Raw genomic sequence first — 111,029 nt, 5'->3', positions numbered from 1 at the left:
CAGCGTGATGGCGCGCATGGCATCGCGGGATTCCTGCGCACGGTCGAAGCCATGCAGGACTTCGTAAGCGCCTTCGATGACGTGCCCGGCTACGTCGCCCTTGTGGGGCACGCGTACGTCGGCCACGGTGTCGCCGCAGACAAGGCCATTGCTGCACACGAAGCGGAACATCCCGGCCAGCATCTGATAGCTGCTGGTACCGTCATGGGAGTTCAGGAGAATGATTTCGTTGGCCTCGCGGCCGTTGATCTGGCTGGCGTGGCGCAGCCGGATCATGTGCTTGGTGTAGTCGCGGCGGTCGTCGTGGCGCACGCGGGTCTGCGTCACCATGAAAGGCTCGAAGCCTTCCCCGCGCAGTTCTTGCAGCACGGTCGCGGTGGGGATGTAGCTGTACCGCTCGGAGCGGCTTTCGTGCGGGGCGTCCGCGAAGATGGACGGGGCCACGGCGCGGATTTGGTCATCCGACAAGGGATAGTCGGAACGCAGCACCGGCGAACGGGAAGCGAAACGGGATGCGAGTTGCATGGTCTTTCTCCTGACAAAGAAGGGTTTGCTGTTCACACCGCACACCGGATTCCTAGATTCGGAGCCCAGCCTTTCGGCTGTTCGGTGCGGTCGGCACGAGGAACCCGGTTGGCCCTGTTGCCACCGTCTTTCCTGAGTTCATCGCCCGCGACGGTCAGGAGCGCGCGGACGGGGGCCGTCAAGGAGGCAAGCGCAGGGTTGGTGCGGCCCGCAGGCGCAGCCGAGGACACGGCCCTGCGCGCCTTGACGGCACCCGGCCGCGGGCTACAGTCGCGGACAAGGTGATGGAGTCAGGGAAGACGGCTGGACATGGCAACGGCCGCCTCGATATGCAGACCGCACGGCAAGCGAAGCGCGCAGGCCCGAAGCTGGAAGCCGGGCCGGAGGCGTCAGGGATGTGGAAGGCTGGCGAATGCCAGTCCCGTAAGGGATGAGCGAACAGCGAACCTGGAGCAGCGCGGTCCGCGAAGCGGAGACGCACAAATTGCTCGTTTATTCTCTACGCTTGATATGTGTGACTTGAACTCAATGACGAGAAGAAAATGAAGATGATGCACGCCAACGAGATTCGCGCAGGCGACGTTCTGCTTTGCTATAAAGATGCAAAAATCGACCCGGTTGGGAAGGGCATCACTCGCGTTACGGACAGCGAATACACGCACGCCGCAATTTGTATCGGACCTTGTGTCGCGGCAGAAGCAACGGTCTCAGGCGGCGTAGGCAAGGTTCAGATTGAAGACCTAATCAAACGCTACGATCATGTCGCAGTGTTCCGCCAACCCGATGCGTGGCGACCGCCAGAGCGCGTTCAAGCCATGAACGCTTTTGTAGATTCCATCGTGGCGTCCGGGGCGAAATACAACCTGCGCGACGTGGTGACTTTCAAGAAGAGAAGCGACGTTCACCAGCTTTCACTCACTGAACAGCTCCATGCGTTCTTCAATGGAACGTACACACCCGCACCTATCGAGAAAGGCCGCTATTTTTGTTCCGAGCTTGTAGCGAATTGCTTTGTCGTCACTGGATTCATAGACCCGAGCGCGGCCGTGATTTACAAGTCGAATGTCACATCGCCGGGTGCGTTGGGACGAGATCCCACGTTCGGAACTTTCTGCGGGTATGTTTCGAGTGTGCCGAATTACTCGGTGCCGGCTACGGATGAGTTTTTCAATCACTCAACATTTGATGAGATATTTGGCGGCGGCGCATAGCCACGAACCGCTGCGTTGTCGGCTGACGGCGTTGAAGTGAAGTCTGATATTTGCTGCTGATGCAGGCGCCGCAAAAAGAAAAGAAAGCGCGTCACCCCGAAGGGCGACGCGCTTGCGAGGTCACACGATGACCCTTCCCGCCAGCCGCGCATCGCGCGCGTAGGCGCTCAACCGCTTCTCGGCGCGGAAGGACAAATCGCGCTCGATCAGCAGGCCCAGCCCGCCGCGCACCGTCGCCAGCTCGCCCAAACTGACCCAGCCGATTTCCGGCATTCCCAGGCCCAGGTCGCAAAGACCGAAGGCGTGGTCGTGGTCATCGGGATCAATCTCGGTCAGCAGCCAGGTCGCGCCGGCATCTGGCGTGAACAGCTTGACCACGGGCGCCGGATCGAAGTCCGGGTTCTCCAAGGATTCGCGGCCGTTGGCCAGCAGCATGATGTGCTGCTCGTCGGTGATGAGTGCGTTGTTCATGGTGAACTCCTGAAAGGTTGCCGGGCGGAATTGCCCGACCCTTCCGGGGCACGGCGCAGCGCAAGCAGTCAGGGGTCAACGACGGCCGCCAGGACGCAAGCGCCAACGGCGCGCTGCCCTTGACGGCGAGAACGCCGTGGCACGATGAAGGAACAGCAAGACCGCCTCCCTCGCACCCCCCAAGCACACCGGCTTTCGGCAAAGTACGTAGCACGCGCAGGCCCGCGAGGGCCGGAGTTGCCCACCGGGCACAGCAAAAAGGGGGCCGAAGCCCCCTTGGTCAGATCAGGCCGCGTTCGGCGAAGGACGTAGTGCTGTCGCCCGCCACGATGATGTGATCCAGCGTGCGGACATCCACCAGCGCCAGCGCCTCCTTGAGCCGCTGGGTCAGTGCCTTGTCAGCGCCACTCGGCTCTGGATTGCCGCTCGGGTGGTTGTGCGAAACGATGACCGCCGCCGCGTTGAGCCGGAGCGCCTCCTTGACCAGCTCGCGCGGATACACCGATGCGCTGTCGATGGTGCCGCGGAACATCTCCGCGTACTCGATCAGGCGATGCTGCGTATCGAGGAACAGCACCGCGAACACTTCGTGCTCGAAGCCAGCCAGCTTGGCGCGCAGGTACTCCTTGACTGCCGCCGGCGAACTGAACGAGGCACCACGCTGCATCTTCTGCTCGATGGCGTGGCGCGCGGCCTCCAAAATCTGGTCTGCCGTCGCCAGCAGGTAGCGGCCCTGTGCGTCACGCACCATCAGCGAGGCATCGAACGAGGAAAAGGACAGTTGCGACATGATCGTGCTCCGGTTGCTCGGGCGGAATTGCCCGGAACCGTGGCCAGCACGGCGCAGCGCAAGCAGTCAGGGGTCGCAGACGGCCGCCAGGACGCAAGCGCGCACAAGCGCGCGCCGCCCTTGACGGCGAGAACGCCGTGATACGGTGAAGGGAACAGCAAGACCGCCCACACCCCGCCCACTGCACACAGTCGGCTTTTGGGGCAAGCGGAGCGCGCAGGCCCTCAAGGGCCGGAGGCGTCAGGGATCAAGCCGGATGGCCGCGATTCGGCACGAAGCGCGGGGCGCAGCCCGCGAGCCCGACGGCGGTACGCCGGTACGCCGGTACGCCGGGACGCCGGGACGCCGGGACGCCGGGACGCCATGCAGTTCTGCCTACTGATGACTTGCACAATGATTCAATAAATGTTGTATTATCGAATAATGAACGAGACCCAAGCTGTTTCCGCCCTGAGTGCCTTGGCCCATGCCCAGCGTCTGCGCGTGTTCCGCGCCCTGGTCGTCGCCGGCCCCGAGGGTTTGACGCCCAGCATCCTGGCCGACCAGCTCGACGTGGCCCGCAACACCCTGTCCTTCCATCTGAAGGAGCTGGCGCACGCCGGCCTCGTCACGATCGAGCAGCAGGGCCGCAACCTGATCTACCGCGCCGAGTACAGCCGCATGAACGGCCTGATCGGCTACCTGACCGAGCACTGCTGCCAGGGCGGCGTGTGCGAGGTCAGCCCGTCTTCCGCCATCTGCACCACCTGCTGAAAGGACTTCCCATGAAACGCTTCCACGTCCACCTGAACGTCGATGACCTGAACCGCAGCATCGGCTTCTATTCCCAACTGTTCGCCGCGCAGCCCGCGCGCACCGAGAGCGACTACGCGAAGTGGATGCTCGAAGACCCGCCGGTCAACTTCGCCATCTCCACGCGCAGCGGCAAGCCGGGCATCGACCACCTGGGCATCCAGACCGACGATGCCGAGGAACTGGCTGGCCTGAAGGCCCGCGCGCAGGCCGCCGACATGGCACTGCTCGACGAAGGCACCACGACCTGCTGCTACGCGCGCAGCGAGAAGCACTGGATCACCGACCCGCAAGGTGTGGCCTGGGAGCATTTCCACACGCTGGGCAACATCCCCGTCTTCAACGAAGCATCCCAGCCCGCAAGCGGCGCCGCTGCGGCGTGCTGCGCGCCAAGCGATGGCCGCGCCGCGAAGCCCGCTGCATCTTGCTGCTGACGCGAGGCACGCATGACGACTGAAGCCACCTACAACGCGCTGTTCATCTGCACGGGCAATTCGGCGCGTTCGATCCTCGCCGAAGGCATCCTCAACGAGCTGGGCAAGGGCCGGTTTCACGCCTGGTCGGCGGGCAGCCATCCCAAGGGCGAAGTCCATCCGCTGGCGCTCGCCACGCTGGAGCGCCTGCATCTGCCGGCGACCGGCTACCGCAGCAAGAGCTGGGACGAGTTCGTGGCGCCGGATGCGCCGGTGTTCGATTTCATCTTCACCGTCTGCGACAACGCCGCCGGTGAGGCGTGCCCGCTGTGGCCGGGCGAGCCGGTATCGGCCCATTGGGGCGTGCCCGACCCAGCGGCCGTCGAAGGCACGGAGGAACAGCAGCGCAAAGCGTTCACGGACGCCGCGATCACGCTGCGCCGGCGCATCGAGCTGTTCCTGTCGCTGCCCCTGAAAAGTCTCGATGCCATGTCCTTGCAGCGCGAGCTGCGCGACATTGGCCGCCAGTGAGGCCAGCACGATGACCGCAGGAGCCGATACCGCCGGCCGCGCGCCGGCGGCGCCCGCCATGAGCGTCTTCGAGCGCTACCTGACCGTGTGGGTGCTGCTGTGCATCGTCGCGGGCATCGCCCTGGGCCAGCTCGCGCCCGGCGCGTTCCAGGCCGTCGGCCGCATGGAAGTGGCCCAGGTCAATCTGCCGGTCGGCCTGCTGATCTGGATCATGGTGATCCCGATGTTGCTCAAGGTGGACTTCGGCGCACTCGGCCAGGTGCGCCAGCACTGGCGCGGCATCGGCGTGACGCTGTTCGTCAACTGGGCCGTCAAGCCGTTCTCGATGGCGCTGCTGGCCTGGCTGTTCATCCGCCAGGTCTTCGCCGACTGGCTTCCGGCCGACCAGCTCGACAGCTACGTCGCCGGCCTGATCCTGCTGGCCGCCGCACCTTGCACGGCGATGGTGTTCGTCTGGAGCCGGCTGACCGGCGGCGATCCGATGTTCACTCTGTCGCAGGTGGCGCTGAACGACACCATCATGGTCTTCGCCTTTGCGCCCCTCGTCGGGCTGCTGCTCGGGTTGTCGGCCATCATCGTGCCCTGGGACACGCTGCTGACCTCGGTGGTGCTCTACATCGTCATCCCGGTCATCATCGCGCAGGTGTGGCGCCGAGCGCTGCTGCGTCAGGGCCAGGCGGCGTTCGACCGCGCGCTGGCGCGCATCGGTCCACTGTCGATCGCGGCGCTGCTGCTGACGCTGGTGCTGCTGTTCGCCTTCCAGGGCCAAGCCATCCTGCAGCAGCCGCTGGTGATCGCCATGCTGGCGGTGCCGATCCTTATCCAGGTGTTCTTCAATTCCGGCCTGGCCTACTGGCTCAACCGCAAGGTGGGCGAGAAGCACAGCATTGCCGGCCCCTCGGCGCTGATCGGCGCGAGCAACTTCTTCGAGTTGGCCGTGGCAGCGGCCATCAGCCTGTTCGGCTTCCACTCCGGCGCTGCGCTGGCCACCGTGGTCGGCGTGCTGATCGAGGTGCCGGTGATGCTGCTGGTCGTGCGCCTGGTCAACCGATCTCGTGGCTGGTACGAACAGGCCCCGCGCAACGCAGCGAGACATCCGGCATGAGTATCGTCACGATCTATCACAACCCGGATTGCGGCACGTCGCGCAACACGCTGGCACTGATCCGTGCAAGCGGCATCGAGCCCACGATCATCGAGTACCTGAAAGCGCCGCCTGACCGGGAAATCCTGAAGGCACTGATCGCGCGGATGGGCATGCGCGTGCGGGATGTGCTGCGCGTCAAGGGCACGCCCTACAAGGAATTGGGCCTGGACGCCATGCATTGGAGCGACGACCAGTTGATCGACCAGATGCTGGCGCACCCGATCCTCATCAATCGGCCCATCGTGGTGTCTGCGCTGGGTGTGCGGCTGTGCCGTCCTTCGGACATTGTGGTCGAGCTGTTGCCGCAGCGGCAGGCAGGCGAGATCCGCAAAGAGGACGGCACGCTGCTCCTCATAGACGCGCCAATCGCCGGCGGCGATCCCGACCTTGCCCTGGCGCTGCAGGGGGCCGGGCTTCCCACGGATGACTTGACCGAGCCGGGACGCCGATTCTTCGCCTATGTCACGGTGTCAGGGGAGCGCGTGGGCTTTGGTGGCTTCGAGCGCATGGGCCAGAACGTGCTGGTGCGCTCCTTGGTGGTACTGCCGCAAGCGCGCCATCGCGGCATCGGCGGCGGCATGCTCGCGCTGCTGCTGCGCCGCGCCTTCGACGAAGGGGGGCGCGAAGCCTGGTTGCTGACCACGACGGCCGCGCCGTTCTTCGAGCGCGCGGGCTTCAAGCCGATGGAGCGTACAAGCGCACCGGCTTCAGTACCGGCGACGCGGCAGGCTGCGAACTTGTGTCCTGCCAGCGCGGCGTTGCTTAGGCGGTCGATCCATCTGTAGTGCAGAAGGGCGAATTTCCGAGGACACTGTCTCGGATTTCTCGGCGGGCAGCCCGTTCCCCGATTTCCGAGACAGTGCCTCGGAAATCACAGGCCGGGGGTATGCGGCGAAGAACCGCCGCATGTTCTCCAGATTGTCCGGGCTGAACCCGCGACCGAAGCGCACGGTCAGGTCGGCGGACAGCCGGGCAATCAACTGTTCGCCATATCCCGCGCGACGCTTGCCCTGTTGCTCGGCCTCCACGATGCGGCGGCCAATCTCTCAATAGCTGGCCGTCATGCCGTCGTGGATGCCGGCGTAGCCGGCAGGCAGGGGCGGCACCTTTTACTGCTTTGGGCATCCGGGCGCTCATGTCGTGGCCTCCTGGGGCTGGCGCTGCCGCGCCTTCGTGATGGTCTGGCGCCGGGGGTCGCCACCAGCTCGGCCGCCTGGCGCACAGGATTGTCCTCGGTGTGGACGTAGCGCATGAACATAGCCACGGTCTTGTGCGCTGTCAGCGCCATGCCGACCTTGAGCGGCACGCCCGAATTGGCAATGTCCGTCGCCGAGCGGTGGCGGATGCCGTGGGTGCCGACCTTCGGCACACCGGCACGGTCAAGGATGCGCCGCCACGCCTGATAGTAGGAGTGGAGGCTTAACGGCTTCTTGTGATCGAGGATCGCGGGGCAACCGGGCCCAGCACGGCGCAGCGCAAGCTGTCACAGGGTCGAAGACGGCCACGGCCGCAAGCGCCGAAGGCGCGAGGCCCTTGACGGCGAGAACGCCGTGGTACGGTGTAGGGACAGCAAGACCGTCTCCATGCGACGCATGAACTCTGGCAAGCGGAGCGCGCAGGCCTGTCCAGGCCGGAGGCGTCAGCGATGGACGCCCGTAGGGGCGAGACGCCAACGGTGGCTCGATGCGAAGTACGACAGCGCGGCCCATTCGGGGACGCCCCAAAATCGGGTATCTTTAGAAACAACAGATTCCCGTATTGGGTCTCGCTTGGTTAGAACACTGCCATTGCAAGGAACGGCATGCCAGCCCTATATCAACTTGCCCTGCTTGGAACACCAACTGCAGTTCAAATTTCCGAACTTGAAGAAGTCATCGGAAAGGCTGTCGGCATGTTCAATTTGCGGTTGGGGCATGAGATTGGATGGGAGGTTTGTCCCGATGAATTCAATCCAGACCAACAGCGATCGTCTGCTGCGGCATTTTTCGGAGGTCATGAGCCTCCTCTTGCCAATGTGGCAAGACTGCTGGCGCGAGGCATCCCATTGCTCCCGGTCGCCTCTGACGTCAATCGAGTCAGTGCAGAAATCCCCGCATTGCTGCAGCCGCTCAACTGCTTAGCATACGCCGCAGGTGGGCCGCAACGTGTCGCGTCTGCTTTGCTGGAGTGTGCTGGGCTCCTTCCTCGACAGCGCCGGGTGTTCGTAAGCTATCGTCGGGGCGAGGCTAGGGAAGCAGCCTTGCAGCTATTCGATGCGCTGTCTGCTCGGCTATTTGATGTATTTCTCGATACACATGGTATTCCACCTGCAGAAGATTTCCAGACAATGCTATGGCACCGGCTTTGTGACTCGGATGTCCTGCTGATGCTCGACACGCCAGGATATTTTGAAAGCCGTTGGACGAGTGCTGAGTTCGGACGCGCTTTGGCCAAAGGCATCAGCGTCTTGCGGGTCGGTTGGCCTGACACAACGCCTTCTGCGCGCACGGCAACGGCCAGTCGGGCGGAACTGTTACCTGAAGAAGTCGATCCGACGACCGGACGCATCGCAGACGGTGCGGTGGATCGCATTTGTCTTCAACTGGAGGAAGTTCGCAGCCAGAGTCACGCGGTTCGCTCTGTCAACCTCGTAAGCAATCTGCGCAATGCCATTCAAACAATCGGCGGCCAAGTCGTCGGAGTGGGCGCCAATAGAGCTGTATATGTCCAACTGCCCGATGGGCGGAATGTAGTTGTTTATCCAACGGTCGGTGTTCCCACGTCAACTACGCTGCACGATGCGTCTACGAACTCACCGGAACAATCCGTTGCCGTGGTCTACGATCACGTAGGTCTGCATCCCAGGTGGCTGGGCCATCTGGACTGGTTAGGACAGCACATTCACTCCGCTAGGTGGGTTAAAGCCAGCGAGGCGGGTTGGCAATTCGCGGACTGGGAGGCGTAGCCATGAGTGCAATCTTCCTCTCGGCCAGCGTGCCACTTGTAGGGCGTGGCACTTACCACGAAACCGCCGATCCATTTCTTATCCAATGTGCGGTGAGAGAACTGGTCATAGCAGTCATTCGCCAGCACAAGATCGTGTGGGGTGGGCATCCTGCGATTACCCCGATGATTTGGAGCATAAGTGAAGACTTGGGGGTCGACTACTCGCAGTCTGTTGTCTTGTATCAGAGCACGTTCTTTGCAGAAATCTTCCCTGAAGAGAACAAGCATTTCCAAAATGTAGTCTTCACCGATGCAGTCCCTAATGACAGGGCGGCAAGCTTGCTTGTCATGCGCGAACAGATGCTCTCGCGTGAGGACTTAAGCGCTGCTGTGTTTATTGGTGGAATGGATGGGGTAGAAGCTGAACATGAGCTTTTCAGGCGCTTCCATCCTGCAGCCAAGGTGCTCCCGGTGTCCTCGCCAGGCGGAGCGGCGCTGAATCTCGCCAAGGACCATAGCTATTTCACCGGGGAAGCGCTTGTCGATGTGGACTTTGCTCAGCTCTTCCATGAGCATCTGGCGGTGCCCTTGGCTGGCAAGTAGAGTCAGTTCGTTTCCCGATCCCGTGCTCTAAAAAATCAACCGAGGATTATTCATGCCACGGAAAGTTTTCTACAGCTTTCATTATCAACGCGACAGTTGGCGCGCATCCAAGATACGCAATATTGGGGTTGTAGAGGGCAACCCGTCAGCAAGCGATAATAAATGGGAAGAAGTGAAGCGAGGCGGTGATACCGCGATCAAGCGCTGGATTGACGATCAATTGCAAGGGCGGACATGCACAATTGTTTTGGTTGGTGCGGAAACGGCAAATCGCCCCTGGATTCGATATGAGATTGAGCAGTCATGGAACAGCGGAAAGGGACTCCTGGGGATACGTGTCCACAAGCTCTTGGACCACAACCAGCAACCATCAGTGGCAGGGGCCAATCCGTTCGACTCATTTACCTTGAACGACGGTAGAAAGCTATCCTCCGTCGTCCGCGTCTACGATCCGCCGGGAGGCACCAGTAGCGCGGTCTATACCTCCATCAGCGACAGCCTGTCGAGTTGGATCGAAGCAGCGATCGCCGCTCGCTAGAAGTCAGAACATCTCGTCAAAACAACGATCCGGTACTCATTGGTTGCCCATAGAGTTCCGAGATTTGCGTCTGGAACTGTGTCTGTCCTCCGTAGCTAGGGTGCCTCACGCAAATTACCGGTACAGAATCCGTGATGCGATGGGCCGCAGCGGTGGCATCATTGCCGATGGCAACGATGCGAGAAGGCTTCAGCAAGACAATGAGTTGTTGGAGCAGTTCTTCGCCGGCGCGTCTTTCGTGCGCGTTGTGCTGGCGGTTGGTGAATGGATCTCCAGATTCATGCGGATGAAGGGGAAAGACATTCCAGAGGAAGATGCGAGCATCAATGTGTTCTAGCATGCCCCATATGACCGCCGCGGTTCGTTCAGCTACAGCACTTCCTATCGTCGGCCGCTCAGCGATCAGATCGAGATTCCAGCGCTTGGCGTGCTGGCTCATGTGAACGTCGTCAGTCAGGGCTAGCCCAGTGCGGCGCCCTCCGCGATATCCGAGGTCTCTCCCGATCCAGATCGCATCTACAGGCTCCTCTGTTGCACGACGCAACATGGCGGAAAGTGCTGCAGCACGGCGACGCGGCGCATCGCGCCGATCATGGACTTCACATCGATCCGAATACGGATTGAAGCAGTCTTCGAATTGCAGCGAAGCAACTGCCTCAACGAATGGGTGGATGTTCATTTTTCAGACTCAAGTGGCATGTATTTGATGGTGCGTTGTTCTCGGTTTCCAATGATCCAGCCGCCTTGATTTTCCTTAAGCTGTCGGAAGACCGCATACCCTTCCAAGATGGCCTTTTCCCAGAGCTTCAGTGGGCACTTCTCTACCTCGTAACCACTCACGAACTCGCCGATGGTCTTGAGAATTCCGAGTGAGACCTTTTCCTGGTTCTCGAAGAAATTCAATTCTTTGGCTCTTGAGAAAATCCAAGCTGAAACCCCTTCTTCAACGACGATGGCTCGACCGCTGTCCTGCTCTTCATCGAATTTCGGATTGCTCTTTCGTTTGTGTTTGATCAATGCCCGCATCACGGGTGACCAGTGCAGGATCGCCGCATTCGCAAAATGGAAGACGTCATGGAACCGGTAACCATCGCGGTCGGCAATGTTGTCGGTTAAGGGATCTCCAATGAATACGCCATTCCATTGGAGATAACTCTTACCACTGCCTCGTTGATTGACTCGGATTCTGAATTCTCTGGGTAGCTGTTCCTCGATTCCAAATTTACTGTCGAAATCAAGGTCAACCAGATCATCTGCTTGTGGTTCCAAGAACGCGCCGCGCGCTTTCCGAAGGTTGGCGCGAGCCACTTCCGAAAATGCTAGTTCGGCCGCATGGATTGCATCCAGGTAAGCCCGCGCGAACGCGACCAAATCAGTGCGCGCAGGGGTGCTTCCCATTAGGGCTGCTGCTGACTGCCCCAAACGTGCCAGGGTGGCATCTAACGATGCAGTCGCCGCAATAGGCACTGCGATATAGGCCAATGCACCTTCAGCGATATCACTTGCAGCGCCAACATTCTTAAAATTTCCGTGGTTGGCGGCTTCCCCGAAGATATCCTCAAGAGGGATATTCAGGCGCCTGCAGATTGCAGCCAAGTACCAAAGAGTGTCGCCGAATTCTTCTTCCGCCGCTCTCTTGTAGCCAGGGTATGCTGATTTATCTCGAACGTGCTTTTTGGCCGTGGCCATTATTCCGCCAACTTCTCCATATAGCCCTTGGAGAACCGGATTGAAGTCGTTCGGATTGAGTACGTCTGTGGCTGCAATTCCCGCAGCGTAATCCGAGAGCAAGAGGGAGCCTTCCTTTTTCATCGGTCACCTGCGAAGAGTCAGCCATTCGAATGGGGCGCCTTGGTAGCCGCTCACTGCCAAGTTGCGAATCCATTGCTCAAGATTTCCAACCAATTGCGCATCGTCAAAGGCTGTGAGGCCTATTCCCGTTTTGCATAGAGGGCGACCTTGCTGATCTTGCAATTCATCAGGAAACGCAGGGCCCTCACCCCCGAAATATACGAAATCGTTGCTGATCAAAACCCTGTTGACGCCTGTATCACGGGCCACATGGTCAGGGTTGAGCGAGCCATCGGGGCGGGAGTGAAATGAGTCTCGCTGCTGCCAAGCAACCCCAGCCGCAGCCCTGAAGTAGATGTTGTCCCCGCAACTTTGCTTCCGGCTGCCATTGCGGTACGGCTTCTTGGATTCAAACCGCGGGTCTCGGCCATACTCGTCAAATGTCATTGCTTCGGTGACCCGCATCGCATACACGAGATGCCCACCGCGTCGGACACTTCGATCATTGCTTCCACTACCGACCACCCAATCGCCGATGTCAGCGCTTCTGCGGATACTGGGTTTGCAAGTCGCGAGCGTGCAGTAGCTATAGAAGGGGTTGGGTGCAAAACCACTGTCGTACCGCACTACATAGGAGTGAATACGTGTCATCAGCAGGGATGCCGCTTGAGTGGAACCGGGTCGCAGGCACCGCCGTCAGGCTTTTCCCACGAGTCCTTCCCGTTGATCGCGTCAATGATTGAATCACCGTTCCACCCAACCAAGGCGTCCGCATGTTCTTTCAGCGCATCTGGTAGGTCGCATTCCTTCTCACCATGCTCCCAAACACCAACAATGCGCTTGCCCTGTTTGGCCGCATATTCGATTTCCCAGTTCACCCAATCGCTGTTCTTGGTTTGGGGAGAGACATAGCAAATGAACACCCCAGCCCAATTGATGGCAGGCGCAAGGATCTGCGTCTTTATGTAGTGCTCATCAGTGGCATTGTTGAACTTTCCTGTATGGATCGAGGAATCCCGGACCTCCAGACCTTTCGGAGCCAACAAATCCTTGAGCTTCTGGAGCCCATGATCGTCCTTATGGACATGGCTGATGAATACATTCCTTTTGTCTGCCATCTGTCACCTCCATGGTTTTGCATGTTTTGAAGATCGTAACCGGGTTTGTGGCTGGTGCAGTAGGGGCTACTGGCCAGCTTGCTCGCTTAAAGAATTGCCTGTAGTCCCTTGTCGGCGATGACGTTGAGCAGCTTGAGGGTCGGCCCGGTGGGATGGGTTTCGCCTTGCTCCCACTTGCGCACGGTCGAGGCCGACGTGTGCAAATGAAGAGCAAACACCGGCTGGCTGAACTTCAAGGCTTCGCGCAGACGTTTGATGTCGGCAGCACTGAGTTGCCGCACCGGCGGCGGACAGATCGCGTCGAACTCGCGCATCGTCACCTTGCTGATCGCTCCCGCTTCGTGGAGCGCAGCCAAGTCGCCACGCAGGGATTCAATGATCTTGCTCACAATGCACCTCCAATAACGCGCCCGACCGCAACGCCTTCGACAAAGCCTCCGCGGACAGTTCCAGAAACACCTTACCGGCGAACTGCAGCGCCTTCTTCTCGTCTTGCGTGATGTTCGCCTTGTCGCTCTTGGGGAACCCATGCAGGAACACGTAGCGGCTACCGATGCGGGCCGACAGCAGCGTGCGGTAACCACCGCTCTTGCCGCTGCCGGGGCGTGCAACCCGCTTCTTATAGAGGAAGCCGCCCAAGTCCGCTTCAATCAGACCGCTTTCCATCTCCTGAACCGCTTTGCACAAGGCGGCATCAGGCAGCTTCTCGCTTGCCTGCCACCGCGCAAAGTCCTTTCGCTTGAGAACGCGCTTCATCTTGACCTCCAAACTATACCCGAAACGGGTACACTTTTCCAGACCCCCGCGCGATGCCCGGGCGGGGAGGGTCGCTGGGCAGATTGTCGTGACAGCGATACGACAATCTGGGCCGACAGGGCTGACCGCTGGCCACTGGTCATGTGGTCACCTCTTTCGGCTCCTGGCGCATGCCGATGACCGACTTGCGCCGGCTGGCCACCAATTCGGCCGCCTTACGTACCGGGTCGTCCTCGGTGTGGACGTAGCGCATGAACATCGCCACGGTCTTGTGCGCTGTCAGCGCCATGCCGACCTTGACCGGGATGCCGGAGTTGGCAATGTCGGTCGCTGAGCGGTGGCGGATGCCGTGGGTGCCGACCTTCGGTACGCCGGCGCGATCAAGGATGCGGCGCCATGCCTGGTAGTAGGAATGGGGGCCGAGTGGTTTGTCGTGATCGTTGATGGCTGGACAGATGTAGGGCGATTTGCCATAGCGAGGTGCGTTCGTCAGCAGCCGACGGGCTTCCTCGCTCAACGGCTTCGACATATCGCCCGTCTTGCTGTCCGGCCAGACAACCCGGCCATTGGGCAAGTCGAGCCAATCCCACTGCAACAGCAGGATTTCCGACATGCGGGCCGCGAACTCGAATTGCAGCCGGACAGCCAGCAGGTGGATCGGATGCTCCAGTTCCTCGGCCTCGGCCTTGTCCAGATAGGCGAACAGCTTGACCATCTGTTCGTCGGTGATGAGGCGGGTCGAGCCTTTCTCCGGGTACTTGGGCACGTGGCGGCAGGGATTCGAGCCGTCGGGCCGGTAGCCCCACAGCTCGGCCAGGTTGAACATCTTGCGGACAAGCGACAGCACGCGATTGGCCTGCGTCGGAGACTTCTCCATGCGCTTCATCAGCGCGGTGATGTCGTGGCGTGTGACCTCGTGAACCTTCTTGCTGCCGAAGGCCGGGATGACGAAGCTGTCGATCTGGTACTGGTAGCCGGCCTGCGTGCTGGGCTTGTTGTGCGGCCTGGAGTGGTCGTCCATGAACCGGCCGCACAGCTCCTTGACCGTCGGCGCCTTGCGGGCCTCGGCCTTGTCGAGTCCGGGGTCGCCGCCGCGCCGGACTTCGGCCAGCCAGTCTTGTGCCAGCGATCGGGCCTGTTCGACCGTCAGCTCGCCGAACTGGCCGAGGGCGGGCTTGCGCCGCACGCCGGAGTTCGTGCGGTACTGAACCATAAAGACCTTGCGGCCCGTTGGTGTTATCTTGCACAAGAAGCCCGGAACGAGCGTATCCCGGAGTTCCACGTCGCAGGTTTGCGCCTGCGCCGTGTCAACGACGGACTTGGTGAGTTTGATCTTTGCCATGAGGTGCTCCTGAAAGGCCCCGATTCCAGGGGCCGGCTAGGAGCCAGGCGGAGGGGAACCGGGGCGGTTTGCATCGCGCACCGGGATATGATCGAAGGCATTGGTCTGGCGGAAAACCTGCTACAGCAAGCCTCATCCAAGTCCAGCGTTAGCACGGTGCGGATGCCATGCTCTGGCTTAAAATCCCTCGGCCGCAAGGCCATGCGGGTTCGACCCCCGCCCCGGGCACCAGCCACCGCCAGACAGCAAAAAGCCCGCCGATGGCGGGCTTTTTGTCGGGCTGCCGTGACAGCCGCGATGCAATGGAGGCCTAGGTCGGAATCGAACCGGCGTACGCGGATTTGCAGTCCGCTGCATGACCACTCTGCCACCAGGCCGTTGCTTGATGCACGCGATCATCGTGACACGGAGATGATCGCATATTCCCCGGAAAACAAAACCCCGGCGATCCGGGGTTCCGTGCAAATCCTGGAGCGGGAAACGAGACTCGAACTCGCGACCCCGACCTTGGCAAGGTCGTGCTCTACCAACTGAGCTATTCCCGCATCGGAGCCGCAAATGATAGCAGAACCAGATCGCTTGTGAATAGCGCCCGGCCCTCCCGCGTGCGTCCCTGCGCCATGGCTGATGGCCGGAAACGACAAGGCCCTGAACGAGTCAGGGCCTTGCGTCGCCACGGGCGAAATCTGGAGCGGGAAACGAGACTCGAACTCGCGACCCCGACCTTGGCAAGGTCGTGCTCTACCAACTGAGCTATTCCCGCATCGGAGCCGCGCATTCTAATACGTGAAACGGTGTCGTCAAGTCGGTTTGCCCGAGGCGTCGTCGCGCAGCATCGGCCAGGCTGCGCGCAGGTAGTACAGCCCGGACCAGATGGTCAGGATGCCGGCGATCACCAGCAGTCCTTCGCCGATGTGATACAGCCGCAGCGCCGTGGCTTCCTTCTCGTGCTGCACGATGAGCACCACCAGCGCCACCATCTGCATCACGGTCTTCAGCTTGCCGATCATGGCGACTTTCACGGTGGCGCTCATGCCGATCTTGGCCATCCATTCGCGTAGCGCCGACACGCTGATCTCGCGCCCGACGATGACCGCCGCGGTCACCGCCATCAGGATGCCGGACCAGCCGCTGCTCGGATGCGACTGCACCAGCAGAAACAACGTCACCGCCACCATCAACTTGTCCGCCACCGGGTCGAGAAAGGCGCCGAACGCCGAGGTGAGCTTCATCCGCCGGGCGAGATAGCCGTCCAGCCAGTCGGTGATGGCGGCCAGGATGAACACGATGGCGGCCGTGATGTTGTGGCCACGGAACGGCAAGTAGAACACCACGACCATCACCGGCAGCAATGCCACGCGGAAAAGGGTCAGCCAGGTCGGCAAATTGATGCGCATGGTTCGTCCTGAGGATTTGTTGCAGTTTCGCACGCCGGCATGCCGCTGCCACGTGATGGTACCTGCCGGCATTCAGCCATGCAGGCTGGCATAGATTTTCTCGGCCAGGTTTCGGTCGATGCCCTTCACCTGCATCAACTCCTCGACGCCGGCTGCCTCCACGCCCTGCATGCCGCCGAAGGCCTTCAGCAGCAACGACCTCCGCCGCGCCCCGATGCCCGGGATGTCCTCCAGCACGCTGCGCTCGCGCGCTTTCTCGCGCCGCTTGCGATGGCCGCTGATGGCAAAGCGATGTGCCTCGTCGCGCACCGCTGCGACCAGGTGCAGCGCCGGCGAGGACGAGCCGGGATGCAGCTCGCGGCCCACGCTGCCCGCCTCATGTCGCGCCAGCACCAGGGTTTCCTCGCCGGCGCGGCGGCCCGGCCCCTTGGCCACGCCGACCACCTCGATACCGTCGACACCCAGGTCGCACAACACCTCCAGCGCCTGTGCCACCTGGCCGCTGCCGCCATCGATCAGCAGCACGTCGGGACGCACGCCCTCGCCTTCGGCCACCTTGCGGAAGCGTCGGGTCAATGCCTGGTGCATGGCCGCGTAATCGTCACCGGGCGTGATGCCGGCGATGTTGAAGCGGCGGTAGTGCGATTTCTCGGGGCCTTCCGGGCCGAATACCACGCACGACGCTACCGTGAGCTCGCCCATGGTGTGGCTGATGTCGAAACATTCGATCCGGCGCGGCATGCTGTCCAGCCCCAGCACCTTCTGCAGATCGTCGAAACGCGTGCCCAGCGTCTGCCGGCTGGCCAGCCGCGCGGTAAGCGAAGCTTGGGCATTGCGCTCGGCCATCTGCAGGAACTGCGCACGATCCCCGCGCACGCTGGACTTCAGTTCCACCACATGACCGGCGTGCTGGCCCAGCACCTCGGCGAGGAGGGCCTGGTCGGGCAGCGCCATGCCGAGGATCAGCTCGCGCGGCACCGGCCGGTCCAGGTAGTACTGCGCGATGAACTGCGCCAGCACGTCCGCCGGCGTGGCGTCCAGCGGCAGCCGCGGGAAGAAATCCCGCGTCCCCAGGCTGATGCCGTTGCGGAAGAACAGCACGCTGACGCAGGCCATGCCGGCCTCGATGCGACAGGCGAGCACGTCCATGTCGGCGCTGGCCCCGCGCACGTGGTGCTGCGCCTGCAGCTGGCGCAGCGCGGCGACCTGGTCGCGCAGTTTCGCGGCACGCTCGAACTGCAGCGACTGGCTGGCCTGCTCCATCGCCGTGGCCAGTTCGTCGATCACCGCGTTGCTGCGCCCCTCCAGGAACATCTCGGCATGGCGCACGTCCTGGCGATAATCCTCGACGCTGATCAGCCCCACGCACGGCGCACTGCAGCGGCCGATCTGGTACAGCAGGCACGGGCGCGTGCGGTTGCGGAAGTAGCTGTCCTCGCACTGGCGCACCTTGAACAGCTTCTGCATCAGGTTGAGGCTTTCGCGCACCGCATGGGCGCTGGGGTACGGCCCGAAATAGCGACCCGGCAGGTTCTTTGCGCCGCGGTGGAAGGCCAGCCGCGGATAGTCCTCGCCGCTGGAGAGGTAGATGTAGGGATAGCTCTTGTCGTCGCGCAGCAGGATGTTGTAGCGCGGCTTGAGCGACTTGATCAGCTGCGATTCCAGCAGCAGCGCCTCGCCCTCGGTACGCGTCACCGTGATCTCGACGCGGGCGATCTGCGCCACCATCGCGGCGATGCGCGCCTCTGTCGGCGGCTTCAGGAAATAGCTGCCGACGCGCTTCTTCAGGTTGCCGGCCTTGCCCACGTAGAGCAGCTCGCCGGCCGCGTCGAAGTGGCGGTAGACGCCCGGCGAAGTGGCGAGCGTGCGTACGAAGGCCTTGCCGTCGAAGGGGGGCGGTTGCGGGGACTGCATGGGAGGATTCTAGCGGCAGCACATGGCGACGCTCCCGATATGGAGCCTCACGGGTGTGAGCGCAACCACAGCTCGGCGCGTTCCAGATCCGCCTCGGTATCGATGCCCGGGGGAAACGGCTCGGGTGTCAGCCGCACCGCGATCGCGTGGCCGTGCTCGAGCACGCGCAACTGCTCCAGCGATTCGGTCTGTTCCAGCGGCGTGCGCGACAACTGCGTGTAGCGACGCAGGAACCCGGCCCGATAGGCATAAATGCCGATGTGGCGCAGGAACGGAGTGCCGGACGGCAGCGCGTGCCGGTCCGTCGCGAACGCATCGCGCGCCCACGGCATCGGCGCACGGCTGAAATACAGCGCGCGCCCGTTGCCGGTGCGCACCAGTTTCACGACGTTAGGATCGAACAGCTCCTCGGCGTCGATGATCGGCGTGGCCAGCGTGGCCACCGGCGCATCGTCACCGGCCAGCGCCTGGGCGACGGCGCGGATGCCGGCGGCCGGCGCGAACGGTTCGTCGCCTTGCAGGTTGACCACGATGCTGTCGTCGGCCCAGCCAAGCTGCTCCGCGCACTCGGCCAGCCGGTCGCTGCCGGAGGCGTGGTCGCGGCGGGTCATGCAGATCTGCACCTCGCGCTGGCCGGCCAGCGCCTCGGCGATGCGCTCGTCGTCCACCGCCACCACCACGCAGCTGGCGCCGGCTTGCAGTGCGCGCTGCGCCACGCGCACGACCATCGGCACCCCGCCGATGTCACGCAGGGGCTTGCCCGGCAGCCGGGTCGAGCCATGCCGGGCCGGGATGGCCACGATGAACGAGGGGGAAAGCGACATCGGTCAATCCTTGGGGTGCGCGCCGGCGCGGACGATCACGATACAACGAGTGCCGCGCCAGGTTCAGCACGCCTCGCGCAGGGCAAACCCGCAGCCGTTGGCCAGCTCACGGAAGCCGGGGAACGAGGTGGCCACGTGGCGGCAGTCGTTGATCCGCACCGGCCCGGTCGCGCGCAAGCCGGCCACCGCGAAGCTCATCGCGATGCGATGGTCGGTGAGGCTTTCCACCGTGCCGGCGCCGATCGGGCCGCCGTCGATGACCGCGCCATCCGGGGTCTCCTCGATCGCCACATCCAGCGCGCGCATGCCCGCCGCCATGGTGGCGATGCGGTCGGATTCCTTCACCCGCAACTCGGCCGCGCCGCGGACCACCGTGCGTCCCGACGCCGCGGCAGCAGCGATGAACAGGATGGGGAGTTCGTCGATCATGTCCGGCACCAGCGCGACGGGCAACTCGATGCCATGCAACGGCGCATGGCGGACCACCAGGTCGCCCACCGGCTCTCCGCCGGCCTCGCGTTCCCGCTCCACCACGATGTCCGCGCCCATCAGGCGCAGTGCCTGCAGCAAGCCGGTGCGGCGCGGATTGAGGCCTATCCCCGGCAGGCGCAGCTGCGAACCCGGCACGATGCTGGCGGCAACCAGGAAGAATGCCGCCGACGAGAAGTCCGCCGGCACCTCGACGTCGACCGCACGCAAGGCGTGGCCACCGTCGAGCCGGACACGACCCGGCGTGAACTCGATAGGCCACCCGAACGCGGCCAGCATGCGTTCGGTGTAGTCGCGGGTCGGGTGCGGTTCGAGAATCTCGCTCGTGCCTTGTGCATACAGGCCGGCCAGCAGCAGGGCGGACTTCACCTGGGCGCTGGCCACCGGCAACTCGTAGCGGATGCCGCGCAGGGTGTTGCCGCCGTGAAGCCGCAGGGGCGGCAGGCCGTCCTGGCTGTCGATGCGCGCGCCCATCCGCGCCAGCGGGTCGGTCACCCGGCGCATCGGTCGCTTCGACAGCGAAGCATCGCCCACCAGCACGCTGTCGAACGCCTGCCCCGCGAGCAAGCCAGCGAGCAGACGCATGCCGGTACCGGCATTGCCGCAGTCCAGCGGCTGCGTGGCGGCATGCAGGCCGTGCAGGCCGACGCCGTGAATGACGCGTTCACCCTCCGTCGGAATTTCGATGCGCACGCAGAGCTGGGCCAGTACCGCGGCCGTGGCGCGCGTGTCCTCACCCTCGAGAAAGCCGCGAATATGCGAACGCCCCTCGGCGATGGCCGCCAGCATCAGCGCCCGATGCGAGATCGACTTGTCGCCCGGCACGGCGATGCTGCCGTGCAAGGGACCACCTGCGCCGCTGAGCCAGTCCAGCCGTGCGCTCAAGGCAAGGCCACCGGGTAGGAGCCGAGCACGCGGATCGACGCGGCCGACTCGCCGATGTCGCGCACGGCGGCCTGCAGCGCATCGTCGTCAATGTGGCCGGACACATCGATGAAGAATGCGTACTGCCACTTGCCGGTGTGCGCCGGGCGCGACTCGATCCGGTTCAGGCTGATGCCGTGCTTCGCGAACGGGCTGAGCACGTCGTACAGTGCGCCCGGCTTGTCGTTGACCGTGACCAGCAGCGAGGTGCGGTCGTTGCCCGAGGGCGGGAACAGCGTGCGGCCGATCACCAGGAAGCGCGTGGTGTTGTCGGCGCGGTCCTCGATGCCCTGCGCCACCGTCTTCAGCCGATAGACCTTGCCTGCGCTTTCGCCGGCGATCGCCGCGACATCATCGGCATGCAACGCCAGCCGAGCCGCCTCGGCATTGCTCGACACCGCGATGCACTCGACGTCGGGCAGGTTGATGCGCAACCAGGTTTTGCACTGCTGCAGCGACTGAGCATGTGCGTAGATGCGATGCACGTCTTCCAGCCTGCCGCTGCGCGAGTGCAGGCACTGGTGCACGCGCAGCTCGATCTCGCCGCAGATGGTGGCCTCGGAAGTGAGGAACATGTCCAGCGTCACCTGGATCATGCCCTGCCCCGAGTTCTCCACCGGCACCACGCCGAAATCGGCGTGCCCGGCGGCGACCTCCTGGAACACTTCCTCGATGCTGCCCAGCGGCAGGCCGTAGGCGGCATGGCCGAAATGCTTGCGCACGGCCTGTTCGCTGAAGGTGCCCTCCGGGCCGAGGAAGCCGATCTTCAACGGGTCTTCCTGCGCCAGGCAGGAGGACATGATCTCGCGGAACAGGCGCACCATCTCGGCATCGGACAGCGGCCCCTGGTTGCGGTCCACCACCATGCGCAGCACGTGCGCCTCGCGCTCGGGGCGGTAGTAGTCGATCGCCGAAAGCCCCTCGCCCTTCACCTTCGCCACCGTGCGGGCATGGTTGGCGCGCTCGGAGATGAGCTGCTGGATCTGCCGGTCGATGCTGTCGATGCGCTCGCGCATCTCGCTAAGCGGAGTCTTGGGGTCGTTCATGCCTTGGCCGTCTGGATGGAAAGAAGTCCATTTGCACGCGAGCATCCCATGCTCCGCGAATGATGTTCAACCATGGCGCGTGGCGAAGTCGCGCATGAAAGCGACCAGCGCCTCGACCGCCTCCAGCGGCACGGCGTTGTACAGCGATGCGCGCATCCCGCCCACTGCCTTGTGCCCCTTCAGCGCAAGCAGCCCGGCGGCCTCGGACTCCTGCAGGAATGGCGCATCCAGCGCACTGTCATGCAGGGTGAATGGCACGTTCATGCGCGAACGCGCGGCCGGCTCCACCGGATTGCGGTAGTAGCCGCCGGAGCCGTCGATGCTCGTGTACAGCAAGTCGGCCTTGGCGCGGTTGGCTGCACCCATCGCGGCCAGCCCGCCCTGCGCCAGCAGCCACTGGAAAGTGAGCCCGGCAAGATACCAGCCCCAGGTGTTCGGGGTGTTCAACATCGAGTCGGCCGCGGCATGGTCGGCATAGCGGAAGATCCGCGCCATCGGCCGGCCCGCTCGTTGGAGCAGGTCGCGACGGATGATCATCAGCACCAGTCCGGACGGGCCGATGTTCTTCTGCGCACCGGCATAGACCAGGCCGAATCGGCGCACGTCCAGTGGCGCGGACAGGATGTTGGAGGACATGTCCGCGACCAATGGCACCTCGCCTGTCTCGGGCACGTCGGGGAACTCCACGCCGTGGATGGTTTCGTTCGGCGTGTAGTGCACATAGGCGGCGCGCGGATCGAGCTGCCAGCTTTCGCGCGGCGGCAGCTGCCGATAGCCGGCGGCCTTCGCGCTGGCGGCCACGTTGACCCGCACGTACGGCGCTGCCTCGCTGATCGCCTTGGCACTCCAGTGGCCGCTGTCGATGTAGTCGGCGCTTTCCCCGTCGCCCGCCAGGTTCATGGGGATCTGGGCGAACTGCTGCGTCGCGCCGCCCTGCAGAAACAGCACGGCATGGTCAGCAGGGATACCCACCAGCGCGCGCAAGTCCGCTTCGGCCTGCGCGGCCATGGCGATGAAGCGCTTGCCGCGATGGGACTGCTCCATCACCGAAGCGCCGCTGCCCTGCCAGTCGGTCAGCTCGTCGCGGGCACGTTCGAGCACGGCCAGCGGCAGCGCGGCGGGACCGGCACTGAAATTCCAGACTCTGCTCACGGGGTTTCCTGCGGCGTCGAGGTTGTTCCGCATTATGCCGCGGCGCAACATGCTTTCGTCAACCAGTGCTCAGAAGCGCACCAGCAGCACCAAGGCGATGGCCAGCGCCAGCGCGGCAGCCGTGGCGATCAGCCACCACACCTCGCCGGAAGGCCCGGCCGCTGCCTCGGGCAAGGGCGTCGCCCGCGGCGCGGATTCGACCGGTTCCGGTTCGGGTTCCATGCCGGGAGCCTCGAGTACGAAGCGGTGCATCGCCACGCCAATCTGGTCGCCGTCCTGCAGCGCCACGCATTGGGTCGCGACGCCGTTCACCCGCAACGGATGCCGCGCCGAGGGCAGGGTCGACTCCAGCATCAGCCGGCCCTCCTGCCAGCCGATGCGCAAGCCCACCGCCTCGCCCGCCGGCAGGCCCGGCAGGCAACGGCCGGCGGGACCGAACTCGAGCCCATCCTGCACTGGCAGCAGCCGCCCGGACAGCGGTCCGGCGACCGCGCGCAGCGCCACGATGCAGCGTTCGTGCGCCGGGACCTGGCGCGGCTCACGCAGCGCGGGATCGTCGTCGTCGCGCAGCAACATGCGGCAATCGCCGATGCTGACGACGTCGCCCGGACGCACCAGCGCACGCTCGCGCACGGGCCTGGCGTTGACGTAGATGCGGTCGGCCGAGGGCAGCACCTGGAGCACCCAGCCGCGACGATCCTGCTCGATGCGAACGTGCCGCGCGGCCGCCTGGCCGGCGGCCAGCACCAGGTCATTGGCGGCGTCGCTGCCGATGCACAGTCGCGCCTGCGTCCAGCGGAAATCCTCGCGAGCGGCATTGGGAAATTCGATGCGCATGGCGTGCCAGGTCGATCAATCGCGAGACTCTACCATGCGCCTGCATCGCAGTAAGATGGCCGCTTTGCCGGAAGCATGCCATGCCGAGCATCCATATTCGCCGCGCCCACCAGTTGTCGATCGCCGAGGCCCGCGCCCGCGTCGAGCAGGTGGCCGCGCGCATGCACGAGAAGTTCGGCCTGGCCGGCGACTGGCAAGGCGACACCCTGGGTTTCTCGCGCCCCGGTGTCACCGGTTCCATTGCCGTGGAGCGCGAGGCAATCGACGTGCAGGCGAGGCTGGGCATGATGCTGACGCCGCTGACCGGCATGATCGAACAGGAGATCCGGCGCAAGCTGGAGGAGCTGTTTGCCTGAACTTGCGACGGCCTTGATGATTCTTTAACCACGCCGCCATTCGTGGCATAATCGACGGCTTACGCAGCCATCTCGGCTGCGCGTGAAGCCCGGGACATATGGCCAAAGACGACGTCATCGAAATGGAAGGCACGGTCCAGGAGACCCTGCCCAACACCATGTTCCGCGTGCAGCTGGAGAACGGTCACGTGGTGATCGCGCACATCTCCGGGCGCATGCGCAAGCACTACATCCGTATCCTCACGGGCGACAAGGTCAAGATCGAGATGACCCCGTACGACCTGAGCAAGGGACGCATCACCTACCGCATGAAGTAGGCGGCCCCGACGGGATCGACGTACCGATATGACAAAAGCGGCGCATGGCGCCGCTTTTGCGTTGTGGAGCCAGCCCTCAGCGGGCCGTTACTCAACGATGGCCGGGAGCTTGGTGACGGCCTTGCACTCCACCTTCAGTTCGCCGTCGGCCACGCTCAGCTTGACCACGCCGCCGTCGACCAGCTTGCCGAACAGCAGCTCGTCGGCCAGCGCGCGCTTCACCTTCTCCTGGATCACCCGCGCCATCGGCCGTGCGCCCATCTGCGGGTCGAAGCCGTGCTCGGCCAGCCAGCGGCGGGCGTCGGCATCCACGTCCAGGCTCACCCGCTTCTCGGTCAGCTGGCTTTCCAGCTCGATCAGGAACTTGTCGACCACGCGCAGGATGTGCTCGAAGTCGAGCGCGGCGAACTGGATGATCGCGTCCAGCCGGTTGCGGAACTCCGGCGTGAAGATGCGGCGGATCACTTCCATCGCGTCCGATTCGTGCTTCTGCTCGACGAAGCCCATGCTGCGCCGTGCCGCGATCGCCGCGCCCGCGTTGGTGGTCATCACCACCACCACGTTCTTGAAGTTCGCCTCGCGGCCATTGGTGTCGGTCAGCACCCCGCGGTCCATCACCTGCAGCAGGATGTTGAACACGTCCGGATGCGCCTTCTCGATCTCGTCCAGCAGCAGCACCGCGTGCGGGTGCTTGGTCACCGCCTCGGTCAGCAGGCCGCCCTGGTCGAAACCGACGTAGCCCGGAGGCGCACCGACCAGCCGCGACACCGAATGCCCTTCCATGTACTCGGACATGTCGAAACGGATCATCTCGATGCCGAGCTGCATCGCCAGCTGCTTGGTCACCTCGGTCTTGCCCACGCCGGTGGGGCCGGCCAGCAGGAAGCAGCCGATCGGCTTGGACGGGTCGGCCAGGCCCGAGCGGGCCATCTTGATCGACGCGGCCAGCGCCTCGATCGCCGGGTCCTGCCCGAACACCACCATCTTGAGGTTGCGCTCGAGGTTGCGCAGCACGTCGCGATCGGAGGCGGAGACCTGCTTCTCCGGAATCCGCGCCATCTTGGCCACGATGTACTCGACTTCGCTGACGTCCACGGTACCGGTGCGCTTGTCTTCCGGCAGCAGTCGCTGGCGTGCGCCGGCCTCGTCGATCACGTCGATCGCCTTGTCCGGCAGCAGCCGGTCGGGGATGTGCTTCACCGACAGGTCGACGGCCGCCTTCAGCGCGTCGTTGGTGTAGGCGACATGGTGGTGTTCCTCGAAGCGCGAACGCAGGCCCTTGAGGATCTCCACGCTGTCGGCCACGGTCGGTTCGACCACGTCGATCTTCTGGAAGCGGCGGGCCAGCGCACGGTCCTTCTCGAACACGCCGCGGTATTCCTGGAACGTGGTCGAACCGATGCAGCGCAGTTCGCCCGAGGCCAGCATCGGCTTGATCAGGTTCGAGGCATCCATGGTGCCGCCCGAGGCGGAGCCGGCGCCGATGATCGTGTGGATCTCGTCGATGAACAGAATCGCACCGGGCTGCTTCTTGAGCTGCGCGATCACGCTCTTCAGGCGCTTCTCGAAATCGCCACGGTACTTGGTACCGGCCACCAGGGCACCGAGATCCAGCGCCCAGATCGTGGCGCTCTCCAGCACCTCGGGCACTTCGCCGTCGACGATGCGCTTGGCCAGGCCCTCGGCCAGCGCAGTCTTGCCCACGCCGGCCTCGCCGACATACAGCGGATTGTTCTTGCGCCGGCGGCAGAGCACCTGGATGGTGCGCTCGATCTCGTCGGCGCGCCCGATCAGCGGGTCGATCTTGCCTTCCAGCGCCAGTTCGTTGAGGTTGCTGGCGAACTCGTGCAGCGGGTTGCCCTTGGGCTCGCCGCCCTCCTCGCCCTCGCGCTCGCCGCCGGACACGCCGGCGGCCGGCTCGTCGCCGATCTTGGCGATGCCGTGCGAGATGTAGTTGACCACGTCGAGCCGGGTGATCTCCTGCTGGTGCATGAAGAACACCGCATGCGAGTCTTTCTCGCCGAAGATCGCCACCAGCACGTTGGCGCCGGTAACCTCCTTTCGGCCGGACGACTGCACGTGGTAGACGGCGCGCTGCAGCACCCGCTGGAAGCCCAGCGTGGGCTGAGTGTCGCGCTCGTCGCCCGGCGGCAGCACCGGCACCGTCTCGCCGATGATGCGGGTCAGCTCGCCGGCCATGCGCGGCAGGTCGACGCCGCAGGCGCGCAGTGCGCCGAGCGCCGACTGGTTCTCCGTCAGCGCCAGCAGCAGGTGTTCCACCGTCATGAACTCATGACGCTGTTCGCGGGCCTGCTTGTAGCAGTGGCCGATGGTGACTTCCAGATCCTTGCTGAACATTCGGATCGTCTCCGCTAGCTTGTTGGGCGGCCTTCAGCGCCGCGATGGGCACGAAATGGGGGCGTTCAGAGCTTTTCCATAGTGCACAACAACGGATGCTGATGCGAGCGGGAATACTCGTTGACGTGGGTGACCTTGGTTTCTGCCACTTCCCGCGTGAACACGCCGCACACGCCGCGTCCGCGGGTATGCACGTGCAACATGATTTGCACCGCCTGTTCCTGGTCCAGGGTAAAGAAATTGCGCAGCACCTCCACCACGAAATCCATCGGTGTGAAATCGTCGTTCAGCAGCAGCACCTGGAACAGCGGCGGTCGTGCCACTTCCGGCTTGGCGGTTTCCAGCGCCAGGCCGCGGCCGCTGTCTTGTTCGTGTTCGTTTTCGTTGGCCATGGTGTCGTGGGAGGCATTCGCTTTCGGTTGAAGTATACGCCGCCGCCAATCGTGCCCGGCGCGTCGGCGTTTACTGCAGGTAGTGGCACAATGGACACTTTTCCACCCCTGAATTTTCATGGCCGACCCCACGCCCCGCCCCGAGATCTGGCGCCCGCACGTCACCGTTGCGTGCGTGGTGGCTGAGGCCGGGCGCTACCTGATGGTGGAGGAGGAGGTTGCCGGCCGACTGGTCTGCAACCAGCCGGCCGGGCACCTGGAGGACGGCGAAACGCTGGCCGCCGCGGCCGTGCGCGAGACCCTGGAAGAAACCGGCTGGACGGTCGAGCCGCAGCACCTGATCGGCGTGCAGCAATGGCGCAGCAGCGAGCACGGCGAGGCAGTGATCCGCTTCAGTTTCGCCGCCCGGGCACTCGGGCACGACGCCGATCGGCCGCTGGACACCGGTATCCGCCGCGCCTTGTGGATGACTCGCGACGAAATCGCCGGCCTCGGCGAGCGCCTGCGCAGCCCGCTGGTGCTGGCCAGCATCGACGCCTGGCTGGCCGGCCAGCGACTGCCGCTGGCCAGCCTGAGCTGGGTGCCGGGAGGGTCGCGCGGATGAAGGTGATGCTGGGCGTCTCCGGCGGTGTCGATTCGTCGGTGGCTGCCTTGTTGCTGCAACGGCAGGGCCACGAGGTCGAAGGCCTGTTCATGCAGAACTGGGAAGAGGACGACCGCGACGGTCCGTGCACCAGCGACGCGGACCGCAAGGACGCGGTGGCGGTCTGTGGCCGCCTGGGCATCCCGTTCCACGCGCGCAACTTCGCGGCGGAGTACTGGGATGGCGTGTTCGAGCACTTTCTTGCCGAATACCGCGCCGGCCGCACCCCCAACCCGGACGTGCTGTGCAATCGCGAGATCAAGTTCAAGACCTTCCTCGACGAGGCTCGCACGCTCGGCGCGGAAAAGATCGCCACCGGCCATTACGCCCGCGTCGATTGCGTGGACGGACGCCACCGGCTGCTGCGGGCGACGGACGCGGCCAAGGACCAGAGTTATTTCCTGCATGCGCTGGGCCAGCAGCAACTGGCCGCCACGCTGTTTCCGCTGGGCGGGATCGAGAAGCCGCGCGTGCGCGAACTGGCCCGCGAGGCGGCGCTGCCGACCCATGCGAAGAAGGATTCCACCGGCATCTGCTTCATCGGCGAGCGCGACTTCCGCAGCTTCCTGGCGCGGTACATTCCCGCACGCCCGGGCGAGATGCGCACGCCCGACGGCCGGCGGGTCGGCGAACACCAGGGGGTGATGTATTACACCCTGGGCCAGCGCAACGGACTCGGCATCGGCGGCCGGCATGGCGCCAGCGGCGAGCCGTGGTTCGTGGTGGGCAAGGACGTGGCGGCCAACGTGCTGATCGTCGCCCAGGGCGGCGAGAACCAGTGGCTGCTGTCGCGGCGATTGCATACCGAGGCACCACACTGGATCGCCGGCGAGCCGCCGGGCACCGAGTTTCGCTGCACGGCGCGCACGCGCTACCGTCAGACCGACCAGGCGTGCTCGGTCAGCGTCGGCGAGACCGGTCTTGCCGTCACGTTCGATGTGCCGCAGCGTGCCGTCACGCCGGGTCAATCGGTCGTTTTCTACGCTGGCGAGGTCTGTCTCGGCGGCGCGGTGATCATGGCAACCGATGCCGCCTACGGCGGCTTGCTGCCAGCCTTCACCCTCACCACCACAGCGCAACTCAAGGAATCGCAAATCCGTGTTTGAAACCCTAGGCATGAACGAGGAACGCGTACTCGCCCTGGCCGGATTGTTTCAGGCCTGCTCGCTGGCCCAGCAACTGGCCAACGACGGACGCTGCGACGAGATCGCCATGCAAGCGGGCGTGGCCAGCATCTTCCGCATCGACGCGCCCTCGGTGGTGGCCGTGTACGGTGGCGTCTCGGGCGTGCGACTCGGCCTGCGCAACCTGGTCGCCCAGCTCGACGAGAGCGATCGCGACATGTCGGTTACCCGCATGGTGGTCACCGTGATGCGGCTGGAACGCAGCCTTGCCGGCCGCCCGGAGCTGCTGGAGAAGCTGCAGCAGGGCATCCAGGCGGCGCAGCGCCAGGTCGAGCATTTCGGACAGGATTCGAGCCAGGTCAGCGGCCGTCTCGCCGAGCTGTATGCCTCCACGCTGTCCACCTTGCGGCCGCGGGTGATGGTCAGCGGCAATCCGCAGCAGTTGCAGCAACCGGCCGTGGTCGAGAAAGTGCGCGCCAACCTGCTCGCCGCGGTGCGCTCGGCGGTGCTGTGGCGCCAGGTCGGCGGACGCCAGTGGCAGCTTCTGGTGTACCGGCGTCAATGCAGCATGCTGGCCCGCGGCCTGCTGACCGGTGTCACGCTGGACCATCGCTGACCGACGCGCGGCATGCCATGAACGCGAACAGGCCCCGGCCATGCCGGGGCCTGTTCGTTTCACCACAGCGGGATCACTCGTCCGCGGAAGCGTCTCCCGTGGCGCCCTCACCCGCTTCGCCGACCGGCGCATCCCCGGACTCGACGACGGCCTCGTCGCCGTTGTCCTCTTCCGCGTCCAGCCGCATCACGCTGACCAGCGTTTCGTTGGCGGGCAGCTTGATCAGGGTGACGCCCTGGGTATTGCGGCCCAGTTGCGAGACTTCCGCCACGCGCGTGCGCACCAGGGTGCCCTGGTCGGAGATCAGCATCAGCTCGTGCGCCTCGGTGACCTGCACCGCGCCGACCAGCGCGCCATTGCGCTCGGAGCACTGGATGCCGATGACGCCCTGCGTGCCACGGCCCTTCTTGGTGAACTCGGCCAGTTCGGTGCGCTTGCCGTAGCCCCGCGCCGTGGCGGTGAGGATGTCGCCTTCCGCCGCCACGATCAGCGATACCACCTCGGCGCCGCCGACCAGTTTCATGCCGCGTACGCCCGCGGCGGTGCGGCCCATCGAGCGCACGGTGTTCTCGTCGAAACGATTGACCTTGCCGTTGGAGGCGAACAGCAGGATGTCGCTGTCGCCGTCGGTCAGCTCGACGTTGACCAGTGCGTCGTCGTCGTGCAGCTTGATCGCCAGCTTGCCCTTCTGCAGCTGGAACGCGAATTCGGTCAGCGGGGTTTTCTTCACCGTGCCGTGCTTGGTGGCAAAGAACACGAAGCGATCTTCCGCATACTCGCGGATCGGCAGCACCGCCTGCACCTTTTCGCCCTCGCCCAGCGGCAGCAGGTTGATGATCGGCTTGCCGCGCGCGCCGGGACCGGCCTCGGGAATCTGGTAGACCTTGAGCCAGTAGACGCGGCCGGTGCTGGTGAAGGTGAGCAGGGTGTCGTGCGTGTTGACCACCCACAGCTGCTCGACCACGTCCTCGTCCTTCAGCGCCGAGGCCGAGCGACCCTTGCCGCCGCGCCGCTGCGAGCGGTAGGTGCTGGCCGGCTGGCGCTTGACATAGCCGGTGTGCGACAGCGTGACCACCATGTCTTCCGGGGCGATCAGGTCGAGGACGTTGAGGTCCTCCTGCGAATGCTGGATCTCGGTGCGACGCGCGTCGCCGAACTCGGCCTTGATCGCTTCCAGCTCCTCGCGGATCACCTGCAGCAGGCGGTCCGGGTTCTCCAGGATCTCGATCAGGCCGCGGATGGTTTCCAGGATCTGGCGGTACTCGTCGGAAAGCTTTTCCTGTTCCAGGCCGGTAAGGCGGTGCAGCCGCATCGCCAGGATTTCCTGCGCCTGCACGTCGGACAACTGGTAGCCATCGGCCTTCAGGCCATCGCGCGGGTCCATGTCCTCCGGTCGCGAGGCACCGGCACCGGCCGCCGACAACAGCGCGCCGACCACGCCCGGCTGCCATTTCCTGGCCAGCATGCGCTCGCGCGCCTCGGCCGGCGACGCCGAAGTCTTGATCAGCTCGATCATCTCGTCGATGTTGGCCAGTGCGACAGTGAGGCCTTCGAGGATGTGCGCGCGGGCGCGGGCCTTGCGCAGCTCGAAGATGGTGCGGCGGGTGACCACCTCGCGCCGGTGGCGGATGAACGCTTCGAGGATGTCCTTGAGGTTCAGCAGCTTCGGCTGGCCGTCCAGCAGCGCCACCATGTTGATGCCGAAGGTGACCTGCAACTGGGTCTGCTGGAACAGGTTGTTCAGCACCACGTCGCCCATCGCGTCCTTGCGGATCTCGATGACGACGCGCATGCCGTCCTTGTCGGACTCGTCACGCAGCTCGCTGATGCCTTCGAGCTTCTTTTCCTTGACCAGCTCGGCGATCTTTTCGATCAGCCGCGCCTTGTTCACCTGGTACGGCAGCTCGTGGACGATGATCGTCTCGCGGCCGTTCGACTCGGTTTCGATCTCCGCCTTCGCGCGCACCAGGATGCGGCCGCGACCGGTGCGATAGGCCTCGATGATGCCGGAGGAGCCATTGATGATGCCGTGGGTCGGGAAGTCCGGGCCCGGGATGTAATGCATCAATTCGTCGATCGACAGCGCGGGCTCGTCGATCAGCGCGATGGTCGCCGCGATTACCTCGTTGAGGTTGTGCGGCGGGATGTTGGTGGCCATGCCGACCGCGATGCCGGCCGAACCGTTCACCAGCAGGTTCGGCACGCGCGTGGGCAGCACCAGCGGCTCGTGCTCGCTCTCGTCGTAGTTCGGGCCGAAGTCGACGGTTTCCTTGTCGATGTCGGCCAGCAGCTCGTGGCTGAGCCGCGACATGCGCACCTCGGTGTAACGCATGGCGGCGGCGCTGTCGCCGTCGACCGAGCCGAAGTTGCCCTGGCCGTCGACCAGCATGTAGCGCAGCGAGAACGGCTGCGCCAGGCGCACGATCGCGTCATACACCGACTGGTCGCCGTGCGGATGGTATTTGCCGATGACGTCGCCGACCACGCGGGCCGACTTCTTGTACGGCTTGTTCCACACGTTGCCGAGTTCGTTCATCGCGAACAATACGCGACGATGCACCGGCTTGAGTCCATCGCGTACATCGGGAAGCGCGCGGCCAATGATCACGCTCATCGCGTAATCGAGGTAGCTCTGCCGCATCTCGTCTTCGATGTTGACGCGAATGATTTCTTTGGCGGTTTCTGCCATGGATTGACTTCCCTGGAGACAAAAAAAGGACGCTGGCGCCGCGTCTCAAGCGCGTGCGCGAGCGACCCGAAATGAACCGCAGGATTGTAGCATGGATGGTTGCAAAATGACAGGTTTTAAGCTTTTGAAATCAATGACTTGTATTGCCATTGCGAGACCGGCACGAGGCCATCGGAAATGTGCTCAAGAATTGAGCAGCGCGCCGGACGCGCAGGCCCCCAGCGAGGTCGTCTCGGCAACCAGCGGACGAACACCGCGAGCGCCGCAAGGACGGCCGGATGCCGCATCGGAACCCGGGGAATCAATGGCCGAACAAGGCCTGCATCGACAGGGTGTCAGGTCGCTCGATCACGCCGCGCTCGGTGACGATCGCGTCGATCAGCTCGGCGGGTGCGACGTCGAAAACCGGATTCCATGCCTGCGCTCCCTCCACCACCACGCGCCTGCCCCCGCTGGACAGAAGCTCGGCCGGGTCGCGCAGCTCGATCTCGATCTCCTCGCCGTTGGCGGTCGCCATGTCCACCGTCGACGACGGCGCCACCACCATGAACTTGACGCCATGGTATTTCGCGCTGATCGCCAGTTGGTAGGTGCCAATCTTGTTGGCGGTGTCGCCGTTGGCCGCGATGCGGTCGGCACCGACGATCACCCACTGCACGGCGCCGGATTTCATCAGGTGCGCGGCGGCAGAGTCGGCGATCAGCCGGGCGGGGATGCCCTCGCGCACGAGTTCCCACATGGTCAGCCGCGCGCCTTGCTGCCACGGACGCGTCTCGCCGGCATAGACGCGCGCGATCCGGTTTGCGGCGACGCCGGCGCGGATCACCCCGAGCGCGGTACCGTAACCGGCGGTGGCCAGCGAACCGGTGTTGCAATGGGTCAGCACGCCCGAGCCCGGCGCGATCAGTGCTGCACCGAGCTCACCCATGCGGCGATTGGCAGCCAGATCCTCGTCCTGGATCAGCTGCGCCTCGTGCAACAGCGCACCGGCATCGGCACCGGCAGCGATGCGTTTTTTCATCCGGTCCAATGCCCACATCAGGTTCACTGCCGTGGGCCGGGCCGCGCGCAACTGCGCCAATACCGGTTCCAGCGGAACGCCCTGCTGTGCCGCCATCGCCACGCCCCAGGCGGCGGCAATGCCGATGGCCGGCGCGCCACGCACGGCCAGGTCGCGGATGGCCTGGGTGACCTGGGCCGCATCGCGGCAGTCGATCCAGCGTTCCTCGCCCGGCAGCAGGCGCTGGTCGAGCAGGCGCAGGTGATCGCCTTGCCACTGCACGGCGCGGATGGAATCGTGGGTATCGGCGGATGTGGTCATCCGGTGATTATCGCCTGTCGTGCGTGGATTCCGCACGACAGGCGATCACGTGCGGGCGCGCGATTCAGTCGCGCTGGCGCAACCACTGGTGGATCGCCGGCGGCACCTCGCGCTGGGCGCGGCCGGACACGTAGATGCCGATGTGGCCGCCCTTGAATGCGAGCTGGGTGTAGTCGGTGGTGCCCACGTGCTTGCCCAGTGCGCGCGAGGCATCCGGCGGCACCAGGTGATCCTGCTCGGCGAAGATGTTCAGCACCGGCTGGGTGATCATGCCCAGATCCACGCTCTGACCGCCGATGTCCAGCGTGCCCTTGACCAGCTTGTTGCCCTGGTAGAAATCCTTGATGAACTGGCGGAACGCCTCGCCGGCCTGGTCGGGCGAGTCGAAGATCCAGCGCTCCATGCGCAGGAAGTTTTCCAGCTCGGTCGGGTTGTCGAGGATGTCCACCATGCCGATGTACTTCTGCTGGTTCAGCCGCAGCGGCTTCAGCGTGAGGTAGACGTAGTTCATCAACCCGGCCGGGATGTTGCCCATGGTGTCGACGAACAGGTCCACGTCCATGCGGCGGCACCAGTGCGACAGCATGTTGTCCGGCGTGTGGAAATCCACCGGGGTGACCATGGTGATCAGGTTCTTCACCTTGTCCGGGTGCAGCGCGGTATAGCACAGCGAGAACGCGCCGCCCTGGCAGATGCCGAGCAGGTTGATCGCGTCGAGACCGTGGCGTTTGCGTACCACGTCGACGCAGCGGTCGAGGTAGCCGTTGATGTAGTCGTCCAGGGTCAGCCAGCGGTCGGCGCCGTCGGGATAGCCCCAGTCGATCAGGTAGACATCCTCGCCCTGCTCCAGCAGGTTGCGCACCATCGAGCGGTCGGCCTGCAGGTCGGTCATCCACACCGTGTTGACCAGGGCGTAGACGATCAGCAGCGGGGTCTTCGAGGTCGCCTTGCCGTGACCGGTGAAGTGCCAGACCTTCAGCTTGTCCTCGCTGTAGACCAGCTCGCGCGGGGTATTGGCGTATTCCGGCTCGCGCATGTTGCGCAGGTTGGCCATGCCGGCGGCCAGTTTGCGCTGGAAGGTGGCGATGTCGGCCAGGGCCCGGGTCGGGTCGATGCGCAATGGTGTCTGCATGGCTGCTCTCCTTATTTGCGCTTGCGCTGGCCGGAGCCCGATTTGGACGGGCTGGTGGGCTTGCGCGCCGCTTTCGCCGGCGCCTTCTTCACGGCGACCGCAGGCTTGGCAGCGGCGCGCTTCTTCACTGCGGGTACCGCCGGACGATCGGCGAGCCGGCGCTTCAACGCCGCGAGTTCCCGGCGCAAGGCCATGATCTCCCCGGCATGGTCGGCGGACCCATCGGCCAGATTGGCACGGAATTCGCGGCGCAGCGCCTGCAGGCGTTCACCGAGGCTGGACACTTCGCTGCGCGTGGGCACGCCGAGCTGCTGGCACATCTGCTCGGTCTGCTGTTGCTGGAGCTGGCGCACGCGCATCTGCGTGTTGACCATCTCGCCATAGGCATCGCGGAACTCGTCGGACAGCGCGATTCCCGCATAAGCCTCTTCGGAGGCGTCCACCCACAAGTCGTACAGCCCCTTGAGCGAATCGACCTGGCGCCCCGGTTCGGCCAACCGCGCCTGCAGGCGTTGCATGCCTTCCGCGTTGGCGCGCTGGATCAGTTCCTGATAGCGGGCGGATGCCCGCATCGACTCCAGCAAGGCCGTGGCCAGGGCTTGCTGCTGCATCTGCTGCTCGCGGTTCAAGCCGAATGCCGGGGTCGGCCCCTGCAAGCCCGACAGCTCACCGAAACCACCGCGCTGGGCCGCCTGCAGCCAGGACTGCCATTGCCGCGCGAAGCCCTCCGCGCCGGCAGTGTCGATGCCGCCGAAAGCCTGCGCGAACGGCTGACTGGCTCCACCGAACATCTGCTGCAATTGCTGACGCCAGTCGGTGGCCGGCTGGGCCGCGCCGCCGCTGGCCGCTGCCTGCATCCAGTCGAAGTATCCCTTCAGCCCGGCCAGGGTGCGTTCGAGCATGTCATTGCCCGCGGCAGGCGCCGGGGGCGGCGCGAACGGATTGGCCGCGGGAGGCTGCTGGAACTGGCGCGTCCAGGCGTCCCACGACTGCTGTGCCAGCGCCTGGTAATCCCTGATGAAATCATTCGCCGGATCGGCCATCGGTGCATCCTCGCGCAAGGTCCATCCATCCTAGCAAAAGCAGGTTGCACAAAATCACCGGCCCCGAAACGCGCAAGGCCCGGCATGGGCCGGGCCTTGCGGAATTGCCTCGTGGCGGAGTTCAGACGCTGGCGCGCTCTTCCTCGGTCACGGCCTTCATCGACAGGCGGATGCGGCCCTGCTTGTCGACTTCCAGCACCTTGACCTTGACGATGTCGCCTTCCTTGAGCTTGTCGGAGACCTTTTCGACGCGCTCGTCGGAAATCTGCGATACGTGCACCAGACCGTCCTTGCCCGGCATGATCGTCACGAACGCGCCGAAGTCCATCAGCTTGGCGACCTTGCCCTCGTAGATGCGGCCCGGCTCGACGTCGGAAGTGATCTGCTCGATGCGCTTCTTGGCCGCTTCGCCCGCCTCGCGATTGACCGAGCCGATGATGATGGTGCCGTCATCGCTGATGTCGATCGTGGTGCCGGTCTCCTCGGTGATCGAGCGGATGGTGGCGCCGCCCTTGCCGATCACTTCGCGGATCTTGTCCGGGTGGATCTTGATGGTGATCAGGCGCGGGGCGAACTCGCTCATCTCGGTGCGGGCGGTGCTGAGCGCCTTGCCCATTTCGCCGAGGATGTGCAGGCGGCCGCGCTTGGCCTGCTCCAGCGCCACCTTCATGATCTCCTCGGTGATGCCGTCGATCTTGATGTCCATCTGCAGCGCGGAGATGCCTTCGGCACTGCCGGCCACCTTGAAGTCCATGTCGCCTAGGTGATCCTCGTCGCCCAGGATGTCGGACAGCACGACGAAGTCGTTGCCCTCCTTGACCAGGCCCATGGCGATACCCGCCACCGGCGCCTTCAGCGGCACGCCGGCATCCATCATCGCCAGCGAGGAACCGCACACCGAGGCCATCGACGAGGAACCGTTGGACTCGGTGATTTCCGAGACCACGCGCACCACGTACGGGAACTCCTCGATGCTCGGCTTGACCGCCTGCACGCCACGCTTGGCAAGACGGCCGTGACCGATCTCGCGACGCTTCGGCGCGCCGAAGCGACCGGCTTCGCCCACCGAGAACGGCGGGAAGTTGTAGTGGAACAGGAACGGGTCCTTCGACTCGCCGCCGGGAGCGTCGATGATCTGCGCGTCACGCGTGGTGCCCAGGGTGATGACGACCAGCGCCTGGGTCTCGCCGCGGGTGAACAGCGCCGAACCATGCGTCCGCGGCAGCACGCCGACACGGGCGGTGATCGCACGCACGTCGTCGAGCTGGCGGCCGTCGATGCGCACCTTGGTCTTCAGCACGCTGTCGCGCATGGTGTGGTATTCGAGCTCCTCGAATTCCTTGGCCATCGCGGCGGTGGACCAGCCGTTTTCTTCGGCCTGTGCCTTGAGCCCGGCCAGCACGTCGGCCTTGATCGCGGAGATCGCGTCGCGACGCTCGAGCTTGTCGCGCACCTGGAACGCGGCGGCCAGCTGGTCGCCGACCGCGCCCTTGACGGCAGCGGCCAGCGACTCGTTGCGCGCCGGTGCCTGCCAGTCCCACGACGGCTTGCCGGCCTCGGTGGCCAGTTCGGCGATCGCGCGGATGGCGGTCTGCATCTGCTGGTGGCCGAACATCACCGCGCCGAGCATCACGTCCTCGGACAACAGCTGCGCTTCGGATTCCACCATCAGCACGGCGCCGGCGGTACCGGCGACGACCAGGTCCAGCTGGGAGGTCTTCAGCTCGGTGGTCGACGGGTTCAGCAGGTACTTGCCGTTGGCGTAACCGACGCGGGCGGCGCCGATCGGGCCCTTGAACGGGATGCCGGCCAGGCTGAGCGCGGCGGAGGCGCCGAGCAGGGCCACGATGTCGCCGTCCACTTCCGGGTTCAGCGAGACGACCTGGGCGATGACCTGCACTTCGTTCTTGAAGTCATCCGGGAACAGCGGGCGCACCGGGCGATCGATCAGGCGCGAGGTCAGCGTCTCCTTCTCGGTCGGACGGCCTTCGCGCTTGAAGAAGCCGCCGGGAATGCGGCCGGCGGAATAGAACTTCTCGACGTAGTCGACGGTGAGCGGGAAGAAATCCTGGCCTTCCTTCTGCTTGGTCGCGGCGACGGCGGTGACCAGCACCACGGTGCCGCCCATGCTGGCCATGACCGCACCGGATGCCTGGCGGGCAATTTCGCCCGTCTCCAGCGTGACTTCGTGATTACCGTACTGGAATGACTTGGTTACTTTTGCCACGTGACTGTTTCCTGATCTGAATTGGGAAAGGCGCCCGCGCACGGGCGCTGCATGATCCTCGCGTCCGCGAACGGCGCCCAGCGTTACCGGCGCAGGCCGAGGCGTTCGATCAGGGTCTGGTAGCGCGCAAGATCGCGATCCTTCAGGTAGCTGAGCAGGCGCTTGCGCTGGTTGACGAGCTTGAGCAGGCCACGACGCGAGTGGTGGTCCTGGATGTGATCCTTGAAGTGACCGGTGAGATGGTCGATGCGGGCGGACAGCAGGGCCACCTGGACTTCAGTCGAGCCCGTATCGTTCGGCACGCGGCCGAAATCAGCAATGATCTTGCTGGTCTGTTCTGCGGTAAGGGACATGGTTGTACGTTTCCTTGAAAGGCGATGCGAAGCTTGCGCTTGCATCATCGCGAGATGACGCAAGCGCAAGCTTCGCCCTGGTTGGAGTGAAAGCGTTGAAATAACTTGTCTATTCTACTGATGCCAGTGGTGTTACAACAAGTGCGCAGCCCGCTTTTCAGGCAAATCCGTCCGCTGGCGGCAGGTTGAAGCCGCGCAGGATGCTGCTGCGGCGCATGTCGTCCAGTTCGAGCACGGCGAGCAAGGCACCATCGGGCGCGAATGCCGCGCAGCGACCGGCGGGTACCGAGGGGTCAAGCTGGATCGGCTGGCCACGCGAAACGGCCATCGCCTGCGCCTCGTCCAGGTGAACCGACGGCAGGTCGCGCAGACCCTCGGCCACCGGCAGCAGATGGCACAGCAAGGCCTCGTCGCCCTGCTCCGCTGCCTGCTCGAGTTCGGCCATGGTGACCATGCGCGGATCGCGGAAGGGATCCACCCAGGTGCGCCGCAGCGAAGTCAGGTGCGCGCCGCAACCCAGGGTGGCACCCAGATCCGTCGCCAGCGAGCGCACATAGGTTCCCGAGCCGCATTCCACCAGCAACTGCAAGGTGTCGCTGTCGCGGGAGAGCAGCTCCAGTCGATGCACGACCACCTCGCGCGCCGGCCGTTCCACCGACTCGCCGCGGCGCGCCTTCACGTACAGTCTTTCGCCATCCTGCTTGAGCGCCGAATACATCGGCGGCACCTGACGGATCGCTCCACGCAGCGGTGCCAGCGCGGCTTCGATCAGCTCAGGGTCGAGTCGGGGCACCGGCTGGCGTGCGATCACCTCGCCCTCGCGGTCACCGGTGTCGGTGCTGATGCCGAGCCGGCATTCAGCCAGATAACCCTTGCTCGCGCCGAGCAAGGTGCCGGCCAGCTTGGTGGCCTCGCCGAAACACAAGGGCAGCAGACCGCTGGCCAGCGGGTCGAGCGCACCGGCGTGACCGCCCTTGGCCGCGCGCAACAGCCGGCGAACGCCTTGCAAGGCCTGGTTCGAGCTCAAGCCGATCGGCTTGTCGAGCAGCACGATCCCGTGCAGGTCGCGGTACTGGATGCGGGGTGGTTTGCGCATTCGTGCCGCCAGACTCAGACCGCGTTGGCGTCATCGTCCGGCTTGGGTGCATCAGCCTGTTCGCGCAGCAGGCGTTCGATGCGCTCGCCCTTGTCGACCGAATCGTCGTACTTGAACTTCAGTTCGGGCACGCGCCGCATGCGCATGCCGCTGTGCGCCAGCGCGTGGCGAATCTCGTGCCCCATCTGGTTGAGCGCCTTCACCGCCGGCAAACCCTGCTCCGGTACCAGCGCGGTGACCCACACCGTCGCCCAGTCCAGGTCCCGGGTGATCTCGACATCGGAAACACTCACCGACGGCAGGCCGTGGTCGCGCACCGCGGCATGCACCAGCAGCCCAAGCTCGCGGCGCAGCTCGGCTCCGATGCGGTCGGTACGTTTGAAATCGCGGGAAGGCATGATTGGAAAGCCGGGAATAGGGAATCGAGAATAGGGAATCGGAAAGGCAAAGGTGCGTCACGGGAGCATGGAGGCCAGGGAAGTCGGGACAGCCGCTCTGACTATTCCCGATTCCCTATTCCCTATTCCCGCTTGCACCTTGCGATGCCGCAGGCATCACAAGGTGCGAGCCACTTCCGTGCGCTCGAAGCATTCGATCTGGTCGCCGACCTTGACGTCGTTGTACTGCTTGACGGCGATGCCGCACTCCATGCCGCTGCGGACTTCTTCCACGAGGTCCTTGAAGCGGCGCAGCGATTCCAGCTCGCCCTCGAACACCACCACGTTGTCGCGCAGCACGCGGATCGGCTTGCTGCGCTTGACGTGGCCCTCGGTGACCATGCAACCGGCCACGGCACCGAACTTGGAACTGCGGAACACGTCGCGCACCTCGGCGATGCCGATGATGTCCTCGCGCACTTCCATACCGAGCAGGCCGGTGGCCGCCTGGGTGACCTGATCGATCACGTCGTAGATGATCGAGAAGTAACGCACGTCCAGGCCGTTGGTTTCGATCACCTTGCGCGCCGATGCGTCGGCACGGACGTTGAAGCCGATCACCAGCGCCTTGGACGCAGCGGCGAGCGTGGCGTCGGATTCGTTGATGCCGCCCACGCCGGAGGACACCACGTTGACCCGCACGCGCTCGTTGCCGATCTGGGTCAGCGACTCGCGCAAGGCCTCCACCGACCCCTGCACGTCGCCCTTGACCAGGATGTTGAGCGTCTGCTGCTCGTCGCCCTGGCCCATCTTGGCGATGATGTCTTCCAGACGGTTGCTCTTGCTGACCATCCGCGTCTCGCGCCGCTTGAGCTCACGCTCCTGCGCCACTTCGCGGGCCAGACGCTCGTCCTCGACGCAGACGAAATCGTCGCCGGTCTCGGGCACGCCGGACAGACCGAGCACCTGCACGGGAATCGACGGACCGGCTTCGTCCACCTGCTTGCCGGACTGGTTGATCAACGCGCGCATGCGCCCGTACTCGATGCCGCAGACCACGAAGTCGCCCTTGCGCAACGTGCCCTGCTGAACCAGCACGGTGGCCACCGGACCGCGGCCGCGATCCAGGCTGGATTCGATCACCACGCCGGAGGCGCGGCCGTCGGCCACCGCCTTGAGCTCCATCACCTCGGCCTGGATCGAGATCGCTTCGAGCAGTTCCTCGATGCCCATGCCGGTCTTGGCCGACACCGGCACGAACTGCACGTCGCCGCCCCAGTCTTCCGGCACCACTTCCTGCGCAACCAGGCCCTGCTTCACGTTGTCGGGGTTGGCGCCGTCCTTGTCCATCTTGTTGACCGCCACGATGATCGGCACGTTGGCCGCGCGGGCATGCTTGACCGCCTCGATCGTCTGCGGCTTGACGCCGTCGTCGGCAGCCACCACCAGGATCACGATGTCGGTTGACTGCGCACCGCGGGCGCGCATCGAGGTGAACGCCGCGTGGCCCGGGGTGTCGAGGAAGGTGATCACGCCGCGCGAGGTCTTCACGTGGTACGCGCCGATGTGCTGGGTGATGCCGCCGGCTTCGCCGGATGCCACCTTGGTGCGCCGGATGTAGTCGAGCAGCGAGGTCTTGCCGTGGTCGACGTGACCCATGATCGTCACTACCGGCGGCCGCGGAACCTTCTCGCCTTCCAGCTCGATGTTCTGGGTATGCGCCGCGAGCGTCTCCTCGGCGTTGTTCTGGTTGTCCGCCACCGGCGTATGGCCGAGTTCCTCGACCACCAGCACGGCGGTGTCGTGGTCGACGGTCTGATTGATCGTCGCCATCACGCCCATCTTGAACAGGGCTTTCACCACCTCGGAGCCCTTCACCGCCATCTTCTGGGCGAGATCGGCCACCACGTTGGTGTCGCTCACCACCACCTCGCGCACCACCGGTGCGGTGGGACGGGAGAACCCGTGCGTTCCGCCGGACACGCCGCTGCCGCGCGCCAGCAGGTCGCGACCGCCACTGCGCCCGCCCTTGCCGCGTTTGGTGCTGGAGGACGAGCGGCGTGCGCGATCGGCCTCGCTGAGGTGCATCTGGCCGCCGGCGAAGCGCTTGCTGCCGTCGCGCTCGTGCTTGCTGCCGACGTCCTCGCTGCGCTCACGGCCATGCCGTGCCTTGCCGCCGCGAGCCGCATCGCTCGCTGCCGGCGCGGGCGCCGGTGCGGGAGCCGGTGCCGGGGCGGGCGGCTTGACCAGTTTTTCGCGCTTGCGCGGCTCGTGAATGCGCGGAAGGATCATGCCCAGCTCGCGCTGGTCCATGCGCTGCACGCCCGGCTCCTCGTCGACGGGTTCGCTGGCGACCACCGGCTCCTCGGCAGGCGCTTCCGGCGCGGGTGCGGCGAGATCCGCCGCGCTCTGCGCTTCGGCGGCCGTTTCGGCACGCCGGGCTTCTTCCTGGCGCTGTTGTTCGTCGAGCTCGCGCTGACGCGCGTCCTTCTCGCGGCGCTGCTCGGAATCCAGCCGTTCGCGCTCCTCGCGCTCGCGCTGCTGCTGCGATTCCTGCAGCTTGCGCACGGCCTCCTCGCGCTCGGGTTCGGCGCTGGCCTCCTCGGCAATCACGCTGCGCTTGACGTAGGTGCGCCTGGCGCGCACTTCCACGTTTACCGTCTTGGCGGGGCCGGCGGCGCCACGACCACCGGAGCCGGCCACCTTCAATTCGCCCACCGTGCGTCGTCGCAGGGTGATCTGGCGCGGTGCCGCATCCGCAACCTCGGCGGCGGCTTCGGCCTTGCCGTGGGTTCGGCGCAGGAATCCGAGCAGTTTCACCTTCTCGGTGCTGCTGATGACCTGCTCCTGGTCGGAGAATTTCATGCCCGCTTCGCCAAGCTGCGTCAGCAACTTGTCGACCGGCATGCCCAGTACCTGGGCGAGTTGTTTGATCGTGACGTCCGACATTCTGTTCTCTGCTCCGCCGTTCCCGCGCTTGTCATTTCGTGCGGCATCATGATCGCCGCCCTTTCCATCCCTGGTGAAGAACCCCGGGGTTCTTCCCGGCGCACCCGTCCGGGGTGCCGCCGTACCCGCGCTCAGCCACCCTGCTCCAGCCGCGCGATCATCGGCGCGCGGGCCGCCATGATCAGCGCCGCAGCGCGCTCCTCATCCATGCCCTCGATATCGATGAGGTCGTCCACTGCCAGGTCGGCCAGGTCGTCGACCGTGCAGACCTCACGCGCGGCCAGCGCATAAGCGGTTTCCTCGTCCATGCCTTCCAGGGCAAGCAGCTCGGCGCTGGGCTGGTGATCGTCGACGCCCTCCTCCACCGCCAGCGCCTCGGTCAGCAGCGCATCGCGGGCGCGGGCACGCAGCTCCTCGACGATGTCCTCGTCGAAGCCCTCCACGGCCAGCAGCTCGGCGCTGGGCACGTAGGCGATTTCCTCGATGCTGGAGAAACCCTCCTGCACCAGGATGACTGCGATCTCCTGGTCGACCTCTAGCTTGTCCATGAACAGGACGCGTGCCGCTTCCTGCTCGGCCTCGCTCTTGGCGGTGACCTGGTCCTGCGTCATCACGTTGAGCTGCCAGCCGGTCAGCTTGCTGGCCAGGCGCACGTTCTGGCCACCGCGGCCGATCGCCTGGGACAGCTTGTCCTCGGCCACCGCGATGTCCATCGAGTGCTTTTCTTCGTCCATGATGATCGACTGCACCTCGGCCGGCGCCATCGCGTTGATGACGAACTGGGCCGGATTCTCGTGCCACAGGATGATGTCGACGCGCTCGCCGTTGAGGTCGTTGGAGACCGCCTGCACGCGCGAACCGCGCATGCCGATGCACGCGCCGATCGGGTCGGTGCGGCTGTCGTGCGCCAGCACGGCGATCTTGGCGCGGTCGCCCGGGTCGCGCGCGCAGCCCTTGATCTCGACCAGGCCCTGGCCGACTTCCGGCACTTCCAGCTTGAACAGCTCGATCATGAACTCCGGCGCGGCGCGCGACACGAACAGCTGCGGGCCACGAACCTCGGATTTGACCTCGTAGAGATAGCCGCGCACGCGGTCGCCCACGCGCGCCGACTCGCGCGGAATGGTCTTGTCGCGCGGGATGAACGCCTCGGCGTTGCTGCCGAGGTCGAGATAGATGTTGCCGCGCTCGACGCGCTTGACGATGCCGGTGACCAGTTCGCCGACGCGATCGGCGAAGGCGTCCACCACCTGCTGGCGCTCGGCCTCGCGCACGCGCTGCACGATCACCTGCTTGGCGGCCTGCGCGGCGATGCGACCGAATTCGGCGTTCTCGACCTGCTCCTCGATGTACTCGCCGACCTGGGCGTCGGCACGCTCGTCCAGCGCATCCATCAGGCGCAGCTGGTACGCCGGGGATTCCATCTCGCCGTCGTCGGCGATGATCTCCCAGCGGCGGAACGTCTCGTACTCGCCGGTAGCGTGATCGATCGACACGCGGATATCCGGCTCTTCGTCCGGGTACCGCTTCTTGGCGGCCGAAGCCAGTGCGGCCTCCATCGCGTCGAAGATCACGTCTTCCGATACGCCCTTTTCGTTGGCGACCGCATCGACGACCAGCAAAAGTTCTTTGCTCATTGCTGCAACTCCACAGGCGCCAGGCGGCGTCCAATTGTTGATTTTTCTGCGCTCGTCCATGAACACGTGGATCAAAGGTCCGCCATCCGTGGCAGGCTTTTCAATGGGTTCTGCTAACTCTTCGCAGGGCGCTTGCCGCCGGGCTTGGGCTGGGGCGCATAACCGAGCGCGACCCAGTCCGGCACCACGCGCGCACTCTCGACCTGGTTGTGCTCGAAATCGAAGGTGCGGCCTTCCGCTTCGAGCGAAATGCGGTCGCCCTCCACCACGGCCAGCTTGCCGCGCAGGCGACGGCGGCCATCCAGCGGTGCCTTCAGCAGCACCTTCACTTCCTGTCCCGCGGCCTTGCGGAACTGCGCCGCGGTGAACAACGGCCTGTCGATGCCCGGCGAGGAGACTTCCAGCACGTAATGGCCGGGAATCGGGTCGTCCACGTCGAGCAGCGCCGACAGCTCGCGACTCGCCTTCTCGCAATCCTCGATGCCGACTTCACGACGCTCCGCGCCATCCGCCTCGGGCAAATCAAGGTAAACGCGCAGGGTACTCTGCCCCTGCGATGGAGTGAACTCCACGCCAAGGCATTCCAGGCCCAGATCGGCCAGTACTTCGCTGAATCGTCGTGCCAGAGCCTGGGTATCCATCACTCACCTGAACTCGGTCGCGGAAACAAAAAATGGGCTCCAACGGCCCATTTCCCTAACTCGCCGATGATCGTCCTCGTGTCGCGTTCCATGTCCGGCGCTCGCATTTCGCGCCGTGCGGTACATCCTTGCAGCCAACAAAAAAGCCTCACGAGGAGGCTTTCTTGCATCAAGAAAGATCTGGTAGCGGGGGCAGGATTCGAACCTGCGACCTTCGGGTTATGAGCCCGACGAGCTGCCAGACTGCTCCACCCCGCATCAGAGTCCGCAAAGTCTACCGGGATGGCGGGTTTCTTGCAAGCACGAAGATCGTCGCGCTGGCCGGAAAACCATCCGCCGACATGGGCGTCAGACGCCGAACGCGCGCTGGCACCATGCCAGCAGCGGCCCCCAGTACAGGCCGAGCGCAAGCAGCGCCAAGGCATTCACCGACAGCACCACGCGCAGCGAGGTGTCGGTCTTGACCTCCACCACCGCGCCTTCCTCCGGCGCATCGAAGTACATGACCTTGATGACGTAAAGGTAGTAGTAAAGCCCGATGAACGCGGTGACGACGCCCACGATGGCCAGCCACAACATGTCGGCGTGGATCGCCGCCTCCAGCACCAGCACTTTGGCCCAGAAGCCGAACAGCGGCGGCACGCCGGCCAGCGAGAACATCGCCAACAGCATCAGGAACGCCATCCACGGCGCCTTCTGGTTCAGACCCTTGAAATCGCTGATCTCCTCGCACTCGAACCCGGCCCGGGCGAGCACCAGCATCACGCCGAACGCCGCCGCGCTCATCAGCGCATAGCAGATCACGTAGAACAGTGCAGCCGAGTAGCCTTCAGGGGTTGCCGCCGAGAGGCCCAGCAACACGTAGCCCATGTGCGAAATGGTCGAGTACGCCATCATGCGCTTGAAGTTGGTCTGCACGATGGCGACCAGGTTGCCGATCACCAGCGATGCGGTGGCCAGTGCGGCCAGCATCGGCTGCCAGTAACGGCTGAGATCGCCCATCCCGACCTCGAGCAGGCGCCAGGCCAGGCCGAATGCCGCCAGTTTCGACACCGCGCCGATGAACGTCGTCACCGGCGTCGGCGCTCCGTGATAGACGTCCGGCAGCCACATGTGGAACGGCGCGACGCCCAGCTCGAAACCGATGCCCACCAGCATGAATATCAGGCCCAGCAGCAACAGCTTGGGTGCCGTGGTGTAGGCCATCACGCCATGCAGCTGCGCCAGATCCAGTGTCGGCGTGCCGCCCATGCCCGACGCGCCGTAGACCATCGACATGCCGTAGAGCAGCATGCCGGAAGCAAGGGCACTCAGCACGAAGTACTTGATCGCCGCCTCCGGCGGCAGGCGGGCATCGCGGTTGAGCGCGACCAGCGCATAGGACGACAGCGACAGCAGCGCCAGGCCGAGGTAGATCGTTACCAGGTTGCCGGCCGACACCATCACCATCACGCCGAGCGCGGCGAAAATCATCAACGCGTAGAACTCGCCGCCGAACAGCTTGCGGTCGATCATGTAGGGCCGCGCGTACACGAACACCACTGCGGTGATGCCCAGCGCGAAGACCTTGAGGATCTCCGCCACGTGGTCGCGCACGAACATGCCGTTGAACGCGGTTGCGGTCTGTTCGGGCTGGCCGGCGACCACCAGGTAGATCGCCACCAGCAGCACGGCGATGGAGATCCAGTGCAGCTGCGGGCGCTGCGCCGGTTTCATGAACGCGTCCAGCAGCAGGATCAGGCACACCGCCGCCACCAGGTAAAGCTCCGGCAGCAGGGTCAGGATGTCATAGAGAGTGGGCATGTTCGCTTCTGCTCAGATCTTGTGGACGGCAAGTTGCTGCACCAGGTGCGCCACCGAGCTGTCCATCAGGTGGATCAGCGGCTGCGGCCACACGCCGATGGCAAGGACCGCAACGGCAAAGCCGATCAGCACCCAGGTTTCACGCGGGGTCATCGGCGTCATGTGCTTGACGTGTTCGGTGGTCACCGGGCCCCACAGCACGCGCTTGACCAACCACAAGGTGTAGCCGGCACCGATGATCAGGGTGAACGTGGCAAACAACGCGATCCACGGGCTGGCGCTGAAGCTGGCCAGGATCACCATGAACTCGCCGACGAAACCGCTGGTGCCCGGCAGGCCGCAGTTCGCCATCGCGAACAAGACGTAGAAGAGGCCGAACCACGGCATCATGTTGATGACGCCGCCGTAGTCCTTGATCTGGCGCGTGTGGGTGCGGTCGTACATCACGCCGATGCAGGTGAACATGGCGCCGGAGACGAAACCGTGCGAAATCATCTGCACCATCGCGCCCTGCATGCCCAGGCTGGCCATGTCGGTATTGCCGCCTTCGCGCACCAGCATGAAGGCCATGAAGATGCCCAGGGTGACAAAGCCCATGTGCGCCACGGACGAATAGGCCACCAGCTTCTTCATGTCCTCCTGCACCAGCGCGACATAGCCGATGTAGACGATCGCGACCAGGCTGAGCACGATCACGATCCACGCGAAGTGCGCACCGGCGTCCGGGGTGATCGGCAGGATGAAGCGCACCATGCCGTAGGTGCCGATCTTCAGCATCACCGCCGCCAGCCACACCGAACCGCCGGTGGGCGCCTCGACGTGCGCGTCGGGCAACCAGGTGTGCACCGGCACCATCGGCACCTTGATCGCGAAGGCGATCAGGAAGCCGAAGAACAGCCAGGCCTGCTCCTTCATCGTCAGCGGCAGCGCCGCCAGCGTCGCCAGATCGAACGTGTGCGCCTTCTGGTACAGGTACAGCAGCGCGATCAGCATGAACACCGAACCGGTGAACGTGTAGATGAACAGCTTCAACGTCGCGTACACGCGCCGCGGACCGCCCCACATGCCGATCAGGATGTACATCGGGATCAGCACCGCCTCGAAGAAGGCGTAGAACACCAGCGCGTCGGTGGCGCAGAACACGCCGATCAGCAGGCCCTCCAGCAACAGCATGCAGGCCATGTACTGGTGCGGACGGTTCTGGATGACCTTCCACGCGCCGGCGATGACCAGGATGCCGACGAAGGTCGTCATCATGATCAGCGCGACGGAGATGCCGTCCACCGCCAGGGTGAAATGCACGCCCCAGGTCGCGATCCACACATGGGTTTCCTGCAGCTGCATCACCGACCCTTCCGGGTCGTAGCGCAGCAGCCACAGGCTGATCACGAAGGTCGCGATGGTAATCAGCAGCGCCAGCCAGCGCGCCAGCATCGGCCGGGCGGAACCGGCCAGCAGCACCGGCACCGCGCCGACGATGGGCAGCCAGATCAGCAGACTGAGAAGATGATTGAACATGGAGCCTGCTTCCCCTAGTTGCCGAACAGTCGATAGCCGCCAAACAGCACGATCACGCCGATGATCATGGCGAACGCGTAGTGGTAGAGATAACCGGTCTGGAGTCTCCGCAGCAATGCCGCGCCGCGATGGACCAGCCGCACCGACCCGTTCACCGCCACGCCGTCGATCACGCCGGCGTCGCTGAACTTCCAGAACAGGCGCCCCATCTTCTGCCCGCCGCTGGCAAACAGCGCGTACTCCACTTCATCCGCCCAGTACTTGCGGTCGAGCACCGTCCACAATGGCTTGAGCGCCTGCTTGATCCGACCGGCCAGCGCGGGATTGAACACGTAGATGTAGGTACAGATCACGAAGGCCGCCACCACCAGCAGGAACGGCAGCTGGGTGAAGCCGTGCAACGCCATCGCCGCCGCGCCATGGAACTCCTGGCCCAGCTCGGCCAGCACGTTGTTGGCCTCGCCCACGTGGATCGCGCTGCCGAACCAGTTGCCGAACAGCATCGGCGCCACGGTGACGTAGCCGATCAGCAATGACGGGATCGCCAGCAGCACCAGCGGCACGGTCACCACCCACGGCGACTCCTTCGGCGCATGCGCCAGCACGCCCGGTTCATGGTGATCGTGATCGTCATGACCGTGACCATGCGAGGCGACGACAGTGAAGCGTTCCTTGCCGTGGAAGGTCAGGTACATCTGGCGGAACGTGTACAGGCCCGTGACCAGCGCACCTGCCATCACGCAGAAGTACGCATAGTTGGCGCCCCAGCGATGCGACAGGCCGACCGCCTCGATGATCGCATCCTTGGAGTAGAAACCCGAGGTGAACGGCACCGCCACCAGCGCCAGCGAGCCGATCCACATGGTGATCCAGGTGATCGGCATGTACTTGCGCAGGCCGCCCATGTAGCGCATGTCCTGCTCGTGGTGCATGGCGATGATCACCGAACCGGCACCGAGGAACAGCAGCGCCTTGAAGAAGGCGTGGGTCATCAGGTGGAATACCGCGCCGGAGTACATCGACACGCCCAGCGCCACCGTCATGTAGCCCAGCTGCGACAGCGTCGAGTACGCCACCACGCGCTTGATGTCATTTTGGACTATGCCAATCAACCCGGTGAACAGCGCAGTCGTGGCGCCGATCACCAGCACGAAGCTCAGCGCAGTCGAGGACATCTCGAACAGTGGCGACATGCGCGCCACCATGAAGATGCCGGCGGTGACCATGGTCGCGGCATGGATCAGCGCCGAGATCGGGGTCGGGCCTTCCATCGAATCGGGCAGCCACACGTGCAGCGGCACCTGTGCCGACTTGCCCATGGCGCCGACGAACAGCAAGATGCAGATCACGGTCGCCGCATCCCACTGCGTATTCGCGGTGATCTGCAGCGTCTGGCCAGCCAGCCCCGGCGCCGCGCTGAACGCACTGGCGTAGTCCAGCGTGTGCAGGAAGGTCAACACCGCGGCAATGCCCAGCAGGAAGCCGAAGTCACCCACACGGTTGACCAGGAACGCCTTCAGGTTGGCGAAGATCGCGGTCGGCCGCTTGTACCAGAAGCCGATCAGCAGGTAGGACACCAGGCCCACCGCTTCCCAGCCAAAGAACAGCTGCATGAAGTTGTTGCTCATGACCAGCATGAACATCGAGAAGGTGAACAGCGAGATGTAGCTGAAGAAGCGCGTATAGCCCGGGTCGTCGCGCATGTAGCCGATGGTGTACAGGTGCACCACCAGCGAGACGAAGCCCACCACCACCAGCATCATCGCGGTGAGCCTGTCCACCATGAAACCGACGCTGGCGTTGACCTGCCCGATCTGGAACCAGGTGTAGAGGTTCTGGTTGTAGTTGTCCGCGCCGCCCACGGTGAGCTGGTACAGCACATGGAACGACAGCGCGACCGACACGATCATGCACGCGATGGTGACGGTGTGGGCGACCGCGCGACCCGCGCGGCCGAGGAACGGGCTGACGAAACCGGCCACCAGCGAACCGAGCAGCGGCGCCAGTGCGATGGTCAACAGGACGCTCGTGGAAAGACCCATGGGTTCAGCCCTTCATGCTGTCGATGTCGGCGATATTGATCGTGCTGCGCGTACGGAACAGCAGGACCAGGATCGCCAGGCCGACGGCAGCTTCCGCCGCAGCCACGGTGAGGATGAAAAACACGAACACCTGCCCCGACACGTCGCCCAGGAAGCGCGAGAACGCGACAAAATTCATGTTGACCGCAAGCAGCATCAGCTCGATCGACATCAGCAGCACGATCACGTTCTTGCGGTTGATGAACAGCCCGGCCACGGCGATGCAGAACAGCACGGCGCCGAGCACGATGTAGTGTGCGAGCGAAATCATGGCTTGGATTCTCCTGCGGCGCCCTCGTCGGCGGCGGCCGGCGTCGGGCGTACGGCGTCCATCTTGACGATACGCACGCGATCGCGCGGATCGACCCTGACCTGCCGGCTGGCGGATTCGTAACGTGCGCCGCGACGTTCGCGCAGGGTCAGCGCTACCGCAGCCACCAGGCCCACGGTGAGCACCAGCGCAGCCACTTCGAACGGCAACAGGAATTTGGTGTACAGCGCCTGGCCCAGCCACGCGGTGTTGGACATGCCGGCCACCGCAGCCGGATCAGCGCCCAGGTCGCGCGCATGCATCGCCCGCACGCCGATCAGGCCGAGCATCTCGACCAGCATCACGATGGCCACGATCACCCCGACCGGCAGGAACTTCACGAAACCCTCGTGCATTTTCTCCAGGTCGATGTCGAGCATCATCACCACGAACAGGAACAGCACCATCACCGCGCCGACGTAGACCACCACCAGTGCCAGCGCGAGGAACTCGGCGTCCAGCAGCATCCACAGGCAGGCAGCGCTGAAGAAGGTGAGCACCAGCGCGAGCACGGCGTGCACGGTGTTCTTCAGCGTGATCACCGAGAGCGCCGCCGCCACCGTGACGAGGCTGAAGGCGTAGAAGCAGATGATTTGCAGCGTTTGGGGATTCATCGAAGGGCCTCAGCGGTACGGCGCATCTTGGGCACGATCCGCAGCGATCTGCTGTTCGAAGCGATCGCCGATGGCAAGCAGCTTCTGCTTGTCCACCACGTTCTCGCCGCGATTCTCGAAGTGGTATTCGTGGATCGAGGTCTCGACGATCGAGTCGACCGGGCAGCTCTCCTCGCAGAAACCGCAGTAGATGCACTTGAACAGGTCGATCTCGTAGCGCGTGGTGCGGCGCTGGCCGTCGCTCTCTCGCGGAGCCGAATCGATGGTGATCGCCAGCGCCGGGCAGACCGCCTCGCACAGCTTGCAGGCGATGCAGCGCTCCTCGCCGTTCGCATAGCGGCGCAACGCATGCAGACCGCGGAAACGATTCGACTTCGGGATGTGCTCCATCGGGTAGCGCATGGTGTACTTGGGCTTGAACATGTAGCGCATCGTCACGCCCATGCCGGCAACCAGCTCCGCCAGCATCAAACTCTTCAAATAACGGGTTACCGCGTTCATGGCTTACGCTCCCACCCCGATGCTGACCAGGTCGTAGTACTTCAGCAGACCGGCGACGAACACCCAGGCAATGGCAATGGGGATGAATACCTTCCAGCCCAGGCGCATGATCTGGTCGTAGCGGTAGCGCGGGAACGTGGCGCGGAACCACAGGAAGAAGAACGACATCACGAACGCCTTGATGAACAGCCAGATGAAGCCGCCTGCCCCCAGCCAGCTGATCCAGCCGGGCGCGTCGGCGGAAATCCAGCCCTGCAGCGGGCTGAGCCAGCCGCCGAGGAAGAAGATCGCCGACAGGAAGCTGACCAGGATCATGTTGGCGTATTCGGCCAGGAAGAACAGCGCGAAGGCCGACCCGGAATACTCCACGTGGAAGCCGGCGACGATTTCCGACTCGCCTTCGGCCATGTCGAACGGCAGGCGGTTGGTCTCGGCCACGCCGGAGACGAAATAGATCACGAAGACCGGCAGCAACGGCAGCCAGAACCAGTCGAACAGGCCCTTGCCGCCGGCCTGCGCGTTGACGATTTCGCTGAGGTTGAGGCTGCCGGCCAGCACCATCACGCAGACCAGGCACAGGCCCATGGCCAGCTCGTACGAGATCACCTGGGCCGCCGAACGCATGGCGCCCAACAGCGCGTAGCGCGAGTTGGACGCCCAGCCTGCGATGATGATGCCGTAGACGCCCATCGAGGTCATCGCCAGCAGGTAGAGGATGCCTGCGTTGGCGTTGGACAGCACCATCTTGCCGCTGAACGGGATCACCGCCCAGGCCGCCAGCGCGGGGACCAGCCCGATCAGCGGCGCCAGGAAGTACAGGAAGCGGTTGGCCTTGGTCGGCAGGATCACTTCCTTGATCAAGAGCTTCACCACGTCGGCGAACGCCTGCAGCACGCCGCCGGGGCCGACCTTGTTCGGTCCCATGCGCACGTGCATCCAGCCGATGACCTTGCGCTCCCAGTACACGAACATCGCCACCGCGATCACCAGCGGCAGCACGATGCACAGGATGTAGATCAGCGGCCACATGACCTGGTTGATGAGTTGATCAGCCATGATGCCTATGCCTTGCTCAAGGTGATGGCTGCGCCGTGCGGCGGCAGCGTGGCGGTAAGGTCTTGGGCTGCCTCGATCCACACGGCGCCGTCGGGCACGGCCGCATCGACCAGCACCGGCAACTGCACCTCGCCGATGCGCGCCTGCGCGCCGGCGGTCAGGCCTTGCCGCCCCGCCTCGGCTTCATTGAGGCGGATCGCCGGCGCACGATTGAGCGGGTGCGCATTGAGCGCGGTGGCCCGGCGCAACACCGCATCGACGCGGTAGATCGGCCAGGTGGCCAACCGGGTGAGCGCGGCAGGCGCCGCACGCGTCGACAGGCCCTGGCGCGCTGCCTGCGCGCGCTCGCCGATGCCGTCGCGCAGACCGGCGATGTCGTCGAACTCGAAACCGGCCAGCTGCATCGCCCCGCCGAGCGCACGCAGGACCTTCCAGCCCGGCCGCGCCTCGCCCGGCGCCTTGGCACCCGCGATCACGCCCTGCGCCAATCCGTCGACGTTGACCAGGGTCGCGTCGATTTCGGCCAGCAGTGCAATCGGCAGGATGACGTCCGCCACCTCGCGCAGCGCGGCACCGCCGAAGGCGCTGAACGCCACGACCTTGTCAGCGCCGCGCAGCGCCTTCAGCGCCGCGGCGCCATCGGCGAAGTCGTGGGGCGGCTCGACGCCGTACAGCAGGTACGCCTTGCGCGGCTGCGCCAGCATGGCCTGGGCATCGAGCCCGCCATTGCCCGGCACCACGCCGATGCGACCCAGGCCGATGGCGTTGGCGCCCACCGGCACCTCATCGACGCCGGCACCGGTGGCTTCGCCGATGAAGTGCGCGATCGCGCGCAGCCACGAGGCCTGCGGGTGTGTCGCCGCGGCTTCGCCGAGGATCACCGCCGAGGTACCCGCCTTCAGCGCGGCAATCACCCCACCATCGCCCTGCCCGCTGCGGGCGCTGTCCAGCGCACCGGCCAGCGATGCCGGCGCCGTGGCACCGGCTTCCACTGCAGCCTTGGCCAGCCCCAGCATGGCGTCGACCAGCGCTTGCGGAGCGACGATCGTCTCGCCCGCCAGCTTGTAGTTGAAATCGAAACGAGCCGGATTCACCACGAAGACGCGCGCGCCCTTCTTGGTCGCCTGGTGCAGCCGGTGATTGACCAGCGGCAGTTCCTGGCGCAGGTCCGAGCCGACCAGCAAGGCGGCCTGTACCCTTTCCAGTTCGGCGACCGGCATGCCGAACGGTACCGCCACGGCGTGATCGGCAAAATCGAGCTGGCGCAAACGGTGGTCGAGGTGGGCACTGCCCAGGCCACGCGCCAGGCGCACCAGCAGGTCGCCCTCCTCGTTCGAGATCGACGGGTGCGCCAGGATGCCCAGCTCGCTGCCCGGCGCCTTCTTCAGTGCCTCGCCGGCGAACGCCAGCGCGTCCTCCCAGGTGGTGTCGTGCCACTGGCCGTCGCGCTTCACCTGCGGAGCATGCAGGCGATCGGGGGCGTACATGCCCTGGTGGCTGTAGCGGTCGCGGTCGGACAGCCAGCACTCGTTGATCGCCTCGTTGTCGCGCGGCACCACCCGCAGCACCTCGCCGCGGCGCGTGTGCAGCCACAGGTTGGAACCCAGCGCGTCATGCGCGCCGATCGACGGCTTGGCGATCAATTCCCAGGCGCGCGCCTTGAACTGGAACACCTTGTCGGTCAATGCGCCGACCGGACAGACGTCGATGATGTTGCCGGACAGCTCGGTTTCCACCGTCTTGCCGATGTAGGTGCCGATGACCTGGTCCTCACCGCGGCTCATGCCACCCAGCTCGTAGGTGCCGGCGATCTCGCTGGTGAAGCGCACGCAGCGCGTGCAGTGGATGCAGCGCGTCATCTCGGTGGCCACCAGCGGCCCGATGTTCTCGTCGGCCACCGTGCGCTTGCGCTCGGTGAAGCGCGACACGCTGCGACCGAAGCCCAGCGCCACGTCCTGCAGTTCGCACTCGCCGCCCTGATCGCAGATCGGGCAATCCAGCGGGTGGTTGATCAGCAGGAACTCCATCACGTCGCGCTGGTATTGCAGCGCGAGCTTGGAGCGGGTCTGCACCTTCATGCCCTCGGTGACCGGGGTGGCGCACGCGGGCAGCCCCTTGGGCACCGGGCGCCCGCCCATCTCCACCTCGACCATGCACATGCGGCAGTTCGCGGCGATCGGCAGCTTGCGGTGATAGCAGAAACGCGGGATCACGACGCCGACGGCATCGGCTGCCTCGATGATCATCGCATTCTTGCGGATCTGCACCGGCTTGCCGTCGATCTCGATGCTGACCAGGTCGGGAGCGGTGCTGGTTGGCTGCGTACTCATGCAGCAACTCCTTGGGGAGCAGGGAATGGAGAATGGAGAATGGGAGATGGAAAGGGCCGCCGGATGTCGCGGCGCGATTCCCTGTTCCCGATTCCCGATTCCCGATTCGCGCGGATGGAGAGCATGGTCATGCCTTGACCTCATCGCGCGAATCGACGATCGAGTGTCCGTGCTCCACGTAGTACTCGAATTCGTTCCAGAACCGGTTCAGGAATCCCTGCACCGGCCATGCCGCCGCCTCGCCGAAAGCGCAGATGGTGTGGCCCTCGATCTGCCCGGCAATGGCCTTCAGGCGGTGCAGGTCCTCCTGTGTGCCGTTGCCTTCGACGATGCGGGTCAGCACGCGATACATCCAGCCGGTGCCTTCGCGGCACGGCGTGCACTGGCCGCAGGACTCGGCCTTGTAGAAGCGCGAGATGCGCTGGCAGACCCTGACCATGCAGGTGGTCTCGTCCATCACGATCACCGCGCCCGAGCCCAGGCCGGAGCCGGCCTTCTGCAGGCAGTCGTAGTCCATGGTGCTTTCGAGCATGATCTCGGCCGGCAGCACCTTCATCGAGGAGCCGCCCGGGATCACCGCCTTGAGCTTGTGGCCGTTGCGCACGCCGCCGGCCAGCGCCAGCAGATCCTTGAACGAGGTACCGAGGCGGACTTCGTAATTGCCGGGGCGATTGACGTGGCCGGACACCGAAAAGATCTTCGGGCCACCGTTGTTCGGCTTGCCGAGGTTGAGGAACCAGTCCGCGCCGCGGCGCAGGATCGCCGGCACCGAAGCGTAGGTCTCGGTGTTGTTGATCGTCGTCGGCTTGCCGTACAGGCCGAAATTGGCCGGGAACGGGGGCTTGAAGCGCGGCATGCCCTTCTTGCCTTCCAGCGACTCCATCATCGCGGTCTCTTCGCCGCAGATGTAGGCGCCGGCGCCCAGGGCGGCATGGATGTCCACGTCGATGCCGCTGCCCTGCACGTTCTTGCCGAGCAGGCCGGCGGCATAGGCTTCCTTCAGCGCCGCCTCGAAGTGTTCGAACGGCTCGTGGTGGAATTCGCCGCGCAGGTAGTTGTAGGCCACCGTAGAGCCCGTGCAGTAGCAGGCAATGGCCAGCCCCTCGATCACCGCGTGCGGGTTGTAGCGCAGGATGTCGCGGTCCTTGCAGGTACCCGGCTCGGACTCGTCCGAATTGCACAGGATGTATTTCTGCATCGTGCCCTTGGGCATGAAGGACCACTTCAGCCCGGTCGGGAAACCGGCGCCGCCGCGGCCGCGCAGGCTGCTCTTCTTGATCTCCTCGACCAGCGACGCCGGATCGGGCTTCTCGGCGAGGATCTTGCGCCAGGCCTTGTAGCCGTCGACCTGCTCGTAGCTTTCCATCGCCCACGGCGTGTCGAAGTGCAGCGTCGTGTAGACGACCTGGTGTTCCTGGGGTGCGGGTCCGACGGCCATCAGTGACTCCCCTCCGCGCCGTGAGCGGCCGGACCGTCGAGGGTCAGGCCATCCAGGATCGCGTCGAGCTTTTCGGTGGTGAGACGTTCGTGGTAATGCCCGTTGACCGTGGCGGCCGGGGCGTACACGCAGGCGGCGATGCACTCTTCCTCGGCCTTCAGGTAGACGCGCCCGTCGGGCGTGCTCTGGCCCAGCTTGATGCCGAGCTTCTGCTCGCAGTGGCGGACCAGCTCCTCGGCACCGTTGAGCCAGCACGAGATGTTGGTGCAGATAGCCACGTTGTTGCGGCCCACCGGCCGGGTTTCGAGCATCGAGTAGAAGCTCGCCACCTCATAGGCCCAGATGGGCGGCAGGTCCAGATATTTCGCCACCGCGGTGATCAGCTCGTCGGTGAGAAAGCCGCGGTTCTGCTCCTGCGCGCCGAACAGCGCCTGGATCAGCGCCGAGCGCTTGCGATCCGGCGGAAACTTGGCCACCCACGCGTCGATGTGTTTGCGCGTGTGCTCGGAAAGCACGAGGAGCGGATCGACGTGCTTCACCTGGTTGTAGTTGCCGGTGGCTTTCATGGGTTTGAACCAGCGAATGGGGAATGGGGAATGGAGAATGGGAAAGGCAACGCATGCGGCGCACCGGAGCTCTCGGCGAGGGGCATCGGTCGGAAGCGTGCCGCTCTTCCGATTCCCCATTCCCTATTCCCTATTCCCGTATTCATCGATCCACCTCGCCGAACACCAGGTCGTAGGTGCCGATCATGGCCACCACGTCGGCGAGCATGTGGCCGCGCACGACGGTGTCCATGGAGGAGAGGTGGGCGAAACCGGGAGCACGCAGGTGCACGCGGAACGGCTTGTTGGCACCGTCGGAAACCAGATAGCAGCCGAACTCGCCCTTGGGCGCCTCGACCGCGCAATAGGTTTCGCCGGCCGGCACGCAATAGCCTTCGGTGAACAGCTTGAAGTGATGAATGAGCGCTTCCATGCTCTCCTTCATCACCTCGCGATGGGGCGGCACGACCTTGTAGTCGTTGAGGATCACCGGGCCGGGATTGGCGCGCAGCCATTCCACGCACTGGCGGATGATGCGGTTGGACTGGCGCATCTCCTCCACGCGGCACAGGTAGCGGTCGTAGCAGTCGCCGTTGACGCCGACGGGGATGTCGAAGTCCACCTCGGCATATTTCGCGTACGGCTGCTTCTTGCGCAGGTCCCATTCCACGCCGGAGCCGCGCAGCATCACGCCGGTCATGCCCCACTGCTGGGCCAGTTCCGGGCTGACCACACCGATGCCGACGGTGCGCTGCTTCCAGATGCGGTTGGTGGTGAGCAGTGCCTCGTATTCGTCCACCTTCGAGGGGAAGTCGGCGGTGAACGCGTCGAGGAAGTCGAGCATCGAACCTTCGCGCCAGCTGTTGATGCGCTTGAGGTCGGCACCCTTGTGCCACGGCGACTCGCGGTACTGCGACATCTGCGCCGGCAGGTCGCGGTAGACGCCGCCCGGGCGGTAGTACGTGGCGTGCATGCGCGCACCCGACACCGCCTCGTAGACGTCCATCAGCTCCTCGCGCTCGCGGAACGCATAGAGCATCACCGCCATCGCACCCAGGTCGAGTGCGTTCGAGCCGATCCACATCAGGTGATTCAGGATGCGGGTGATCTCGTCGAACATGGTGCGGATGTACTGCGCGCGCTCCGGCGCCTCGATCCCCAGCAGGGTCTCGATCGCGCGCACGTAGGCGTGCTCGTTGCACATCATCGACACGTAGTCGAGCCGGTCCATGTAGCCGATCGACTGGTTGAACGGCTTGGACTCGGCCAGCTTTTCGGTGCCGCGATGGAGCAGGCCCACGTGCGGATCGACGCGCACGATGGTCTCGCCGTCCATCTCCATGATCAGGCGCAGCACGCCGTGCGCAGCCGGGTGCTGCGGGCCGAAGTTCATCGTGTAGTTGCGGATTTCCTGGGCCATCTTCAGTTCTCCCGCCACTTGTCGGCGGCTTCAGCCCGGGCCTGCAGCAGGTCGGCGTCGTCACGGATCGTGCGCGGCACCAGCACGCGCGGCTCGATCGACACGGGTTCGTAGATCACCCGCTTCTGCTCGGGGTCGTAGCGCACCTCGACATTGCCGATCAGCGGGAAATCCTTGCGGAACGGATGGCCGACGAAACCATAGTCGGTGAGGATGCGGCGCAGGTCCGGGTGCCCTTCGAAGATGATGCCGAACAGGTCGAACGCCTCGCGCTCGAACCAGTTCACGCCAGGCCACACCGGAGTCAGCGACGGCACCACCGGCAGGCTGTCGTCCGTGCAGAACACGCGCAGGCGCAAGCGACGGTTGTGCTCGATCGAAAGCAGCTGGACCACCGCGGCGAAGCGGCGCGGCTGGCTGTCGCCGCTGGGGCGCTCGGCCCAGCTGAAGCGGCCCAGCGCCTGCCCTTCGACACCGCGCGAGAAACCCGAGCCGCTGACCGTGGTGGTGTCCCACTCGACCTGACCGTAGCCGAGGTAATCGATGCCGCACAGGTCGATCAGCTCGCCGAAGCGGAACGCCGGCTCGTCGCGCAGCGCGGTGGCCACCGCAACCAGGTCGGCGGCGGCCAGGTCGGCAATGATCTCGTTGCGCTCGGTGCTGACTTCCAGCGTGTCGCCGAAGCGCGCGACAAGCTGGTCGGCAAGCGACTTCGCGGAGGTATCGGACATGTCGGGCCTCACGAACGCGCGATGGTGCTGGTGCGACGGATCTTCTTCTGCAACTGCAGGATGCCGTGGATCAATGCTTCGGCCGTCGGCGGGCAGCCCGGCACGTAGATGTCCACCGGCACGATGCGGTCGCAGCCGCGCACCACGGAGTAGGAATAGTGGTAGTAGCCGCCGCCGTTGGCGCAGCTGCCCATCGAGATGACCCACTTCGGCTCGGGCATCTGGTCGTAGACCTTGCGCAGTGCCGGCGCCATCTTGTTGACCAGGGTGCCGGCCACGATCATCACGTCGGACTGGCGCGGGCTGGGGCGGAAGATCACGCCGTAGCGGTCGAGGTCGAGCCGCGCCACGCCGGCGTGCATCATCTCCACCGCGCAGCAGGCCAGGCCGAAGGTCACCGGCCACATCGAGCCCGTGCGCGCCCAGTTCATCAGCGCGTCGACGCTGGTGGTGGCGAAGCCGCGCTGCACGACGGGGTTGTCGCCGGCCGGGCGCAGGATGTCGTCGACCAGGTTCAGCGGCTCGGGGTTGTGCATCACCCGGCTGATGGAATCGATCACTCCCATTCGAGCGCTCCCTTCTTCCACACGTAAGCAAAGCCGATCACCAGCAGCAGCAGGAACAGCCCCATCTCGATCAGCGCGATCAGGCCGATCTGCTTGAACACCACCGCCCACGGAAACAGGAAGGCGATTTCCAGGTCGAAGATGATGAACAGGATGGCGAGCAGGTAATAGCGCACGTCGAAGCGCATGCGTGCGTCCTCGAATGCCTCGAAGCCGCATTCGTAGGGGGCGAGCTTCTCCGCCTCGGGGCGACGCGGGCCGGCGAGCAGGCCGACCACCAGCAACACCACGCCAAGGCCGGCGGCAACGGCGATGAACAACAGGACAGGCCAGTATTCGGCGAGCACGATGCAACCTACCTCCGCGCCGCTTGGGCGCATCAGTGACCGGTGGGAACTTGGATCAAGTGCTCACGGTCCGACGACTTCAGTTCGGTGCATCGGCGTGGCCTGGGCCTCCGACTACGCCGGCGGATCGAAGCCACCGGCGCCCGATGTCTCGCAAAACGCGTTTGCGAATCCGCGCATTGTATCAGTGCGATGGGGTACAACAAGCCTTGACGGCTGCTGCGTTGCGAACTAACGCACGGCCTGCGCCGGGCGCGTCACATGGTCTGCGTGGGTCGCTCGGAATTGAGCGTGCCGGCGAGGATGTTCTCGATGCGGCTGCGCGCGGCCTCCGCGTCGCTGGATTCGTTGAAATGGATGCCGATGCCGGCGGTGCGATTGCCCTGCGCGCCGACCGGGCTGATCCACACCACCTTGCCCACCACCGACAGCCGCTCGGTCTCGTCGGCCAGGGTCACCAGCAGCACCACCTCGTCGCCCAGGGCATAGGACTGCGCCGTCGGCGCAAACAGGCCGCCATGCTTGAGGAACGGCATGTACGCGTTGTACAGCGACGCCGCGTCCTTGATCTTCAGCGAGATGATGCCTTGCCGGCCAGCCATCGGTTTCATGCCACGCTCCCCGCCGGGCCTGCGTCCCGGTCAACGGCGTCGATCTTAGCAGGTCGGCGCAGCGCGTCAGGCACTGCCGCGCGTCACTGCCCGGTCGTTTCGCCGGCCAGCAGCGACTGCCGTTCGTTGACCAGGTTGCCCCAGGTTGCCGGCGGCGCCCAGCCGGCAACCCATGCCGGCACGGAAGCGGCGGCCATCGGCCGCGATATCGAGAAGCCCTGCAACTGGTGGCAGCCCAGCGACGCCAGCAGATCCCCCTGCACCGGCGTCTCCACCCCTTCGGCGATCACCGCCTTGGCCAGCATGCGCGCGGTGGTGATCACGCCCGCGGCGATCGCCATGTTGCGGTCATCATGCAGGATGTCGCGCACGAAACTCTGGTCGAGCTTGATGTGCTCGATGTCGAGCTGCTGGATGTGGCTCAGCGACGCCGAGCCCGTGCCGAAATCGTCCAGCCCCACGCGGATGCCGCGCCGCCGGCATTCCTCGATGACCACCTTGGCCCGCGCATGGTCCATGCTTGGCCCGGTCTCGGTGATCTCGATACCGAAGCCGACGTCCATCACGTCAGGATAGGTGTCCAGCGCGGCGTCGATGTCCGCGAAGAACGCCGGGTGCAACAGGTGGCGGGTGCTGATGTTGACCGACACCGGAACGGGCACGCCGGCATGCAACCAGCCCTGGCAGCAGCGCAGTGCCTCGTCCAGCACGTAGCGTCCGATCGGCCGGGCAAGTTGCGGGTCGTCCAGCACGTGCATGAAGTTGGCCGGGCCGATCAGCTCCTGCTCGCGATCGTTGAGACGCAGCAGTGCCTCCATCCCGGCCACGCCGTTGATCCCGGGCAGGCCGTCGATGTAGACGATCGGCTGGAACAGGAGCTGCAAGCGCGACTGCTGCAGGGCCTGGGCGATCCGCTCGCGCATCGCCTGCAGACGCACCTGCTCCAGCTCCATGGCCGGCTCGTACAGCGAGCCGCGATCCTTGCCTGCCTCCTTCGCCTCGTACATCGCCATGTCGGCGTGGCGGACCAGCCCCTCGGCGCTGGAGCCGTCGAGCGGAAACAGGGTCCAGCCGATGCTTGCCGACAGGAACAACTGCTCCTCGTCCAGGTTGAACGGCACCCGCAGCGCCTGCAGGATGCAGCGGCTGATCACGTCCAGCTGCTCGCGGCTGTCCAGGCCGGGGATCAGCAACGCGAATTCGTCGCCGCCGAGGCGGGCCAGCACGTCGGCGTCACGCAGCATGCCGCGGATGCGCGAAGACGCCTCCGCCAGCACGCGGTCGCCGCCGCTGTGGCCGGCGGTATCGTTGACGCTCTTGAACCGGTCCAGGTCCAGGATGCCCACTGCCAGCAGGGAATCGTCGGCGGTGGCTCGGGTCCGCGCCTGTTCCAGCAGCTCGAACAACAGCCGCCGGTTGGGCAAACCGGTGACCACGTCGTAGAACGCCAGCCGCTCGACGCGCGCCTCGTGCAGTTTCCGCTCGGTGATGTCGCGCTGCTGCCAGATGCAGCCCTGCGCCACGCCGTCAATGCAGATCGGCATGAAGTCGCGCAGCAGTACGCGCCCGTCGGCCAGCAGCACTTCCTCGTCGCGCGACTCCTCGTTGCGCGCCACGATGCCGGCCATGCGTTCGAGCTCGCGTTCGGGCTCGCAATAGAGATGACTGATGCGAGCGTGCAGCGCGGCCGACGGCAGGCCCTCCAGTTCGCCCGGCGATTCGGCCAGCCCGAACAAGGCACAGAATGCCTCGTTGGCGAACTTCACCAGCCCGTTCGCCGTCGTCACCAGCACCCCGGAATGCTGGTTGGACAGCACCGTGCGCACGTGCTGCAGGTTGAAACGCAGATCGCGCTCGGCCAGCAGCCGCGCCGCGTGCGCCCGCTGCATCTGCATGCCCAGGCCAAGCTCGACCGCCATCTCCGCGAACACCTGGACCTCGACCGGGGTGAAAGCGTCGGCCTGGTCGGCACCGACCACGAACACGCCCACCACCGCCTCGCCCACGCGCAGCGGCAACGCCAGCACCGCGCCGTCTCCCAGCGTCGTGCCCGGCAGCGGCCATTCGCGCGGCGCGCCCGCGGCGTACTGGCGAACGCACGGCTCGCCGCGGCGCAAGGCGACGACCGCGGCATCGCCGGCATGCTTCTGCTCGTCCAGGGCGAGACCCTCCCCCGGCGTCACCACGCCATCCATGCCGGCGTGGGCATGCAGGCGCAAGCTTGTGGCCGCGTCGTCGGCAAACAGGCCGATCCACGCGAAGCGGTAGCCGCCCACGCGGCAGGCCACGTCGCTGCTCTCGGCCAGCAGCAGGGTTTCGTCAGGGCTGTGCGTGACCACCTTGATCATCTCGCTGAGCAGACGCAAGGCGCGGCGCTGGCGAGCCTCCTGCTGCACCGAGCGCTGCAACTGATGGCGTTGCGACTGCGCCTCCAGCCCCAGCCCGATGCTGGCGGCGGCCTGCTGCAGCAGCTCGGTCAACCGTGTCGAGAAGTACGCGGGGTCGGATGCGCGGATCACCAGTCCGGCGCGCACCTCGCCGAACACCATCACCGGTATCGCCATCGCGGCGACCACGTCATGGCGCTCGTAGGCGGTGCGCAATCGCTGCAGGCCCGGCACGCGGCGCAGGTCCGGCTCGATCTGCGGCACGCCGCGCCAGAACGAGGGCCGCACCAGCGACAGCGGGGTCTGTTCGGGGTAGATGTCCTGCATGTCCGCGGCCACCGCCACCGGCGCCACCCGCTGGAACCATCCGGCCGCGTGGTCGGCCTCGCCGATCATCACCAGCATCGCGCCCAGGCGCCGCTGCAGCACCTCGATGATGGCGTCGTAGAGTTCCGGAGGTTCCACCGCGCGAACCAGCAGCTGGCCGATCTCGGACAGCGCCGCGTAATAGCTCTCGCTGGTCGCAGCCGTGGCGCCCGTATTGACCCGCATCGCGTCCGGCTCTTCGAGGTGCATGCCGTCTTCCCCTGCTTGCGCAGCAACCTAGCTGGGTCGGTCCAAGGGCGCAACACCGACGGTGGGGGTCGGTTCGTCGGCTTGGATCTGGCACCAGCCCCAATGGTCGAATATCCACGGCGAGCACAAGTCTAGCGACAGCCGCACGAAACACGGCGCCGCACGCGCAGCCGCGGGCAGCTGCAGGCGCAATGTGCCGTCCGCGTCATGTCGCAGCGGCGCGCTCTGCCAGGCCCAGCGCTGCGATGTTGCCGGGTTCACCAGGTCCAGCCGCAGCCAGCGCCACCACACGCGGGGCGGGTGCCACGGCAGGGCTGCCGGCATCGGAGCGTCCGGCTCGAAATAGGTTTCGTCGCGCTCCGCCATTCGGCGCAGGCGCTTGCCGCTCAACGCGAGTTGGCTGCGATGCGCCTGCAGGGCGGCCCGCTTGCCGGCGAGCTGGGCGGCCGTGGCAGGCATCTTCAAGGCGCGCCGATCCCCCTTGTCGCCATGCACGAGGTAGGCGAGCAGCGCCGGCGGCGTGGCGTGGCCGGCCAATGCCAGCCGCACCAGCACGTGCGCCGCGCTGTGGTCGGGATGCCGATCCTGCAATGACGGCACGGCGATCAGGTCGGGGGCGAAGCGGTCGATCGCATCGCGGATGGCGGCCACGGCCCGGTCGGTCGATTGCAGCAAGAGGTCGGTGACGCCGAGGTCGGGCCAGTCCAGGGACTGCAACGCAGTCGCCGGTACCCCCAGCGCGGCGAGCGCATGCTGCAATTCGGCCGCGCGCCGCTGCGCCCAGCGGCGCCGATCCGCCGCGCCGAGGCGCCAGCGGCGTTCCAGCGCGCGCTGCGGCCAGGGATTGTTGTCGCCGGCGGTCAGCAGCAGGATGCGCACCTCGCCACCGGCCGCCAGCACTTGCTGCAGCAGCACGCCGGTGGCCAGGGTTTCGTCATCGGGATGCGGCGCGATCACCAGCAGACGGGTGCTCGCGGAGAACTCTGGCCCGCCGTCGCCCCGGGCACTGTCCATCAGCGCCACCGGGACAGCAGCTCCAGCAGCAGCAGATCCGGGCGCAAGGGGCCGCGCAGGCCCTCGCGTGCACGGTTGCTGGCGTCGTGCCAATCGCCCAGCGCCGCCGCGTCCAGCGCGCTGCCCAGTGGCGGGCGATCGCCCAGCGAACGGGCGCGCAGTTCGTCGGCCGCGGCCTGCGCGGCAAACCACAGCCGCTGCGCCGGCTCGTCGTCCAGCCAGCGCTTGACCACCTCGGCCGCCTGGCCGCGCCCGCCGGCCAGCGCCGCCAGGTCGCGGCGGACTTCGGTGCGCTGCTCCAGCGCGCCATGCCGGCTCCATTGCATGGCGAGTCCCGGGTTGCCACCGGCTGCCGCCAGCGCCGCCCTGCCGTCGGCCACGCCTTCGCGCTGCAGCCAGGCCAGCGCCAGCGCCGGTTCGGGCAGATGGAACTCGATCCGCTGGCAACGGCTGCGGATCGTCGGCGGCAACCGCCACGGCGCATCGGCCAGCAGGATCAGCATGGTTTGCGCAGCCGGTTCCTCCAGCGTCTTCAGCAAGGCATTGGCCGCCGCGGCGTTCATCGCGTCGGCCGGGTCGATGGTGACCACCTGCCAGCCGCCGAGCTGGCTGCGCATGGCCAGCCGGGCGGACAACTCGCGGATCTGGTCGACCACGATCTCGGTGCGTGGCGTGCCGTCCTTGCGCAAGCCGAAGGTCAGTTCCACCCGGTCCGGATGCGAGCCGGCCGCGCTCAACCGGCAACCCCGGCAATGCCCGCAGGCTTCGCCGTGCACCGGCTCGGTGCACAGCAGGCCGCGCACGAAACGCTGCGCGAACGCACGCTTGCCCAGGCCGGCGGCACCGCACAGCAGCAGGGCGTGCGGCAGCGCGCCGCGCTCGCGACGGGCCTGCAGCCGCGACCAATGATTCTCGTGCCATGGCAGTGCGTTCATCGGGCCGACCCTTCCAGCCACTCGATCAAGGCATGCGTGGCCGCCTGCAGCACCTGCCCGGGAGCCTGGCTGGCGTCGATGACGCGGAAGCGGTTCGGCTCCTGTGCCGCGCGGGCGCGGTAGCTGGCACGCACCCGCTCGAAGAACGCGTCCGCCTCGGACTCGATGCGGTCGGCCTCGCCGCGACCGGCGGCACGGGCGCGCCCGGCCGCGACCGGCAGGTCGAGCAGCAAAGTGAGATCGGGCTTCACGCCGTCGCAGGCCCAGCGCTCCAGTTCCTCGATGCGCGCGGCGGGCTGGCCGCGTCCACCGCCCTGGTAGGCGTAACTCGCGTCGGCAAAGCGGTCGCACACCACCCACTGCCCCGCAGCCAGCGCGGGCTCGATCACCTCGCGCACCAGCTGTGCGCGCGAGGCGAACATCAACAGCAGTTCGGTCTCCGCCGCCAGCGGGGCCAGCGCCGGATCCAGCACGATCGCGCGCACCGCCTCGCCCACCGGCGTGCCGCCCGGCTCGCGCGCCTGCACCACCGACAGCCCGCGCTGGCGAAGGCAGGCCAGCACGCCGGTCAGCAAGGTGCTCTTGCCGGCGCCCTCGCCGCCCTCGAGGCTGATGAACCTGCCGCGCGCGGGACTCATCGGCAGCGCTTCCGCTGGTAGCAGTCGACGTTGCGGTTGTGCTCGGCCAGGGTGCTGGAGAACACGTGGCTGCCATCGCCGCGCGCCACGAAATACAACGCATCGCCGGCGGCGGGATGCAGCGCGGCCGCGATCGCCGGCCGGCCCGGCAGGGCGATCGGTGTGGGCGGGAGGCCGGGCCGGGTGTAGGTGTTGTAGGGCGTGTCGGCGGCGAGATCGCTCTTGCGGATGTTGCCGTCGTAACGCGCGCCCATGCCGTAGATCACGCTGGGGTCGGTCTGCAGCAGCATGTGATGCTCCAGGCGCCGGACGAACACCCCGGCGATCTTCGCACGCTCGTCGGCGCGGCCGGTTTCCTTCTCCACGATCGAGGCCAGGATCAGCGCCTGGTACGGATTGGCCAGCGGCAAGTCCGGCGCACGCCCCGGCCAAAGCGCCGCCAGCGTACGCTCCATCGCCGCATGGGCGCGGCGCAGGATGTCCAGCTCGCCGTCGCCCTTCACGTAGGCGTAGGTCTCTGGCAGGAAGCGTCCTTCCGGCGCCTCGCCGCCGGCGCCGATGCGCTGCATGATCGTCGCGTCGTCGAGGCCGCTGGTGTCGTGCTGCAGCACGTCGGCCTGGGCCAGCGCGCGGCGCAGCTCGGCGAACGTCCAGCCGTCGACGATAGTGAAGTTGCGCTGCAGGACCTTGCCCGCCGCCATGTCCGACAGCAACTGGCGCGGCGTGATGCCGGGCGCGAGCGCATATTCCCCCGCGTGCAGCTTGCCGGCCACGTGCATCTGCTCGGCCAGCAATCGCCAGTACCACGGGCTGGCCGTGGTCAGACCCTGTCGCCGCAGCTCGGCGACGATGCCCCGGAAACTGGTGCCGCGGCTGACGTCGATGCTTTGCTGTTGCGGCGATACGTTCAACGCGGTCACGCTGAAACGATGGTAGTCGTTCCAGCCCACCGCCAGCGCCGCAGCGAGCGCCAGCGCCAGCACCACCAGCAGCAACCCGTGCAGCCGCGCAGCCCCGCGCATCGCTCGAACACTCATCCGCCCTGCTCCATTGAAAATCCCAGATCGCGCCAATGCTGCTGCAACCGGCGCGCCACTGCGCCGGGTGCCCAGGTCCAACGCTCCAGCGACTGTACCGGCACGATGCCGCGCACGCTCGAACTCAGGAACAGCTCGCTGGCCCCGGCCAGGGCCTCCAACCCGATCTCGGCCACGCGCGCCGACATCGCCTCCAGCACCTCGGCCCGCGCGACCCCGGCGATGCCGCAGCGGTCCACGGCCGGGGTCAGCAACTCGCCGTCGATCACCGCGAACAGGTTGGCCATGGTCGCCGAAATCACATGGCCGTGGCCATCGCACAGCACGCCTTCGGCGATCGCCGGATCGTTCCACTCGGCGCGCGCCAGCACCTGCTCCAACCGGTTCAGATGCTTGACGCCGGCCAGTCGCGGCTGCTCGGCCAGCCGCAGCCGGCACACCCGCATGCGCACGCCGTGGATGGCCGCCTCTCCCACCGGCGGCGGCGGGAACGCGGCCACCACGCGGGTGGGCCGCGGCGTTGCCGGCGGCGCATAACCGCGCTCGCCGATGCCGCGCGTCACGGTGATACGCACCACCGCATGCGCCATGTCCGCCCGGACCTGCTGCATTTCGTGCCAGAGCTGGTCCGGGTCGGGTGCGGGAATCAGCAGGCGCTCGCAACCGGCCGTCAGCCGCTGCATGTGCCGCGCCCACAGCGGCGCGCGCGTGCCGACCATGCGGATGCTCTCGAACAGGCCGTCGCCGTAACCGAAGCCGCGGTCGAGCACGCTGACCCGATCCGCGGCCACGCCGTCGACCAGCAGCCGCGCCGCCATCAGCCCGGCGTCCCGAGCGCGCGCAGCAGGCCGCGTGCCTTGGCGCGCGTCTCGTCCAACTCGGCGGCGGCTTCCGAGTCGGCGACGATGCCCGCGCCGGCGCGCAGGCTCACGTGCTCGCCGCTCAGCGTCAGGGTGCGGATCAGGATGTTCAAGTCGAGCTCGCCATTGCAGTCCAGGTAGCCCAGCGCGCCGGTATAGGCGCCGCGCGGCGTGCGCTCCAGCGCGGCGATGATCTCCATGCAGCGTACCTTGGGGCAGCCGGTGATGGTGCCGCCGGGAAAGGTGGCGGCGATCACCTCGCCCGGCGTCACGCCGGCGCGCAGCCGTCCGCGTACATTGGAGACGATGTGGTGAACATGGGCGTAACTCTCCACCACCATCAGCTCGTCGACCTCGACCGTGCCCGGCGCGCAGACGCGACCCAGGTCGTTGCGCTCCAGGTCGAGCAGCATCACGTGTTCGGCACGCTCCTTCGGGTGGGCGCTCAGTTCGCGGATGCGCGCGTGCTCGTCGTCGCCGCTCAGCCGCGGGCGCGTACCGGCGATCGGACGCGTCTGCGCCACGCCGCCGCGCACTTCCACCAGGCGTTCGGGCGAGGAACTCAGCACGGCCCAGCCCGGCTGTTGCAGCAAACCGGCGAACGGCGCCGGGTTGGCGCGGCGCAAGGCGTCGTAAAGCGCCGCCGGCTGGGGAGGCAGCGCGTAGCGGGCGTTCCAGCCGCGCGACAGGTTCACCTGGAACGTGTCGCCGGCCCGGAGGTGTTCGTGAATGCGCTGCACGCCATCGAGGAAGTCGCCGGGCGGGTCTTCCTCGATGGTCTCGAGTGCGGGCAACGGCGGCCATGCCGCCGGCGATGCAAGATCGGCTTCGAGCCGGTCGAGCAACGGCTCGAAGCCGGCCTCGGCGACCAGCCAGGTGCATTCGTGCCAATGGTCGACGATGATCGCCGCCGGGCAGCGCACGGCCAGCGCCAACGGCAGCGTCGAGCTGGGCGGCAACTTCAATCGGGGCTCGATCTCGGCGGCCAGTTCATAGCTCAGCAGCAAAACCCAACCGCCGTGGAACGGCAACTCGTCGGTGCCAGCCGGGCACCGCCCGGCAAGCCACACCCGGTCCAGCGCATCGAGAAAGCGACCCGGCTGCACGCGACCGTCACCGTCGCGCAACACGCCATCGGCGACCAGTTCCAGCCGCTCGCCGGGAAACGCGAACAGGATGTCGTAGCGCGATTGCGCGCTGCCGTGCACGACGCTCTGCAACAGGCACGGATAGCGCTCGGGGAGCGTCGCCGCCGGCGCGAGAAGATCGCGCCGGCCGTCCAGCCGGCGCCGATGGCAAGCCATGCCCGCGTCGGTCAAACGCGACGGAACGCCAGCGTGCCGTTGGTGCCGCCGAAGCCGAACGAGTTGGACAGCACCACGTCGAGCTTCGCCTCGCGCGCGACGTTGGGCACGAAGTCGAGGTCGCAGCCTTCGCCCGGCTCGTCCAGGTTGATCGTGGGCGGCAGCACCTGGTCGCGCAGCGCCAGCACGCTGAAGATCGCCTCGACGCCACCGGCCGCGCCCAGCAGATGGCCGGTGGTGGATTTGGTGGAGCTCATCGCCAGCTTGTACGCGTGGTCGCCGAACACCTTCTTCGCCGCCATCACCTCGCCGAGGTCACCCAGCGGCGTGGAGGTGCCGTGGGCGTTGACGTACTGCACGTCGGATGGATTGAGGCCGGCGTCGTTCAGCGCGGTCTGGATGCAGCGCGCCGCGCCTTCGCCGCCTTCGCTGGGCGCGGTCATGTGGTAGGCGTCGCCGCTCATGCCGAAGCCGACCAGCTCGGCGTAGATGCGCGCGCCGCGCGCCTTGGCATGCTCGTACTCCTCCAGCATCACCACGCCGGCGCCGTCGGACAGCACGAAGCCGTCGCGATCCTTGTCCCACGGGCGGCTCGCCTTGGTCGGCTCGTCGTTGCGGGTGGACATCGCCTTGGCCGAGCAGAAGCCGGCCATCGCGGTGCCGGTGGTGGCGAACTCGGCGCCACCGGCGATCATCGCGTCGGCATCGCCGTACTGGATCATGCGTGCAGCCAGGCCGATGTTGTGCGCGCCGGTGGTACAGGCAGTGACGCAGGCGATGTTGGGCCCCTTCAGGCCGAACATGATGGACAGCTGGCCCGAGACCATGTTGATGATCGAGCTGGGTACGTAGAACGGCGACACGCGGCGCGGGCCCTTGGCGGCCAGTTCCAGCGTGGTCGATTCGATCGTGTACAGGCCGCCGATACCGGCGCCCACCGCCACGCCGACGCGAGGTGCGTTGGCCTCGGTGATCTCCAGGCCCGAATCGCGCAGAGCCTGGGTGCCCGCCGCCACGCCGTAATGGATGAACGGGTCCATCTTCTTGACGTCCTTGAGCGGCATCCATTCGGCCGGGTCGAAACCGCTGACCTGTCCGGCGATGCGCGTCGAGTAGGCCGAGGTGTCGAAGTGGACGACGGGGCCGATGCCGCTCTCGCCCTTGACCACCCGATCCCACGCGCTGGCGATGTCGTTGCCGACGGGCGAGATGATGCCCATGCCGGTCACTACTACTCGACGCTTGCTCATGCTTGTTCCTTCGTTATTCCCGGGAAGCTGCCACGACCGATGGCCGGCGCGGCGCGCTCCGGGTGCGTCGTCCGTGGCGCCCGACGATGCGCGATGCACCATACGGGTTCGGACGTTGCGAAATTCAGAAACGAAAACTGCGCCATTCAGGCGCAGCATTCGATATCGCTGCCCATCCTTGCCGGCTCGCACGGGGCGTGCCAGGCGGGATGGACATGCCTCCGGAACCGATCAGTCCTTGGAGTGGGCCTTGATGTAGTCGACGGCCTGCTGCACGGTGGTGATCTTCTCGGCATCCTCGTCCGGGATCTCGGTCTCGAACTCTTCCTCGAGCGCCATCACCAGCTCCACCGTGTCCAGCGAGTCCGCGCCCAGATCATCCACGAACGAAGCGTTCGCCGTGACTTCATCTTCCTTCACGCCCAACTGCTCGACGACGATTTTCTTGACGCGTTCTTCGATGGTGCTCATGTTGCCCATACCTCTCAAGGGGTGATTGTTTGTCGGTACCGGTCCGACTGCATGGCTCAAGACCGGCGGCATTGTAGTGGCTAAGCGCCAGTGCTGCCACGATTCGCCGGCGATGGCTGGCCACGGCCGCCGTTGACCGACGCGAAAGCGCAATTGTCGCCTAAAAAGAGCCTGCTGGCGACAACTCCGTGCGCCGGCCTCACGGCATGTACATCCCGCCGTTGACGTGCAAGGTCTCGCCGGTGATGTAGGACGCCGCAGGCGAAGCCAGGAATCCCACGGCCTTGGCGATGTCGCCGGCATCGCCCAGACGGCCGAGCGCGATCTGGCCGAGCAACCCGTGGCGGGTCTCTTCCGGCAGTGCGCGGGTCATGTCGGTGTCGATGAAGCCGGGCGCCACCACGTTGACCGTGATGCCGCGCGTGCCGATCTCGCGCGCCAGCGATTTGGAGAACGCGATGATGCCGGCCTTCGCCGCCGCGTAGTTCGCCTGGCCGGGGTTGCCGGTGAGCCCGATCACCGAGGCGATCGAAATGATGCGGCCCTTCTTCGCCTTCATCATGCCGCGCATCACCGCCTTCGACGTGCGGTACACGGAGGTGAGGTTGGTGTCGATGATCGCCTGCCAGTCCTCCTCCTTCATCCGCATCAGCAACTGGTCGCGGGTGATGCCGGCGTTGTTGACCAGGATCGAGACCGGGCCGAATTCCTTCGCGATGGCGTCGACCAGCGCCTCGACGGCGGCGCCGTCGGTGACGTCCAGCACGCGGCCGTGACCGCCGTGCGCAGCCATCCGCTCACCGATCGCGGCGGCGCCGCCTTCGCTGGTGGCGGTGCCGATCACGATGGCGCCCATGGCCGCCAGCTCGTCCGCGATCGCCGCGCCGATGCCGCGGCTGGCGCCGGTGACCAGCGCGATTTCACCTTGCAGTGGGTTGCTCATTGTCGGGTGTTCCTTCGGGGAATCGGAAAACGGAAAACTCACGCCCACTCGGCGCGGGCGGCATCGAGCTGGGCCGGATCGCCAAGCGGGCGCGCCTCGATGCTCTTGTCGATGCGCTTGATCAGTCCGGCCAGCACCTTGCCCGGCCCGCATTCGGCGATGCGCGTGGCACCGCCCGCGGCCAGTGCCTGCACGCACTCGGTCCAGCGCACCGGCAGGTACAACTGGCGCTGCAAGGCGCCGCGGATCTCCTCGACCGTGCCGTAGCTGCGCGCCTCGGCGTTCTGGATCACCGGCACGCGCGGAAGCTGCCAGTCGATCGTGGCCATCCGCTCGCCCAACCGATCGGCCGCCTCGCGCATCAGTGCGCAGTGCGACGGCACCGACACGGCCAGCTTGATCGCCTTCTTCACGCCCAGCTCGGCGAGCCGGACCAGCGCACGATCGACCGCCTCGGTGTTGCCGGCGATCACCAGTTGTCCCGGTGAATTGAAATTGGCCGGTGACACGACCTGCCCTTGCGCCACCTCTTCGCAGACAGCCGCGATCTGCGCATCATCGCCACCGAGGATGGCCGCCATCGCGCCCACGCCGGCCGGCACTGCAGCCTGCATCAGGCGCCCGCGCTCGGCCACCAGGGCGGCCGCGTCGTGCAAGGACAGCGAACCGGCGCAGACCAGCGCGCTGTACTCGCCCAGGCTGTGGCCCGCCAGTTGTGCCGGATCCACGCCACCCAGCTTCTGCCACACGCGCCACACCGCCACGCTGGCAGCCAGCAGCGCCGGCTGGGTGTGCTCGGTGCGGTTGAGCTGTTCCTCCGGCCCCTGCATGGCGAGGCTCCACAGATCGACGCCGGCGCCCTGCGAAGCTTCCCCGAACGCCGACTGCACCTCGGCGTGCGCAGCAGCCAGCTCGGTCAGCATGCCGACCGATTGCGAGCCCTGACCGGGGAAAACGAAAGCCAGCGAAGCGGAAGTGGAACTCATGGAGGCGCAAATCCCGTCGACGAAAACCGCCATGGTGCCAGCATCGACGGCCATACGCAGCTGTATTCCGCATTTTCCGGGACACAAAACATGATGCCGCCCGGCTGGGCGGCATCACGAAGAACTCGCCGGAACCGCGGTGGCTCAGTAACGCAGCAACGCCGAGGCCCAGGTGAAACCGCCGCCGAATGCTTCCAGCAACAGGTTCTGGCCACGCTGCACCTTGCCCGAACGCACCGCGTAATCGAGCGCGAGCGGCACCGAACCCGAGGACGTGTTCGCATGCTTGTCGACCGTCACGATGACCCGCTCCATCGACATGTTCAGCCGCTTGGCGGTCGCCTCGATGATGCGCAGGTTGGCCTGGTGCGGGATCAGCCAGTCGATGTCCGACTCCTGCATGCCGGCCGCCTCCAGCGTCTCGCCGACCAGGGCGTCCAGCGTCTTCACCGCGACCTTGAACACCTCGCGCCCGGACATGCGGATGCGCACGCCGTGATTGGGCTCGTCGCTGAAACCGGCCGACACGCCCACCGGGTTGTACAGCAGGTGCTTGTAGCCGCCGTCGGCGTGCAGGCAGGTGGCGTAGACGCCCGGTTCGCTGGACGCCTCCAGCACCACCGCGCCGGCGCCGTCGCCGAACAGCACGCAGGTTTCGCGCTCCGTCCAGTCGACCATCCGGGTGAGCGTCTCGGCGCCCACCACCAGCACCTTCTTCGACTGCCCGCTGCGGATGAACTTGTCGGCAACGCCCAACGCGTAGACGAAGCCCGAGCACGCCGCATTCACGTCGAACGCCGCGCATCCGTTGGCGCCCAGGCGATGCTGCAGCAGGCAGGCGGTGGAAGGAAAGATGAGGTCCGGCGTGGTCGTGCCGAGCACGATCAGGTCGAGTTCGGACGCCTTGACGCCCGCCGCCTCCAGCGCGTTCTGCGCGGCCCGGAAGGACAAGTCGCCCGTGGTTTCGCCGTCGGCGGCGATGTGCCGCTGGCGGATGCCGGTGCGGGTGCGGATCCACTCGTCGCTGGTGTCGACGATCTTTTCCAGATCGGCATTGGTGACGATACGCTCGGGCAAGGCGCTGCCGGTGGCGACGAGGCGGGAATAAATCTGGGTCATTCAACTTTCCATCGGCAGGGACTGCGGGATCGGCCGCTGGGCCGACGCCGTACGTTACGTGCCCGGGTGGCGGAACGCAAAAACGGCGCGTCGCCGCGCCGTTCCGGTTGATCGCCCGGCGGGACCCCGCAGGGCCCCGGCAACCCGGTCAATCCTCGACCGACACCGCGGCCTTGGCCTGGATCACCTTCTTGCCACGGTAGTAGCCGTCCTTGGTGACGTGGTGGCGCAGGTGCACCTCGCCGCTGGTCGGGTCGGTGGAAAGCTGCACGGTGCTCAGCTTGTCGTGGGCACGACGCATGCCGCGGGTGGACGGGGTACGGCGGCTCTTGGCAACAGCCATGGTAGTTCTCCAACTGAAACGTGGTGAAATGAAACGGGATGATCGTTGATCGAACGGCCCGGATCAGGCGAGCCGGGCCGACGTTATTTCTTCAGCTCGCGCAATACCGCGAACGGATTCTCCGAGCGCCCCGATTCGGCATGATCCTGCGCCGGGTCGTGGCCTGTCACTTCGTCGGGCAACCGGCTGTCCGGGTTGACCGGAACCAGCGGCAGCGCCAACAGCAATTCGTCCTCTATCACATCCGCCGGTCGCAGGCGGCCATCCTCGGCCACCAGCAGCGGTTCGCAATCGGGCGGCAATCCCGCCTCGTCGCGCTCCTGGCCGATCAGCCCCAGTCGCGTGTGCACCGCAACCGGCAGCACGAACGGTTCCAGCGAACGCTGACAGATCAACGTCAGCGGCGCGCTGGCGCGGACATCCACGTAGCTGGTGCCGAGATCGTCGCGCCCGAAATCAAGCGTGAAACTGACCTCGCCATCGGTGCCGGCAAGTGCCTCGCCGAGGCGCCGCAGGCTCGCGATGGGCAGCGTTCCCTCGAATGAACGCCGCGCCGAGACCATGCGCCAAGCGTCCACGGACTCTGGCAGTGTCACGGACATAATCGCGGAATGGTAGGTTTGCCGGGCCGCCAAGTCAACCCGCGGCTGCGCCGGACCGCCGACGCCGACGCCTGTCAGGTGCATTTTGCCTGATCCCGCCCCGATGCGGCAGACTGGGCCACTCCCGCACGACGAAGCCGCGCCCTTGAATCCGTACCTCACGCTCAGCGTGGCGGCCTGCCTCGCCATCCTGATCCTGCTGGCCGGCACGGCCATGCTGCTGCGCAAGCACCAGAACCGGCGCGCCGGCAGCATCCGCGACCTGCTGGACCTCGCCGATCGGCTGGAGATCGACCTGAAAACCTGCCGCTCCGGCCTGCAGCAGGCGCATGCGGTGATGTCGCTGAACCCGGACCTGCCCGCCGCCAGTGAAAAGGACGCCCGTCACGCGGTCGATGCGGGGCTGCGCGCGCTGCTGCAGCAACGCTTGTGGATTCGCGACCGGTCCCCCGCCGCGAGCCAGCACGAACTGGACGAAACTGCCAGCTCGATGCGCGAGGCGCGCGACCGCCTGCAGCCGCTGCTGAAGGCACTGGCCCAGGCGCAAACCGAGCTGAACAGCGCGATGCGCGAGCAGATCCGCCGCGACTCGGACCACTGATGGACAAACTGCACACGCGACGCCGCATCGTGCTGGCCTCGACCTCCCGCTACCGCGCCGACCTGCTGCGCCGCCTGCTGGCGGATTTCGAGCAGGCCGCGCCCGATACCGACGAGACACCGCAGGCCGGGGAAGCTCCCGCGTCGCGTGCCCTGCGCCTGGCGATCGCCAAGGCAACCGCCGTGGCCGCGGATTTCGACGACGCGCTGGTGATCGGCTCCGACCAGGTGGCCGCGCTCGACGGCGCCATCCTGCGCAAGCCCGGCAGCGTGGAGGCGGCCCGCGAGCAGCTCGGCGCCAGCTCCGGCTGCGTCGTGCATTTCCACACCGCGTTGTGCCTGCTCGACACCCGTCATGGCCGCTCGCAAACCCACGTGGATGACACCCGGGTCCGCTTTCGCGAGTTGGGCAGCGCGGAAATCGAGCGCTACGTCACACGCGAGCTGCCGCTGGATTGCGCCGGCAGCTTCAAGTGCGAAGGATTGGGCATCAGCCTGTTCGAGGAAATCGACAATCGCGATCCCAGCGCCCTGATCGGCCTGCCGCTGATCGCACTCGCGCGCATGCTGCGCCAGGCCGGCGTCGCCGTGCCCTGAGCGGCGACGGGCGTGCCGCTACACTGCCGGACACACGGCGCGGACCGCGCCCGCCTTGGCTCCAGACCGTCGAGAAACCATGTCCGCCACCATCGAGCCCCGCGCCGAAGCCCTGCAACAACGCCTGCAAGCCGCGATCGACCAGGTCAATCGCGTCCTGCTGGGCAAGCCGCATCAGGTCAAACTCGCCTTCACCTGCCTGATCGCCGGCGGCCACCTGCTGCTGGAGGATGTGCCCGGCGTGGGCAAGACCACCCTGGCGCATGCGCTGGCCGCCACCTTCGGGCTGGAGTTCCAGCGCGTGCAGTTCACCAGCGACCTGCTGCCGTCGGACATCATCGGGGTCAGCGTCTACGAGCGCGACAGCGGGAGCTTCCGCTTCCATCCCGGGCCGATCTTCACCGGCCTGCTGCTCGCCGACGAGATCAATCGGGCCAGCCCCAAGACGCAAAGCGCGCTGCTCGAGGCGATGGCGGAGAACCAGGTCACCGTGGACGGCCAGACCCACGCGCTGGCCCCACCCTTTTTCGTCGTCGCCACGCAGAATCCGCTCGATCTCAACGGCACCTTCCCGCTGCCGGATTCGCAACTGGACCGGTTCATGCTGCGGCTGTCGCTGGATTACCCCGACCCCGGCGCCGAGCGCGCGCTGCTCACCGGCAGCGATCGCCGCGACATGCTGGCCCGACTCACCCCGCAGCTGGACGCCGAATCGCTGCTGGCCCTGCACCAGCGGGCGCAGGCCATCACTGCCAGCAGCGCCCTGCTCGACTATCTGCAGGCGCTGCTGGCCGCGAGCCGGCGCCATCCGGAGATCCGCGCGGGCCTGTCGCCACGCGCGGGCCTGGCGTTGCTGGGCGCTGCCCGCGCCTGGGCCATGCTCAGCGGCCGCAGTCATGTACTGCCCGAAGACATCCAGGCCCTGTTCGTGCCGCTGGCAGCTCACCGACTGCCGGCCACGCGGGGGGCCGACGGAGCGCAGCTGGCGCGGCAGTTGCTGACCGAGGTGGCGGTGGATTGATGCGAGACCTGATGCAACGCCTGCAACGCCGGGCGGAAAAGCGCCTGCCGGCGTTGACCCGCTACCGCCGCCCGGAGCGATTGCCGATCACCCTGCATCGCCGACGCATCTATATCGTGCCCAGCGGCTTCGGCCTCGGCTTCACCGTGCTGTTGCTGGTGATGCTGGTCGGCGCGCTGAACTACAACAACAACGCCGCCCTGCTGCTGACCTGCCTGCTCGGCGCAGCGAGTGCGGCGAGCATGCTGGTGGCATTCCGCAACCTCGACGGGCTGCGCCTGGATCACCTGCGCGCCGGCCATGCGATCGCCGGCGAGGCGATCGAGCTGGTGTGCTCGTTCCATTCGGATCGCCCGCGCGGCGCCCTCCGGCTGGACCTGGACGACGAATCGACTGTCTTCGCCGTGGACAGCGCCGACGCCGCCCAGGTCCGCCTGCGCCTGCCGACCCACCGGCGCGGCTGGCAACCGCTGCCGCGACTGCGCCTGTGGACCAGTTGGCCGCTGGGCATGTTCCGCGCCTGGAGCTGGCTGCACCCGGAGCAATCCGTGCTGGTCTGGCCGCGCCCGGAGGCGACCGGTCCGGCGCCACGGGCGATGGCCGACGACGCCCGCCGCATGCAACTTCACCGCGGCGAGGAACTGGCCGCGTTGCGCGACTATCGCGCCGGCGATCCGCAACGGCACATCGCCTGGAAACCCAGCGCCCGCCACGACGACCTGCTGGTGAAGGACTTCGAACAGCCGCGCAGCCGGCCGCAGTGGCGCCTGGACTGGCGGCAACTGCATGGTCTGGACGATGAAGCCCGCATCGCGCGACTGGCACGCTGGCTCAACGAGGCGCAGGCGCAGCGCTGCAGCTACAGCCTGTGGCTGCCGGGCACCGAGATCGGCAGCGGCAGCGGACTGCAGCACTACGTCCGCTGCATGGACGCGCTGGCGGGCCTGCCGTGAGCGGGCGCAGGAAACCGGGCAAGCCGGCGATCGCGCTGCCACAACGCGCGTTCGACCTGCTCTGCCTCAGCGCAGCCTTCGTGCTGGCGGTCAACGCCAGCCACCTGCCGTGGTGGCTCAGTGCCGCGCTTGCCGTGATCCTGGGCAGCCGCTGGTGGCAGCGTCACCGCCACCCCGGTCGCCTGCCGCAGGCGATCAAGCTGCCGCTGCTGACCCTGCTGACCCTGGCGATCATCGCCTACTACGGCAACCTGTTCGGGCGTGCGCCGGGCACCGCGCTGGGCATCGGCCTGCTGGTGCTCAAGCTGCTGGAAACCGAAACGCTGCGCGACGTGCGCGTCGGGGTGGGCTTTGCCTGTTTCACCCTGATGACCGCCCTGCTGTTCGACCAGGGCATGGTCAGCACGCTGGTGGTGGCGCTGGGACTGGTGCCCGCGCTGGCCACCCTGCGGGCGCTGGAACCCGCGCAACCGGCGACCGGCATGGCGCGCAGCTTCATGCCCGCGCTGGCGCTGCTGGCGGCGGCACTCCCGCTGGCCTTGCTCGCCTTCGTGCTGGTGCCCCGGCTGGGTTCGCCGTTGTGGGGCGCACCCGGCCGCGACCAGGCGCGCACCGGCCTCAGCGACCGCATGAGTCCGGGTGCCTTCACCGAGCTGTTGACCGACGATCACCCGGCCATGCGGGTCACCTTCGACGGCCCACCGCCGCCGCCGGACCAGCGCTACTTTCGCGCCTTCGTCATGGCCAGGTACGACGGCGTGAGCTGGAGCTATGACGACGTGGCCCACGCAGCACCGGTGCCGCTCGAGGTCGAGCAGTCGATCGGCTACCGGATCAACCTGCTGCCCACGCACCGCCGCGTGCTGCCGACCCTGGACGTGCCGATCGAGGCGCCCGCGGGGGCCGTCATGCACAGGGACCGCGTGGTGGTAGCCAGCCGACCGGTCGACGATGCGCTCAGCTATGCGCTCGGTTCGGCCACGCGATACCGGCTCGAACCGCAGTTGGACGCGCGACCCCAGCGCTGGCTGCAGCTCCCCGCCCGCTTCAACCCGCGCACGCTGGCGCTCGGCCAATCCTGGCGCGAGCGCCACGGCAGCGACGACAACGCCATCGTCCGCGAGGCGCTGGCGCTGTTTCACGATGGCGGGTTTCGCTACACGCTCGCGCCGGCGCCGTTGGGCCGCGACGCCATGGACGATTTCCTGTTCGCCACGCGCGAAGGCTATTGCGAGCACTACTCGTCCGCATTCACCGTGCTGATGCGCGCAGCCGGCATTCCGGCACGCGTGGTCACCGGCTACCAGGGTGGCTACTGGAACAAGCTGGGCAACTATCTGCTGGTGCGCAACTCCGATGCCCATGCCTGGAGCGAAGTGTGGCTGGCCGGTCGCGGCTGGGTGCGCGTCGACCCCACGGCCGCCGTGCGCCCCGAACGGGTCAGCCTGGGCGCTGCCGCTGCCGCGGGTGATCAGCTGGACTGGTACCGACGCGACTGGCTGCAGCAGTTCCGCAATCGCTGGGACATTGTCAACCGCTGGTGGGACCAGGGCGTTGTGGCGTTTGATGCGCTACGCCAGCGCGGCTTGCTGACCCCGTTCGGCATCCGCGACACCGACACGAGAACGCTGGGCGTGCTGCTGGCCATCGGCAGCAGCCTGTTCGTCGCCATCGGGCTGGCGTGGGCATTGCGGCGGCGGCAGCCGCGCGACCCGTTGCGGGAGGCCTTGCGCGCGCTGGAACGCAAGCTCGCACGGCAACGGATCGTCCGGCGGACCGGCGAAGGCCCGCAGCACTACCTGAGCCGCGCGGCACGTGCCCTGCCGGCGCAGCGCGGCCGGCTGACGGAGTTGATGCAGCAGTACCTGGAGCTTTGCTATGCCAGCGACGAACCCGCGCCTGAATCAGTCCACGCGTTCCGGCGCATGGTGCGGGATTTTCGGGTAACGAACGTGGTCAAATGACATCGATGCGATGGTGGACACCATCGTTCCTGACGGAGAAAACCTCATGTCTCTTTACCGTCCTCTCACCCTCGCCGCCGCGGTTGCCGTGCTGGGTGGTTGTGCGACGATCCCGCAACCGCTGCAGGGAAACTACGCCACCGTCTCCACCGCCAGTGCGCGACAGGGCGGCGCCGGCGACACCCCGGTTCGCTGGGGTGGCGAGATCATCAAGACCGAACCAGGCCCGCAGCAGACCTGCTTCTTCGTGCTGTCGCGCCCGCTGGACAAGCAGGCACGACCGCGCCTGGGCAATTCGGGCGAGAACGACGGCCGCTTCGTCGCCTGCCGTGACGGTTTCTACGACCCTGAGGTGTTCACCCGCGGACGCGAGCTGACCGTGACCGGCACCCTGCACGGCACCGTGACCAAGAAGGTCGGCGAGTACGACTATGCCTACCCGCGCGTCGAGGCGAACGTGGTCTACCTGTGGCCCAAGCGACAGCCCCGCGCAGCCTACCCGCCCGGCTTCTACGACCCGTTCTGGGGCCCGGGCTTCGGCCCGTACTGGGGCAGCCCGTGGGGCTATCCGTACTGGGGCGGCCCGCGGGTGATCGTGGTGCGTCCGCCGGCACCGCCACCGCCGCCGAAGAAGTAACCATCTGCCTACGAAAACGCCGGCTCGCAGCCGGCGTTTTCCGTTTTTCGTCAGGTCCGCGCCGGTCAGCCCGGCGGCCAATGCATGCGGCGTCCGGCCAGCAGATGGACATGGATGTGGAAGACGGTCTGGCCGCCATCCTCGTTGCAGTTGATCACGGTGCGATAACCCTGCTCGGCGAAGCCTTCCTGCTTGGCGTAGGCCGCGGCGGCCAGCAGCAGTTTTCCGAGCAGTGCCGCCTGTTCCGGAGTCGCGTCGTTGAGCGTCGCCAGCGACTGCCTGGGAATGAACAGCACGTGCACCGGTGCCTGCGGATTCAGATCGCGGAAGCCCAGCACCTCGTCGTCCTCGTAGACGATGTCGGCGGGAATCTCGCGGCGGACGATCTTGCTGAAAATGGTATCGCTCATGCTTGACTCCCTCGATCCGGCGGCGCGGTGGCCGTCATCAGTCCAGTATCTGGCGACCGCCGAACGCATGCGCCAGCGTGCTGCGGTCGACGTATTCCAGTTCGCCGCCCAGCGGCACGCCGTAGGCCAGCCGGGTCGGGCGCACGCCACCGGCACGCGCCAGCTGCGCGAGGTAGTGCGCGGTCGCGTCACCTTCCACGGTGGGATTGGTGGCGATGATCATCTCCTCGATCTCGCCCTCGCCCAGGCGCCGGGTCAGTTTCGCCAGCCCCAGTTCTTCCGGCCCGAGCCCGTCCAGCGGCGACAGCCGGCCCATCAGCACGAAGTACTGGCCACGATAACCGGTGGCCTGCTCGATCGCCGCCAGTTCGGTCGGCGACTCGACCACGCACAACACCTGTCGATCACGACTGGCACTGGCGCACAACGCGCACAGCGGCTCCTCGCTGAAATTGCGGCAACGCTCGCAGTGGCCGATCTTCTCCATCGCCTGCGCCATCACCCGCGCAAGCCGCGACCCGCGCTCGCGCTCGCGCTCAAGCAGATGAAACGCCATCCGCTGCGCACTCTTGCCACCCACGCCGGGCAGGCAGCGCAGCGCCTCGATCAGTTCGGCAAGAAGTGGGGAGCTGTTCATGGGCCCTTGGCCGCGAATGGGGAATCGGGAATGGAGAGTCGGGAAAGCACGGCTCGCTGGCTCCCGCGCCTGGTCTCGCGATTCCCCATTTCCGATTTCCGGCTCAAAACGGCATCTTGAACCCGGCCGGCAGGTTCATCCCGGCGGTGACGCCGCCGAGCTTGTCCTTGCTGGCCTGGGCAACTTTGTTGACGGCGTCGTTCACGGCGGCGGCGACGAGGTCTTCCGCCATCTCGGGGTCGTCGGCAAAGGTCTGCCGGTCGATCTGCACGCGGCGCACTTCATGCGCGCCGGTCATCACCACGCTGACCAGGCCGCCGCCGGCGCTGCCGGTGACTTCGAGTTTCGCGATCTCCTCCTGCGCGCGCTTCATGTCTTCCTGCATGCGCTGCGCCTGCTGCATCAACTGACCGATTTGTCCTCTCATCATCTGGCTCCGGGTTCGTTGCCCAAGGGTTTGACGGATTGCGGCACGACGCGGGCGCCGAAGTCGCGCTTCAGGCTCTGCACCAGCGGATCGTCATCGATCGCCTGCTCGGCCGCGCTCTGCGCGCTGTCGCGTGCCTTGGCCGCGCGCGCCGCCGGGGTCTGCATGGCGTCGGCCTGGCTCTCGCTGACGAAGCGCAGGCGGATGGTCTCGCCCAGCGCCTGGCTGATGCGATCCTCCATCTGGCTGACCATGGGCTCCACCGCCATGCCCATGTGCGCCGGCTGCAACGCCAGCACCAGGGTCTGGCCGTCACGCTCGCGCAGCACCGCGTTCTGCGCCACCACGCTGAACGGCCCGCGCAGCTGGGCCCGTTCGATCAGCGCCTCCCAATCCGGCCGGCCGCTCGCATCGCGTGCAATCGGCGCGGGCGCCGGAGCCTGCGCGGCGGGCTCGCGCGGTGCTGGCGCGGGTGTCGGCGTGGCAGCGCGAGTATCTGCGGACGGCGGTGCGGGTGCACGCGCGTGCGCCTGACTCGTCGGCGCACGCGGCGCCACGCGCGCCGCCGCGGGTTCGTCGCCCGGACGGAAAGCGAGCATGCGCAGCAAGGCCATCTCGAAACCGGTGCGGGCGTCGGGCGCCAGCGTGAGGTCGCGCCGGCCCGTCACTGCAATCTGGTAGTACAGCTGCACGTCCTCCGGCGTGATGCGCCCGGCGAGGTCGGCCAGCGCGCCGTCGGCGTCATCCGCTTCCGGCCGGTAGCCGGGAATCAGCTGGATCAGCTGCAGGCGATGCAGCAGGCCGGCGATGTCGTCGAGCACGCCGCCGAAGTCGGGCGAATAGGAGGCGATCTGCGTGCACTCGACCAGCAGCTGCTCGCCGTCGCCCGAAGCCAGCGCCTCCAGTACGCCGAGCACCTGCCCGCGCGCCACGCTGCCCAGCATGGTGCGCACGTCGTCGGCGTGCAGCGCGCCGCCGCCATAGGCGATGGCCTGGTCAAGCAGCGACAGGCCATCGCGCAGCGAGCCGTCCGCGGCGCGGGCCAGCTCGCCGATCGCGCTGTCTTCATAGGCGATGTTCTCGGCACCCAGGATGTGCCGCATCTGGCCGGAGATCTGCTCCGGCAGCAGCCGCTTCAGGTTGAACTTCAGGCAGCGCGACAGCACCGTCACCGGCAGCTTCTGCGGGTCGGTGGTGGCGAGCAGGAACTTCACGTGCGGTGGCGGCTCTTCCAGCGTCTTCAGCAACGCGTTGAACGCGTTCTTCGACAGCATGTGCACCTCGTCGACCAGGTACACCTTGAAGCGGCCGCGCGACGGCGCGTACTGCGCGTTCTCGATCACCTCACGCACGTCGTCCACACCGGTGTTGCTGGCCGCGTCGATCTCCAGCAGGTCGACGAAGCGGCCTTCGTCCACCGCCGTGCACACCGAACACTCGCCGCAGGGATCGGCCGACTGCCCGCGCTCGCAGTTCAGCGACTTGGCGAAGATGCGCGCAATGGTGGTCTTGCCGACGCCGCGGGTGCCGGTGAACAGGTAGGCGTGATGCATGCGGCCGGTGTCGAGCGCGTTGGTGAGCGCGCGCACCACGTGTTCCTGCCCCACCAGCTCGGAGAACTTGCGCGGGCGCCACTTGCGGGCGAGTACCTGATAGGACATGACTGCCAACGTGGGGACAAAGGTCGATTGTGCCAAGTCGGCGCACGCAAGTCAGCAAACGTCCGGCCCGAAATGGTGGCGGCCCCGCCAGCCACACCCCGGCACCCGAGTCATTCGCTACCGTTGCTTCCTTCCGGACCTGGCGGAGTTTGCGAACTATCGTCGCGGGGGGACCGACGGGGCCACCATGGACGTCAAGCGATTACGCTTGTTGCTGTGTTGTTGCTGTTGCTGTTGCTGTTGCGCCAGCTTCATGCCGTCGCAGTTTGTTCAGAAACTGGCGGAGAGGGCGGGATTCGAACCCGCGATACGGGGATAAGCCGTATACACACTTTCCAGGCGTGCTCCTTCAACCACTCGGACACCTCTCCACTTTTCGAAGCAACCCGGCAAGGACGCCCGGATCTTCCTTGCGGGGCATCCCGCCCGACAAAGAAGCGGAAGGATAGCCGCAGGCCCGGATGCAGGCAAGCAAATCGAACGGGAGTCAACCGGCGTCGGCGCGCGGCGCGGCCGGCGCCTGCAACGCGACGCGTTGCCCCGGCGTGGCGATACGGAAACCGCGTGCCGCCAGCGCATCGCCATCGGCCGCGCTGCCGTAGTGGTAAAGAAGCAACTGTCGCTGCAGCGCCTGCGGGTATTCCCGCGCGATGTCGTCGATGCCGGTGTGCGACGGATTGCCGAGCAGGCTGCAGTCGTGGGCGACCAGCGCCGCGCCGCCGGCATGCCGCGCCAGCACTTCCGGGATCGGCCGGGTGTCGCCGGTGTAGACGAAACTGCCCTCCAGCGCCAGGCCGTACGAGGTGCCCGGCACGTGATGGCGGGTGGCGAACACGTCGAACCAGCAGCCATCCAGCCAGAAGCCGCGACTGCACGGCACCAGCTGGAACGCCTCCCAGAAATTGACTCCGCCTTCGGCCAGCGCACCGGGGTAATCGGCCACCCGCGTCTGCAGCCATGGCACCAGCGCGGCGTGGGTGAACAGGCGCATCCGCCCACGCCGCGCGGGATCGAACCAGAGCCGGATGAACAACTGCTCCAGCTCCGCGACATGATCCATGTGGGTGTGGGTGATGAACACCGCGTCCGGCAGGGTGCCGTAGCTTGCCGTGTAGCGGTCGAGCGTGCCCGGTCCGCAGTCGATCAGCAGCACCGGCTTGCCCGCGCGCTCGAGGACGGCGGCAGAGGCACCCAGCGCCGTCGCATGCGCGGCGCCCACGCCGAGAAAATGCAGTTGCCAGTTCATGCCGTCAGTGCGCGCTCGTGGCCATGCAGCAGAGGCTGCCAGATTTCGCGCTCGAACGCCCGCTCGCCTGCCGCGGCGGCGCCGAGCTTGAGCAACGACCGGCGCAGCCGCTGCAGGTTCGCCCGGCGCCAACCGGGTGCGGGCGCACGCTGGCGACCGCGGTCGAAGTCGATCAGATGCAGGCCGGCGGCCGAGACCAGGACGTTGTGCGCGTTCAGGTCGGCATGCCAGATGCCGGCCCGATGGAAACGCCCGACCACCGCGCCGACCTCGACCGCAAGCTCGCTGCCGAGGTCACCGCCGGCCAGGCACTCGGCGAGCGTCCGCGCGCCGGCGATGCGATGCGTGATGAGGTCGGCGCGATACAGCAGACCCTGGCGACGGTAACGCGCGGCGACCGCGCATGGCCCGGGCAAGCCCAGCCGCGCGATCTCGGCAAGCAGCCGGAACTCCCTGAAAGGCCGGCTGCGCCGCGCCCCCAGCCACAGGTAGCGATCGCCCAGCAGTGCCCGTACCAGTCCGCCACGACGATAGTGGCGCAGCACGCACTCGCCGAGCGGGCTCGCGATGATCGCCACGCCGCCGCGGCCGCCGGCCTGCATGCGCAAGGCGCCGCGTTCGCGCCAGTAATCCGGCGCAAACCAGTCGTTGTCGACTTGTGACGATACGGCGGCGTCACACAGAATCGCGCCGTGGGCGTCTTGCTGGATGCGTTCGGGCATCATGATGCCTTGTGACCGGACACCGATTCTAACCCACAGGCCCGCCCTGCCTTCCGCTGGCGCGGGCCAACGACCATCGCGATGAATGCACCTTCCTCGATCTGCCTGCTGCGCACCTCCGCCATCGGCGACGTCACCCACGTCGTGCCACTGGTGCGCACGCTGCAACAGGCGTGGCCGCAGACCGCGCTGACGTGGATCGTCGGCAAGCTCGAACGCAAACTGGTGGGCGACCTGCCCGGCGTGGAGTTCGTCACCTTCGACAAGGCCGCCGGCTGGACCGGCCTGAGTGCAGTGCGTGCCGCCCTGCAGGGACGTCGCTTCGACGCGCTGCTGCAGATGCAGGTGGCGATGCGCTCGAACCTGCTGAGCCTGGCCGTCAAGGCGGATCGGCGCATCGGTTACGACCGCGCCCGTGCGAAAGACCTGCACGGCCTGGTCATCAACGAGCGCATCCCTGCGCGCGGCGGCGAACACGTGCTCGACGCGATCGGCAGCTTCTGCGAACCGCTGGGCCTGCAACAGACGCAGGTGCGCTGGGACATCCCGATCCCCGGCGATGCGCACGCCTGGGCCGCCACGCAACTGCCCGGCGACACACCCACCTTGCTGGTCAGCCCCGCCTCCAGCCATGCCTTGCGCAACTGGCGGCCCGAGCGCTACGCGGCGGTGATGGACCATGTCGCCTCCCGCGGCTGGCGGGTGGCCCTGATTGGCGGACCATCCGCATCGGAGCGCGCCATGGCCGACGCGGTGCTGGCCGCCTGCCGGCGCGCGCCGCTCGATCTCACCGGCAAGGACACCCTGAAGAAACTGCTGGCCCTGCTCGCCCGCGCGCAGCTGCTGCTGGGCCCGGATTCCGGTCCGATGCACATGGCCAACAGCGTCGGCACCCGCGTGCTCGGCCTGCATGCCGCCAGCAACCCGGAGCGCTCCGGCCCCTACTCCGATCGACGCTGGTGCGTGAACAAGTACGACGAGGCCGCGCGCAAGTACCTGGGCCGACCGGCAGCGGAGATTCCGTGGGGCAGCAAGATCGAACGCCCCGGCGTGATGGACTTGATCGACGTGGATGCGGTGATCGACCGTTACGAGGCAGCCGCACGCGACCTCGGCCTGGCCTGACCTTCGCGCGTCGACGCGTCAGCCCTTGCCGCTGCGCACGCGCAAGCCCGGTCGCTGCCGCGCCAGCTTTCGCAACAGCTCGGCAAAGGCGTGCAGGTCGTCGTGCCAGGGCGAGGCATCGCGCCAGTACAGCGCGATTTCGCGACCGCCGGCCGAACCCTTGAGCCGCGCCAGCACGATCCCTGGCATCGAGGCGAGCCGCTCGTGCGCCAGCGCCGGTACCAGCGCGTAGCCACCGCGCAAGCTGACCAGCGCGGCGAGGCTTTCCAGGCTGACGTCCTGCACGTTGCCACGCTCACTGCCGTCGAGCCCGTCGGCATGGCTTTCCGCCATCAGGATCGCCTCGGCCTGGTCCAGTTGTTCCAGCGCAATGGACGGTCGGCCGGCCAGTGGATGATCGGCGCGCAGCATCAGCTCCCACGGTTCGAAGAACAGCGCCCGTGAGGCAATCCCGCTGACAGTCGATGCCGATGGGGCGAGCACCGCGTCCAGCTCACCCTCGTGCAGCCTGCGCAACAAGCCGCGTGGCTTGCCCTCGGAGATGCCCAGCCGGGCGCCGGGAAAATGCTGCGGAAACGGCGCAATCAAATGCGGCAACAGATATGGCCCCAGCGACGCCGGCAAGCCCAGCCGCAGCGCGCCGCCGAAAGCCACCTCGCCGGCACGGGCGACCTGCTGCAGGTGCTCGGCCGCCACCAGCACCGCATCGATCTGCTGCAACAGGCGTTGGCCGCCGGCGGTCACCACCACCCGCCGCCCGCCACGTTCGAACAGCGGTGCACCGAGCGCCTGCTCCACCTTCTGCACCTGGTGGGACAAGCCGGACGGACTGATGTGCATCGCGCGCGCGGCACTGTTGAAACTGCCGTTCCGATGCACCGCCTGCACCAGCGCAAGGTCGCGCAGCGAGACGGCGGCGAGGTGGGTCGAAATCATCGAACGCTGCATGTCGTCAAAGGCGTTTGTCTGTGATGGTCAAGGCGGGCATCCTGCAGGCACCGCGTGATTCCCCGCCCGGGCGCCGGGTGCAGTCTAACCGGCGCAGCAGCCCGTCACGCGCCGACACGCCCGGGTTCCTCGACGCCGACATGCAGCGTTTGAGCGATAATTCCCCTTTTGGCGGGGCCGGCCGCGCCGTTTCCGCATGCTTGCCAGTCGTCCCAGCCGCAGGATTCAGCCAGGAGCAGCACCATGAAAGACACGTTCGCCACCCGTGACACTCTCGAAGTCAACGGCAGGAAATACGCCTATGCCAGCCTCGCCAAGCTTGGCGAACGCTTCGACCTGAAGCGGCTGCCCTACTCGATGAAGATCCTGCTGGAGAACCTGCTGCGCCACGAGGATGGCGTGGACGTGACTTCCCGCGAGATCGAGGCGGTGGCCACCTGGGACGCCAGCAAGGAGCCGGATACCGAAATCGCCTTCATGCCGGCGCGCGTGCTGCTGCAGGATTTCACCGGCGTGCCGTGCGTGGTCGACCTGGCTGCCATGCGCGACGCGATGAAGGCGCTGGGCGGCGATCCCACCCTGATCAACCCGCTGTCGCCGGCCGAGCTGGTGATCGACCACTCGGTGCAGGTGGACGTCTTCGGCAGCGAGGACGCGCTGGAGAGGAACGTCGCGATCGAGTTCGACCGCAACCAGGCGCGCTACAGCTTCCTGCGCTGGGGCCAGAAGGCGCTGAGCAACTTCAAGGTGGTGCCGCCGCGCACCGGCATCGTCCACCAGGTGAACCTGGAATACCTGGCGCGGGTGGTGATGCACACCGAGATCGACGGCCAGGCCTGGGCCTATCCCGACACCCTGTTCGGCACCGACTCGCACACCACCATGGTCAATGGCCTGGGCGTGCTGGGCTGGGGCGTGGGCGGCATCGAGGCGGAGGCGGCCATGCTCGGCCAGCCTTCTTCCATGCTGATTCCGCAGGTGGTCGGCTTCAAGCTGTCCGGCCGCCTGCCCGAGGGCGCCACCGCCACCGACCTGGTGCTGACCGTGACGCAGATGCTGCGCAAGCAGGGCGTGGTCGGCAAGTTCGTGGAGTTCTTCGGTCCGGGCCTGCAGCACCTGGCCCTGGCCGACCGCGCCACCATCGGCAACATGGCGCCGGAATACGGCGCCACCTGCGGCATCTTCCCGGTCGACCAGGAGTCGCTGAACTACCTGCGCCTGTCCGGCCGCAGTGACGAGCAGATCCAGCTGGTGGAGGCGTACGCCAAGGCCCAGGGCCTGTGGCATGACGCCAACAGCCCGGAGCCGGCGTTCTCCGCCGTGCTCGAACTCGACCTCGCCGACGTGAAGCCCTCGATGGCCGGCCCCAAGCGCCCGCAGGATCGAGTGTTGCTGACCGACGTGCAGAAGAACTTCCACGAAGTGGTGGGCCCGCTCACTGCCAATCGTCGCCGCGGCAATGGCGACGTCGACCGTTTCTCCAACGAGGGCGGCGCCAGCGCGATCGGCAACCCGTCCAACGCGATCGGCGATACCGGCGTGCTGGTGGAACGCAACGGCCAGAGCTTCCGCGTCGCTGACGGGTCGGTGGTGATCGCCGCGATCACCTCGTGCACCAACACCTCCAACCCGGCAGTGATGCTGGCGGCAGGCCTGGTCGCCAAGAAGGCCGCTGCCAGGGGCCTGAAGGCCAAGCCGTGGGTGAAGACCTCGCTGGCCCCCGGCTCCAAGGTGGTGACCGATTACCTGGAGCAGACCGGCCTGCTGAGCGAGCTGGAGAAGACCGGCTTCTACCTGGTCGGCTACGGCTGCACCACCTGCATCGGCAACTCCGGCCCGCTGCCGGTCGAGGTCAGCAAGGGCATCGCCGACGGCGACCTGGCGGTGGCCGCCGTGCTCTCGGGCAACCGCAACTTCGAAGGCCGCGTGCATGCCGAGGTGAAGATGAACTACCTGGCCTCGCCGCCGCTGGTGGTCGCCTATGCGCTGGCCGGCTCGCTCGACGTGAACCTCTCCACCGATCCGCTGGGCCAGGATGCGCAGGGCAAGGACGTGTTCCTCAAGGACATCTGGCCGAGCAACAAGGAAATCAGCGACCTGATGGCCAGCGCGGTCACCTCGGCCATGTTCAAGAAGAACTACGCCGACGTGTTCAAGGGCGACGAGCGCTGGAACGCGATCGCCTCGCCGGACGGCGCGCTGTACGCCTGGGACGAAGCTTCCACCTACATCAAGAACCCGCCCTACTTCGAAGGCATGACGATGGAGCTGGGCACGGTCGAGGACATCCACGCCGCGCGCTGCCTGGGCCTGTTCGGCGACTCCATCACCACCGACCACATCTCCCCGGCCGGTTCGATCAAGAAGGATTCGCCCGCCGGCCGCTTCCTGATCTCGCGCGGCGTGCAGCCGATCGACTTCAACTCCTACGGCTCGCGCCGCGGCAACGACGACGTGATGGTGCGCGGCACCTTCGCCAACATCCGCATCAAGAACCAGATGCTGGATGGCGTGGAAGGCGGCTTCACCCGCCACATTCCCAGCGGCGAACAGCTGGCGATCTATGACGCGGCGATGAAGTACAAGGAAACCGGCACGCCGCTGGTAGTCATCGCCGGCAAGGAATACGGCACCGGCTCCTCGCGCGACTGGGCTGCCAAGGGCACCCTGCTGCTGGGCGTCAAGGCGGTGATCACCGAGAGCTTCGAGCGCATCCACCGCTCCAACCTGGTCGGCATGGGCGTGCTGCCGCTGCAGTTCAAGGCCGGCGAGAATGCCAAGTCGCTGGGCCTGACCGGTCGCGAGAGCTTCGACATCACCGGCCTGGACAACGGCAACGCGAAGGAAGCCACGGTGACCGCCACCGCCGAGGACGGCAGCAAGAAGCAGTTCAGCGTGCACGTGATGCTGCTCACGCCGAAGGAGCGCGAGTTCTTCCGCCACGGCGGCATCCTGCAGTACGTGCTGCGCCAGCTGGCCGGCCGCAAGGCCGCCTGATCCGGCGACACCCTGACAAGAAAACGCCCCGCTGGCCGGGGCGTTTTCTTTGTGGGGTACCGCAGCGTCGCCTGCGCGCCGGCTGCTAAATCGAACGCTCCCAGCTGGCGGTATAGCAGTGCCAGTCGCCGCCTTCCTCGCGCCATCCCGAGGTCACCCTGTAGACCCCCAGCCGATCGGGCAGCAGGCGTCCGCCGCTGCTCAGGGTGACCGTGAAAGTCGCCACCATGCGTTCGCCGCGTGGCTCGACGGAGACCGGCCCGAGCAAGACGCCGACGTGTTCGCCGCGCAGCTTCAACAGGCCCACCATCGCCATCAACCGGCGCCGGTCCAGTTCGCCGGCGTTGCCGTCGAAGTCCTCGCTCAATGACTCGCCCACGCCGCTGGCCGAACCGGCTTCCGCCGCCTGCGCCGTCGCAGTGATTGCGGCACGTATGCGCTCCTCGTCCGGCGCACGGTGGCAGGCAGCAAGCATCACCACGCACCACAGCAGTGCCGCCGACAGCAGGAAGATTTTTCGCGATCCGATCATCGATGGACTCCATGGCAACGCGGCTTGCCGCCGTGCGCGGGCGTATGCTCCAATGAACCGGCGCATGGGCCATCATGGATGCGTTCGGCATCCTGATTCCACCATCGGCGGCGCCATCACGGAAAACACGGGGAACCCCAGAGCATGAGCAACGAACGTCCCTGGCTGGAACATTATCCGGCCGGCGTGCCCGGTCAGATCGACGTCAACCAGTATGCTTCGGTCCCGGCGGTGCTCGAGGAAGCGTTCACCCGTTTCCGCGATCGTCCCGCCTTCGCCAATTTCGGCCGCCAGCTCAGCTATGGACAGATCGACGAGATGAGCCGCCAGTTCGCCGGCTACCTCACCGGCGTGCTCAAGCTCGGCAAGGGCGATCGCATCGCGATCATGCTGCCCAACGTGCTGCAGTATCCGATCGCGCTGTTCGGGGCGTTGCGCGCCGGGCTGGTGGTGGTCAATACCAACCCGATGTACACCGCGCGCGAGTTGAAGCATCAGCTGGAGGATTCCGGCGCCAAGGCGATCGTGGTGCTGGACAATTTCGCTGCCACGCTGCAGCAGGTGGCAGCGCAGACCCAGGTCAAGCACATCGTCACCACGGGCATCGGCGACCTGCTCGGCTTCCCCAAGGGCGCGCTGGTCAACTTCGTGCTCAAGCACGTCAAGAAGATGGTGCCGGCGTTCCACTTGCCCGAAGCCGTGCGTTTCCGCGACGCGCTGGCCCAGGGCGCGGCGCACCCGCTGCAGCCGGTCACGATGGACCACGACGACATCGCCTTCCTGCAGTACACCGGCGGCACCACCGGCGTGGCCAAGGGTGCGATGCTGACCCACGGCAACATGATCGCCAACATGCTGCAGGCAGCCGCCTGGATCGGCACCGAGCTGGTCAAGCCCGGCAAGGAAGTGATCATCACCGCGCTGCCGCTGTATCACATCTTTTCGCTGACGGCGAACGGCCTGGTCTTCACCCGCCTGGGCGGCCTCAACTGGCTGATCACCAACCCGCGCGACATGCCCGGCTTCGTCAAGGAGCTGGGCAAGTCCGGTTTCACTGCGCTGACCGGCGTCAACACCCTGTTCAATGGCCTGCTCAACACGCCGGGCTTTGCCGAACTGGATTTCTCCCGCCTGCACCTGACCCTCGGCGGCGGCATGGCGGTGCAACGCAAGGTGGCCGAGCGCTGGAAACAGACCACCGGCTGCACGCTCGCCGAAGCCTACGGTCTCACCGAAACCTCCCCGGCGGTGTGCATCAATCCGCTGAACCTGAAGGAGTACAACGGCTCGATCGGGCTGCCGGTACCGTCCACCGACGTGGCAATCTGGTCGGAGGCCGGCCAGCCGCTGCCGGTCGGCGAAGTCGGCGAGCTGATGGTGCGCGGGCCGCAGGTGATGAAGGGCTACTGGAAGCGCGAGGATGAAACCGCCAAGGTGCTCGGCGCCGATGGCTGGCTGCACACTGGCGACATCGCGAAGATGGACGAGAACGGCTACTTCTACATCGTCGACCGCAAGAAGGACATGATCCTGGTCTCCGGCTTCAACGTGTATCCGAACGAAGTCGAGGACGCGGTGATGGCGCACCCCGGCGTGCTGGAAGTGGCCGCGGTCGGCGTGCCCGACGAGCATTCCGGCGAAGTGGTGAAACTGTTCGTGGTGCGCAAGGACCCGAACCTCACCGAGGAAGCGCTCAGGCAGTTCTGCCGCGAGAACCTGACCGGCTACAAGCGGCCCAAGCTGATCGAATTCCGCGACAGCCTGCCCAAGAGCAACGTGGGCAAGATCCTGCGCCGCGAATTGCGCGACGAGAAGAAACCCGCGGGCTGAACCTTCGCACATCCACCTGCAAAAACGCCCGCAATCGCGGGCGTTTTCGTGCAGGCGCGACGGAACCGGCTCAACCGTCCTTCCAGTACTCCAGGATATCGGCGTAACCGCCCAGCAGGTTCCACAGCGGCACCTGCTTGTCCTCCGGAATGCGGCTGTAGGAAAAACCGATGTGATGATCGGAGATGCGCGCGACAGTCGCCTCCAGATGGATATGCAGGTTGTGCCCGAAAATCATGTCCAGCACCCAGCTCTGCCCGGTTTCGCCGGTCCAGCCCAGCGGGCGGCGCAGCAATGCTCCGGTCGCCGAGATATCCACCAGTTCGGTGGGGTGCGACTCGCCATGACGGCTGATCAGCACCGTCGTCTCGATCTGCATGCGCGCCGGACGCAACTTCTCCGGCTCGCCTCGATCATGTCCCTGTTTGTCGATCGCCATCAGTTTTACCGCCTGTCTGCGTTTGCGCCTGCCCGGGGCAGGAACGCACCACCCTCATGTCCGGCGACCGCACCGGCCCCATCGAAACCGGCTGTCGTGCGTCCGGCCTCCCTCCGCTCGTAGCAATTGCCGTGCCACGGCGTACGTACATCGCCAAACCCCTCGCCAGGCCGCTTGCCGTGGGCAGACGCCGCATTTGCCGGCCGCCGAAAGGACACCTTCCTTTCAGCTGTCGACAGCCCCTCTGGAAGGGTGCTTCGAGCGCTTTCGCGCTTGCCCCGCAGCGTCACATTGGGTCACGTGGGGCCACCGGCATCCCCGCGGTAGTGGCGGAACCCCCTATTCTGCCTGTTGCCGACGCGGACATGAACCCCGCACGCGCTTTTCGTCCACCCGCGACCGACTGGACTTGTGTCCGGCTTGCCATTACCCTGTGGCCACGCGTGGACCCATGGAACCTGCTTGCTGCCGGCCCTTCGGCGCTCCAGGGTTGTCCACCGAAGTACCCAGACTGACCGGCAAAGAGCCAGCGGCGCCGAAGTTGTTCGCCAGTTGGCTTGCTCTGTTGTCGTGGCCGACGACCCGCAACAGCAGCGCCTTGGTCGCTGACGACCCGCCTGACCGAACCACGACGCGTGGATTCATCATGCCGGGCGAAACGATGGCGCCGACCGCGCCTCGGTTTTGATGTTGCACGGAAACGGGATACCGGGACGCCGCCCAACGACGCGTTTGAGCGCGGGCACATGCCGGGCGCGAGCACCACGTCGCGCCTGCCCACGAACAACCATGAACATGCGCTACCCACTGCCAGCCGTGGAACACGGCTCTCCAGACAGGCCTTGATGAGCACTGAATCCGTCGTCGAGCAGTCCGATCCGGGCGCCGCCACGCCCGACGCATTTGCCGCGGTACCGCAACAACAGGAGATGCCGCTGGCCATCGTGCGCGGCGAACCGATGCTGCAGATGCCGCAGGATCTGTACATCCCGCCGGATGCGCTCGAGGTCATCCTGGAGTCGTTCGAAGGTCCGCTGGACCTGCTGCTGTACCTGATCCGCCGACAGAACCTGGACATCCTGGACATCCCGGTTGCCGAGATCACCCGGCAGTACATGACCTACATCGAACTGATGCGGGACGTGATGCGGCTGGAGCTGGCCGCCGAGTACCTGCTGATGGCGGCGATCCTGGGCGAGATCAAATCGCGCCTGCTGCTGCCGCGTCCGCCGCTGGAAGAAGGGTTGGAAGACGACCCGCGCGCCGAACTGGTACGCCGTTTGCAGGAGTACGAGCGGTTCAAGCGGGCGGCCGAGGACATCGAGGCCCTGCCGCGCATGGAGCGCGACAGCGTGGTGGTGCATGCCGACACCGGCGAGCGCAACGTGATCCGGCTGCCGCCCCCGCTGGAACTGACCGAGCTGCTGCTGGCACTCAAGGACGTGATGCACCGGGCCGAACTGTTCGGGCATCACGCGATCAAGCGCGAGGCGCTCAGCGTGCGCCAGCGCATGGGCGAGCTGCTGAGCCGGCTGGAGGACGACACCTTCCACCGGTTCGAGGACCTGTTCGACCTGGCCGAAGGCCGCCCGGGCATCGTGGTGACCTTCCTGGCGATGCTGGAGCTGGCCAAGGAAATGCTGATCGAGATCGTGCAGGAAGTGCCGCTGGCGCCGATCTACGTCAAGGCCAAGGCCAGCCATGAGGAGCCCGCCGAACTGCCGGCGGAAGACACACGAACGGGCGAATCGGCGCTGGCCGAACCGTCCGGCGACTGATCCACCCATCGACCGATCCATCCCTGGACCGACCCACGCCGACCCGGCACCGACTCGAACCCATGCAGATCGACCAACTCAAACCCATCATCGAGGCCGCCTTGCTGGCGTCGACCCAACCGATGACCCTGCCCCAGCTTGGCGACCTGTTCAACGAGGACGAGGACGTCGGCTCGCAGCAGATCGCCCAGGCGCTGGAATCACTGGCCGGCGACTGTGAAGGGCGCGGCATCGAACTGAAGGAGGTCGCCTCCGGCTTCCGCTACCAGGTGCGCCAGGACGTGCATCCGTGGATCTCGCGGATGTGGACCGAGCGACCCAGCCGCTACTCGCGCGCCCTGCTGGAAACACTGGCGCTGATCGCCTACCGGCAGCCGATCACCCGTCCCGAGATCGAGCAGATCCGCGGCGTGGTGGTGTCCTCCAACATCATCAAGACGATGGAGGAGCGCGAGTGGATTCGCGTGGTCGGCCATCGCGACGTGCCCGGCAAGCCGGCGTTGTTCGGCACCACGCGCGCGTTCCTCGACTACTTCAACCTGAAATCGCTCGATCAGCTGCCGCCGCTGTCGGAGATCCGCGACATGGAAGATCCGCAGATGCGCTTCGAGCCCGACCCGCTGCCGGCGCACGTCGGCCGCGACCTGCCCATCGACCCGGACGACGACGCGGACGACCAGGTTGCGGAAGCGACCGATCCGGGCGAAACCGACTCCCCGCGCGAACCGCTGTCCGACGCCGAGTCAGGCACCGGATCACCGATCGACGCCCACCACCCCACCCTCGCCGCCGACGCCCAGGCGCCCAGCGGCTCATCCGGGCCTGACGAAGCTGCCGACCATCCCGGTTCGCCTTCCGCCAGCCCGTCGACCACGGCCGTCGAAACCGACGCCGACGATCAAGATACCAAGGAGCAAAGCGCATGACTGCGCCGCAAAAATCCGTTCTTACCCTGAAGCGCGACACCCGCGCAGCCACTGACGGACCGGCCCTGGAGGAACGCCTGCACAAGGTGCTCGCCAACGCCGGCCTCGGCTCGCGCCGCATGCTGGAACAACGCATCCAGGCCGGAGAGATAGAGCTCAACGGCAGCCCCGCCGAGATCGGCATGAGCGTCAAGGCTGGCGATCGCGTGGTCATGGACGGCAAGCAGTTCGTGGTGGCCACCGACAACCGCGATGACGCCGAAGTGCTGATCTACCACAAGCCCGAAGGCGTGCTGACCACCCGCGACGATCCCGATGGCCGCCCGACCGTGTTCGAACAACTGCCGCAACTCAAAGGCGCGCGCTGGGTTGCCGTGGGCCGGCTGGACATCAACACCACCGGCCTGCTGCTGCTGACCACCGACGGCGAGCTGGCCAACGGCCTGATGCATCCCAAGAGCGGCATGGAGCGCGAGTACCTGTGCCGCGTGCACGGCGAGGTGCCGGACGAGGTCATCGAACGCCTGAAAGCCGGCGTGGAGCTGGAGGACGGTCCGGCCCGCTTCGACGAGATCGCCGTGATCAGCCGCGGCGGCAGCCACAGCTGGTTCCGCGTGGTGATCCGCGAAGGCCGCAACCGCGAAGTGCGCCGCTTGTGGGATTCGCAGGGCTTCCTGGTCAGCCGGCTCAAGCGCATCCGCTACGGCCGGATCGAGCTGCCGCGCAACCTGCGTCGCGGCGAATGCGAGGCGCTCGACGCCGACAGCGTCAAGCAGTTGCGCCAGACCAGCGGGCTCGGACTCCCCCAGCCGGTGCTGACGCTGAGCCCGATCCTGCACCAGCGCCGTGCCACCCGCGGCGTCACCGAATATCGCCCGGAGCACGGCACCGGCAGCGCCTGGACCAGCGGCCAGGACGAGGCGCGCGAGCTGCGTGCCTACGACCGCATTCGCGAAGAACCCGCACGCGGACGCAAATCCGCGCCGCGCAACGGCCGCGAGGTCAACGGCAACGTGGCGGCACCTGAGCGGGCGCCGGGGAATGCGAAGCGGCACGGCAAGGGCCGTCGTGTGGCACCGGGCCAGGAGCTGCCTTCGGTGCGCACCTGGTTTGCCGGCGAGTCTCGCGATGGCAGCCCCCGTCCCGGCGGTCGGCGCGGCTTGGCCGGCGCCACCACCGGCAACCGTGGCGCGGCGGGTGGCCGCTCACGCGGCGCCCCCGCTGCCGGCAGCCCCTACGCCGGCACGGGCGGCAGCGGCAACCGCGCGCCTGCCAACCGACCCGGCCACGCCGGTCGTGGCCAGGGCGGCAACCGCGCCCCGGGCAGCCCGCGGCCCAAGGGCCATGGCGGCGGACGCCCGCCGGGTCGCGGCGGCAACCGCTCCGGCAACCGTTGAGGGCGAGCGATGATCCGCATCTACCACAACAACCGCTGCTCCAAGTCGCGCGCCACGCTGGCCCTGCTGCAGGAACGCGCCGACGACGTCGAGGTAATCAACTACCTCGACACGCCACCCACCGCGACGGAACTGGTCGACCTGCTCAAGCAACTGGGCATGACCGCCCGGCAATTGCTGCGCACCGGCGAAGCGGAGTACACCGAGCTCGGCCTGGATTCGCCCTCGCTCGATGACCGGTCGCTGATCGCCGCCATGGTGGCGCACCCGCGCCTGATCGAACGACCGATCGTGGTGGCCAACGGCAAGGCCGTGATCGGCCGGCCGCCCGAATCGGTGCTGGCCATTTTGTAGGAGCCCGCTCGCGCCCGGTGCCGGTCAGCGCTCGTCAATCCGCGTCAAGCGTGAATGAGTCCGCATCCATCCATGCCGGGAAGCGTTCGCGATGCGCCAGCAGCGGGGCCGGGTCGAGAGTGACGGTGACCACCTGCTCCTGCGCACCCAGTTCCACCAGTGCCTCGCCCACCGGATCGATCACCGCGCTGTCGCCGGCATAGGCGATCTCGTTGCCGTCCACGCCGACCCGGTTCACGCCGACCACGCAGGCGAGGTTCTCGATCGCCCGCGCGCGCAGCAGGGTACGCCAGGGATGCCGACGCGCAGCCGGCCAGTTCGCCACGAACACCGCCAGGTCGTAATCCATGCCACCACTGGCCGATGCGAGCCGGCGATTGCGCAACCACACCGGAAAGCGCAGGTCGTAGCAGACCTGCGGCAGGATGCGCCAACCCTTCAGCTCGACGATTGGCCGCCGCCTGCCGCTGCCGTAGCGGGTGTGCTCGCCGGCCATGCGGAACAGGTGGCGCTTGTCGTACTGCTCGAAGCTGCCATCCCGGCGCATCCACAGCAGGCGGTTGTAGACCACCTCGTCCTCGCGGATCGCCACGCTGCCGCAGATCACCGCCCCCACCTCGACGGCCAGCGCGCGCAGCCAGGCGATGCCCTCGCCCTCCATCGTGTCGGCGCTGGCGCGGGTATCGTTGCTGAAGCCGGAGAGGAAGGTTTCCGGCAGCACCACCAGATCGCTGCCGCGCGCACGACGCACCAGCTCGCCGTAATAGTCGCGGTTGGCCGGCGCGTCGTGCCAGCGCGTGGCGCCCTGCACCAGCGACACGGTCAGCGGCAGCATCGTCACAGCCGGCACAGCCGCTCGGCGGCCGCCTCCATGGTGGCGTCGCTCTTGGCAAAGCACAGCCGCAGCAGGCGCGTGCCCGGCGGGCGTTCGCAGAACGGCGTCAGCGGAATCGTCGCCACGCCGCCCTGCTCCACCAGCCAGCGACTGAAGGCGAGATCGTCCTCGTCGCGGATCGCCGAGTAATCGACCAGCTGGAAATAGCCGCCCGGCACGTCGAGCAGCTTGAAACGCGAGGGCGCCAGCAGCGCGCGGAAGCGGTCGCGCTTGGCCCGGTAGAACGCCGGCAATTCCAGGTAGTGTTGCGGCGTGCTGGCCATGAATTCGGCAAATGCCACCTGCGCCGGGTGAAACGTGCAGAAGGTCAGGTACTGGTGCACCTTGCGAAATTCGGCCGACAACGCGGCCGGCGCCACCGCGTAACCGACCTTCCAGCCGGTGCAGTGATAGGTCTTGCCGAACGAGGAGACCACGATGCTGCGTTCGGCCAGTTCCGGGTGGCGCAGCACGCTCTCATGGGCACCTTCGTAGACGATGTGCTCGTACACCTCGTCGGACAGCACCACGATGCCGGTATCGCGCACGATCGCCGCCAGCTCGTCCAGGTCGGCCGCCGAGAGCACCGCGCCGGAAGGATTGTGCGGGGTGTTGATGAGGATCATGCGCGTCTTCGGCGTCACCGCGTCGCGCACGCGCTGCCAGTCGATCGCGAACGCCGGCACGGTCAGCGGGATGTGCACCGCGCGCGCGCCCTGTAGCTCGATCGCCGGCTCGTAGCAGTCGTAGGCCGGGTCGAACACGATCACCTCTTCGCCTGCGCGCACCGTCGCGGCGATTGCCGCGAAGATCGCCTCGGTGGCGCCGGAGGTGACCGTGATGTCGGTATCGACGTCGAGCTTGCGCCCGTACAGACGCGCGGTCTTCAGCGCAATCTGCTCGCGCAGGCCGGCGGTGCCGTGCATCGGTGCGTACTGGTTCCTGCCGGTGTTCATCGCCCGCGTCAAAGCATCGCGCAGCTCCTGCGGCGGTTCGAAATCGGGGAAGCCCTGGCCGAGGTTGACTGCCTGGTGCTGCAGCGCCCACTGGCTCATCACGCTGAAAATCGTCGTACCGACCTTGGGCAGCTTGGTTTCAATCATCGTCATCTGGCCGTTTGGATGTCCATAAGGGAACCAGCGTAGCGCATGGACCGGGTCGCCTGCATCAGGCAGGCGGCAGCTCGGCCTGCGGGCGTTTGCGGCACTGCTGGTGTTTCAGCAACGTGGTTTCCGGCAGGCGCTCGGCCAGGAAATCGACCAGCGCGCGCACGCCCGGCAGCATGCCGCGCCGGCTGGGGTAGACGAAATGCATGATGCCCTCGGGCATGGTCCAGTCCGGCAACACCACTTCCAGTTCGCCGGCGGCAATCGCCGGCGCGCACACGAACTCCGGCAGCAGGGCCACGCCCAGGCCGCGGCGGGCCGCCTCCAGCAGCACGGCGAAATCGCCGGTGATCAGGCGCGCCTGCACCTCCACGTTGACTTGCTCCCCGCCGGCGTCGATCAACTCCCACGTCTGCGCGCCTTCGTGCTCGCGCATCGACAGAGCGGGCAACCTGGCCAGCTCCTCCGGCGTCGCCGGGCGCCCGGTGACCTTCAGCAGCGCGGGGCTGGCCACCAGGGTGGTGCTGGAATGGCCGAAACTGCGGATCACCAGGTTGGCGTCGGTGTCCAGCTTGCTGCGCACGCGAATGGCCAGGTCGAAGCCCTCGCCGATCACGTCGATACGGCGATCGTTCGCCAGCAGACGCACCTGCATCTTCGGGTACATCGCCAGGAAATCCGGCAGCAGGTACGCCAGCACGGTCTGCGCCAGCGAAACCGGGCAGCTCAGGCGCACGACACCGCGCGGCTCGGCGCGCAACTCGTCCACCGCGTCCTGCGCCGCCTGGGCCTCTTCCAGCACCGCACGGCAATGGGTGTAGAAGCGCTCGCCGACCTCGGTAACCACGAACCGGCGGGTGGTTCGCTGCAGCAGGCGCACGCCGAGCCGCTCCTCCAGCTGGGCCACCCGCTTGCTCAGGCGCGACTTGGGCACGCCCAGCGCGCGGCCGGCGGCGGAGAAGCCGCCGTGCTCGACCACCGCCGCAAAGAAGTACAGATCGTTCAGATCCTGCAAGGCACCGCTCAGTTGCGTCATCTTCGTATCCATCTACGAACCACGGCCATCGCGCCAGCGTAGCACCGCGGTTCGACTGCGCCAGCCGCCGCTGGAAATTGCCGGCCGGCATTGACACACTGGCGCACCCGACTGCCGGAATCTCCACATGACTCCGTTCCCGCGCGTGCTCCTGTTCGCCGTGCTGCTGGCGAGCGCCCCGCTGGGCCATGCCGCCAAGCTGCTGGTCAGCAACGTCAACGGCTACACGCTGGACAGCCAGGGCAAGTTGCAGCAGTTCCAGGCGCTGCTGGTCGATGACGGCAAGGTGGTGGCCACCGGCAGCACGGCCGAACTGCAGCCACGCGCCGATGGCGCCAGCGTGATCGACGGCCGCGGCCAGACCCTGCTGCCCGGCTTGATCGACGCCCACGGCCACGTGCTGGAACTGGGCTACGCGCGCAACAGCGTCGACCTCAGCGAGACCCGCTCACTGGACGAAGCGCTGGCCAAGGTGAAGGCCTACGCCCAGGCGCATCCGCAGGCGAAATGGATCCGCGGCGGCGGCTGGAACCAGGTGATCTGGAAACTTGGCCGCTTCCCCACCGCCAGCGAGCTCGATACCGCGGTCGCCGACCGGCCGGTGTGGTTGAGCCGCGTGGACGGCCACGCCGCGTGGGCCAACAGTGCAGCGATCAAGCTCGCCGGCGTCACCCGCGCCACTGCCGACCCGGCTGGCGGACGCATCGAGCGCGACGCGCAAGGCAATCCGGCCGGCGTGTTCGTCGACGGCGCCACCGAGCTGGTCGACACCCACGTGCCGGCGCTGACCGCGGCGGAGAAAGCCGCTGCGCTGGACACGGCGCTGGCCGAGATGGCCCGCGTCGGCCTCACCGGCGTCAGCGATGCCGGCATCGATCTGGACAACTACCGGCTCTACCGGCAGTACGCCGACGCACACAAGCTGACCGCCCGCATCTACGCGATGATCCGCGACACCGGCGAGTCCTTCGACGTCATCAGCAAGGACGGTCCGCTGATCGGCTACGGCAATGATTTCCTCACCGTGCGCGCGGTCAAGCTGTTCGCCGACGGCGCACTGGGCAGCCGCGGCGCCGCGATGCTCAAGCCCTACTCCGACGACCCGCACAACAGCGGCCTGCTGTTCATGTCGCCTGCCACCATGACGGCCAAAATCGACAAGGCATTCGCCAAGGGCTACCAGGTCGGCATCCACGCCATCGGCGACCGCGCCAACCGCGAAGTGCTGGACAGCTTCGCCGCGGCCTATCGCAGCCACCCCGACGCCAAGGCGTTGCGCAACCGCGTCGAGCACGCGCAGATCGTCTCGCTGGAGGACATCCCGCGCTTCGTGCCGCTGCAGCTGATCGCCTCGATGCAGCCCACCCACGCCACCTCCGACATGAACATGGCCGAGGATCGCGTGGGCCACGAACGCATCAAGGGGGCTTACGCGTGGCAGCGCTTCCTGAAACAGGGCACGGTGATCGCCGCGGGTTCGGATTTCCCGGTCGAGTCGCCCAACCCGTTCTTCGGCCTGTACTCGGCCGTCACCCGCGAAGACCACCAGGGGCAGCCGCCCGGCGGCTGGTATCCGCAGCAGGATCTGAGCCTGACCCAGGCCCTGCGCGCCTTCACCCTCGATGCGGCGTACGCCGAGCATGCGGAGAACCGCATCGGCACGCTGGAGCCCGGCAAGTGGGCCGACTTCATCCTGGTCGACCACGACATCTTCAAGGACCCGGCCAGCAAGCTCTGGAACACCAAGGTGCTGCAGACCTGGGTCGGCGGCAGGCAGGTGTACGCGAAGAAGGATTGATCACCTCCCCTGACGACCCGAGAAGGCCGGCTGCGAAGCCGGCTTTTTGTTTGGAGCAGGGAATAGGGAATAGGGAATGGGGAATAGGGAATAGGGAATAGAAAGAGCGGAAAAGCGCCGCCCTGATGCTCTTGGCTTCGGCTATTCCCTATTCCCTATTCCCCCGCCCCATAGGCCATCAGTCATGTAGTCAAATCCGAATTTCCCCTTGACGGCTCAAAAGTCGGTGTTATAGTTCACTACAACACCACTAACCCAGAGCACCAAAGGAGGTTCGACATGAAAGCGTACAAACTGATCGCCGGCGCCGCGGCCATCCTGCTCACCTTCGCGAGCCTGCGCGCCGTCTTGTACAACGTCGACGCCTGGCAGCCGGTCGGCAACAGCCACACCAGCACGCCGGCCCACGTCACCAACCTGGCCCCCGTCACCGTGCATCCGAGCGCCGCCGAATGGCGCGCCGCGGCGCTGATCGACGACGGCAGCGCCGCCAACCTCGCCGTCGTGCCCGCCGACGCGCAGCTGCGCCTGGGCGACACGATCGAGCCGCTGGGCCTGCTCGGGGCGCAGTGGGTCATGCCCTACTATTCGTTTGGCAAGAAGTTCGATCGCATCACCAAGGAATAACCATGACCATCGCCTGGAACGACAGCGTCCCGATCTATCGCCAACTGCACCAGCGTGTGGTGGCGATGATCCTGGACGGCGCCTTGAATGAAGGCGACCCGCTGCCGTCGGTACGCCAGGTAGCGGCGGATTATCAGATCAACCCGCTGACCGTATCGAAGGCGTACCAGGAACTGGTCGACGAACAACTCGTGGAAAAAAGGAGGGGTCTGGGCATGTTTGTCATCGAAGGGGCGCGCGATGCGCTGCTCAAGTCCGAACGGGAACGCTTCCTGCGCGAGGAATGGCCGGCGTTGCATGCCCGCCTGCAGCGCCTCGGACTGGATCTCAAGACCCTGATGCGGGAAGCCGGCAACCACCAGGAGCCATCAGCATGAGCGCGGTCATCACGGCCAGCGGCCTCGGCAAGCGTTACAAGTCGACGGTCGCGCTGGACAACGTCAGTTTCCAGGTCGAACCCGGTCGCATCGTCGGCCTGATCGGCCCCAACGGTGCCGGCAAGACCACCGCACTGAAGGCCATCCTGGGCCTGACCGACTTCACCGGCGAGCTGAACGTGCTGGGTTTCGACCCGCGCAAGCAGCGCGACCGGCTGATGGGCGAGGTGTGCTTCATCGCCGACGTGGCGGTGCTGCCGCGCTGGATTCGCGTGCGTGAAGTGGTCGACTTCGTCGCCCACGTGCATCCGCGTTTCGACCGCGCCAAGTGCGAGGCCTTCCTTGCCCGCACCAAGCTGCAGCCCGAACAGCGCGTGCGGCAGATGTCCAAGGGCATGATCGTGCAGTTGCACCTGGCGCTGGTGATGGCGATCGACGCCAAGCTGCTGATCCTGGACGAGCCGACCCTGGGCCTGGACATCCTCTACCGCAAGCAGTTCTACCAGAACCTGCTGGAGGACTACTTCGACGAGAACAAGACCATCATCGTCACCACCCACCAGGTGGAGGAAGTCGAGCACATCCTCACCGACCTGATGTTCATCCGCGACGGCAGGATCGTGCTCGACGCGGACATGGACGCCGTGGGCGAGCGCTACATCGAGGTGATGGTCAACGCCGACCGGTCCGAGGCCGCCCGTGCGCTGAAGCCGCTGGACGAGCGCCAGGTCTTCGGCAAGAGCATCTTTCTGTTCGACGGTGTCGGACGCGCGCAACTGGAAGCCCTGGGCGAAACCCGGCGGCCATCCATCAGCGACCTGTTCGTCGCCACCATGAAGGGAACCTACGCATGAAAACCTCCACGATGAACACGCTGTTCTGGCTGGTCAAGCGCGAGTTCTGGGAACATCGCGGCGGTTTCTTCTGGGCTCCGGTCATCACCGGCGGCGTGTTCCTGCTGCTGGGAATCATGGCCATAATCACCGCCGAAGTGCTCGGTGCGCACGCCGGCATCAATTTTGGTGCCAGCGGTCTGGTGCGCAACGCTATCGATCACATGGATGCCGGTGATACAAGCCAAATCGGCGGCTTGCTTGATATGGCCTTGTACGCGGCACTGAGTATGACCATGGTCGTCATGGGCTTCGTGGTCTTTTTCTATTGCCTCGGAGCACTGTATGACGATCGGCGCGATCGAAGCATCCTGTTCTGGAAATCGTTGCCGATATCCGACTCAGCCACCGTGCTGTCCAAGGTCGTCAGTGCGGCTGTTCTCGCGCCTTTGATCGCGACCGTCGCAGGTATTCTCGTAGGTGTGCTGTTGCTACTCATGCTGGCCGTGACGCTCTCATTCCACGGCGTCAACGTATGGCAGATCCTGATCCTGGCGCACCCCTTCCGTGTCATGTTCAATGTGATCGGCTATATCCCGGTGTATCTGCTGTGGGCGCTGCCGACGATCGGATGGTTGATGCTCTGCTCGGCATGGGCCCGCGGCAAGCCGTTCCTCTGGGCGCTGGCGCTGCCCGTTGCGACCGGCCTGTTGATCACTTGGTTCGGCATCATGGGACTCTTCAACCTTTCGTCGAGCTGGTTCTGGATCAACATCGTGTTGCGTGGGCTGTTCAGCGCGTTCCCTGGCATAAGCATTCTCTGGAACGACGGGAACATCTCCATGGGGCAAGTTCCCGGCCAGCCCGGACTGGACCTGATGAATATCGAACAGACCTACGCGCTACTCGCGACACCTGATTTGTGGATTGGCGCCATAGTGGGCGTTGCCATGCTCGTTGGCGCCGTCTGGTTCCGCCGCTGGCGCGACGACAGCTGAGTCGCGATCAAGCCCTCGACTTGAAGGAGCACCCATGAAATCCCTTACGCTCAACACCCTCGCCCTGACCCTGCTGCTGCCGCTGGCGGCCTGCGGCAGACCGGACCAGGCTGGCTCCCAGCCGGCCTCGCCGGCCACCACTGCGCAGGCCGGCGACAAGGCGCCCAGCTCGTGGGTGGCCCGCCGCGTCGACGACGCGATGCAGCAGGCCAAACGCGAACTGGCCACCAAGAACATCGACGTGGACACCGTCCACATCGGCAAAACCTTGCGCCAGGGCCGCACGACATCCAAGGCCCAGATCACGCCACAGGGCGACCTTCTGATCGACGGCGAGAAGGTCGCGGCCACGCCGGAACAGCATCAGATGCTGCTCGACTACCGCCAGCGGATCATCGACATCGCCGAGGCCGGCATGGCGATCGGCACGCAAGGCGCGGACCTCGGCATGCATGCCGCCAGCGCAGCGCTGAGCGGCGCGTTCAGCGGCAAGAGCGACGCGGAAATCGAGGCGGCGATCAAGCCGCAGACCGACCGCATCCAGGCCGCCGCCCTCGAACTGTGCAAACGCCTGCCCGACCTGCGCGCCGCCCAGCAGCAGCTGGCAACCACGATGCCCGCATTCAAGCCCTACGCGACGATGACGGAGGAAGACGTGCAGGACTGCGACAAGAACATTGCCAACTCGGGCCACAAGAAAGGCGTGACCGTGCTGTCGTTCTGAGGACGGGATTCGGGATTCGCGAGAGCAAAAGCAAAGGCGATGCCTTTGCAAATCACCAATCCCGTATCCCGAATCCCTGGTTGTCTATTTTTCGTGGATGCCGCCGCGGGTCAGCGCCATCGGGTCGAGCAGCTTCTTCAACTCGTCCTTTTTCAGCCCGGTGGTTTCCAGCGCCACGTCCATGATCGGCCGGTGCTGTTTGTACGCCTGCTTGGCGGTGGCCGCGCCCTTCTCGTAGCCGATCACCGGGTTCAGCGCGGTGACCAGGATCGGGTTCATCGCCAGCGCCTGATTCACCCGCGCCTTGTTGACCTTGAAGCCGGCGATGGACTTGTCCGCCAGCAGCACGCTGACGTTGGCCAGGATGCCGATCGACTGCAGCAGGTTGTGCGCGATCAGCGGCAGCATCACGTTGAGCTGGAAATTGCCGCTCTGGCCGGCGATGGTGATCGAGGCATCGTTGCCGATCACCTGCGCCGCGACCATCGCCACGGCCTCGGGAATCACAGGATTGACCTTGCCCGGCATGATCGACGAGCCCGGCTGCAGCGCCGGCAGCTCGATCTCGCCCAGGCCGGCCAGCGGGCCGGAGTTCATCCAGCGCAGGTCGTTGGCGATCTTCATCAACGCGACGGCCAGCGTCTTCAGCGCGCCGGACAGCTCCACCGCCGCATCCTGCGCGGCCATGCCCTCGAAGTAGTTTTGCGCCGACTCGAACTTCACCCCGGTCAGCTTCCTCAGCTGGGCGGCCATCGCCGGGCCGAACTTCGGGTCGGCGTTGATGCCGGTGCCCACCGCGGTGCCGCCCTGCGGCAGTCGGCGCATGCGCTTCAGCGCATCCTCGATCCGCTCGATGGCCGCGCCGACCTGCGCCGCCCAGCCCGACAGTTCCTGCCCGAAGGTGATCGGCATCGCGTCCATCAGGTGGGTGCGGCCGGTCTTGGGCGTGTTCTTCAGTTCGCGCGCGCGCTTGTCGATCGCCTTCTGCAGGTGCTTCAGCGCCGGCAGCAATTGCTCGCTGGCGGTCAGCGTGGCGCTGACGTGGATGGCGGTGGGGATCACGTCGTTCGAGCTCTGCCCGTAATTGACGTGGTCGTTCGGATGCACCTTCGCACCCGCGGCAACCGCCAGGTGAGCGATCACCTCGTTTGCATTCATGTTGGTGCTGGTGCCCGAACCGGTCTGGAAGATGTCGATCGGGAATTGCGCGTCGTACTGGCCGTCCGCCACCGCCAGCGCCGCCTTGCGGATCGCCGCCGCCTGACCCTTTTTCAGATGGCCCAGCGACAGGTTCACGTCGGCCGCCGCGGCCTTGATCAGCCCCAGCGCACGGATGAACGGCCGCGGCAGGTGCAGGCCGGAAATCGGGAAGTTGTCGATCGCGCGCTGGGTCTGCGCGCCATACAGCGCGTCGGCGGGTACCTGCAGTTCGCCCATGCTGTCGTGTTCGATGCGGAAGTTGTTCATTGGGGAAATTCCTTCGGGGTGGGACCGTGGCATCGCCTGGACCGTTCGGGCTGAGCGTAGCGCCGAAGGCGCGAAGTCGAAGCCCTCTTGATACCCTTCGACTTCGCGCCTTCGGCGCTACGCTCAGGGTGAACGGGAGACGGTCACGTCCGCCCACTATAAGCCGCCGGGCACGGAGCCGCCGGCAATGTAAAATGCCCGTTTCCCCTCGCCGGAACGCCCCGATGTCCCACCACGCCCTGACCGCCCTGTCGCCGCTGGACGGCCGCTACGCCAGCAAGGTCGAAGCGCTGCGTCCGATCTTCAGCGAGTTCGGGCTGATGCATCGCCGCGTGCAGGTGGAGATCGAATGGCTGCTGGCCCTTGCCGCCGAGCCCAAGATCGTCGAACTCCCCGCCTTCGACGCGACCCAGGTCGCCACCCTGAAAGCCATCGCGGAGGACTTCAGCGAAGCCGACGGCGAGCGGATCAAGGCGATCGAGGCGACCACCAACCACGACGTCAAGGCGGTCGAGTACTTCATCAAGGAGAAGATCGGCGCCGACGCCAGCCTCGCGCAGGCGAAGGAGTTCGTGCACTTCGCCTGCACCAGCGAGGACATCAACAACCTCTCCTACGCACTGATGCTGCGCGACGCGCGCCGCGGCGTGCTGCTGCCGCAGCTCGATGCGCTGATCGACACGCTGCGCCAGATGGCGCACGACAACGCCGGCCTGCCGCTGCTCTCGCGCACGCACGGCCAGACCGCCTCGCCCAGCACGCTGGGCAAGGAGATCGCCAACGTGGTGGCGCGCCTGGAACGTCAGCGCAAGCAGCTGGCGGCGGTCGAAGTCTCCGGCAAGATCAACGGCGCGGTGGGCAACTACAACGCCCACGTGATCACCTACCCTGAAATGGACTGGCGGGGTTTCTCGCAGCGCTTCGTCGAAAGCCTCGGTCTCGACTACAACGCCTACACCACCCAGATCGAGCCGCACGACAACGTCGCCGAATACTGCGACGCGGTGCGCCGCGCCAACATCATCCTGATCGACCTGGCCCGCGACATCTGGGGCTACATCTCGCTGGGCTACTTCAAGCAGACCTTGAAGGCCGGTGAAGTCGGCTCCTCGACCATGCCGCACAAGGTCAACCCGATCGACTTCGAGAACGCCGAAGGCAACTTCGGCCTCGCCAACGCGCTGCTGGGTCACTTCGCCGAGAAGCTGCCGATCAGCCGCTGGCAGCGCGACCTCACCGATTCCACCGTGCTGCGCGCGCTCGGCACCGCCTTCGGCCACACGCTGGTGGCGCTGGAATCGCTGAAGAAGGGCCTGGGCAAACTCAACATCAACGCCGAACGCATCGCCGCCGACCTCGACACCAGCTGGGAAGTGCTGGCCGAAGCCGTACAGACCGTGATGCGTCGCTACGGCCTGCCGCAACCCTACGAGCAGCTCAAGGCACTGACCCGCGGCCACGGCATCACCAGGGATTCCATGCGCGAGTTCATCGCCGGGCTTGAACTTCCGGCGGATGCGAAGCAGCACCTGCTGGAGCTGACGCCGGCCGGCTACATCGGGCTGGCAGAGCGCTTGGCGAAGGAAATCTGACCGCTCCGCGCGGCACGACAACCGGCACCACCCCCCGCGCGATTGCGTCGAACCGGCAGTACGCCTTAGGCTCGGCGCTTGCGATCATCCCGGGGAAGTCGACATGCATCCATTGCGCGCGCTCACACTCTCTGCCGTCGTTGCCGCCACCTTTCTTGCCGGCTGCTCCGCCGACGCCTCGCTGTCGGGCCAGTCCACGCCGGCCGCCGCATCCAGCGTCCACGCGGCGGACGCCGGCCGCAACGCGACACTGGCAACGGACGTCGACGCGTTCCTTGCCGGCTACTTCCAGCATTACCCGGTGTTCGCGGCCAACGCCGGCAAGCACGAGTTCGACGGCCGTCTGCCCGATTTCAGCGCCGAAGGCCTGAAGGCCAACGCGGACTGGCTGCATGCGCAAAGGAAGAGCTTTGCCGCATTCACCGATGACGAGCTGGATGCCCGCGGCCGATTCCAGCGCGACTACGTACTGGCGGTGATCGACGGCCAATTGTTCTGGCTGGAGGATTCGGGCGCTCCGTACAAGAACCCCACCTTCTACACCGGCGACCTGTCGCCGAGCATGTACCTGACCCGGCCATACGCGCCGCTGGCGCAGCGCATGGCGGCCTTCGTGACTTACCAGGAGGCGCTGCCCAAGGCGCTGGCGCAGATCAAGGCCAACCTCAAGCTGCCACTGCCCGCCTCGTACATCGACGTGGGCGTCAATTCGTTCGCAGGCTTCGCCAGCTTCTTCAAGACCGACGTGCCCGGCATCTTCGCCCAGGTGAAGGACGATGCCCTGCAGGCGCGCTTCAAGGCCAGCAACGCCGCCGCCATCAAGGCCTCGCAAGAGCTGGCCGACTGGCTCAAGGCGCAGAAACCGCACGCCACCCAGGACTTCGCGCTGGGCGCGGACAAGTTCGCGAAGATGCTGCATGCCACCGAACGGGTCGACCTTCCGCTGGACCAGCTCAAGGCGATCGGCGAATCCGATCTTGCGCGCAACCTTGCCTCGCTCAAGAGCGCCTGCGACAAGTTTGCCCCGGGCCAATCGCTGAAGGATTGCGTGGCGAAGGAGAGCGCCGACAAACCCGTCGGCGGAGCAGTTGAAGGCGCCCGCGCGCAGCTCGCCAGCCTGCGCCAGTTCATCGTCGACAAGGATCTGGTGAGCATTCCCGGCACCGAGCAGGCCAAGGCCGAAGAGGCACCGCCGTTCAACCGCTGGAACTTCGCCTATATCGAGATCCCCGGCCCGTACGAGAAAAACCTGC

The 111,029-nt window shown here is 66.2% G+C and carries 110 protein-coding genes, 5 tRNA genes, 1 other RNA gene and 1 pseudogene (2 of these 117 running past the window's edge); 36 read left to right on the top strand and 81 right to left on the bottom strand.

Annotation, left to right across the window (positions count from 1 at the left end):
- Window positions 1-525, bottom strand: partial view of a DUF932 domain-containing protein gene (locus ACVCL3_RS02310; protein WP_113931815.1) — the 5' portion only. 300 nt of this gene lie to the left of the window's left edge; 525 of the gene's 825 nt are visible here — the first part of the coding sequence; the start codon lies at window positions 523-525; its stop codon lies beyond the left edge, outside the window.
- Between the two features lie 542 nt (window positions 526-1,067).
- On the opposite strand from ACVCL3_RS02310, the gene ACVCL3_RS02305 reads away from it, so the two are divergent.
- Window positions 1,068-1,736 (top strand): hypothetical protein, encoded by a 669-nt coding sequence (locus ACVCL3_RS02305; protein ID WP_113931816.1) that lies wholly within the window; start codon window positions 1,068-1,070, stop codon window positions 1,734-1,736.
- A gap of 120 nt (window positions 1,737-1,856) precedes the next feature.
- Here the strand turns inward: ACVCL3_RS02305 and ACVCL3_RS02300 are convergent, their stop codons facing one another.
- Complete coding sequence (locus ACVCL3_RS02300; protein ID WP_113931817.1) at window positions 1,857-2,207, bottom strand: DUF2958 domain-containing protein; 351 nt, start codon at window positions 2,205-2,207, stop codon at window positions 1,857-1,859.
- Between the two features lie 280 nt (window positions 2,208-2,487).
- Window positions 2,488-2,997 carry a RadC family protein gene (radC, locus tag ACVCL3_RS02295; protein WP_113931818.1) on the bottom strand — a complete coding sequence of 170 codons (510 nt, stop codon included), beginning with the start codon at window positions 2,995-2,997 and terminating at the stop codon, window positions 2,488-2,490.
- Between the two features lie 423 nt (window positions 2,998-3,420).
- Here radC and ACVCL3_RS02290 point away from each other — a divergent pair, with 423 nt between their 5' ends.
- From ACVCL3_RS02290 to ACVCL3_RS02265, 6 genes and pseudogenes are all read left to right on the top strand, one after another.
- On the top strand, window positions 3,421-3,750 hold the full coding sequence (locus ACVCL3_RS02290) for an ArsR/SmtB family transcription factor (RefSeq protein ID WP_043567001.1): 330 nt from the start codon (window positions 3,421-3,423) through the stop codon (window positions 3,748-3,750).
- Window positions 3,751-3,761: 11 nt separating this feature from the next.
- Window positions 3,762-4,223: an ArsI/CadI family heavy metal resistance metalloenzyme gene (locus ACVCL3_RS02285; protein ID WP_447100324.1), complete on the top strand. Its 462-nt coding sequence runs from the start codon at window positions 3,762-3,764 to the stop codon at window positions 4,221-4,223.
- Window positions 4,224-4,235: 12 nt separating this feature from the next.
- On the top strand, window positions 4,236-4,733 hold the full coding sequence (locus ACVCL3_RS02280; protein ID WP_043567008.1) for an arsenate reductase ArsC: 498 nt from the start codon (window positions 4,236-4,238) through the stop codon (window positions 4,731-4,733).
- 58 nt (window positions 4,734-4,791) lie between these two features.
- Complete coding sequence (gene arsB, locus ACVCL3_RS02275) at window positions 4,792-5,838, top strand: ACR3 family arsenite efflux transporter (protein WP_439652917.1); 1,047 nt, start codon at window positions 4,792-4,794, stop codon at window positions 5,836-5,838.
- A pseudogene (arsC, locus tag ACVCL3_RS02270) lies at window positions 5,835-6,242 on the top strand (arsenate reductase (glutaredoxin)); the annotation flags it as partial. The gene arsB and the pseudogene arsC (ACVCL3_RS02270), both read left to right, overlap by 4 nt.
- Before the next feature lie 66 nt (window positions 6,243-6,308).
- Window positions 6,309-6,665: a GNAT family N-acetyltransferase gene (locus ACVCL3_RS02265; RefSeq protein ID WP_447107253.1), complete on the top strand. Its 357-nt coding sequence runs from the start codon at window positions 6,309-6,311 to the stop codon at window positions 6,663-6,665.
- Here the strand turns inward: ACVCL3_RS02265 and ACVCL3_RS02260 are convergent.
- Entirely contained in the window at window positions 6,588-6,908 is a 321-nt protein-coding gene (locus tag ACVCL3_RS02260; protein ID WP_306582523.1) for a DUF1016 N-terminal domain-containing protein, read from the bottom strand. The two genes, ACVCL3_RS02265 and ACVCL3_RS02260, sit on opposite strands and share 78 nt — an antisense overlap.
- Before the next feature lie 32 nt (window positions 6,909-6,940).
- The gene (locus ACVCL3_RS02255) at window positions 6,941-7,267 is read right to left on the bottom strand and encodes a tyrosine-type recombinase/integrase (RefSeq protein WP_429866802.1); all 327 of its coding nucleotides are present in this window, start codon (window positions 7,265-7,267) and stop codon (window positions 6,941-6,943) included.
- A gap of 414 nt (window positions 7,268-7,681) precedes the next feature.
- Between ACVCL3_RS02255 and ACVCL3_RS02250 the strand changes: the two genes are divergently transcribed.
- Genes ACVCL3_RS02250 through ACVCL3_RS02240 form a run of 3 tightly spaced genes read left to right on the top strand, consistent with a single transcriptional unit; the run spans window position 7,682 to window position 9,946 of the window.
- Entirely contained in the window at window positions 7,682-8,824 is a 1,143-nt protein-coding gene (locus ACVCL3_RS02250) for a toll/interleukin-1 receptor domain-containing protein (RefSeq protein WP_015912904.1), read from the top strand.
- 2 nt (window positions 8,825-8,826) lie between these two features.
- On the top strand, window positions 8,827-9,408 hold the full coding sequence (locus ACVCL3_RS02245) for an SLOG domain-containing protein (RefSeq protein WP_113931820.1): 582 nt from the start codon (window positions 8,827-8,829) through the stop codon (window positions 9,406-9,408).
- A gap of 52 nt (window positions 9,409-9,460) precedes the next feature.
- Complete coding sequence (locus ACVCL3_RS02240; RefSeq protein ID WP_113931821.1) at window positions 9,461-9,946, top strand: TIR domain-containing protein; 486 nt, start codon at window positions 9,461-9,463, stop codon at window positions 9,944-9,946.
- Window positions 9,947-9,962: 16 nt separating this feature from the next.
- Here the strand turns inward: ACVCL3_RS02240 and ACVCL3_RS02235 are convergent, their stop codons facing one another.
- From ACVCL3_RS02235 to ACVCL3_RS02155, 17 genes are all read right to left on the bottom strand, one after another.
- Entirely contained in the window at window positions 9,963-10,625 is a 663-nt protein-coding gene (locus ACVCL3_RS02235; RefSeq protein ID WP_306582524.1) for a uracil-DNA glycosylase, read from the bottom strand.
- Entirely contained in the window at window positions 10,622-11,758 is a 1,137-nt protein-coding gene (locus tag ACVCL3_RS02230) for a nucleoside triphosphate pyrophosphohydrolase family protein (protein WP_113931823.1), read from the bottom strand. The genes ACVCL3_RS02235 and ACVCL3_RS02230 overlap by 4 nt, the downstream gene beginning before the upstream one ends.
- A gap of 3 nt (window positions 11,759-11,761) precedes the next feature.
- A complete protein-coding gene (locus ACVCL3_RS02225) occupies window positions 11,762-12,388 on the bottom strand; it encodes an Nmad2 family putative nucleotide modification protein (RefSeq protein ID WP_015912899.1) in 627 nt (208 codons plus the stop codon).
- The gene (locus ACVCL3_RS02220) at window positions 12,388-12,855 is read right to left on the bottom strand and encodes a TIR domain-containing protein (protein ID WP_043567025.1); all 468 of its coding nucleotides are present in this window, start codon (window positions 12,853-12,855) and stop codon (window positions 12,388-12,390) included. The genes ACVCL3_RS02225 and ACVCL3_RS02220 overlap by 1 nt, the downstream gene beginning before the upstream one ends.
- 86 nt (window positions 12,856-12,941) lie before the next feature.
- The gene (locus ACVCL3_RS02215) at window positions 12,942-13,244 is read right to left on the bottom strand and encodes a helix-turn-helix domain-containing protein (protein ID WP_043567027.1); all 303 of its coding nucleotides are present in this window, start codon (window positions 13,242-13,244) and stop codon (window positions 12,942-12,944) included.
- Window positions 13,228-13,611 carry a type II toxin-antitoxin system RelE/ParE family toxin gene (locus ACVCL3_RS02210; RefSeq protein ID WP_043567059.1) on the bottom strand — a complete coding sequence of 128 codons (384 nt, stop codon included), beginning with the start codon at window positions 13,609-13,611 and terminating at the stop codon, window positions 13,228-13,230. The genes ACVCL3_RS02215 and ACVCL3_RS02210 overlap by 17 nt, the downstream gene beginning before the upstream one ends.
- 139 nt (window positions 13,612-13,750) lie before the next feature.
- The gene (locus ACVCL3_RS02205) at window positions 13,751-14,953 is read right to left on the bottom strand and encodes a tyrosine-type recombinase/integrase (RefSeq protein ID WP_073665944.1); all 1,203 of its coding nucleotides are present in this window, start codon (window positions 14,951-14,953) and stop codon (window positions 13,751-13,753) included.
- Window positions 14,954-15,256: 303 nt separating this feature from the next.
- A tRNA-Cys gene (locus tag ACVCL3_RS02200) sits at window positions 15,257-15,330 on the bottom strand.
- A gap of 92 nt (window positions 15,331-15,422) precedes the next feature.
- Window positions 15,423-15,498, bottom strand: a tRNA-Gly gene (locus tag ACVCL3_RS02195).
- A gap of 142 nt (window positions 15,499-15,640) precedes the next feature.
- Window positions 15,641-15,716 (bottom strand) — tRNA-Gly (locus ACVCL3_RS02190).
- 37 nt (window positions 15,717-15,753) lie between these two features.
- A complete protein-coding gene (gene pgsA / locus ACVCL3_RS02185; protein WP_395118548.1) occupies window positions 15,754-16,350 on the bottom strand; it encodes a CDP-diacylglycerol--glycerol-3-phosphate 3-phosphatidyltransferase in 597 nt (198 codons plus the stop codon).
- 72 nt (window positions 16,351-16,422) lie between these two features.
- Complete coding sequence (gene uvrC / locus ACVCL3_RS02180; RefSeq protein WP_447100323.1) at window positions 16,423-18,264, bottom strand: excinuclease ABC subunit UvrC; 1,842 nt, start codon at window positions 18,262-18,264, stop codon at window positions 16,423-16,425.
- 47 nt (window positions 18,265-18,311) lie between these two features.
- Entirely contained in the window at window positions 18,312-19,088 is a 777-nt protein-coding gene (gene kdsB / locus ACVCL3_RS02175; RefSeq protein ID WP_447100322.1) for a 3-deoxy-manno-octulosonate cytidylyltransferase, read from the bottom strand.
- A 63-nt stretch (window positions 19,089-19,151) separates the two neighbouring features.
- Entirely contained in the window at window positions 19,152-20,462 is a 1,311-nt protein-coding gene (aroA, locus tag ACVCL3_RS02170) for a 3-phosphoshikimate 1-carboxyvinyltransferase (RefSeq protein ID WP_447100321.1), read from the bottom strand.
- Window positions 20,459-21,547 carry a prephenate dehydratase gene (gene pheA, locus ACVCL3_RS02165; RefSeq protein WP_395118556.1) on the bottom strand — a complete coding sequence of 363 codons (1,089 nt, stop codon included), beginning with the start codon at window positions 21,545-21,547 and terminating at the stop codon, window positions 20,459-20,461. The genes aroA and pheA overlap by 4 nt, the downstream gene beginning before the upstream one ends.
- Window positions 21,548-21,613: 66 nt before the next feature.
- A complete protein-coding gene (serC, locus tag ACVCL3_RS02160; protein WP_447100320.1) occupies window positions 21,614-22,699 on the bottom strand; it encodes a 3-phosphoserine/phosphohydroxythreonine transaminase in 1,086 nt (361 codons plus the stop codon).
- A 69-nt stretch (window positions 22,700-22,768) separates the two neighbouring features.
- Window positions 22,769-23,536, bottom strand: a complete 768-nt coding sequence (locus ACVCL3_RS02155; protein ID WP_447098859.1) for an FHA domain-containing protein — start codon at window positions 23,534-23,536, stop codon at window positions 22,769-22,771.
- An 80-nt stretch (window positions 23,537-23,616) separates the two neighbouring features.
- On the opposite strand from ACVCL3_RS02155, the gene ACVCL3_RS02150 reads away from it, so the two are divergent.
- The gene (locus ACVCL3_RS02150) at window positions 23,617-23,892 is read left to right on the top strand and encodes a polyhydroxyalkanoic acid system family protein (protein ID WP_395118562.1); all 276 of its coding nucleotides are present in this window, start codon (window positions 23,617-23,619) and stop codon (window positions 23,890-23,892) included.
- A 98-nt stretch (window positions 23,893-23,990) separates the two neighbouring features.
- Window positions 23,991-24,209: a translation initiation factor IF-1 gene (infA, locus tag ACVCL3_RS02145; RefSeq protein WP_007081871.1), complete on the top strand. Its 219-nt coding sequence runs from the start codon at window positions 23,991-23,993 to the stop codon at window positions 24,207-24,209.
- An 87-nt stretch (window positions 24,210-24,296) separates the two neighbouring features.
- Here infA and clpA read toward each other — a convergent pair whose 3' ends face one another.
- Together clpA and clpS are read right to left on the bottom strand one after the other, a co-directional pair.
- Window positions 24,297-26,567: an ATP-dependent Clp protease ATP-binding subunit ClpA gene (gene clpA / locus ACVCL3_RS02140; protein WP_447098858.1), complete on the bottom strand. Its 2,271-nt coding sequence runs from the start codon at window positions 26,565-26,567 to the stop codon at window positions 24,297-24,299.
- Between the two features lie 65 nt (window positions 26,568-26,632).
- On the bottom strand, window positions 26,633-26,959 hold the full coding sequence (gene clpS / locus ACVCL3_RS02135) for an ATP-dependent Clp protease adapter ClpS (protein WP_395118566.1): 327 nt from the start codon (window positions 26,957-26,959) through the stop codon (window positions 26,633-26,635).
- A 118-nt stretch (window positions 26,960-27,077) separates the two neighbouring features.
- On the opposite strand from clpS, the gene ACVCL3_RS02130 reads away from it, so the two are divergent.
- Genes ACVCL3_RS02130 through hflD form a run of 3 tightly spaced genes read left to right on the top strand, consistent with a single transcriptional unit; the run spans window position 27,078 to window position 29,342 of the window.
- Window positions 27,078-27,563, top strand: coding sequence for an NUDIX hydrolase (locus tag ACVCL3_RS02130; protein WP_447098857.1), 486 nt, complete (start codon window positions 27,078-27,080; stop codon window positions 27,561-27,563).
- Window positions 27,560-28,708, top strand: coding sequence for a tRNA 2-thiouridine(34) synthase MnmA (gene mnmA / locus ACVCL3_RS02125; RefSeq protein WP_447100319.1), 1,149 nt, complete (start codon window positions 27,560-27,562; stop codon window positions 28,706-28,708). Before ACVCL3_RS02130 ends, mnmA begins: the two co-directional genes overlap by 4 nt.
- Window positions 28,709-28,718: 10 nt before the next feature.
- A complete protein-coding gene (gene hflD / locus ACVCL3_RS02120; protein WP_395121391.1) occupies window positions 28,719-29,342 on the top strand; it encodes a high frequency lysogenization protein HflD in 624 nt (207 codons plus the stop codon).
- A 73-nt stretch (window positions 29,343-29,415) separates the two neighbouring features.
- Here hflD and gyrA read toward each other — a convergent pair whose 3' ends face one another.
- From gyrA to ACVCL3_RS01915, 41 genes are all read right to left on the bottom strand, one after another.
- Window positions 29,416-32,031: a DNA gyrase subunit A gene (gene gyrA, locus ACVCL3_RS02115; RefSeq protein WP_447100318.1), complete on the bottom strand. Its 2,616-nt coding sequence runs from the start codon at window positions 32,029-32,031 to the stop codon at window positions 29,416-29,418.
- Between the two features lie 301 nt (window positions 32,032-32,332).
- Window positions 32,333-33,352, bottom strand: coding sequence for an S-methyl-5-thioribose-1-phosphate isomerase (mtnA, locus tag ACVCL3_RS02110; RefSeq protein WP_395118574.1), 1,020 nt, complete (start codon window positions 33,350-33,352; stop codon window positions 32,333-32,335).
- Window positions 33,353-33,416: 64 nt separating this feature from the next.
- Window positions 33,417-34,484, bottom strand: coding sequence for a class III poly(R)-hydroxyalkanoic acid synthase subunit PhaC (locus ACVCL3_RS02105; protein ID WP_447100317.1), 1,068 nt, complete (start codon window positions 34,482-34,484; stop codon window positions 33,417-33,419).
- An 11-nt stretch (window positions 34,485-34,495) separates the two neighbouring features.
- Window positions 34,496-35,527, bottom strand: coding sequence for a poly(R)-hydroxyalkanoic acid synthase subunit PhaE (locus ACVCL3_RS02100; protein WP_447100316.1), 1,032 nt, complete (start codon window positions 35,525-35,527; stop codon window positions 34,496-34,498).
- A 121-nt stretch (window positions 35,528-35,648) separates the two neighbouring features.
- Entirely contained in the window at window positions 35,649-37,754 is a 2,106-nt protein-coding gene (gene pnp / locus ACVCL3_RS02095) for a polyribonucleotide nucleotidyltransferase (RefSeq protein WP_395118580.1), read from the bottom strand.
- Between the two features lie 83 nt (window positions 37,755-37,837).
- Window positions 37,838-38,107: a 30S ribosomal protein S15 gene (rpsO, locus tag ACVCL3_RS02090; protein ID WP_136257158.1), complete on the bottom strand. Its 270-nt coding sequence runs from the start codon at window positions 38,105-38,107 to the stop codon at window positions 37,838-37,840.
- Between the two features lie 157 nt (window positions 38,108-38,264).
- Entirely contained in the window at window positions 38,265-39,203 is a 939-nt protein-coding gene (gene truB / locus ACVCL3_RS02085; protein WP_447098852.1) for a tRNA pseudouridine(55) synthase TruB, read from the bottom strand.
- A 14-nt stretch (window positions 39,204-39,217) separates the two neighbouring features.
- Window positions 39,218-39,601, bottom strand: a complete 384-nt coding sequence (gene rbfA / locus ACVCL3_RS02080) for a 30S ribosome-binding factor RbfA (protein ID WP_395118584.1) — start codon at window positions 39,599-39,601, stop codon at window positions 39,218-39,220.
- A gap of 156 nt (window positions 39,602-39,757) precedes the next feature.
- Entirely contained in the window at window positions 39,758-42,529 is a 2,772-nt protein-coding gene (infB, locus tag ACVCL3_RS02075) for a translation initiation factor IF-2 (protein WP_447100315.1), read from the bottom strand.
- Between the two features lie 131 nt (window positions 42,530-42,660).
- A complete protein-coding gene (gene nusA, locus ACVCL3_RS02070) occupies window positions 42,661-44,166 on the bottom strand; it encodes a transcription termination factor NusA (protein WP_395118588.1) in 1,506 nt (501 codons plus the stop codon).
- A gap of 113 nt (window positions 44,167-44,279) precedes the next feature.
- Window positions 44,280-44,807, bottom strand: a complete 528-nt coding sequence (locus tag ACVCL3_RS02065; protein ID WP_395118590.1) for a ribosome maturation factor RimP — start codon at window positions 44,805-44,807, stop codon at window positions 44,280-44,282.
- Window positions 44,808-44,988: 181 nt separating this feature from the next.
- Window positions 44,989-45,065 (bottom strand) — tRNA-Met (locus ACVCL3_RS02060).
- Window positions 45,066-45,155: 90 nt separating this feature from the next.
- The gene (nuoN, locus tag ACVCL3_RS02055; protein WP_447100314.1) at window positions 45,156-46,610 is read right to left on the bottom strand and encodes an NADH-quinone oxidoreductase subunit NuoN; all 1,455 of its coding nucleotides are present in this window, start codon (window positions 46,608-46,610) and stop codon (window positions 45,156-45,158) included.
- A gap of 12 nt (window positions 46,611-46,622) precedes the next feature.
- Window positions 46,623-48,128 (bottom strand): complex I subunit 4 family protein, encoded by a 1,506-nt coding sequence (locus ACVCL3_RS02050; protein WP_447100313.1) that lies wholly within the window; start codon window positions 48,126-48,128, stop codon window positions 46,623-46,625.
- Window positions 48,129-48,142: 14 nt separating this feature from the next.
- Entirely contained in the window at window positions 48,143-50,170 is a 2,028-nt protein-coding gene (gene nuoL, locus ACVCL3_RS02045) for an NADH-quinone oxidoreductase subunit L (RefSeq protein WP_447100312.1), read from the bottom strand.
- A 4-nt stretch (window positions 50,171-50,174) separates the two neighbouring features.
- Complete coding sequence (gene nuoK / locus ACVCL3_RS02040; protein ID WP_136257167.1) at window positions 50,175-50,480, bottom strand: NADH-quinone oxidoreductase subunit NuoK; 306 nt, start codon at window positions 50,478-50,480, stop codon at window positions 50,175-50,177.
- Complete coding sequence (locus ACVCL3_RS02035) at window positions 50,477-51,133, bottom strand: NADH-quinone oxidoreductase subunit J (protein WP_447100311.1); 657 nt, start codon at window positions 51,131-51,133, stop codon at window positions 50,477-50,479. The genes nuoK and ACVCL3_RS02035 overlap by 4 nt, the downstream gene beginning before the upstream one ends.
- Before the next feature lie 9 nt (window positions 51,134-51,142).
- A complete protein-coding gene (gene nuoI / locus ACVCL3_RS02030; protein WP_395118600.1) occupies window positions 51,143-51,634 on the bottom strand; it encodes an NADH-quinone oxidoreductase subunit NuoI in 492 nt (163 codons plus the stop codon).
- Between the two features lie 3 nt (window positions 51,635-51,637).
- Window positions 51,638-52,690: an NADH-quinone oxidoreductase subunit NuoH gene (gene nuoH, locus ACVCL3_RS02025; RefSeq protein WP_395118602.1), complete on the bottom strand. Its 1,053-nt coding sequence runs from the start codon at window positions 52,688-52,690 to the stop codon at window positions 51,638-51,640.
- Between the two features lie 5 nt (window positions 52,691-52,695).
- Complete coding sequence (gene nuoG, locus ACVCL3_RS02020; RefSeq protein ID WP_447098846.1) at window positions 52,696-55,020, bottom strand: NADH-quinone oxidoreductase subunit NuoG; 2,325 nt, start codon at window positions 55,018-55,020, stop codon at window positions 52,696-52,698.
- Between the two features lie 127 nt (window positions 55,021-55,147).
- Entirely contained in the window at window positions 55,148-56,458 is a 1,311-nt protein-coding gene (gene nuoF, locus ACVCL3_RS02015) for an NADH-quinone oxidoreductase subunit NuoF (RefSeq protein ID WP_395118606.1), read from the bottom strand.
- The gene (gene nuoE, locus ACVCL3_RS02010) at window positions 56,458-57,024 is read right to left on the bottom strand and encodes an NADH-quinone oxidoreductase subunit NuoE (protein WP_395118608.1); all 567 of its coding nucleotides are present in this window, start codon (window positions 57,022-57,024) and stop codon (window positions 56,458-56,460) included. The genes nuoF and nuoE overlap by 1 nt, the downstream gene beginning before the upstream one ends.
- Window positions 57,025-57,166: 142 nt before the next feature.
- Window positions 57,167-58,423: an NADH-quinone oxidoreductase subunit D gene (locus ACVCL3_RS02005; RefSeq protein WP_395118610.1), complete on the bottom strand. Its 1,257-nt coding sequence runs from the start codon at window positions 58,421-58,423 to the stop codon at window positions 57,167-57,169.
- A 2-nt stretch (window positions 58,424-58,425) separates the two neighbouring features.
- The gene (locus ACVCL3_RS02000; protein WP_447100310.1) at window positions 58,426-59,154 is read right to left on the bottom strand and encodes an NADH-quinone oxidoreductase subunit C; all 729 of its coding nucleotides are present in this window, start codon (window positions 59,152-59,154) and stop codon (window positions 58,426-58,428) included.
- An 8-nt stretch (window positions 59,155-59,162) separates the two neighbouring features.
- Window positions 59,163-59,720 (bottom strand): NuoB/complex I 20 kDa subunit family protein, encoded by a 558-nt coding sequence (locus tag ACVCL3_RS01995; RefSeq protein ID WP_008435613.1) that lies wholly within the window; start codon window positions 59,718-59,720, stop codon window positions 59,163-59,165.
- The gene (gene ndhC / locus ACVCL3_RS01990; RefSeq protein ID WP_395118614.1) at window positions 59,711-60,067 is read right to left on the bottom strand and encodes an NADH-quinone oxidoreductase subunit A; all 357 of its coding nucleotides are present in this window, start codon (window positions 60,065-60,067) and stop codon (window positions 59,711-59,713) included. Before ndhC ends, ACVCL3_RS01995 begins: the two co-directional genes overlap by 10 nt.
- A gap of 257 nt (window positions 60,068-60,324) precedes the next feature.
- Window positions 60,325-60,678: a PilZ domain-containing protein gene (locus ACVCL3_RS01985; RefSeq protein ID WP_136257074.1), complete on the bottom strand. Its 354-nt coding sequence runs from the start codon at window positions 60,676-60,678 to the stop codon at window positions 60,325-60,327.
- Window positions 60,679-60,761: 83 nt separating this feature from the next.
- Window positions 60,762-63,641: a sensor domain-containing phosphodiesterase gene (locus ACVCL3_RS01980; protein WP_447098844.1), complete on the bottom strand. Its 2,880-nt coding sequence runs from the start codon at window positions 63,639-63,641 to the stop codon at window positions 60,762-60,764.
- A 27-nt stretch (window positions 63,642-63,668) separates the two neighbouring features.
- Window positions 63,669-64,655 (bottom strand): PIG-L deacetylase family protein, encoded by a 987-nt coding sequence (locus tag ACVCL3_RS01975; protein WP_447100309.1) that lies wholly within the window; start codon window positions 64,653-64,655, stop codon window positions 63,669-63,671.
- Window positions 64,655-65,590: a DNA polymerase III subunit delta' gene (gene holB / locus ACVCL3_RS01970; protein ID WP_447100308.1), complete on the bottom strand. Its 936-nt coding sequence runs from the start codon at window positions 65,588-65,590 to the stop codon at window positions 64,655-64,657. Before holB ends, ACVCL3_RS01975 begins: the two co-directional genes overlap by 1 nt.
- Window positions 65,587-66,228 (bottom strand): dTMP kinase, encoded by a 642-nt coding sequence (gene tmk, locus ACVCL3_RS01965; RefSeq protein WP_447100307.1) that lies wholly within the window; start codon window positions 66,226-66,228, stop codon window positions 65,587-65,589. Before tmk ends, holB begins: the two co-directional genes overlap by 4 nt.
- Window positions 66,225-67,265: an endolytic transglycosylase MltG gene (mltG, locus tag ACVCL3_RS01960; RefSeq protein WP_395118624.1), complete on the bottom strand. Its 1,041-nt coding sequence runs from the start codon at window positions 67,263-67,265 to the stop codon at window positions 66,225-66,227. Before mltG ends, tmk begins: the two co-directional genes overlap by 4 nt.
- Entirely contained in the window at window positions 67,262-68,083 is an 822-nt protein-coding gene (pabC, locus tag ACVCL3_RS01955) for an aminodeoxychorismate lyase (protein ID WP_447100306.1), read from the bottom strand. The genes mltG and pabC overlap by 4 nt, the downstream gene beginning before the upstream one ends.
- The gene (locus ACVCL3_RS01950) at window positions 68,083-69,429 is read right to left on the bottom strand and encodes an aminodeoxychorismate synthase component I (protein WP_447100305.1); all 1,347 of its coding nucleotides are present in this window, start codon (window positions 69,427-69,429) and stop codon (window positions 68,083-68,085) included. Before ACVCL3_RS01950 ends, pabC begins: the two co-directional genes overlap by 1 nt.
- Before the next feature lie 11 nt (window positions 69,430-69,440).
- The gene (gene fabF / locus ACVCL3_RS01945; RefSeq protein ID WP_447100304.1) at window positions 69,441-70,679 is read right to left on the bottom strand and encodes a beta-ketoacyl-ACP synthase II; all 1,239 of its coding nucleotides are present in this window, start codon (window positions 70,677-70,679) and stop codon (window positions 69,441-69,443) included.
- Window positions 70,680-70,910: 231 nt separating this feature from the next.
- Window positions 70,911-71,150, bottom strand: coding sequence for an acyl carrier protein (acpP, locus tag ACVCL3_RS01940; protein ID WP_007513179.1), 240 nt, complete (start codon window positions 71,148-71,150; stop codon window positions 70,911-70,913).
- 199 nt (window positions 71,151-71,349) lie between these two features.
- Window positions 71,350-72,093 (bottom strand): 3-oxoacyl-ACP reductase FabG, encoded by a 744-nt coding sequence (gene fabG / locus ACVCL3_RS01935; protein ID WP_395118632.1) that lies wholly within the window; start codon window positions 72,091-72,093, stop codon window positions 71,350-71,352.
- 38 nt (window positions 72,094-72,131) lie between these two features.
- Complete coding sequence (fabD, locus tag ACVCL3_RS01930; protein WP_447098837.1) at window positions 72,132-73,079, bottom strand: ACP S-malonyltransferase; 948 nt, start codon at window positions 73,077-73,079, stop codon at window positions 72,132-72,134.
- Between the two features lie 144 nt (window positions 73,080-73,223).
- Entirely contained in the window at window positions 73,224-74,198 is a 975-nt protein-coding gene (locus ACVCL3_RS01925) for a beta-ketoacyl-ACP synthase III (RefSeq protein ID WP_447098836.1), read from the bottom strand.
- A 148-nt stretch (window positions 74,199-74,346) separates the two neighbouring features.
- Window positions 74,347-74,541 carry a 50S ribosomal protein L32 gene (gene rpmF / locus ACVCL3_RS01920; RefSeq protein WP_136257062.1) on the bottom strand — a complete coding sequence of 65 codons (195 nt, stop codon included), beginning with the start codon at window positions 74,539-74,541 and terminating at the stop codon, window positions 74,347-74,349.
- Window positions 74,542-74,624: 83 nt separating this feature from the next.
- Window positions 74,625-75,143: a YceD family protein gene (locus ACVCL3_RS01915; protein ID WP_447101556.1), complete on the bottom strand. Its 519-nt coding sequence runs from the start codon at window positions 75,141-75,143 to the stop codon at window positions 74,625-74,627.
- 145 nt (window positions 75,144-75,288) lie between these two features.
- Here ACVCL3_RS01915 and ACVCL3_RS01910 point away from each other — a divergent pair, with 145 nt between their 5' ends.
- The 6 genes from ACVCL3_RS01910 to ACVCL3_RS01885 all read left to right on the top strand — a co-directional run bounded on the left by ACVCL3_RS01910 (window position 75,289) and on the right by ACVCL3_RS01885 (window position 80,915).
- Window positions 75,289-75,744 carry a hypothetical protein gene (locus ACVCL3_RS01910; RefSeq protein WP_395118638.1) on the top strand — a complete coding sequence of 152 codons (456 nt, stop codon included), beginning with the start codon at window positions 75,289-75,291 and terminating at the stop codon, window positions 75,742-75,744.
- Window positions 75,744-76,340, top strand: coding sequence for a Maf family protein (locus tag ACVCL3_RS01905; protein WP_447100303.1), 597 nt, complete (start codon window positions 75,744-75,746; stop codon window positions 76,338-76,340). Before ACVCL3_RS01910 ends, ACVCL3_RS01905 begins: the two co-directional genes overlap by 1 nt.
- A 79-nt stretch (window positions 76,341-76,419) precedes the next feature.
- A complete protein-coding gene (locus ACVCL3_RS01900; protein WP_395118642.1) occupies window positions 76,420-77,361 on the top strand; it encodes an AAA family ATPase in 942 nt (313 codons plus the stop codon).
- The gene (locus ACVCL3_RS01895) at window positions 77,361-78,314 is read left to right on the top strand and encodes a DUF58 domain-containing protein (protein WP_447100302.1); all 954 of its coding nucleotides are present in this window, start codon (window positions 77,361-77,363) and stop codon (window positions 78,312-78,314) included. The genes ACVCL3_RS01900 and ACVCL3_RS01895 overlap by 1 nt, the downstream gene beginning before the upstream one ends.
- Window positions 78,311-80,278, top strand: a complete 1,968-nt coding sequence (locus tag ACVCL3_RS01890; protein WP_447100301.1) for a transglutaminase TgpA family protein — start codon at window positions 78,311-78,313, stop codon at window positions 80,276-80,278. Before ACVCL3_RS01895 ends, ACVCL3_RS01890 begins: the two co-directional genes overlap by 4 nt.
- A gap of 46 nt (window positions 80,279-80,324) precedes the next feature.
- On the top strand, window positions 80,325-80,915 hold the full coding sequence (locus tag ACVCL3_RS01885) for a Slp family lipoprotein (RefSeq protein WP_447098831.1): 591 nt from the start codon (window positions 80,325-80,327) through the stop codon (window positions 80,913-80,915).
- Window positions 80,916-80,980: 65 nt separating this feature from the next.
- Here the strand turns inward: ACVCL3_RS01885 and ACVCL3_RS01880 are convergent, their stop codons facing one another.
- The 8 genes from ACVCL3_RS01880 to ACVCL3_RS01845 all read right to left on the bottom strand — a co-directional run bounded on the left by ACVCL3_RS01880 (window position 80,981) and on the right by ACVCL3_RS01845 (window position 86,024).
- Window positions 80,981-81,325 carry a histidine triad nucleotide-binding protein gene (locus tag ACVCL3_RS01880; protein ID WP_395118650.1) on the bottom strand — a complete coding sequence of 115 codons (345 nt, stop codon included), beginning with the start codon at window positions 81,323-81,325 and terminating at the stop codon, window positions 80,981-80,983.
- Between the two features lie 37 nt (window positions 81,326-81,362).
- Complete coding sequence (gene recR, locus ACVCL3_RS01875; protein WP_447098830.1) at window positions 81,363-81,962, bottom strand: recombination mediator RecR; 600 nt, start codon at window positions 81,960-81,962, stop codon at window positions 81,363-81,365.
- Between the two features lie 103 nt (window positions 81,963-82,065).
- Entirely contained in the window at window positions 82,066-82,389 is a 324-nt protein-coding gene (locus tag ACVCL3_RS01870; protein WP_395121393.1) for a YbaB/EbfC family nucleoid-associated protein, read from the bottom strand.
- Window positions 82,389-84,050, bottom strand: coding sequence for a DNA polymerase III subunit gamma/tau (gene dnaX, locus ACVCL3_RS01865; protein ID WP_447100300.1), 1,662 nt, complete (start codon window positions 84,048-84,050; stop codon window positions 82,389-82,391). The genes ACVCL3_RS01870 and dnaX overlap by 1 nt, the downstream gene beginning before the upstream one ends.
- A gap of 82 nt (window positions 84,051-84,132) precedes the next feature.
- Window positions 84,133-84,229: signal recognition particle sRNA small type (ffs, locus tag ACVCL3_RS01860), an RNA gene on the bottom strand.
- A gap of 99 nt (window positions 84,230-84,328) precedes the next feature.
- A tRNA-Ser gene (locus ACVCL3_RS01855) sits at window positions 84,329-84,421 on the bottom strand.
- 116 nt (window positions 84,422-84,537) lie between these two features.
- The gene (locus tag ACVCL3_RS01850; RefSeq protein WP_447098828.1) at window positions 84,538-85,296 is read right to left on the bottom strand and encodes an MBL fold metallo-hydrolase; all 759 of its coding nucleotides are present in this window, start codon (window positions 85,294-85,296) and stop codon (window positions 84,538-84,540) included.
- Entirely contained in the window at window positions 85,293-86,024 is a 732-nt protein-coding gene (locus ACVCL3_RS01845; protein ID WP_447101555.1) for a 3-deoxy-D-manno-octulosonic acid kinase, read from the bottom strand. The genes ACVCL3_RS01850 and ACVCL3_RS01845 overlap by 4 nt, the downstream gene beginning before the upstream one ends.
- Before the next feature lie 75 nt (window positions 86,025-86,099).
- On the opposite strand from ACVCL3_RS01845, the gene ACVCL3_RS01840 reads away from it, so the two are divergent.
- Complete coding sequence (locus tag ACVCL3_RS01840; protein WP_447098827.1) at window positions 86,100-87,143, top strand: glycosyltransferase family 9 protein; 1,044 nt, start codon at window positions 86,100-86,102, stop codon at window positions 87,141-87,143.
- A gap of 18 nt (window positions 87,144-87,161) precedes the next feature.
- Here the strand turns inward: ACVCL3_RS01840 and ACVCL3_RS01835 are convergent, their stop codons facing one another.
- Together ACVCL3_RS01835 and ACVCL3_RS01830 are read right to left on the bottom strand one after the other, a co-directional pair.
- Window positions 87,162-88,091 carry a LysR family transcriptional regulator gene (locus ACVCL3_RS01835; protein WP_447098826.1) on the bottom strand — a complete coding sequence of 310 codons (930 nt, stop codon included), beginning with the start codon at window positions 88,089-88,091 and terminating at the stop codon, window positions 87,162-87,164.
- Window positions 88,092-88,195: 104 nt separating this feature from the next.
- Entirely contained in the window at window positions 88,196-88,336 is a 141-nt protein-coding gene (locus ACVCL3_RS01830) for a hypothetical protein (RefSeq protein ID WP_447098825.1), read from the bottom strand.
- Here ACVCL3_RS01830 and acnA point away from each other — a divergent pair.
- Window positions 88,335-91,088 carry an aconitate hydratase AcnA gene (gene acnA, locus ACVCL3_RS01825; protein ID WP_447098824.1) on the top strand — a complete coding sequence of 918 codons (2,754 nt, stop codon included), beginning with the start codon at window positions 88,335-88,337 and terminating at the stop codon, window positions 91,086-91,088. The two genes, ACVCL3_RS01830 and acnA, sit on opposite strands and share 2 nt — an antisense overlap.
- Before the next feature lie 85 nt (window positions 91,089-91,173).
- Here the strand turns inward: acnA and ACVCL3_RS01820 are convergent, their stop codons facing one another.
- Window positions 91,174-91,620, bottom strand: coding sequence for a hypothetical protein (locus ACVCL3_RS01820; protein ID WP_395118660.1), 447 nt, complete (start codon window positions 91,618-91,620; stop codon window positions 91,174-91,176).
- A gap of 144 nt (window positions 91,621-91,764) precedes the next feature.
- Here ACVCL3_RS01820 and ACVCL3_RS01815 point away from each other — a divergent pair, with 144 nt between their 5' ends.
- Window positions 91,765-93,450: an AMP-binding protein gene (locus ACVCL3_RS01815; protein ID WP_447098823.1), complete on the top strand. Its 1,686-nt coding sequence runs from the start codon at window positions 91,765-91,767 to the stop codon at window positions 93,448-93,450.
- Window positions 93,451-93,520: 70 nt separating this feature from the next.
- On the opposite strand, the gene ACVCL3_RS01810 is transcribed toward ACVCL3_RS01815, so the two are convergent.
- The gene (locus ACVCL3_RS01810; RefSeq protein ID WP_395118664.1) at window positions 93,521-93,889 is read right to left on the bottom strand and encodes a PilZ domain-containing protein; all 369 of its coding nucleotides are present in this window, start codon (window positions 93,887-93,889) and stop codon (window positions 93,521-93,523) included.
- An 845-nt stretch (window positions 93,890-94,734) separates the two neighbouring features.
- Here ACVCL3_RS01810 and ACVCL3_RS01805 point away from each other — a divergent pair.
- From ACVCL3_RS01805 to arsC (ACVCL3_RS01790), 4 genes are all read left to right on the top strand, one after another.
- A complete protein-coding gene (locus ACVCL3_RS01805) occupies window positions 94,735-95,667 on the top strand; it encodes a segregation and condensation protein A (RefSeq protein ID WP_395118666.1) in 933 nt (310 codons plus the stop codon).
- Window positions 95,668-95,729: 62 nt separating this feature from the next.
- Entirely contained in the window at window positions 95,730-96,593 is an 864-nt protein-coding gene (gene scpB / locus ACVCL3_RS01800; protein WP_447100299.1) for an SMC-Scp complex subunit ScpB, read from the top strand.
- Window positions 96,590-97,990, top strand: coding sequence for a pseudouridine synthase (locus ACVCL3_RS01795; protein WP_395118670.1), 1,401 nt, complete (start codon window positions 96,590-96,592; stop codon window positions 97,988-97,990). The genes scpB and ACVCL3_RS01795 overlap by 4 nt, the downstream gene beginning before the upstream one ends.
- Window positions 97,991-97,999: 9 nt before the next feature.
- A complete protein-coding gene (arsC, locus tag ACVCL3_RS01790) occupies window positions 98,000-98,344 on the top strand; it encodes an arsenate reductase (glutaredoxin) (protein WP_447098820.1) in 345 nt (114 codons plus the stop codon).
- A 34-nt stretch (window positions 98,345-98,378) separates the two neighbouring features.
- Here arsC (ACVCL3_RS01790) and ACVCL3_RS01785 read toward each other — a convergent pair whose 3' ends face one another.
- The 3 genes from ACVCL3_RS01785 to ACVCL3_RS01775 form a co-directional block, all read right to left on the bottom strand.
- Window positions 98,379-99,179, bottom strand: a complete 801-nt coding sequence (locus ACVCL3_RS01785; RefSeq protein ID WP_447100298.1) for an amidohydrolase — start codon at window positions 99,177-99,179, stop codon at window positions 98,379-98,381.
- Window positions 99,180-99,181: 2 nt separating this feature from the next.
- Window positions 99,182-100,321, bottom strand: coding sequence for a pyridoxal phosphate-dependent aminotransferase (locus ACVCL3_RS01780; protein WP_447100297.1), 1,140 nt, complete (start codon window positions 100,319-100,321; stop codon window positions 99,182-99,184).
- A 64-nt stretch (window positions 100,322-100,385) separates the two neighbouring features.
- Window positions 100,386-101,360 carry a LysR substrate-binding domain-containing protein gene (locus ACVCL3_RS01775; protein WP_447100296.1) on the bottom strand — a complete coding sequence of 325 codons (975 nt, stop codon included), beginning with the start codon at window positions 101,358-101,360 and terminating at the stop codon, window positions 100,386-100,388.
- Window positions 101,361-101,487: 127 nt separating this feature from the next.
- Between ACVCL3_RS01775 and ACVCL3_RS01770 the strand changes: the two genes are divergently transcribed.
- The 6 genes from ACVCL3_RS01770 to ACVCL3_RS01745 all read left to right on the top strand — a co-directional run bounded on the left by ACVCL3_RS01770 (window position 101,488) and on the right by ACVCL3_RS01745 (window position 106,717).
- Window positions 101,488-103,158, top strand: coding sequence for an amidohydrolase (locus tag ACVCL3_RS01770; RefSeq protein WP_447100295.1), 1,671 nt, complete (start codon window positions 101,488-101,490; stop codon window positions 103,156-103,158).
- Window positions 103,159-103,437: 279 nt separating this feature from the next.
- Entirely contained in the window at window positions 103,438-103,785 is a 348-nt protein-coding gene (locus ACVCL3_RS01765; protein WP_395118682.1) for a hypothetical protein, read from the top strand.
- 2 nt (window positions 103,786-103,787) lie between these two features.
- Entirely contained in the window at window positions 103,788-104,162 is a 375-nt protein-coding gene (locus tag ACVCL3_RS01760) for a GntR family transcriptional regulator (protein ID WP_395118684.1), read from the top strand.
- Window positions 104,159-105,016, top strand: coding sequence for an ABC transporter ATP-binding protein (locus ACVCL3_RS01755; protein WP_395118686.1), 858 nt, complete (start codon window positions 104,159-104,161; stop codon window positions 105,014-105,016). The genes ACVCL3_RS01760 and ACVCL3_RS01755 overlap by 4 nt, the downstream gene beginning before the upstream one ends.
- Before the next feature lie 11 nt (window positions 105,017-105,027).
- The gene (locus ACVCL3_RS01750; RefSeq protein WP_447101554.1) at window positions 105,028-105,993 is read left to right on the top strand and encodes a hypothetical protein; all 966 of its coding nucleotides are present in this window, start codon (window positions 105,028-105,030) and stop codon (window positions 105,991-105,993) included.
- 34 nt (window positions 105,994-106,027) lie between these two features.
- On the top strand, window positions 106,028-106,717 hold the full coding sequence (locus tag ACVCL3_RS01745) for a hypothetical protein (protein ID WP_447100294.1): 690 nt from the start codon (window positions 106,028-106,030) through the stop codon (window positions 106,715-106,717).
- 84 nt (window positions 106,718-106,801) lie between these two features.
- Here the strand turns inward: ACVCL3_RS01745 and ACVCL3_RS01740 are convergent, their stop codons facing one another.
- A complete protein-coding gene (locus ACVCL3_RS01740) occupies window positions 106,802-108,184 on the bottom strand; it encodes a class II fumarate hydratase (RefSeq protein ID WP_447100293.1) in 1,383 nt (460 codons plus the stop codon).
- A 224-nt stretch (window positions 108,185-108,408) separates the two neighbouring features.
- On the opposite strand from ACVCL3_RS01740, the gene purB reads away from it, so the two are divergent.
- Window positions 108,409-109,776, top strand: a complete 1,368-nt coding sequence (purB, locus tag ACVCL3_RS01735) for an adenylosuccinate lyase (protein WP_447100292.1) — start codon at window positions 108,409-108,411, stop codon at window positions 109,774-109,776.
- A 103-nt stretch (window positions 109,777-109,879) separates the two neighbouring features.
- Window positions 109,880-111,029 carry the 5' portion of a DUF885 domain-containing protein gene (locus ACVCL3_RS01730; protein WP_447100291.1) on the top strand. It continues 662 nt past the right edge of the window, so only the first 1,150 of its 1,812 coding nucleotides appear in the window; its start codon is at window positions 109,880-109,882; the stop codon falls past the right edge of the window.

The organism is Rhodanobacter sp. UC4437_H4 (genome assembly GCF_052978425.1).
Note: the sequence above shows the minus strand (reverse complement) of the source record. Positions and strands in the feature narration are given on the sequence as shown.

What these genes read in the sequence shown, in the direction of transcription:
- ACVCL3_RS02305 (WP_113931816.1), top strand. Translation starts at nt 1,068, where the DNA reads ATGAAGATGATGCACGCCAACGAGATTCGCGCAGGCGACGTTCTGCTT.
- ACVCL3_RS02300 (WP_113931817.1), bottom strand. Translation starts at nt 2,207, where the DNA reads ATGAACAACGCACTCATCACCGACGAGCAGCACATCATGCTGCTGGCC.
- radC (WP_113931818.1), bottom strand. Translation starts at nt 2,997, where the DNA reads ATGTCGCAACTGTCCTTTTCCTCGTTCGATGCCTCGCTGATGGTGCGT.
- ACVCL3_RS02290 (WP_043567001.1), top strand. Translation starts at nt 3,421, where the DNA reads ATGAACGAGACCCAAGCTGTTTCCGCCCTGAGTGCCTTGGCCCATGCC.
- ACVCL3_RS02285 (WP_447100324.1), top strand. Translation starts at nt 3,762, where the DNA reads ATGAAACGCTTCCACGTCCACCTGAACGTCGATGACCTGAACCGCAGC.
- ACVCL3_RS02280 (WP_043567008.1), top strand. Translation starts at nt 4,236, where the DNA reads ATGACGACTGAAGCCACCTACAACGCGCTGTTCATCTGCACGGGCAAT.
- arsB (WP_439652917.1), top strand. Translation starts at nt 4,792, where the DNA reads ATGAGCGTCTTCGAGCGCTACCTGACCGTGTGGGTGCTGCTGTGCATC.
- ACVCL3_RS02250 (WP_015912904.1), top strand. Translation starts at nt 7,682, where the DNA reads ATGCCAGCCCTATATCAACTTGCCCTGCTTGGAACACCAACTGCAGTT.
- ACVCL3_RS02245 (WP_113931820.1), top strand. Translation starts at nt 8,827, where the DNA reads ATGAGTGCAATCTTCCTCTCGGCCAGCGTGCCACTTGTAGGGCGTGGC.
- ACVCL3_RS02240 (WP_113931821.1), top strand. Translation starts at nt 9,461, where the DNA reads ATGCCACGGAAAGTTTTCTACAGCTTTCATTATCAACGCGACAGTTGG.
- ACVCL3_RS02235 (WP_306582524.1), bottom strand. Translation starts at nt 10,625, where the DNA reads ATGAACATCCACCCATTCGTTGAGGCAGTTGCTTCGCTGCAATTCGAA.
- ACVCL3_RS02230 (WP_113931823.1), bottom strand. Translation starts at nt 11,758, where the DNA reads ATGAAAAAGGAAGGCTCCCTCTTGCTCTCGGATTACGCTGCGGGAATT.
- ACVCL3_RS02225 (WP_015912899.1), bottom strand. Translation starts at nt 12,388, where the DNA reads ATGACACGTATTCACTCCTATGTAGTGCGGTACGACAGTGGTTTTGCA.
- ACVCL3_RS02220 (WP_043567025.1), bottom strand. Translation starts at nt 12,855, where the DNA reads ATGGCAGACAAAAGGAATGTATTCATCAGCCATGTCCATAAGGACGAT.
- ACVCL3_RS02210 (WP_043567059.1), bottom strand. Translation starts at nt 13,611, where the DNA reads ATGAAGCGCGTTCTCAAGCGAAAGGACTTTGCGCGGTGGCAGGCAAGC.
- ACVCL3_RS02205 (WP_073665944.1), bottom strand. Translation starts at nt 14,953, where the DNA reads ATGGCAAAGATCAAACTCACCAAGTCCGTCGTTGACACGGCGCAGGCG.
- pgsA (WP_395118548.1), bottom strand. Translation starts at nt 16,350, where the DNA reads ATGCGCATCAATTTGCCGACCTGGCTGACCCTTTTCCGCGTGGCATTG.
- uvrC (WP_447100323.1), bottom strand. Translation starts at nt 18,264, where the DNA reads ATGCAGTCCCCGCAACCGCCCCCCTTCGACGGCAAGGCCTTCGTACGC.
- kdsB (WP_447100322.1), bottom strand. Translation starts at nt 19,088, where the DNA reads ATGTCGCTTTCCCCCTCGTTCATCGTGGCCATCCCGGCCCGGCATGGC.
- pheA (WP_395118556.1), bottom strand. Translation starts at nt 21,547, where the DNA reads ATGAACGACCCCAAGACTCCGCTTAGCGAGATGCGCGAGCGCATCGAC.
- ACVCL3_RS02155 (WP_447098859.1), bottom strand. Translation starts at nt 23,536, where the DNA reads ATGCGCATCGAATTTCCCAATGCCGCTCGCGAGGATTTCCGCTGGACG.
- ACVCL3_RS02150 (WP_395118562.1), top strand. Translation starts at nt 23,617, where the DNA reads ATGCCGAGCATCCATATTCGCCGCGCCCACCAGTTGTCGATCGCCGAG.
- infA (WP_007081871.1), top strand. Translation starts at nt 23,991, where the DNA reads ATGGCCAAAGACGACGTCATCGAAATGGAAGGCACGGTCCAGGAGACC.
- clpA (WP_447098858.1), bottom strand. Translation starts at nt 26,567, where the DNA reads ATGTTCAGCAAGGATCTGGAAGTCACCATCGGCCACTGCTACAAGCAG.
- clpS (WP_395118566.1), bottom strand. Translation starts at nt 26,959, where the DNA reads ATGGCCAACGAAAACGAACACGAACAAGACAGCGGCCGCGGCCTGGCG.
- ACVCL3_RS02130 (WP_447098857.1), top strand. Translation starts at nt 27,078, where the DNA reads ATGGCCGACCCCACGCCCCGCCCCGAGATCTGGCGCCCGCACGTCACC.
- mnmA (WP_447100319.1), top strand. Translation starts at nt 27,560, where the DNA reads ATGAAGGTGATGCTGGGCGTCTCCGGCGGTGTCGATTCGTCGGTGGCT.
- hflD (WP_395121391.1), top strand. Translation starts at nt 28,719, where the DNA reads ATGAACGAGGAACGCGTACTCGCCCTGGCCGGATTGTTTCAGGCCTGC.
- gyrA (WP_447100318.1), bottom strand. Translation starts at nt 32,031, where the DNA reads ATGGCAGAAACCGCCAAAGAAATCATTCGCGTCAACATCGAAGACGAG.
- mtnA (WP_395118574.1), bottom strand. Translation starts at nt 33,352, where the DNA reads ATGACCACATCCGCCGATACCCACGATTCCATCCGCGCCGTGCAGTGG.
- ACVCL3_RS02105 (WP_447100317.1), bottom strand. Translation starts at nt 34,484, where the DNA reads ATGCAGACACCATTGCGCATCGACCCGACCCGGGCCCTGGCCGACATC.
- ACVCL3_RS02100 (WP_447100316.1), bottom strand. Translation starts at nt 35,527, where the DNA reads ATGGCCGATCCGGCGAATGATTTCATCAGGGATTACCAGGCGCTGGCA.
- rpsO (WP_136257158.1), bottom strand. Translation starts at nt 38,107, where the DNA reads ATGTCCCTTACCGCAGAACAGACCAGCAAGATCATTGCTGATTTCGGC.
- truB (WP_447098852.1), bottom strand. Translation starts at nt 39,203, where the DNA reads ATGCGCAAACCACCCCGCATCCAGTACCGCGACCTGCACGGGATCGTG.
- rbfA (WP_395118584.1), bottom strand. Translation starts at nt 39,601, where the DNA reads ATGCCTTCCCGCGATTTCAAACGTACCGACCGCATCGGAGCCGAGCTG.
- infB (WP_447100315.1), bottom strand. Translation starts at nt 42,529, where the DNA reads ATGTCGGACGTCACGATCAAACAACTCGCCCAGGTACTGGGCATGCCG.
- nusA (WP_395118588.1), bottom strand. Translation starts at nt 44,166, where the DNA reads ATGAGCAAAGAACTTTTGCTGGTCGTCGATGCGGTCGCCAACGAAAAG.
- ACVCL3_RS02065 (WP_395118590.1), bottom strand. Translation starts at nt 44,807, where the DNA reads ATGGATACCCAGGCTCTGGCACGACGATTCAGCGAAGTACTGGCCGAT.
- nuoN (WP_447100314.1), bottom strand. Translation starts at nt 46,610, where the DNA reads ATGCCCACTCTCTATGACATCCTGACCCTGCTGCCGGAGCTTTACCTG.
- ACVCL3_RS02050 (WP_447100313.1), bottom strand. Translation starts at nt 48,128, where the DNA reads ATGTTCAATCATCTTCTCAGTCTGCTGATCTGGCTGCCCATCGTCGGC.
- nuoL (WP_447100312.1), bottom strand. Translation starts at nt 50,170, where the DNA reads ATGGGTCTTTCCACGAGCGTCCTGTTGACCATCGCACTGGCGCCGCTG.
- nuoK (WP_136257167.1), bottom strand. Translation starts at nt 50,480, where the DNA reads ATGATTTCGCTCGCACACTACATCGTGCTCGGCGCCGTGCTGTTCTGC.
- ACVCL3_RS02035 (WP_447100311.1), bottom strand. Translation starts at nt 51,133, where the DNA reads ATGAATCCCCAAACGCTGCAAATCATCTGCTTCTACGCCTTCAGCCTC.
- nuoI (WP_395118600.1), bottom strand. Translation starts at nt 51,634, where the DNA reads ATGAACGCGGTAACCCGTTATTTGAAGAGTTTGATGCTGGCGGAGCTG.
- nuoH (WP_395118602.1), bottom strand. Translation starts at nt 52,690, where the DNA reads ATGGCTGATCAACTCATCAACCAGGTCATGTGGCCGCTGATCTACATC.
- nuoG (WP_447098846.1), bottom strand. Translation starts at nt 55,020, where the DNA reads ATGAGTACGCAGCCAACCAGCACCGCTCCCGACCTGGTCAGCATCGAG.
- nuoF (WP_395118606.1), bottom strand. Translation starts at nt 56,458, where the DNA reads ATGGCCGTCGGACCCGCACCCCAGGAACACCAGGTCGTCTACACGACG.
- nuoE (WP_395118608.1), bottom strand. Translation starts at nt 57,024, where the DNA reads ATGAAAGCCACCGGCAACTACAACCAGGTGAAGCACGTCGATCCGCTC.
- ACVCL3_RS02005 (WP_395118610.1), bottom strand. Translation starts at nt 58,423, where the DNA reads ATGGCCCAGGAAATCCGCAACTACACGATGAACTTCGGCCCGCAGCAC.
- ACVCL3_RS02000 (WP_447100310.1), bottom strand. Translation starts at nt 59,154, where the DNA reads ATGTCCGATACCTCCGCGAAGTCGCTTGCCGACCAGCTTGTCGCGCGC.
- ACVCL3_RS01995 (WP_008435613.1), bottom strand. Translation starts at nt 59,720, where the DNA reads ATGGGAGTGATCGATTCCATCAGCCGGGTGATGCACAACCCCGAGCCG.
- ACVCL3_RS01985 (WP_136257074.1), bottom strand. Translation starts at nt 60,678, where the DNA reads ATGAAACCGATGGCTGGCCGGCAAGGCATCATCTCGCTGAAGATCAAG.
- ACVCL3_RS01980 (WP_447098844.1), bottom strand. Translation starts at nt 63,641, where the DNA reads ATGCACCTCGAAGAGCCGGACGCGATGCGGGTCAATACGGGCGCCACG.
- ACVCL3_RS01975 (WP_447100309.1), bottom strand. Translation starts at nt 64,655, where the DNA reads ATGGACAGTGCCCGGGGCGACGGCGGGCCAGAGTTCTCCGCGAGCACC.
- holB (WP_447100308.1), bottom strand. Translation starts at nt 65,590, where the DNA reads ATGAACGCACTGCCATGGCACGAGAATCATTGGTCGCGGCTGCAGGCC.
- tmk (WP_447100307.1), bottom strand. Translation starts at nt 66,228, where the DNA reads ATGAGTCCCGCGCGCGGCAGGTTCATCAGCCTCGAGGGCGGCGAGGGC.
- mltG (WP_395118624.1), bottom strand. Translation starts at nt 67,265, where the DNA reads ATGAGTGTTCGAGCGATGCGCGGGGCTGCGCGGCTGCACGGGTTGCTG.
- pabC (WP_447100306.1), bottom strand. Translation starts at nt 68,083, where the DNA reads ATGGCGGCGCGGCTGCTGGTCGACGGCGTGGCCGCGGATCGGGTCAGC.
- ACVCL3_RS01950 (WP_447100305.1), bottom strand. Translation starts at nt 69,429, where the DNA reads ATGGCTTGCCATCGGCGCCGGCTGGACGGCCGGCGCGATCTTCTCGCG.
- fabF (WP_447100304.1), bottom strand. Translation starts at nt 70,679, where the DNA reads ATGAGCAAGCGTCGAGTAGTAGTGACCGGCATGGGCATCATCTCGCCC.
- acpP (WP_007513179.1), bottom strand. Translation starts at nt 71,150, where the DNA reads ATGAGCACCATCGAAGAACGCGTCAAGAAAATCGTCGTCGAGCAGTTG.
- fabG (WP_395118632.1), bottom strand. Translation starts at nt 72,093, where the DNA reads ATGAGCAACCCACTGCAAGGTGAAATCGCGCTGGTCACCGGCGCCAGC.
- fabD (WP_447098837.1), bottom strand. Translation starts at nt 73,079, where the DNA reads ATGAGTTCCACTTCCGCTTCGCTGGCTTTCGTTTTCCCCGGTCAGGGC.
- ACVCL3_RS01925 (WP_447098836.1), bottom strand. Translation starts at nt 74,198, where the DNA reads ATGACCCAGATTTATTCCCGCCTCGTCGCCACCGGCAGCGCCTTGCCC.
- rpmF (WP_136257062.1), bottom strand. Translation starts at nt 74,541, where the DNA reads ATGGCTGTTGCCAAGAGCCGCCGTACCCCGTCCACCCGCGGCATGCGT.
- ACVCL3_RS01915 (WP_447101556.1), bottom strand. Translation starts at nt 75,143, where the DNA reads ATGTCCGTGACACTGCCAGAGTCCGTGGACGCTTGGCGCATGGTCTCG.
- ACVCL3_RS01905 (WP_447100303.1), top strand. Translation starts at nt 75,744, where the DNA reads ATGGACAAACTGCACACGCGACGCCGCATCGTGCTGGCCTCGACCTCC.
- ACVCL3_RS01900 (WP_395118642.1), top strand. Translation starts at nt 76,420, where the DNA reads ATGTCCGCCACCATCGAGCCCCGCGCCGAAGCCCTGCAACAACGCCTG.
- ACVCL3_RS01895 (WP_447100302.1), top strand. Translation starts at nt 77,361, where the DNA reads ATGCGAGACCTGATGCAACGCCTGCAACGCCGGGCGGAAAAGCGCCTG.
- ACVCL3_RS01885 (WP_447098831.1), top strand. Translation starts at nt 80,325, where the DNA reads ATGTCTCTTTACCGTCCTCTCACCCTCGCCGCCGCGGTTGCCGTGCTG.
- ACVCL3_RS01880 (WP_395118650.1), bottom strand. Translation starts at nt 81,325, where the DNA reads ATGAGCGATACCATTTTCAGCAAGATCGTCCGCCGCGAGATTCCCGCC.
- recR (WP_447098830.1), bottom strand. Translation starts at nt 81,962, where the DNA reads ATGAACAGCTCCCCACTTCTTGCCGAACTGATCGAGGCGCTGCGCTGC.
- ACVCL3_RS01870 (WP_395121393.1), bottom strand. Translation starts at nt 82,389, where the DNA reads ATGAGAGGACAAATCGGTCAGTTGATGCAGCAGGCGCAGCGCATGCAG.
- dnaX (WP_447100300.1), bottom strand. Translation starts at nt 84,050, where the DNA reads ATGTCCTATCAGGTACTCGCCCGCAAGTGGCGCCCGCGCAAGTTCTCC.
- ACVCL3_RS01850 (WP_447098828.1), bottom strand. Translation starts at nt 85,296, where the DNA reads ATGAACTGGCAACTGCATTTTCTCGGCGTGGGCGCCGCGCATGCGACG.
- ACVCL3_RS01840 (WP_447098827.1), top strand. Translation starts at nt 86,100, where the DNA reads ATGAATGCACCTTCCTCGATCTGCCTGCTGCGCACCTCCGCCATCGGC.
- ACVCL3_RS01835 (WP_447098826.1), bottom strand. Translation starts at nt 88,091, where the DNA reads ATGCAGCGTTCGATGATTTCGACCCACCTCGCCGCCGTCTCGCTGCGC.
- acnA (WP_447098824.1), top strand. Translation starts at nt 88,335, where the DNA reads ATGAAAGACACGTTCGCCACCCGTGACACTCTCGAAGTCAACGGCAGG.
- ACVCL3_RS01830 (WP_447098825.1), bottom strand. Translation starts at nt 88,336, where the DNA reads ATGGTGCTGCTCCTGGCTGAATCCTGCGGCTGGGACGACTGGCAAGCA.
- ACVCL3_RS01820 (WP_395118660.1), bottom strand. Translation starts at nt 91,620, where the DNA reads ATGATCGGATCGCGAAAAATCTTCCTGCTGTCGGCGGCACTGCTGTGG.
- ACVCL3_RS01815 (WP_447098823.1), top strand. Translation starts at nt 91,765, where the DNA reads ATGAGCAACGAACGTCCCTGGCTGGAACATTATCCGGCCGGCGTGCCC.
- ACVCL3_RS01810 (WP_395118664.1), bottom strand. Translation starts at nt 93,889, where the DNA reads ATGGCGATCGACAAACAGGGACATGATCGAGGCGAGCCGGAGAAGTTG.
- ACVCL3_RS01805 (WP_395118666.1), top strand. Translation starts at nt 94,735, where the DNA reads ATGAGCACTGAATCCGTCGTCGAGCAGTCCGATCCGGGCGCCGCCACG.
- scpB (WP_447100299.1), top strand. Translation starts at nt 95,730, where the DNA reads ATGCAGATCGACCAACTCAAACCCATCATCGAGGCCGCCTTGCTGGCG.
- ACVCL3_RS01795 (WP_395118670.1), top strand. Translation starts at nt 96,590, where the DNA reads ATGACTGCGCCGCAAAAATCCGTTCTTACCCTGAAGCGCGACACCCGC.
- arsC (WP_447098820.1), top strand. Translation starts at nt 98,000, where the DNA reads ATGATCCGCATCTACCACAACAACCGCTGCTCCAAGTCGCGCGCCACG.
- ACVCL3_RS01785 (WP_447100298.1), bottom strand. Translation starts at nt 99,179, where the DNA reads ATGCTGCCGCTGACCGTGTCGCTGGTGCAGGGCGCCACGCGCTGGCAC.
- ACVCL3_RS01780 (WP_447100297.1), bottom strand. Translation starts at nt 100,321, where the DNA reads ATGATTGAAACCAAGCTGCCCAAGGTCGGTACGACGATTTTCAGCGTG.
- ACVCL3_RS01775 (WP_447100296.1), bottom strand. Translation starts at nt 101,360, where the DNA reads ATGACGCAACTGAGCGGTGCCTTGCAGGATCTGAACGATCTGTACTTC.
- ACVCL3_RS01770 (WP_447100295.1), top strand. Translation starts at nt 101,488, where the DNA reads ATGACTCCGTTCCCGCGCGTGCTCCTGTTCGCCGTGCTGCTGGCGAGC.
- ACVCL3_RS01765 (WP_395118682.1), top strand. Translation starts at nt 103,438, where the DNA reads ATGAAAGCGTACAAACTGATCGCCGGCGCCGCGGCCATCCTGCTCACC.
- ACVCL3_RS01760 (WP_395118684.1), top strand. Translation starts at nt 103,788, where the DNA reads ATGACCATCGCCTGGAACGACAGCGTCCCGATCTATCGCCAACTGCAC.
- ACVCL3_RS01755 (WP_395118686.1), top strand. Translation starts at nt 104,159, where the DNA reads ATGAGCGCGGTCATCACGGCCAGCGGCCTCGGCAAGCGTTACAAGTCG.
- ACVCL3_RS01750 (WP_447101554.1), top strand. Translation starts at nt 105,028, where the DNA reads ATGAACACGCTGTTCTGGCTGGTCAAGCGCGAGTTCTGGGAACATCGC.
- ACVCL3_RS01745 (WP_447100294.1), top strand. Translation starts at nt 106,028, where the DNA reads ATGAAATCCCTTACGCTCAACACCCTCGCCCTGACCCTGCTGCTGCCG.
- ACVCL3_RS01740 (WP_447100293.1), bottom strand. Translation starts at nt 108,184, where the DNA reads ATGAACAACTTCCGCATCGAACACGACAGCATGGGCGAACTGCAGGTA.
- purB (WP_447100292.1), top strand. Translation starts at nt 108,409, where the DNA reads ATGTCCCACCACGCCCTGACCGCCCTGTCGCCGCTGGACGGCCGCTAC.